General features: G+C 68.1%; 111 protein-coding genes and 1 riboswitch (2 of these 112 cut by a window edge). Of the genes, 59 read left to right on the top strand and 52 right to left on the bottom strand.

Annotated elements, in window-relative coordinates:
- A protein-coding gene (locus tag AC07NI_RS22480; protein ID WP_494623263.1) for a 4a-hydroxytetrahydrobiopterin dehydratase crosses the window boundary here: on the top strand, positions 1-23 show its end. 262 nt of this gene lie to the left of the window's left edge; 23 of the gene's 285 nt are visible here — the last part of the coding sequence; its start codon lies off the left edge, out of view; it ends in the stop codon at positions 21-23.
- Between the two features lie 43 nt (positions 24-66).
- Entirely contained in the window at positions 67-852 is a 786-nt protein-coding gene (locus AC07NI_RS22475) for an SDR family oxidoreductase (protein WP_494623261.1), read from the top strand.
- A gap of 179 nt (positions 853-1031) precedes the next feature.
- Here the strand turns inward: AC07NI_RS22475 and spdR are convergent, their stop codons facing one another.
- Together spdR and AC07NI_RS22465 are read right to left on the bottom strand one after the other, a co-directional pair.
- A complete protein-coding gene (gene spdR / locus AC07NI_RS22470; protein ID WP_494623259.1) occupies positions 1032-1589 on the bottom strand; it encodes a stationary phase response regulator transcription factor SpdR in 558 nt (185 codons plus the stop codon).
- A gap of 76 nt (positions 1590-1665) precedes the next feature.
- A complete protein-coding gene (locus AC07NI_RS22465) occupies positions 1666-3066 on the bottom strand; it encodes an ActS/PrrB/RegB family redox-sensitive histidine kinase (protein WP_494623257.1) in 1401 nt (466 codons plus the stop codon).
- A gap of 74 nt (positions 3067-3140) precedes the next feature.
- Here AC07NI_RS22465 and AC07NI_RS22460 point away from each other — a divergent pair, with 74 nt between their 5' ends.
- From AC07NI_RS22460 to AC07NI_RS22445, 4 genes are all read left to right on the top strand, one after another.
- Positions 3141-3731 (top strand): SCO family protein, encoded by a 591-nt coding sequence (locus AC07NI_RS22460; protein ID WP_494623255.1) that lies wholly within the window; start codon positions 3141-3143, stop codon positions 3729-3731.
- Between the two features lie 494 nt (positions 3732-4225).
- Complete coding sequence (locus AC07NI_RS22455; protein WP_494623253.1) at positions 4226-5488, top strand: polyhydroxyalkanoate depolymerase; 1263 nt, start codon at positions 4226-4228, stop codon at positions 5486-5488.
- 31 nt (positions 5489-5519) lie between these two features.
- Positions 5520-5873, top strand: coding sequence for a hypothetical protein (locus AC07NI_RS22450; protein WP_494623251.1), 354 nt, complete (start codon positions 5520-5522; stop codon positions 5871-5873).
- A gap of 39 nt (positions 5874-5912) precedes the next feature.
- Positions 5913-6644, top strand: coding sequence for a YgjP family zinc-dependent metalloprotease (locus tag AC07NI_RS22445; RefSeq protein ID WP_494623249.1), 732 nt, complete (start codon positions 5913-5915; stop codon positions 6642-6644).
- A 10-nt stretch (positions 6645-6654) separates the two neighbouring features.
- Here AC07NI_RS22445 and AC07NI_RS22440 read toward each other — a convergent pair whose 3' ends face one another.
- On the bottom strand, positions 6655-8616 hold the full coding sequence (locus tag AC07NI_RS22440; RefSeq protein ID WP_494623247.1) for a transglycosylase domain-containing protein: 1962 nt from the start codon (positions 8614-8616) through the stop codon (positions 6655-6657).
- Between the two features lie 245 nt (positions 8617-8861).
- Here AC07NI_RS22440 and recQ point away from each other — a divergent pair, with 245 nt between their 5' ends.
- Positions 8862-10703, top strand: a complete 1842-nt coding sequence (gene recQ, locus AC07NI_RS22435; RefSeq protein ID WP_494623245.1) for a DNA helicase RecQ — start codon at positions 8862-8864, stop codon at positions 10701-10703.
- Between the two features lie 47 nt (positions 10704-10750).
- Positions 10751-11074 (top strand): hypothetical protein, encoded by a 324-nt coding sequence (locus AC07NI_RS22430; RefSeq protein WP_494623243.1) that lies wholly within the window; start codon positions 10751-10753, stop codon positions 11072-11074.
- A gap of 16 nt (positions 11075-11090) precedes the next feature.
- Here the strand turns inward: AC07NI_RS22430 and mmcB are convergent, their stop codons facing one another.
- Positions 11091-11546, bottom strand: coding sequence for a DNA repair putative endonuclease MmcB (gene mmcB, locus AC07NI_RS22425; RefSeq protein WP_494623347.1), 456 nt, complete (start codon positions 11544-11546; stop codon positions 11091-11093).
- A 32-nt stretch (positions 11547-11578) separates the two neighbouring features.
- On the bottom strand, positions 11579-12499 hold the full coding sequence (locus AC07NI_RS22420; RefSeq protein ID WP_494623241.1) for an AraC family transcriptional regulator: 921 nt from the start codon (positions 12497-12499) through the stop codon (positions 11579-11581).
- A gap of 91 nt (positions 12500-12590) precedes the next feature.
- On the opposite strand from AC07NI_RS22420, the gene AC07NI_RS22415 reads away from it, so the two are divergent.
- Positions 12591-13619: an SDR family oxidoreductase gene (locus AC07NI_RS22415; protein ID WP_494623239.1), complete on the top strand. Its 1029-nt coding sequence runs from the start codon at positions 12591-12593 to the stop codon at positions 13617-13619.
- Here the strand turns inward: AC07NI_RS22415 and AC07NI_RS22410 are convergent.
- Genes AC07NI_RS22410 through AC07NI_RS22400 form a run of 3 tightly spaced genes read right to left on the bottom strand, consistent with a single transcriptional unit; the run spans position 13616 to position 15879 of the window.
- Complete coding sequence (locus AC07NI_RS22410; RefSeq protein ID WP_494623237.1) at positions 13616-14149, bottom strand: lipocalin family protein; 534 nt, start codon at positions 14147-14149, stop codon at positions 13616-13618. The genes AC07NI_RS22415 and AC07NI_RS22410 overlap by 4 nt on opposite strands.
- Positions 14146-14682, bottom strand: a complete 537-nt coding sequence (locus AC07NI_RS22405) for a lipocalin family protein (protein ID WP_494623235.1) — start codon at positions 14680-14682, stop codon at positions 14146-14148. Before AC07NI_RS22405 ends, AC07NI_RS22410 begins: the two co-directional genes overlap by 4 nt.
- 54 nt (positions 14683-14736) lie before the next feature.
- The gene (locus AC07NI_RS22400) at positions 14737-15879 is read right to left on the bottom strand and encodes a ferritin-like domain-containing protein (protein WP_494623233.1); all 1143 of its coding nucleotides are present in this window, start codon (positions 15877-15879) and stop codon (positions 14737-14739) included.
- Between the two features lie 148 nt (positions 15880-16027).
- Here AC07NI_RS22400 and AC07NI_RS22395 point away from each other — a divergent pair, with 148 nt between their 5' ends.
- On the top strand, positions 16028-16723 hold the full coding sequence (locus tag AC07NI_RS22395; protein WP_494623231.1) for an NAD-dependent deacylase: 696 nt from the start codon (positions 16028-16030) through the stop codon (positions 16721-16723).
- Between the two features lie 43 nt (positions 16724-16766).
- The gene (locus AC07NI_RS22390) at positions 16767-17252 is read left to right on the top strand and encodes a GFA family protein (protein WP_494623229.1); all 486 of its coding nucleotides are present in this window, start codon (positions 16767-16769) and stop codon (positions 17250-17252) included.
- On the opposite strand, the gene AC07NI_RS22385 is transcribed toward AC07NI_RS22390, so the two are convergent.
- Together AC07NI_RS22385 and AC07NI_RS22380 are read right to left on the bottom strand one after the other, a co-directional pair.
- Positions 17249-17653 (bottom strand): SWIM zinc finger family protein, encoded by a 405-nt coding sequence (locus AC07NI_RS22385; RefSeq protein ID WP_494623227.1) that lies wholly within the window; start codon positions 17651-17653, stop codon positions 17249-17251. The two genes, AC07NI_RS22390 and AC07NI_RS22385, sit on opposite strands and share 4 nt — an antisense overlap.
- Entirely contained in the window at positions 17650-18051 is a 402-nt protein-coding gene (locus AC07NI_RS22380; protein ID WP_494623225.1) for a metallopeptidase family protein, read from the bottom strand. The genes AC07NI_RS22385 and AC07NI_RS22380 overlap by 4 nt, the downstream gene beginning before the upstream one ends.
- Positions 18052-18159: 108 nt before the next feature.
- Here AC07NI_RS22380 and divL point away from each other — a divergent pair, with 108 nt between their 5' ends.
- The 6 genes from divL to AC07NI_RS22350 all read left to right on the top strand — a co-directional run bounded on the left by divL (position 18160) and on the right by AC07NI_RS22350 (position 25949).
- Positions 18160-20472 carry a cell cycle protein kinase DivL gene (gene divL, locus AC07NI_RS22375; protein ID WP_494623223.1) on the top strand — a complete coding sequence of 771 codons (2313 nt, stop codon included), beginning with the start codon at positions 18160-18162 and terminating at the stop codon, positions 20470-20472.
- Entirely contained in the window at positions 20472-21497 is a 1026-nt protein-coding gene (locus AC07NI_RS22370) for a DUF1176 domain-containing protein (protein ID WP_494623221.1), read from the top strand. Before divL ends, AC07NI_RS22370 begins: the two co-directional genes overlap by 1 nt.
- 96 nt (positions 21498-21593) lie before the next feature.
- The gene (ahcY, locus tag AC07NI_RS22365; RefSeq protein ID WP_494623219.1) at positions 21594-22985 is read left to right on the top strand and encodes an adenosylhomocysteinase; all 1392 of its coding nucleotides are present in this window, start codon (positions 21594-21596) and stop codon (positions 22983-22985) included.
- A 147-nt stretch (positions 22986-23132) separates the two neighbouring features.
- On the top strand, positions 23133-23984 hold the full coding sequence (locus tag AC07NI_RS22360; protein WP_494623217.1) for a bifunctional hydroxymethylpyrimidine kinase/phosphomethylpyrimidine kinase: 852 nt from the start codon (positions 23133-23135) through the stop codon (positions 23982-23984).
- Position 23985: 1 nt separating this feature from the next.
- Positions 23986-25107 (top strand): serine hydrolase domain-containing protein, encoded by a 1122-nt coding sequence (locus tag AC07NI_RS22355; protein WP_494623215.1) that lies wholly within the window; start codon positions 23986-23988, stop codon positions 25105-25107.
- Between the two features lie 47 nt (positions 25108-25154).
- The gene (locus AC07NI_RS22350; RefSeq protein ID WP_494623213.1) at positions 25155-25949 is read left to right on the top strand and encodes a transporter; all 795 of its coding nucleotides are present in this window, start codon (positions 25155-25157) and stop codon (positions 25947-25949) included.
- Here AC07NI_RS22350 and AC07NI_RS22345 read toward each other — a convergent pair.
- The 4 genes from AC07NI_RS22345 to AC07NI_RS22330 all read right to left on the bottom strand — a co-directional run bounded on the left by AC07NI_RS22345 (position 25894) and on the right by AC07NI_RS22330 (position 30799).
- A complete protein-coding gene (locus AC07NI_RS22345; protein ID WP_494623211.1) occupies positions 25894-27288 on the bottom strand; it encodes a DHA2 family efflux MFS transporter permease subunit in 1395 nt (464 codons plus the stop codon). The two genes, AC07NI_RS22350 and AC07NI_RS22345, sit on opposite strands and share 56 nt — an antisense overlap.
- Positions 27289-27336: 48 nt before the next feature.
- Positions 27337-28245 (bottom strand): EamA family transporter RarD, encoded by a 909-nt coding sequence (gene rarD, locus AC07NI_RS22340; protein WP_494623209.1) that lies wholly within the window; start codon positions 28243-28245, stop codon positions 27337-27339.
- Positions 28246-28332: 87 nt separating this feature from the next.
- Positions 28333-29361, bottom strand: coding sequence for an aspartate-semialdehyde dehydrogenase (locus tag AC07NI_RS22335; protein WP_494623207.1), 1029 nt, complete (start codon positions 29359-29361; stop codon positions 28333-28335).
- A 103-nt stretch (positions 29362-29464) separates the two neighbouring features.
- Positions 29465-30799, bottom strand: coding sequence for an energy transducer TonB (locus tag AC07NI_RS22330; RefSeq protein ID WP_494623205.1), 1335 nt, complete (start codon positions 30797-30799; stop codon positions 29465-29467).
- A 128-nt stretch (positions 30800-30927) separates the two neighbouring features.
- On the opposite strand from AC07NI_RS22330, the gene polA reads away from it, so the two are divergent.
- Positions 30928-33840, top strand: coding sequence for a DNA polymerase I (gene polA, locus AC07NI_RS22325; protein ID WP_494623203.1), 2913 nt, complete (start codon positions 30928-30930; stop codon positions 33838-33840).
- A gap of 214 nt (positions 33841-34054) precedes the next feature.
- The gene (locus AC07NI_RS22320) at positions 34055-35962 is read left to right on the top strand and encodes a methyl-accepting chemotaxis protein (RefSeq protein ID WP_494623201.1); all 1908 of its coding nucleotides are present in this window, start codon (positions 34055-34057) and stop codon (positions 35960-35962) included.
- Positions 35963-36021: 59 nt separating this feature from the next.
- Here the strand turns inward: AC07NI_RS22320 and AC07NI_RS22315 are convergent, their stop codons facing one another.
- Positions 36022-36156, bottom strand: a complete 135-nt coding sequence (locus tag AC07NI_RS22315) for a hypothetical protein (protein ID WP_494623199.1) — start codon at positions 36154-36156, stop codon at positions 36022-36024.
- Between the two features lie 197 nt (positions 36157-36353).
- Complete coding sequence (locus AC07NI_RS22310) at positions 36354-37541, bottom strand: acetyl-CoA C-acyltransferase (protein WP_494623197.1); 1188 nt, start codon at positions 37539-37541, stop codon at positions 36354-36356.
- A 262-nt stretch (positions 37542-37803) separates the two neighbouring features.
- Here AC07NI_RS22310 and AC07NI_RS22305 point away from each other — a divergent pair, with 262 nt between their 5' ends.
- Positions 37804-40191 (top strand): TonB-dependent receptor, encoded by a 2388-nt coding sequence (locus AC07NI_RS22305; RefSeq protein ID WP_494623195.1) that lies wholly within the window; start codon positions 37804-37806, stop codon positions 40189-40191.
- Between the two features lie 110 nt (positions 40192-40301).
- Complete coding sequence (locus AC07NI_RS22300; RefSeq protein WP_494623193.1) at positions 40302-42047, top strand: N-acyl-D-amino-acid deacylase family protein; 1746 nt, start codon at positions 40302-40304, stop codon at positions 42045-42047.
- Here AC07NI_RS22300 and AC07NI_RS22295 read toward each other — a convergent pair whose 3' ends face one another.
- The 6 genes from AC07NI_RS22295 to AC07NI_RS22270 all read right to left on the bottom strand — a co-directional run bounded on the left by AC07NI_RS22295 (position 42048) and on the right by AC07NI_RS22270 (position 46903).
- On the bottom strand, positions 42048-42455 hold the full coding sequence (locus tag AC07NI_RS22295; RefSeq protein WP_494623191.1) for a YybH family protein: 408 nt from the start codon (positions 42453-42455) through the stop codon (positions 42048-42050). It abuts the gene before it with no gap.
- A gap of 41 nt (positions 42456-42496) precedes the next feature.
- Positions 42497-43258 carry a CPBP family glutamic-type intramembrane protease gene (locus AC07NI_RS22290; protein ID WP_494623189.1) on the bottom strand — a complete coding sequence of 254 codons (762 nt, stop codon included), beginning with the start codon at positions 43256-43258 and terminating at the stop codon, positions 42497-42499.
- Positions 43259-43274: 16 nt separating this feature from the next.
- Entirely contained in the window at positions 43275-43976 is a 702-nt protein-coding gene (locus AC07NI_RS22285) for a TPM domain-containing protein (protein WP_494623187.1), read from the bottom strand.
- A gap of 1 nt (position 43977) precedes the next feature.
- A complete protein-coding gene (locus AC07NI_RS22280) occupies positions 43978-44751 on the bottom strand; it encodes a TPM domain-containing protein (protein WP_494623185.1) in 774 nt (257 codons plus the stop codon).
- A 109-nt stretch (positions 44752-44860) separates the two neighbouring features.
- On the bottom strand, positions 44861-45517 hold the full coding sequence (locus tag AC07NI_RS22275; protein WP_494623183.1) for a LemA family protein: 657 nt from the start codon (positions 45515-45517) through the stop codon (positions 44861-44863).
- An 87-nt stretch (positions 45518-45604) separates the two neighbouring features.
- Positions 45605-46903 (bottom strand): acyl-CoA dehydrogenase family protein, encoded by a 1299-nt coding sequence (locus AC07NI_RS22270; RefSeq protein WP_494623181.1) that lies wholly within the window; start codon positions 46901-46903, stop codon positions 45605-45607.
- Between the two features lie 126 nt (positions 46904-47029).
- Here AC07NI_RS22270 and AC07NI_RS22265 point away from each other — a divergent pair, with 126 nt between their 5' ends.
- Positions 47030-47455 (top strand): hypothetical protein, encoded by a 426-nt coding sequence (locus AC07NI_RS22265; RefSeq protein ID WP_494623179.1) that lies wholly within the window; start codon positions 47030-47032, stop codon positions 47453-47455.
- A 6-nt stretch (positions 47456-47461) separates the two neighbouring features.
- Here the strand turns inward: AC07NI_RS22265 and AC07NI_RS22260 are convergent, their stop codons facing one another.
- Positions 47462-48007 carry a dihydrofolate reductase family protein gene (locus tag AC07NI_RS22260; protein ID WP_494623177.1) on the bottom strand — a complete coding sequence of 182 codons (546 nt, stop codon included), beginning with the start codon at positions 48005-48007 and terminating at the stop codon, positions 47462-47464.
- Positions 48008-48342: 335 nt separating this feature from the next.
- Between AC07NI_RS22260 and AC07NI_RS22255 the strand changes: the two genes are divergently transcribed.
- The 10 genes from AC07NI_RS22255 to sugE all read left to right on the top strand — a co-directional run bounded on the left by AC07NI_RS22255 (position 48343) and on the right by sugE (position 55872).
- Positions 48343-48681 carry a DUF8200 family protein gene (locus AC07NI_RS22255; protein ID WP_494623175.1) on the top strand — a complete coding sequence of 113 codons (339 nt, stop codon included), beginning with the start codon at positions 48343-48345 and terminating at the stop codon, positions 48679-48681.
- Between the two features lie 154 nt (positions 48682-48835).
- Positions 48836-49075: a hotdog family protein gene (locus tag AC07NI_RS22250; protein ID WP_494623173.1), complete on the top strand. Its 240-nt coding sequence runs from the start codon at positions 48836-48838 to the stop codon at positions 49073-49075.
- A 192-nt stretch (positions 49076-49267) separates the two neighbouring features.
- Positions 49268-49822, top strand: a complete 555-nt coding sequence (locus AC07NI_RS22245; RefSeq protein ID WP_494623171.1) for a F0F1 ATP synthase subunit delta — start codon at positions 49268-49270, stop codon at positions 49820-49822.
- A 52-nt stretch (positions 49823-49874) separates the two neighbouring features.
- Positions 49875-51407, top strand: a complete 1533-nt coding sequence (atpA, locus tag AC07NI_RS22240) for a F0F1 ATP synthase subunit alpha (RefSeq protein WP_494623170.1) — start codon at positions 49875-49877, stop codon at positions 51405-51407.
- Between the two features lie 34 nt (positions 51408-51441).
- The gene (locus tag AC07NI_RS22235; RefSeq protein WP_494623168.1) at positions 51442-52317 is read left to right on the top strand and encodes a F0F1 ATP synthase subunit gamma; all 876 of its coding nucleotides are present in this window, start codon (positions 51442-51444) and stop codon (positions 52315-52317) included.
- A 47-nt stretch (positions 52318-52364) separates the two neighbouring features.
- A complete protein-coding gene (gene atpD / locus AC07NI_RS22230) occupies positions 52365-54002 on the top strand; it encodes a F0F1 ATP synthase subunit beta (protein ID WP_494623166.1) in 1638 nt (545 codons plus the stop codon).
- A complete protein-coding gene (locus AC07NI_RS22225) occupies positions 54002-54253 on the top strand; it encodes a hypothetical protein (RefSeq protein ID WP_494623164.1) in 252 nt (83 codons plus the stop codon). Before atpD ends, AC07NI_RS22225 begins: the two co-directional genes overlap by 1 nt.
- Positions 54253-54513 (top strand): ATP synthase F1 subunit epsilon, encoded by a 261-nt coding sequence (locus AC07NI_RS22220; RefSeq protein ID WP_494623162.1) that lies wholly within the window; start codon positions 54253-54255, stop codon positions 54511-54513. Before AC07NI_RS22225 ends, AC07NI_RS22220 begins: the two co-directional genes overlap by 1 nt.
- Before the next feature lie 170 nt (positions 54514-54683).
- Positions 54684-55415: a hypothetical protein gene (locus AC07NI_RS22215; RefSeq protein WP_494623160.1), complete on the top strand. Its 732-nt coding sequence runs from the start codon at positions 54684-54686 to the stop codon at positions 55413-55415.
- Positions 55416-55542: 127 nt separating this feature from the next.
- Positions 55543-55872 carry a quaternary ammonium compound efflux SMR transporter SugE gene (sugE, locus tag AC07NI_RS22210; RefSeq protein WP_494623158.1) on the top strand — a complete coding sequence of 110 codons (330 nt, stop codon included), beginning with the start codon at positions 55543-55545 and terminating at the stop codon, positions 55870-55872.
- On the opposite strand, the gene AC07NI_RS22205 is transcribed toward sugE, so the two are convergent.
- From AC07NI_RS22205 to AC07NI_RS22190, 4 genes are read right to left on the bottom strand one after another with little or no spacing between them, the layout of a single operon-like run.
- The gene (locus AC07NI_RS22205; RefSeq protein WP_494623156.1) at positions 55869-56618 is read right to left on the bottom strand and encodes an alpha/beta fold hydrolase; all 750 of its coding nucleotides are present in this window, start codon (positions 56616-56618) and stop codon (positions 55869-55871) included. The genes sugE and AC07NI_RS22205 overlap by 4 nt on opposite strands.
- A gap of 56 nt (positions 56619-56674) precedes the next feature.
- Positions 56675-58141, bottom strand: coding sequence for an alpha/beta hydrolase (locus tag AC07NI_RS22200; RefSeq protein ID WP_494623154.1), 1467 nt, complete (start codon positions 58139-58141; stop codon positions 56675-56677).
- Between the two features lie 31 nt (positions 58142-58172).
- Positions 58173-58661 carry an RNA pyrophosphohydrolase gene (locus tag AC07NI_RS22195; RefSeq protein WP_494623152.1) on the bottom strand — a complete coding sequence of 163 codons (489 nt, stop codon included), beginning with the start codon at positions 58659-58661 and terminating at the stop codon, positions 58173-58175.
- Positions 58662-58683: 22 nt separating this feature from the next.
- Positions 58684-59865 (bottom strand): divergent polysaccharide deacetylase family protein, encoded by a 1182-nt coding sequence (locus AC07NI_RS22190; protein WP_494623150.1) that lies wholly within the window; start codon positions 59863-59865, stop codon positions 58684-58686.
- 194 nt (positions 59866-60059) lie between these two features.
- Positions 60060-60149: riboswitch (glycine riboswitch) on the top strand.
- A gap of 384 nt (positions 60150-60533) precedes the next feature.
- Here AC07NI_RS22190 and AC07NI_RS22185 point away from each other — a divergent pair.
- Both AC07NI_RS22185 and AC07NI_RS22180 read left to right on the top strand, forming a co-directional pair.
- Positions 60534-62936, top strand: a complete 2403-nt coding sequence (locus AC07NI_RS22185) for a TonB-dependent receptor (RefSeq protein WP_494623148.1) — start codon at positions 60534-60536, stop codon at positions 62934-62936.
- Between the two features lie 57 nt (positions 62937-62993).
- Complete coding sequence (locus AC07NI_RS22180; protein WP_494623147.1) at positions 62994-64202, top strand: dipeptidase; 1209 nt, start codon at positions 62994-62996, stop codon at positions 64200-64202.
- 65 nt (positions 64203-64267) lie between these two features.
- Here the strand turns inward: AC07NI_RS22180 and AC07NI_RS22175 are convergent, their stop codons facing one another.
- From AC07NI_RS22175 to rsfS, 4 genes are all read right to left on the bottom strand, one after another.
- A complete protein-coding gene (locus AC07NI_RS22175) occupies positions 64268-65659 on the bottom strand; it encodes a S41 family peptidase (RefSeq protein WP_494623145.1) in 1392 nt (463 codons plus the stop codon).
- 113 nt (positions 65660-65772) lie between these two features.
- The gene (locus tag AC07NI_RS22170) at positions 65773-66828 is read right to left on the bottom strand and encodes a murein hydrolase activator EnvC family protein (RefSeq protein WP_494623143.1); all 1056 of its coding nucleotides are present in this window, start codon (positions 66826-66828) and stop codon (positions 65773-65775) included.
- Positions 66829-66931: 103 nt separating this feature from the next.
- A complete protein-coding gene (gene rlmH, locus AC07NI_RS22165) occupies positions 66932-67396 on the bottom strand; it encodes a 23S rRNA (pseudouridine(1915)-N(3))-methyltransferase RlmH (protein WP_494623141.1) in 465 nt (154 codons plus the stop codon).
- Positions 67397-67504: 108 nt separating this feature from the next.
- A complete protein-coding gene (gene rsfS / locus AC07NI_RS22160; protein ID WP_494623345.1) occupies positions 67505-67936 on the bottom strand; it encodes a ribosome silencing factor in 432 nt (143 codons plus the stop codon).
- A gap of 202 nt (positions 67937-68138) precedes the next feature.
- Here rsfS and AC07NI_RS22155 point away from each other — a divergent pair, with 202 nt between their 5' ends.
- Positions 68139-68690: a hypothetical protein gene (locus AC07NI_RS22155; RefSeq protein ID WP_494623139.1), complete on the top strand. Its 552-nt coding sequence runs from the start codon at positions 68139-68141 to the stop codon at positions 68688-68690.
- Here the strand turns inward: AC07NI_RS22155 and AC07NI_RS22150 are convergent.
- The 5 genes from AC07NI_RS22150 to AC07NI_RS22130 form a co-directional block, all read right to left on the bottom strand.
- Positions 68687-69343 carry a nicotinate-nucleotide adenylyltransferase gene (locus AC07NI_RS22150; RefSeq protein ID WP_494623137.1) on the bottom strand — a complete coding sequence of 219 codons (657 nt, stop codon included), beginning with the start codon at positions 69341-69343 and terminating at the stop codon, positions 68687-68689. The two genes, AC07NI_RS22155 and AC07NI_RS22150, sit on opposite strands and share 4 nt — an antisense overlap.
- Positions 69309-70583 (bottom strand): glutamate-5-semialdehyde dehydrogenase, encoded by a 1275-nt coding sequence (locus AC07NI_RS22145; RefSeq protein ID WP_494623135.1) that lies wholly within the window; start codon positions 70581-70583, stop codon positions 69309-69311. Before AC07NI_RS22145 ends, AC07NI_RS22150 begins: the two co-directional genes overlap by 35 nt.
- A gap of 406 nt (positions 70584-70989) precedes the next feature.
- Complete coding sequence (locus AC07NI_RS22140; RefSeq protein WP_494623133.1) at positions 70990-71829, bottom strand: aldo/keto reductase; 840 nt, start codon at positions 71827-71829, stop codon at positions 70990-70992.
- A gap of 20 nt (positions 71830-71849) precedes the next feature.
- Complete coding sequence (locus tag AC07NI_RS22135) at positions 71850-72506, bottom strand: Pr6Pr family membrane protein (protein ID WP_494623131.1); 657 nt, start codon at positions 72504-72506, stop codon at positions 71850-71852.
- Positions 72503-72853: an MmcQ/YjbR family DNA-binding protein gene (locus AC07NI_RS22130; protein WP_494623129.1), complete on the bottom strand. Its 351-nt coding sequence runs from the start codon at positions 72851-72853 to the stop codon at positions 72503-72505. Before AC07NI_RS22130 ends, AC07NI_RS22135 begins: the two co-directional genes overlap by 4 nt.
- Before the next feature lie 29 nt (positions 72854-72882).
- Here AC07NI_RS22130 and AC07NI_RS22125 point away from each other — a divergent pair, with 29 nt between their 5' ends.
- On the top strand, positions 72883-73743 hold the full coding sequence (locus AC07NI_RS22125) for an NAD-dependent epimerase/dehydratase family protein (protein ID WP_494623343.1): 861 nt from the start codon (positions 72883-72885) through the stop codon (positions 73741-73743).
- Here the strand turns inward: AC07NI_RS22125 and AC07NI_RS22120 are convergent.
- From AC07NI_RS22120 to AC07NI_RS22100, 5 genes are all read right to left on the bottom strand, one after another.
- The gene (locus AC07NI_RS22120) at positions 73740-74273 is read right to left on the bottom strand and encodes a YkgJ family cysteine cluster protein (RefSeq protein WP_494623127.1); all 534 of its coding nucleotides are present in this window, start codon (positions 74271-74273) and stop codon (positions 73740-73742) included. The two genes, AC07NI_RS22125 and AC07NI_RS22120, sit on opposite strands and share 4 nt — an antisense overlap.
- Positions 74270-74707 (bottom strand): YkgJ family cysteine cluster protein, encoded by a 438-nt coding sequence (locus AC07NI_RS22115; protein ID WP_494623125.1) that lies wholly within the window; start codon positions 74705-74707, stop codon positions 74270-74272. Before AC07NI_RS22115 ends, AC07NI_RS22120 begins: the two co-directional genes overlap by 4 nt.
- Before the next feature lie 73 nt (positions 74708-74780).
- The gene (locus AC07NI_RS22110) at positions 74781-75134 is read right to left on the bottom strand and encodes a VOC family protein (RefSeq protein ID WP_454713766.1); all 354 of its coding nucleotides are present in this window, start codon (positions 75132-75134) and stop codon (positions 74781-74783) included.
- 44 nt (positions 75135-75178) lie between these two features.
- A complete protein-coding gene (locus AC07NI_RS22105; protein WP_494623122.1) occupies positions 75179-75838 on the bottom strand; it encodes a class I SAM-dependent methyltransferase in 660 nt (219 codons plus the stop codon).
- A 25-nt stretch (positions 75839-75863) separates the two neighbouring features.
- The gene (locus AC07NI_RS22100) at positions 75864-76808 is read right to left on the bottom strand and encodes a fatty acid desaturase family protein (RefSeq protein ID WP_494623120.1); all 945 of its coding nucleotides are present in this window, start codon (positions 76806-76808) and stop codon (positions 75864-75866) included.
- Between the two features lie 67 nt (positions 76809-76875).
- On the opposite strand from AC07NI_RS22100, the gene AC07NI_RS22095 reads away from it, so the two are divergent.
- Complete coding sequence (locus AC07NI_RS22095) at positions 76876-77226, top strand: lysozyme inhibitor LprI family protein (protein ID WP_494623118.1); 351 nt, start codon at positions 76876-76878, stop codon at positions 77224-77226.
- Here the strand turns inward: AC07NI_RS22095 and ubiA are convergent.
- Positions 77223-78158 carry a 4-hydroxybenzoate octaprenyltransferase gene (ubiA, locus tag AC07NI_RS22090; RefSeq protein WP_494623117.1) on the bottom strand — a complete coding sequence of 312 codons (936 nt, stop codon included), beginning with the start codon at positions 78156-78158 and terminating at the stop codon, positions 77223-77225. The two genes, AC07NI_RS22095 and ubiA, sit on opposite strands and share 4 nt — an antisense overlap.
- A gap of 134 nt (positions 78159-78292) precedes the next feature.
- On the opposite strand from ubiA, the gene AC07NI_RS22085 reads away from it, so the two are divergent.
- On the top strand, positions 78293-78538 hold the full coding sequence (locus AC07NI_RS22085; RefSeq protein ID WP_494623115.1) for a hypothetical protein: 246 nt from the start codon (positions 78293-78295) through the stop codon (positions 78536-78538).
- Here AC07NI_RS22085 and AC07NI_RS22080 read toward each other — a convergent pair.
- Positions 78535-79161, bottom strand: coding sequence for a cysteine hydrolase family protein (locus AC07NI_RS22080; protein WP_494623113.1), 627 nt, complete (start codon positions 79159-79161; stop codon positions 78535-78537). The genes AC07NI_RS22085 and AC07NI_RS22080 overlap by 4 nt on opposite strands.
- Positions 79162-79235: 74 nt before the next feature.
- Between AC07NI_RS22080 and AC07NI_RS22075 the strand changes: the two genes are divergently transcribed.
- Together AC07NI_RS22075 and AC07NI_RS22070 are read left to right on the top strand one after the other, a co-directional pair.
- Entirely contained in the window at positions 79236-79520 is a 285-nt protein-coding gene (locus tag AC07NI_RS22075) for a DUF454 family protein (RefSeq protein ID WP_494623111.1), read from the top strand.
- Positions 79521-79551: 31 nt separating this feature from the next.
- Positions 79552-81345, top strand: a complete 1794-nt coding sequence (locus tag AC07NI_RS22070) for an ABC transporter ATP-binding protein (RefSeq protein WP_494623109.1) — start codon at positions 79552-79554, stop codon at positions 81343-81345.
- Here AC07NI_RS22070 and AC07NI_RS22065 read toward each other — a convergent pair.
- Entirely contained in the window at positions 81342-83150 is a 1809-nt protein-coding gene (locus tag AC07NI_RS22065; RefSeq protein ID WP_494623107.1) for a DUF4153 domain-containing protein, read from the bottom strand. The two genes, AC07NI_RS22070 and AC07NI_RS22065, sit on opposite strands and share 4 nt — an antisense overlap.
- A gap of 100 nt (positions 83151-83250) precedes the next feature.
- On the opposite strand from AC07NI_RS22065, the gene AC07NI_RS22060 reads away from it, so the two are divergent.
- The gene (locus tag AC07NI_RS22060; RefSeq protein WP_494623105.1) at positions 83251-84747 is read left to right on the top strand and encodes a S10 family peptidase; all 1497 of its coding nucleotides are present in this window, start codon (positions 83251-83253) and stop codon (positions 84745-84747) included.
- A gap of 65 nt (positions 84748-84812) precedes the next feature.
- Positions 84813-85196, top strand: a complete 384-nt coding sequence (locus tag AC07NI_RS22055; protein WP_494623103.1) for an iron chaperone — start codon at positions 84813-84815, stop codon at positions 85194-85196.
- On the opposite strand, the gene AC07NI_RS22050 is transcribed toward AC07NI_RS22055, so the two are convergent.
- A complete protein-coding gene (locus AC07NI_RS22050) occupies positions 85193-85612 on the bottom strand; it encodes a hypothetical protein (protein WP_494623101.1) in 420 nt (139 codons plus the stop codon). The genes AC07NI_RS22055 and AC07NI_RS22050 overlap by 4 nt on opposite strands.
- A 123-nt stretch (positions 85613-85735) precedes the next feature.
- On the bottom strand, positions 85736-86497 hold the full coding sequence (ppk2, locus tag AC07NI_RS22045; protein WP_494623099.1) for a polyphosphate kinase 2: 762 nt from the start codon (positions 86495-86497) through the stop codon (positions 85736-85738).
- A gap of 46 nt (positions 86498-86543) precedes the next feature.
- Here ppk2 and AC07NI_RS22040 point away from each other — a divergent pair, with 46 nt between their 5' ends.
- The 5 genes from AC07NI_RS22040 (at position 86544) to AC07NI_RS22020 (ending at position 92487) form a co-directional block, all read left to right on the top strand.
- Positions 86544-87260, top strand: coding sequence for a 16S rRNA (uracil(1498)-N(3))-methyltransferase (locus AC07NI_RS22040; protein ID WP_494623097.1), 717 nt, complete (start codon positions 86544-86546; stop codon positions 87258-87260).
- A gap of 139 nt (positions 87261-87399) precedes the next feature.
- Entirely contained in the window at positions 87400-88761 is a 1362-nt protein-coding gene (locus AC07NI_RS22035) for a glutamate--cysteine ligase (protein WP_494623095.1), read from the top strand.
- 165 nt (positions 88762-88926) lie between these two features.
- A complete protein-coding gene (locus AC07NI_RS22030; RefSeq protein ID WP_494623094.1) occupies positions 88927-90969 on the top strand; it encodes a TonB-dependent receptor plug domain-containing protein in 2043 nt (680 codons plus the stop codon).
- An 11-nt stretch (positions 90970-90980) separates the two neighbouring features.
- Entirely contained in the window at positions 90981-91505 is a 525-nt protein-coding gene (locus AC07NI_RS22025; RefSeq protein WP_494623092.1) for a homogentisate 1,2-dioxygenase, read from the top strand.
- A gap of 1 nt (position 91506) precedes the next feature.
- Positions 91507-92487, top strand: a complete 981-nt coding sequence (locus tag AC07NI_RS22020; RefSeq protein ID WP_494623090.1) for a cytochrome-c peroxidase — start codon at positions 91507-91509, stop codon at positions 92485-92487.
- On the opposite strand, the gene AC07NI_RS22015 is transcribed toward AC07NI_RS22020, so the two are convergent.
- On the bottom strand, positions 92484-92621 hold the full coding sequence (locus tag AC07NI_RS22015) for a hypothetical protein (RefSeq protein WP_494623089.1): 138 nt from the start codon (positions 92619-92621) through the stop codon (positions 92484-92486). The two genes, AC07NI_RS22020 and AC07NI_RS22015, sit on opposite strands and share 4 nt — an antisense overlap.
- A gap of 56 nt (positions 92622-92677) precedes the next feature.
- Positions 92678-93196, bottom strand: a complete 519-nt coding sequence (locus AC07NI_RS22010) for a DUF427 domain-containing protein (RefSeq protein WP_494623087.1) — start codon at positions 93194-93196, stop codon at positions 92678-92680.
- Between the two features lie 215 nt (positions 93197-93411).
- Between AC07NI_RS22010 and AC07NI_RS22005 the strand changes: the two genes are divergently transcribed.
- Positions 93412-95310: a peptide MFS transporter gene (locus AC07NI_RS22005; RefSeq protein WP_494623085.1), complete on the top strand. Its 1899-nt coding sequence runs from the start codon at positions 93412-93414 to the stop codon at positions 95308-95310.
- 274 nt (positions 95311-95584) lie between these two features.
- Complete coding sequence (locus AC07NI_RS22000) at positions 95585-96082, top strand: GNAT family N-acetyltransferase (protein WP_494623083.1); 498 nt, start codon at positions 95585-95587, stop codon at positions 96080-96082.
- A gap of 113 nt (positions 96083-96195) precedes the next feature.
- Here AC07NI_RS22000 and tldD read toward each other — a convergent pair whose 3' ends face one another.
- The 4 genes from tldD to AC07NI_RS21980 all read right to left on the bottom strand — a co-directional run bounded on the left by tldD (position 96196) and on the right by AC07NI_RS21980 (position 99544).
- Positions 96196-97626: a metalloprotease TldD gene (gene tldD / locus AC07NI_RS21995; RefSeq protein ID WP_494623081.1), complete on the bottom strand. Its 1431-nt coding sequence runs from the start codon at positions 97624-97626 to the stop codon at positions 96196-96198.
- Between the two features lie 200 nt (positions 97627-97826).
- Positions 97827-98639, bottom strand: coding sequence for a GIN domain-containing protein (locus tag AC07NI_RS21990; RefSeq protein ID WP_494623079.1), 813 nt, complete (start codon positions 98637-98639; stop codon positions 97827-97829).
- An 18-nt stretch (positions 98640-98657) separates the two neighbouring features.
- Entirely contained in the window at positions 98658-99221 is a 564-nt protein-coding gene (locus tag AC07NI_RS21985; protein WP_494623077.1) for a DUF1700 domain-containing protein, read from the bottom strand.
- Positions 99218-99544, bottom strand: a complete 327-nt coding sequence (locus AC07NI_RS21980; RefSeq protein WP_494623075.1) for a PadR family transcriptional regulator — start codon at positions 99542-99544, stop codon at positions 99218-99220. The genes AC07NI_RS21985 and AC07NI_RS21980 overlap by 4 nt, the downstream gene beginning before the upstream one ends.
- A gap of 368 nt (positions 99545-99912) precedes the next feature.
- On the opposite strand from AC07NI_RS21980, the gene coxB reads away from it, so the two are divergent.
- The 10 genes from coxB to AC07NI_RS21930 form a co-directional block, all read left to right on the top strand.
- Positions 99913-100845 carry a cytochrome c oxidase subunit II gene (coxB, locus tag AC07NI_RS21975; protein ID WP_494623073.1) on the top strand — a complete coding sequence of 311 codons (933 nt, stop codon included), beginning with the start codon at positions 99913-99915 and terminating at the stop codon, positions 100843-100845.
- A 26-nt stretch (positions 100846-100871) separates the two neighbouring features.
- Positions 100872-102539 carry a cytochrome c oxidase subunit I gene (gene ctaD, locus AC07NI_RS21970; protein ID WP_494623072.1) on the top strand — a complete coding sequence of 556 codons (1668 nt, stop codon included), beginning with the start codon at positions 100872-100874 and terminating at the stop codon, positions 102537-102539.
- A gap of 104 nt (positions 102540-102643) precedes the next feature.
- Positions 102644-103651, top strand: coding sequence for a heme o synthase (gene cyoE, locus AC07NI_RS21965; protein WP_494623070.1), 1008 nt, complete (start codon positions 102644-102646; stop codon positions 103649-103651).
- The gene (locus tag AC07NI_RS21960; protein ID WP_494623069.1) at positions 103648-103797 is read left to right on the top strand and encodes a cytochrome c oxidase system small membrane protein; all 150 of its coding nucleotides are present in this window, start codon (positions 103648-103650) and stop codon (positions 103795-103797) included. The genes cyoE and AC07NI_RS21960 overlap by 4 nt, the downstream gene beginning before the upstream one ends.
- Positions 103775-104440, top strand: coding sequence for a cytochrome c oxidase assembly protein (locus AC07NI_RS21955; RefSeq protein ID WP_494623067.1), 666 nt, complete (start codon positions 103775-103777; stop codon positions 104438-104440). Before AC07NI_RS21960 ends, AC07NI_RS21955 begins: the two co-directional genes overlap by 23 nt.
- Positions 104441-104506: 66 nt before the next feature.
- Complete coding sequence (locus tag AC07NI_RS21950) at positions 104507-105379, top strand: cytochrome c oxidase subunit 3 (protein ID WP_494623065.1); 873 nt, start codon at positions 104507-104509, stop codon at positions 105377-105379.
- A 72-nt stretch (positions 105380-105451) separates the two neighbouring features.
- Positions 105452-105814, top strand: coding sequence for a DUF983 domain-containing protein (locus AC07NI_RS21945; RefSeq protein ID WP_494623063.1), 363 nt, complete (start codon positions 105452-105454; stop codon positions 105812-105814).
- A complete protein-coding gene (locus tag AC07NI_RS21940; protein ID WP_494623061.1) occupies positions 105807-106493 on the top strand; it encodes an SURF1 family protein in 687 nt (228 codons plus the stop codon). Before AC07NI_RS21945 ends, AC07NI_RS21940 begins: the two co-directional genes overlap by 8 nt.
- Complete coding sequence (gene thrC / locus AC07NI_RS21935) at positions 106493-107890, top strand: threonine synthase (RefSeq protein WP_494623059.1); 1398 nt, start codon at positions 106493-106495, stop codon at positions 107888-107890. Before AC07NI_RS21940 ends, thrC begins: the two co-directional genes overlap by 1 nt.
- Positions 107891-107936: 46 nt before the next feature.
- Positions 107937-108192 carry the 5' portion of a M16 family metallopeptidase gene (locus AC07NI_RS21930; RefSeq protein ID WP_494623057.1) on the top strand. 1013 nt of this gene lie beyond the right edge of the window, so only the first 256 of its 1269 coding nucleotides appear in the window; the start codon lies at positions 107937-107939; its stop codon lies beyond the right edge, outside the window.

Here is a 108192-nt window from a genome sequence, read left to right as displayed (position 1 = left end):
AGTTCATGGACAGCGCCGCCTGAAGAATTCAAACTCCCGTTTGAATTATAATCGGGAGGACGCCGCATGGCGCAGAGCACGGGCCGGGTCGCCGGCAAGAAGGCCTTCATCACCGGCGGGGCCCAAGGTCTGGGCGCGGCGGCGGGGCGGATGCTGGCCAGCGAGGGCGCCAAGGTGGCCCTGGCCGACCTGAACCTGGCCGGCGCCCAAGCGGTGGCCGACGAGATCAACGCCGCCCACGGAGTCGGCACGGCCTTCGCCTACCAACTGGACGTCACCCAGGAAGACCAGTGGATCGAGGTGCTGGAGAAGGCTGTCGGCGATCTGGGCGGCCTGTCGGTGCTGGTCAACAACGCCGGCATCGGCGGTGACGGCCCGATCGAGAGCCTCGACTTCGGGCTCTGGAAGAAGGTGATGTCGGTCAATGTCGACTCGGTGTTCCTGGGCGCCAAGCACGCCCTGACCCACATGCGCGCCCACCAGCCCGGCTCGATCATCAATCTGAGCTCGATCGCCGGCCTGATCGCCAACGGCAATTCGCCGGCCTACAACGCCTCGAAGGCGGCGGTCTGGCTGCTGTCGAAGAATATTGCGCTGTACTGCGCCAAGATGAAGCTCGACATCCGCTCGAACTCCATCCACCCGACCTTCATCGACACCCCGATCCTGGACGGCTTCTCGGCCCGGTTCGGCAAGGAAGAGGCCTTCGCCAAGCTGGCCCGCCAGGTGCCGCTGGGCCGTATCGGCGAGCCGAACGACATCGCCAACGCGGTGCTCTACCTGGCCAGCGACGAGAGCAAGTTCATGACCGGCGCCGAGATCAAGGTCGACGGCGGCATCTCGGCGATGTGAGGACGTCTTCCTTCTCCCCTTGCGGGAGAAGGTGTCGCCGCTAGGCGACGGATGAGGGGTCGAAAGACGCAAAACGCCGCGACAAGCCTTTCAGCCATCGCGGCGTTTCTGTTCGTGCGACCCCTCACCCGACCTCCTTCGGAGGCCACCCTCTCCCGCAGGGGGAGAGGGGATTGGGATCAGCGCGGAGCCCGCTTGGCCAGGATCCGCTGCAGCGTCCGCCGGTGCATGTTCAGCCGCCGGGCCGTTTCCGACACGTTGTGGCCGCACATCTCGTAGACGCGCTGGATGTGTTCCCACCGCACGCGGTCGGCGCTCATCGGATTCTCAGGCGGGGCCGGGGCCGCGTCCTTGGCGGCCAGCAGGGCGCGGGCCACGTCGTCGGCGTCGGCGGGCTTGGAGAGGTAGTCGACCACCCCCGCCTTCACCGCCGCCACCGCCGTGGCGATGTTGCCGTAGCCGGTCAGCATGATGACCTTGGCGTCGGCGCGGGCGTCGCGCACGGCCTCGACCACCTTCAGGCCCGAGCCGTCCTCCAGGCGCATGTCCAGCACCGCGTGGGCTGGAGCATGGCTGCGCAGGATCGTCAGGGCCTCGGCCACGGAAGCGGCCAGCGTCACCTCGAACCCACGCTGCTCCAGCGCTCGACCCAATCGGGTCCGCAGCGGAGCGTCATCGTCCAACAGTAGCAGCGTCTTGTCCGGCAGCGCCGAAACCAGCTCACCGATATCCGCCATAGAAGTCCGCGCCTCCCCAGCGCCAATACTCAACAGGCCAAATAACAACCCATACTTTCGTGCTTCCGCGCCTTACTCAAGCCCCCGTAAAGCCAGGGGCTTCCAAAGCCGGCCTGGGCCAGCGCGCCGAAACGACCGCCCCACCCCGGCGACCATTACGGAAATCCACGGTTGCGCCGGTTCGTTCCAGCAAGGTCTTTGCGATAAAGAAGCCCAGACCCATGCCGATATGCCCCGTTCGCGAGCCTTCCGCCCCCGGACGTGTCGTGACGTAGGGCTCGCCCAGCTTGGCCAGCACCTCCGGCGAGAAGCCCGGACCGTCGTCGCGCGCCTCGATGACGATGTAGCGGGCGTCGAAACGGGCGATCACCAGAACCTCGCCGCGCGCGAAATCGACGGCGTTTTCGACGATCGAGGTCATGGCGTGGATGATTTCCGGGCGTCGCCAGATGTCGGGCGCGGTCTCGCCGGACGGGCCGTTGACCACGGCCTCGACCCGGACGCCGTGCACCAGGTGTGGTTCGATCACGTCCTGGACCAGCTGGACGAGGCTCATGCGCTCGTGCACCGCGTCCTGGGCCTCGGGCATCTCGGTCAGGCGCTGGAGGATCTCGCGGCAGCGGGCGGCCTGGCCGATCAGCAGCTCGGCGTCCTCGCGGGTCTGGTCGTCGGGCGCGCCGCGCGCCATCTCGCGGGCCACGACCGAGATCGTCGCAAGCGGCGTCCCCAGTTCGTGGGCGGCGGCGGCGGCCAGGGCCCCGAGGGCCGACAGGCGCTGCTCGCGGGCCAGCACGGTCTCGGTGACGTTGAGGGCCAGCTCCATCCGCGCGGACTCGCTGGCCGCCTGCCAGGCATAGGCCGCCGTCAGGATGATGCCGACGATCCGGGCCGAGACGATGGTCCACAGCATCAGCGGGCTGGGCACATAGGGCCAGGGATGGCCGGCGATGATCGGCAGCGGCATGTGGAAGATCGCCAGCAGCACCGAAGCGGCGATGGCCAGCACCCCCAGGCCGATGGCGTAGCGGGCCGGCAGGGTCGCCGCCGCCAGGGTCACCGGCGCGATCAGCAGCAGGGCGAAGGGGTTGTGGGCGCCGCCGGTCAGATAGACCAGGCCCGACAGCTGCAGGATGTCGAAGGCGATCTGGGCGGTGGCTTCGCCGTCGCGGGCCAGGCGCTGGCCGCTGGAGGCCAGGCCCAGTAGCACGTTCAGCCAGGCCGACAAGGCGATCAGGGTGAAGCACAGCGCCCACGGCACCTGCAGCTTCAAAACCAGGCCGGAAATCAACAGGACGGCGGTTTGGCCGACCACCCATAGCCAGCGTTGCGCCAGAAGGGTGCGTACCCTTAAGCGTCCGCGACGCAGCCCTGGAGCCGTCCAGGACCAGGCGTCGTCTTGCGCCGGTTCGTCGCCCGGCTTATCGAGCCCTTTGTGACGTTGATCGTCGGGTGCTCTCGCAAACGATACGTCAGTCATGGTCGCAGGATTGTCCAGAATTGCGCGCTTTGCGAGAGCAAAAGGACAAGCGGCAATAAAAGGATGAAACGCACATGCCTCGTCACCGCCTTCTCCTGATCCTGGCCTGCGTCCTGGGCCTCGCGGTGACCGCGGGGCTGGCGTGGCGCGCCGGCGTGTTCGAGCCGCAAACATCCGTGGCGGTCGGCGGGCCGTTCCAGCTGGTGAACCAGGACGGCGCCCCGACCACCGAGAAGGCGCTGAAGGGTAAATGGAGCGCGGTGTTCTTCGGTTTCACCTATTGCCCCGATGTCTGCCCCGGCACGCTGCAAGGCCTGTCGGCGGCGACCGACATCCTCGGCCTCAAGGCCAAGGACCTGCAGATCGTCTTCATCTCGATCGACCCGGCCCGCGACACGCCCGAGCAAATGAAGACCTACCTGTCGGCCGACTATGTGCCCAAGACCACGATCGGCCTGACCGGCACGCAGGAGCAGGTCCAGGCGGCCGCCAAGGCCTACAAGGTCTATTACGCCAAGGTCGGCGACGGCCCCGGCTACACCATGGACCACTCGACCGCGATCTACCTGATGGACGAGAAGGGCCGCTTCAAGACGGTGATCCCCTACAACCTGCCGCCGGCCGACATCGCCCGCCGGATCTCGGACGCGATGCGCGAGGGGTAGTCGAAGCACGTGGCGAGACCGGACCCAGAAAGGCATTGGCTTCGTAGTCTTGGTCGCTGGTTGGCGTGGCGCTCGCGGCCCCTGGGGCTCGTCGTAGCAGTTGTGGCGCTTGGTGTTGTGGCCCTCTTGGCGATGCCCATCGCGAAGGGGAACAATGTCGAGGGTACGGTCGTGGAGTTCCGAAAGTTGGGCCGGAAAGGCGGCGTCGAGATGTACGCCGTCATGGACGTCTCCGGGCAACGGCCGCTGGTGCGGCTTGACGCGACTCCGGATTGCCATGTCGGAAGTGTTGTCCGCCTCTACAAGCAGCAGACCTTTTTGGGCGCGCGATATTCAGCGCTGCTGGGGTGTCGGCGATAACGCGTCGGCGCGAGGCGGGTGACCGCTACCACCTCACCGTGAAGCGACGCCATGACGCGGCGCAAATCGCTGCGAAAGGTAGACTCCGTTAGGTTCTGACGTGCTATGTTGCGATGCAACATCGCGGATGCGCCATGCTCTACGCTCTTCACGAAGCGGCTTATTACGCCTCCACCCCGATGCGCCAGATGGCGCTGGCGGCCCGGGATTTCTGGGGATCGCCGCTGAATCCGGCCGCCGACACGGCCGTGGGCCGGCGCATGCACGCCGGTGCGGACCTGTTCGCCAACATCACTCGCCGCTACGGCAAGCCGAAGTGGGGCATCGACACGGTCAAGATCGGCCAGGTCGACGTCCGCGTCCGCGAGACCATCGTCTGGCAGAGCCCGTGGGCGCGCGTCATCCAGTTCGACCGCGACATGGCCGACATGCGCCGGGCCGGCAAGTTCAGCCTCGACCCCGCCGTGCTGATCGTCGCGCCGCTGTCGGGCCACTACGCGACCCTGCTGCGCGGCACGGTCGAGGCGTTCCTGCCCGACCACTCGGTGTTCATCGTCGACTGGGTCAACGCCCGCAACGTCTCGGTGCTGGAAGGCCGCTTCGACTTCCACGACTATATCGACCACATCATCCAGATGCTGGCCGTGCTGGGCCCGCGCCCGAACGTGGTGGCCGTCTGCCAGCCCGGTCCGCCGGTCCTGGCCGCCGCCGCCCTGATGGCCGAGCAGAACCATCCCTCGCGTCCGGCCAGCATGACCTTCATGGGCTCGCCGATCGACGCGCGCCTGTCGCCGACCGTGACCAACCAGCTGGCCGAGGAAAAGCCGTTCACCTGGTTCCAGTCGAACATGATCTACACGGTGCCGCCGCCCTATCCGGGCGCGGGCCGGCGCGTCTATCCGGGCTTCGTGCAGCTGGCCAGCTTCATGAGCATGAACGCCGAGCGCCACCAGGAGGCCCACCGCCGCTACTTCACCGACCTGGTGAAGGGCGACGGCGACAGCGCCGACAAGCACCTGGAGTTCTACGACGAGTACCTGTCGGTCCTGGACCTGACCGAGGAGTTCTACCTCCAGACCATCGACATCGTCTTCCAGCAGTACCTGCTGCCGAAGGGCGAGCTGATGCATCGCGGGGCCCTGGTGAAGCCCGAGGCGATCACCGACATCGGCCTGATGACGGTCGAGGGCGAGAACGACGACATCTCCGGCATCGGCCAGACCCAGGCCGCCCACACCCTGTGCTCGAACATCCCGGACGACCTGAAGCTGGACTACGTCCAGCCCAATGTCGGCCATTACGGGGTGTTCAACGGCCGCCGGTTCCGCGAGGAGATCTATCCGCGCGTCCGCAAGTTCATCCGCAAGTGCGACCCGCACTTCGAGGAAGAGGCTTGAGCTTAGGCGTCGGTCACGGCCAAGCTGGGCCATGTCCGACGCAAGACCCTCGCTGATCGACCGCCTGGCGGACCTGAGCTTCCGCACGAAGCTGTTCGCCGTGGCGGTGGTCTACATGATCCTCGCGCTCTGGATTTCCGAAGCGACCGGCAGCGACGTGGCGTTGCGGTTCTGGTTCGCCTCGGCGCTGCCGATCGTCTGGCTCGTCGGACTGTTCCTGCAATGGCTGTCGTTGCGCCCCCGTCCAGCGCTAGGCGCCGCCGCCGGTGACCTGATCCAGCAGGCCCGCGCCCGCCCGCTGGTTTCGGCCTTCTACGCCGTCGCCGCCGTGACCATCGAAACGTTCGCGGTCGCGGACGCGCTCGGGCGGCCGCTCCTGCGCTAGCTCTTGCGCCGGATCGGGCGCGGGGCGATCTAGAGGACAATGAACTTCTTCACGCCGAAAGCCGCATCAAACCGCTTCGCCGACGGTGATCGACTGGAGATCGGCGGCTGGCCGGTCCGCCTGCGGGTGGACGGCCGGGCGCGGCGGATTTCGCTGCGCGTCGATCGGGCCAAGTCCGAGATCGTCGCCCTGGCCCCCAACCTCAAGCGCCTGAACGAGGCCGTCGCCTTCGCCCAGGAGAAGTCCGGCTGGATCGCCAAGCAACTGGCGGCCTTGCCCGAGCGGATGAGCCTGGCCCCCGGCGGCGTCCTGCGGCTCAACGATCAGGCCTATCGTCTCGAGGTCGGTCCTGGCCGAGCCCGCATCGAGGCCGACCGCATTGTCGCGCCCAACGACGCCAACTGGGGGCTGAAGGTCATCCGCCTGGCCAAGCGCGAGGCGCTGTCCGTCCTGACCGAACGCACCGCCATCCATGCGGCGGCGCTGGGGCGGCCGATGCCGTCGGTGGCGGTGGCCGATCCGAAGGCGCGCTGGGGCTCGTGCCGTCCGGCCACCTCCCGGGCCCCGGCGGCGATCCGCTACAGCTGGCGGCTGATCCTGGCCCCGGCGGTGGTGGCCGACTATGTCGCCGCCCACGAATGCGCCCACCTGATCGAGGCCAACCACGGGCCGCGCTTCTGGGCGCTGTGCGAACAGCTGGCCGGCGATCCGGCGCCCCACCGCGCGTGGCTACGAGCCCACGCGGCGGAGCTGCACGCGATCGGGGCCTAGCCGCAGTCTCCTAGTAAGGCAGCTGATCCACCGGCGGGGCGGTGCCGGCCGGGGTCTCGGCGGCCGGGCCTTCCGGTCCCGGCGTCGGGTTCATCAGATCGCCGATCGGATCCGTCGGTGCGACCGGCGGAGGCTCGACCATGCCGCCCGGGATCGGGGTGGCCTTCAGGCGGGGCAGGGCGGCGGCCATGAAGGTGCGCCAGACCTCGGCGGGCGCGCCGCCGCCGGTGACCCGCTTCATCGGGGTGTTGTCGTCCTTGCCGGTCCAGACGGCGGTGACGAAGCCGCCGGTGTAGCCGACGAACCAGGCGTCCTTGTAGTCGCTGGTCGTGCCGGTCTTGCCGGCGATGTCGTAGCCAGCGACCTTGGCGCGGGTGCCGGTGCCGGAAGCCACGACCTGGCGCATCATCTGATTCATGTACTGCAGGGCCGGCGAGCCGATCACGGCCGAGCGGGCCTGCTTGTCGACGCCGTGGTCGTACAGCACCTTGCCGCTGGCGGTGCGGATGCGCTCGATGCCGTAGCCCTTGGCCAGGAAGCCGCCGTTCGAGAACGGGGCGTAGGCCTGGGCCATCTCCATCGGCGAGACCTCGACCGCGCCCAGCGCCATCGACGGGTCCAGCTGGATCTTGCTGGTGATGCCGAGGCGGCGGGCCGTGGCGGCGACATTGCTGGTGCCGACCTCGTTGGCCAGGCGCGCGGCGACCGTATTGATCGACTGGGCCAAGGCCGTCTGCAGGGTGATCGGGCCCAGGTACTTGTTGGTGTAGTTCTTCGGTTCCCAGTTGCCGATCTTCACCGGCTCGTCGACGACCATGACGGCGGGCGTGCGGCCCTGTTCCATGGCGGTCAGGTAGACGAACGGCTTGAAGGCCGAACCGGCCTGGCGGCGAGCGGTGGTCGCGCGGTCGAACTGGGTCTCGGCATAGTCGGCGCCGCCCACATAGGCGCGGATGCGGCCTTCGCCGTCGATGGCGACCAGGGCCGCCTGCTGCACGCCTTGCGCCTCGTGGCCGTCGACGCCCAGCTTCACGGCGCGCTCGGCCGAGACCTGGATCGGCAGGTCCAGCGTGGTCTCAACGACGAGGTCCTCGGTCGGTTCGCCGACCAGCGAGCGGACCTGAGCGTCGATATAGTCGGTGAAGTACTGGGCGCGCTGGTTGGCCAGGGTGGCCGAGACCTGCACCGGGGTCTTGAAGGCCTCGTCGCGCTCCTCGGCGGTGATGGCCTTGATGCGCACCATCTCGTCGAGAACGATCGTGGCGCGGCGGGCGGCGCGTTCCTTGGCCGAGACCGGCGAATAGCGGGCCGGGCCCTTCATCATGCCGGCCAGCAGGGCCGACTCGCCGATGGTCAGGTCCTTGGCGGGCTTGTTGAAATAGCGCTGCGAGGCGGCCTCGATGCCGTAGGCGCCGGCGCCGAAATAGACCCGGTTCATATAGAGGGCCAGGATCTGCTTCTTGCTGAACTTCAGCTCCAGCCAGACGGCCAGGATCAGCTCCTGGGCCTTGCGGCGGTAATTCTGAGCCGGGCTCAGGAACAGGTTGCGGGCCAGCTGCTGGGTGATGGTCGAGCCGCCGCGCTGGGGACCGTCATGGGTGGCGTTCCAGATCAGCGAGCGGGCGATGCCCCAGGGGTTGAAGCCGATGTGGTGGTAGAACTGGCGGTCCTCGATCGCCACGAAGGCGGCCGGCACGTATTTCGGCAGGGCGTCGATATCGACGGGCGGCGCATATTGGCTGCCGCGCACGGCCAGCAGGGCGCCCGAGCGGTCCAGATAGTTGATCGAGGGCTGGCGCTTGACGTCGTAGAGCTTGGACGTGTCGGGCAGATCGCTGGCGAACACCGCGAAGAAGGCGACGACAAAGATCAGGCCCCAGACACCCAGGACCGTGCCCCAATAGACGAGGGCCTGGAGCGGGGTGCGCTGCGGCCGAGCCGCCTTGTTCCCGCCGAAGGGTCCGTTCGCCATGGTCGTCCTGTATCCCGCGCGTCGATCTCAAGCGCGTTTCGTTTAGCCCAAGCCCACACAACGCGCGACAAGATTGACGAGAAGTGAACGAAGCTTAAGGCGCGCTTGTGGCGGCGGCCTCTCGGCGCCATGTTGCCACTTCTAATTGAGGAAACAAACGGCGAACGACCATGGCGTTCCTAGCCTCGTCAGATGGCGACCTGTCGTGCTTGGCCTCGCCGCCCGAGGCTGTCAAAAGAGCCCCCGTGTACGTTCCTCCCGAATCCCCCGAACTCGACCACGCCCGCGACGTCCTGCGGCGTACCTTCGGCCACGCCGACTTCCGAGGCATGCAGGCCGGGGTGATCAGCGAGATCCTGGCCGGCCACAGCGCCATGGCCGTGTTGCCCACCGGCGGCGGCAAGTCGCTCTGCTACCAGATCCCGTCGCTGATCCGGCCCGGCGTCGGTCTGGTGATCTCGCCGCTGATCGCCCTGATGGCCGACCAGGTCCAGGGCCTGCGCCAGGCGGGGGTAGCGGCCGAGCGGCTGGACAGCAACGTCTCGATGGACGAGCGCAACGACATCTGGCGGCGCATCGACGCCGGCGAGGTCGACATGCTGTACCTCTCGCCCGAAGGCCTGATGCAGCCGTGGATGCTGGATCGCCTCTCGCGCACGCCGCTCGCTTTGATCGCCGTCGACGAAGCCCACTGCGTCAGCCAGTGGGGCCACGACTTCCGGCCTGAATACCGGATGATGGGGCGGCTGGCCGAGCTCTTCCCGAACGTGCCGCGCCTGGCCGTCACCGCCACCGCCGACGCCCGGACCCGCGACGACATCCGCGCCGAGCTGCGCCTGCAGGGCGCGGCCGAGTTCGTCGACAGCTTCGCCCGTCCCGAACTGGCGCTGTCGGCCGAGCGCAAGCGCGGCAAGGGCCATGATCGCGTGGTCGAGCTCGTTTTGGAGCGCCCCGGCCGGGCCGGCGTCGTCTATGCCGGCAGCCGCGACTCCACCGAGAAGCTGGCCGAGAAACTCAACGCCGAGGGCATCCCGGCCGTGGCCTATCACGCCGGCCTCGACAAGGCCGTGCGCGCCAAGCGGCTGGAGGACTTCCTGGAGGCCGACGCCGCGGTGATGGTGGCGACGATCGCGTTCGGCATGGGCGTCGACAAGCCCGACGTGCGCTTCGTGATCCACGCCGACCCGCCGGCCGCCATCGAGGCCTATTGGCAGGAGGTCGGCCGCGCCGGCCGCGACGGCCAGCCGGCCGAGGGCATCACGCTCTACGGCTCGGCCGACATGGCCTGGGCCGGTCGCCGGATCGACACCAAGGACGCCCCCGACGAGGTCAAGCAGGCCCAGTCGCGGAAGCTGCGCCAATTCTATTCGATGATGGAGGGCGTCACCTGCCGGGCCGCCGCCGTCCGCCGCTATTTCGGCGAGGAGGGCGTGGCCCCCTGCGGCGTCTGCGATATCTGCGTCGCGCCGCCGACCGGCATCGACGCCACCCAGGCCGCCCAGAAGGCGTTGTCGGCCGTCCACCGCATGGGCGGCAGGTTCGGGCGCGGGCGCTTGATCGAGCACCTGCTGGGCAAGACCAAGGACGTCACGCCCCAGGAGGCCCAGTTGCCGACCTTCGGCATCGGCCGCGAGTTCAGCCAGCCGGCCTGGCGCGACCTGTTCGACACCCTGATCTTCGAGGGCCTGCTGCGCGAAGACCCCAATGACGGCCGGCCGCTGATCGGCCTGGGCGATGTCGAGGGGGTGCGCCAGGTCTATCGCGGCGAGCGCCGCGTGGCCCTGCGCCAGATGGCCGAGGCGCCGGAGACGGGCCGCACGACCGGGGCCCGCAAGCGCCGCGAGGGCAAGGCTCTTACCATCCCGCTCGAGAACCAGCTGGTGTTCGAGGCCCTGCGCGCCTGGCGCAAGGAGCAGGCCCAGGCCCAGCACGTGCCGCCCTACGTCATCTTCCACGACGCCACCCTGGCCGAGATCGCCGCCGCGCGACCGGCCACCTTGGCGGCGCTGGGCAAGTCCGGCGGCGTCGGCCAAGGCAAGCTGGACCGTTATGGCGAAGCGGTTTTGAAGGTGGTGCGGGAGAACTAAACGGCGTCCCACGGGTTAGTCTCCGGTCAAGCCGAGGAGCCTCCCCCATGACGGACATCAGCAGCTTCACCCCCGACACCTCGTCGGCCGCCGCCGCGCTGGATGGCGCGAAGAAGACGACCGCCGAAAAGACCCAGAAGGCCAAGGAAGCGGTCAGCAAGGCCGTGAAGTCGGCCCGCGAGACCGCCACCGAAGTGGCCCAGCAGACCCGCACCTTCGCCGAAGAAAAGGCCAAGGTCGGCGCGGCCTGGACCCGCGACAAGGCCCAGGTGGCGCATCATGCCGCCGAGGAACACCCGGTTGGTGTCGCGCTCGGCGCGTTCGCGATCGGGCTCGGCGTGGGTTTCCTGATCGCGCGTAATCTGGACTAGCTACAAGCCCTCTTTGCTAGAGGCTTAGGCGCTCGGCGTTCACGCCCGCGGCTCGCAAGGCCGCGAGGCGGGCGAACGCCAGCGTCAGGGCCTTGCGACGGGCCGGCGCCAGCGGCGTGACGGGCGCCTCGCGCACGACCGCGCCGCCGAAGCCGTCGGCGACGACCATTCCCGGCTCGTCCGGCAGGATCCCGTCCGGGAAATGCGGCGCGACCGCGAAATAGAACGCGTCGCAATAGGGCGCGTACTCGCCCCACTTCCGGTCGACCCGGAAGTCCTCCAGCCCCGACTTCACCTCGACAATCAGCACGTCGCCTTTGGGGCCCAGCGCCATCAGGTCGGCCCGCCGTCCATTCGGCAAGGTCACCTCGGCCAGCGGCGCATAGCCCAGGTCGATCAGCAGCCGCGCGGCGCCCCGGGTCACGGCCAGGGTGGTTTCGGGGCGGCTCTGGAGTTCGATGATCACGTCCATCGTCGCGATCATGTTCCAGCTTTGTTCGCGGATCAAGCTCTTGCGAACGTGCGATAGGCGCGGGGCGAGTTGCCGGTCACGCGCTTGAAGGCGTTGCTGAAGGCGCTTTCAGAGGCGTAGCCCAGCGACTGGCCGATCACCGCCACGGCGGTGGTCTCGTCGCGCAAGGCCCGCTCCGCCAGACGCATCCGCCAGTCGGTCAGATAGGTCAGCGGCGCTTTGCCGGACACGGCCTTGAAGCAGCTGGCGAACGAGGTGCGCGACATGGCGCATGCCTTGGCCAGTTCTTCCAGACCCCAGGCCCGGCCGGGCTCGCCATGCATCAGCCGCAGCGCCGGGGCGGTGCGGGGATCTGCCAGGGCCCGCAGCCAGCCAGCCGGCAGCGGGCCACCGGCCTGGAGGTGCGAGCGCAGGATCTCCGTGAACAGCAGCTGGGCCAGGTGCGACGAGGCCAGTTGCGCGCCGGGCAGGCCGCCGGCGGTTTCCTCGACCAGCCGGTTCAGCAGCCAGCCGAACGCGGCGGCCTCCGGCGATCCGCCCTTGATGTGCAGCCACGGCGGCAGGACGTCGGCCAGCAGCCCGCCGTTCAGCGGATTGAGCAGGATGTGGCCGCCGATGAAGCCGAAGTCCGCGCCGTCGCCCAACACCGCCGAGGCCAGGCCCACGGGCGAGAACAGGCTGGTCGCCTCGACCGGTTCGATCCCCGGTCCGCTGGCCATGATGTAGTCGCGCTGGACGGTGAGCAGGCCGATGTCGCCGGCTTCCAGCCGCACTGTGGTCTCGGGCTCATCCTCGAACCAGAACCAGCAGCCGCCGTGCAGCACGGCCGACATCTTGATCCGATGGCGCGAGCGGAAGCGGATCGCCCACGGCCCGCCAGCCGTGAAGCCGCCGGCGTGGACGGCCTGGGCCTGGGTCAGGCTGAGGATCTCGGAGAACGGATCGATGGTCATTCTCGGATTTTCGCGAAAGTATCGCGGATCGACAAGCATTCTCCGTCCGCGCCGTGATCGGTAGCTTCCGGGTATCGATCAGGAGACACCTATGCAAGACGATCTGGTTCTGGTGACCGGCGGGACGGGCTTCATCGCCCAGCACTGCATTCTGGCCCTGCTGGCCCAGGGCTACCGCGTGCGCACCACTCTGCGGACCCCGGCCCGGGAGGCCGAGGTGCGGGCCTATTTGAAGGTCGGCGGCGCCGAGCCCGGCGAGCGGCTGAGCTTCGTCACGGCCGACCTGGAGGACGATCGCGGCTGGGCGGAAGCCGTCGAGGGCTGCGCCTATGTCCTGCACGGCGCCTCGCCGACCCCGTCGGGCGACTATGCCAGCGAGGACGACTGGATCATCCCCGCCGTCGAGGGCAATTTCCGGGTGCTGCGCGCGGCGCGGGACGCAGGCGTCAAAAGGGTGGTGCTGACCTCGGCCTTCGGCGCGGTCGGCATGGGCCACAAGCCGATGAGCCGGCCGTTCAATGAAACCGACTGGACGCAGCTGAACAACAAGGTTGCGCCCTACCAGAAGTCCAAGACCCTGTCCGAACGCGCTGCCTGGGACTTCATCGCCGCCGAGGGACGGGGGCTGGAGCTGTCGGCCGTCAATCCGACCGCGGTCATGGGGCCGGTGCTGGGCGCGGACTATTCGCACTCCATCCGGCTGATCAAGCAGATGCTGGACGGCCTGCCAGGGTGCCCGAAGGTCAATTCCGGCTTCATTGACGCTCGCGACGTCGCCGACCTGCACCTGCGCGCCATGACCCATCCCGCCGCCAACGGCGAGCGCTTCCTGGCCATCGCCGGCGAGAGCCTGTGGATGCGCGAGGTGGCGGCGGTGCTGAAGCGCCGGATGGGCGCGGCGGCGGCCAAGGTCACAACCAAGGACATCCCTAACACGGTCGTCCGGCTGGGCGCCGCGGCCGGCAATCCGGCCCTCAAGGCCCTGGTCCCGTTCCTGGGCGTGACCATGAACGCCACCAGCGACAAGGCCATCCGCCTGCTGGGCTGGTCGCCGCGCTCGGCGGAGGAGGCGATCGTCGCTTCGGCCGAGAGCCTGATCGCGCTGGGCCTGATCGACTAAGGCGCGGGCTGCTTGGTCGGCCGCAGCAGCGCGGTGTCATAGCCCAGCGCCCCAGCCCGCGCCGTCAGGGCCGCGCGGTCGGCGTCGGTGGGGAGCTGGCGCGACAGCAGCCACAGGTACTTGCCCGAGCCCTCGCCGACGATCGACCAGCTGTAGTCTTCGGCGTGGTCCAGGACCCAGTAGTCGCCGAAGAAGAACGGGCCGAAGAAGCTGACCTTCAGCTTGGCGTTGGTGGTCGCGTCCGCGACCTTGGCCTTGCCTTCGGAGACCTTCACCGGCCCATCGACCGCGCCTTGGTGGCAGGTGTTGAGCACGCGGATCAGGCCGTCGGGGCGCTTGGCGTATTCGGCGGTGACGCCTTCGCAGCCCTTCTCGAAGCGCATGTCGTAGCGGGCCACCTCGTACCAGCGGCCGGCGTAGCGTTCGAGGTCGACGGCCTTGGCTGGTTGCGGCGGGTGCGGATTGCCGACCGGGCCGGCGACGCAGGCGGTCAGGGCCAGGGCGCTCAAGGTGGCGAGGAAGGGCTTCATGCGCCGGCTCCGCCCGGCGGGTGCTGCGGGAATTCCAGCTTGCCGTAGCCCAGCGCCCGGACCCGCTCGACCGCCACGGCCTGCGAGGCCGACGGCATGTCGGGCTGGCGGGCGATCAGCCAGACATAGTTGCCGCCCGGCGTGGCCATGATCGCCCAGCTGTGGTCGTTGGCGCAGTCGAGGACCCAGTATTCCTGCTTCTTGAGGCCGCCGAGGAAGCTCATCGTGAAGCGGGTGTTCTGGCTGCCCTGGATGATCCGACCGGTGGTCGAGAACACCTTCTCCGGACCCAGGGCCGAGCCGCGATGGCAGATCTGCCGGACCTTGAAGCTGCCGCCTTCGGTCGTGAAGTCGGTGGTCGGGGCCTCGCAGTCGCGCTGCCCGGCGTTGGGCGTGCGGGCGATCTCGTACCAGCGGCCGGTATAGAACGTGGCCGCCACGGGCTTGGCTGGCGGTTGCGCGCCGGCCAGCGCCACGCTGCCGCTCAGGGCGGACGCAGCCAGGACGAGCGCCAGTGTCTTGGAGAAAAGCATGGGCGGACCTTTGCCTCGGTCCGCCCAAACGCGGTGGGTTGTCGGAAGTTCCGACTATTCGGCGGCGATGCTGACGCCGCTGAGCGGACGGTCCTTGAAGTTGATCGCCTGCAGGTGGCGGATGCCCTCCTCGGCGATGTCGTCGCCGACCATCCGGTCGCCCTCGCTCTTCAGTTCGTCGATGTCGACGTACATGGCGTAGAAGGCCTTGGTGCGGTCGGTGATGATGCCGGCGTTGAGCAGCGTCTTGACCAGCACCCGGAAGATGTTGGTCTGCTCCTTCATGTTCTCCCGACGCACGTCGTCGGTCATGATCTTCCCGTACTCCTCGACCACCTTGTCGGGATCCAGGCCGAACGCGGCGTAGAGATCCAGCTGCTGGTGCGGCGAGACCAGGTTGAACAGCAGGGTCTGGAAGCAGTGCGCCGCCCAGTCCTCGATGATCGCGTGCTCTTCGGGGGTCAGCTTGGGCACCGTGCGATCGGCCCAGATCTTCCCGAACTTGTGGTGGAAGGCCTCGTCGGTCATCACCAGCTGCAGCAGCTTCTTGCCGACCGGGTCGTTGATATTGTTGTAGAACGTGGCGAAGGCGCCCATGGCCAGGCCTTCGACCAGCATCTGCATGCCGATGATCTTCTTGTAGACCTCGGGCGCGCCGATGATCTCGACCAGCAGGGTCTTCAGGGCCGGACCGCACTCGACCGGCTTGCCCCAGCGGGCCTTGATATATTTGGCGAAGGCCGTGACGTGGCGGGCCTCTTCGCGCGTCTGGTTGGCGGCGTATTCCTGCGCGCCCTGGTCCTTCAGCACGTGGCACAGGCTGGCCGACAGGTTCAGCGCGCCCTGCTCGCCGTGCAGGATCGACGAGAAGCTGCGCAGCACCGACTGGTTGATGAAGCGGATGCGCGTCTTCGGGTCGGACAGGTGGTTGGAGACGTAGTCGGTCGACAGGGCGATGACCATGTCCTCGGGAACCAGGGCCTGGTTCTCCATGTCGAACGGCTCGTCGAAGTCGATATAGGTCTTGTCCAGCGGATCCCAGAAGTGGTCGTGGGTCGCGGAAATGATCTTGTCGAAGGCGCTGGAGCGGTTGCCGTAGCGGTCGAGTTCGAGCATCGACTCGAAGTCGTCCGGCGCGACCGCGTCGTACATGGCGTCCTTGGTGATGTTCCGGTCTTTAGAGATTGGGTCGGTCATGTCGGCGCTCCCTGTCGGCCGGGTGACGTCCATAAGGCCGGGTCCGTCTTGCGCGGGTCCTCGGCGATCTAAACACTGTCAACTCAAGACGGCGGAGCGGTCAAATGAAAAATGACGGCGGCGTCACCTTCGATAGTCTGGAGGCGGAATGAAGATCTTCGTGCTGACTGGGGCCGGGGTGTCGGCCGAGAGCGGCCTGGGCACCTTCCGCGACAAGGACGGGGTGTGGACGAAGTACGACCTCGAGGAGGTCGCCACGCCGCAGGGCTTCGCGCGCAATCCGGCGCTGGTGCGGGACTTCTACAACGCGCGTCGGGTGAACTTGGCGGGGGCTGAGCCGAACGCCGCGCATATGGCCCTGGCGCGGCTGGAGGCGGCGCTGGGCGATGACCTCTTCCTCTGCACCCAGAACGTCGACGACCTGCACGAGAAGGCCGGCTCGAAGCGCGTGATCCACATGCATGGCGAGCTGGCGGTCACCCGCTGCCATCACTGCCAGGCGACGCGGCCGGACGCCGAGCCGCTGTCGGCCGAGGCGGTCTGCGAGGCCTGCGGCCGGGCCGAGGGCGCGCGGCCGCACGTGGTCTGGTTCGGCGAGATGCCGCTGTTCATGGACGCGATCGAGGACGCCCTGGCGCAGGCCGACCTCTTCGTCTCGATCGGCACCTCGGGCTCGGTCTATCCGGCGGCGGGGTTCGTCACCGAGGCGCGGGTGATGGGGATCACGACCTGCGAGATCAATCTGGAGCCCTCGGCCAACGCCTATGTCTTCGACGAGAAGCTCTACGGCCCGGCTAGCGAGGTCGTGCCGGCCTGGGTGGAGAAGGTGCTGACACAACGCTGACAGGGCTGCTGTACTGCGGCCCGTCCGTTTCCGGAGACGTCCCATGCCCAAGCCCCTCAAACCGCCCGCCGAGGAAGCCGAAGGGTCATGCGCGTGCGGCGCGGTGCGGGTCGCCATCGGGGTGCCGGCGCGGTGGGCGTTCCACGACCACTCGGCCGCCAGCCGGCGCGTCCAGGGCTGCGCCTATGTCACCTACACCGCCAGCTATCGCAGCCGCTTCCGCTGGCTGGAGGGTGAGGACCTGGTCACCCGCCACGAGCACGAGGGCACGATCCGGGGTTTCTGCGCGCGCTGCGGGACGCCGATCTTCATGGAGCGCAAGCGCGCCCCGACCATGATCAACCTGCCACGCGCCCTGTTCGACACTCGCACCGGCCGAGAGCCGCGCTATCACACGTCCTTGGACCAAGCCCCGGACTGGGCCTATGGCGGCGGCAAGCTGGTCCCGCTGAAGGGCTATCCCGGCGTTATGTGGGAACGGCCGAAGCCGAAGGCCAAGCGCAAGGCGCCGATCGACGACTTTCTCTAGCGGCCTTCCAGCGCCGCCAGCACCGCCGGCTGGACCCGCGCCAGTTCGGCCAGGCGCTCGATCAGGGCGTCCTTGCTGTCGAGGGCCAAGCCATCGCGCAGCTTGGCCATCCGTTCGCGGACCTTGGCCAAGTCGGCGCTGTTGGCCGCCGTCACCACCGCCGCCTGATGCTTGCAGGCGCCGAACTTCTCGAAGCCGGGGCAGGTGCACAGGCCTTCGCCGGCGGGAGCCCACAGCTGCACGACATAGAGATCGCCGACGCTGCCGGTGACGTGGGCGGTGACCTTCTCGTCCTCGATCGAAACGAGGTCGACAGCGCCGGCCTCGGCCATGGCCGCGCCGGTGTCGAACCAGCGCTCGTCCATGCGTTCGCGCCAGGTTTCGGTGTCGAAGAGACTCATGCCTCGTCCTCGATGCGGTGGATGTCGTCGTCCGACAGGCCGAAATGGTGGCCGATCTCGTGGACCAGCACGTGGGCGATCAGGTCGCCGAGGCTGACATCGCCGCGTTCGGCCCATTCGTCGAGGATCGGGCGGCGATAGAGGAACACCCGCGACGGCTCGGTTCCGTAGTCCAGCACCGAGCGGTGGCCCAGGTCCACGCCCTGGTAGAGGCCGGTGAGCTCGAACGGGTCCTCGACGCCCAGGCTGTCCAGCACGTCCTCGGCCGGGAAGTCGTCGACCCGGATCACCACCTCGCCCGAGAGCTTGCGGAAGTCGTCGGGCAGGGCGTCGAAGGCCTGCCGGGCCAGGGCGGCGAAGTCGTCGAGCGACGGGGCGAGGCGATCGGACCAGGTCATGCGTTCCCAAATAGAGCGATTGGCCGGCAGCGCCATAGCCCCTCTGGCCACGGCCCGACTAATCTGGGATTCTGATTCGACGACCCGCTGGGGTAAGCGACGCGCCTGATGACTTCGTACGACCTGATCCTCGCGGCGGTGGCCGGCGCGGTTTGTCTCGCCATTTGCGTCACCCTGTGGTCGCTGGGCCAGCGCCGCGGCTATGAGACCCGTATCGCCGCTCTGCGCGCGCGCCTTGGCCTGCAGGGCGGCGACACGCTGGACGCGCCCGCCTGGGTCGAGGCCTTCGACACCGCCGTGATCGCCGTCGAGGGCGGCCGCGCGGATCTCGCCGCCGGGGCCGAGGGCCTGGCCGCTTGCGCCCAGGTGCTGGGCGTCGAGGCCCGGGTCGACACGGTGATCGCCGCCCTGGGCGGGGCCGATCCCGACCACGCCCAGAAGCTGACGGCGCTGTTCGAGCGCGGCGAGTCCTGCGCCTTCGAAGCGCGCGGCAGCAACGGCTGGATCTCGGTCGAGGGGCGTGCTGCCGGCGCGCTCGCCTGGCTGCGCCTGATGGCCGGCAGCGGCGGCGATTCCGGCCTGCCGTCGGCGGCCCGCTTCGCCGCCTTCGTCGACAGCGTGGCCGAGCCGGCCTGGGTCGCCGGGGCCGATAGCCAGCCCGTCTGGGGCAACACCGCCTTCCTCCGCGCCGTCGGCGCTGTTTCCGCCTCGGCCGGGGCCTTGGCCGGCAAGAGCTTCGACCGCGCCGCCGACGCCCTGGTCGTCGAGGCCGTCGAGAAGGGCGAGCGCCGCGAGGCCGTGCGCTGGATCAATCTGGAAGGCCGCCGCCGCGCGTTCCGGCTGTCGGCCCAGCCGCTGGAAGGCGGCGGGGTGGGCGTGTTCTGCGCCGATGTCACCGAGATCGAGGACGTCCGCGACGCCTTCAAGAAGCATGTCGAGGCCCACGACGAGACCCTGAACCACATCGCCGAGGCCGTGGCGATCTTCAGCCAGACGCGCCGACTGTCCTACTACAACACCTCGTTCGCCGAGCTATGGGGCCTGGAGCCGGCCTGGCTGAGCGACCGCCCGACCCATGGCGAGATCTTGGACCGCCTGCGCCAGCGCCGCCGCCTGCCCGAGAGCATCGACTATTCGGGCTGGAAGGCCGCCGAGCTCGCCCGCTACGAAGACCTGGGTCCGCAGGCCGACGACCTGTGGCACCTGCCTGACGGCCGCACGCTGAAGGTCGTGCGCCAGCCGCACCCGCTGGGCGGCATGCTGCTGATCTATTCCGACATCACCGGCGAGCTGCGCCTGAAGGCCCAGTACAACGCCCTGATCCAGGTGCAGCAGGCCACGCTGGACAAGCTGAACGACGCCGTCGCCGTGTTCGGCTCGGACGGCCGCCTGCGCCTGCATAACGAGGCCTTCGAGACCTTCTGGAACGTCAGCGCCTTCGCGCTGGAGGCGGCCGGCGACTTCGAGGGCGTGGTCGATCTGTGCGTGCCGCGCCTGCACGACCTGGCCTTCTGGCGCGAGCTGAAGGGGCGGGTGGCCGATCCCGATCCCCAGATGCGCGCCCCGACCTCGGGCGAGGTCAAGACCTCGGACGACCGCATCGTGGTCTATCAGAGCCGGCCGCTGCCGGACGGCGCGACCCTGATCGCCTTCGCCGACGTCACCGACACCCGCGACCTGCAGAACGCGCTCTCGGACCGCTCGGCGGCCCTGGCCGAGGCCGAGCGCCTGAAGCGCGATTTCGTCGGCAACGTCTCGTACGAGCTGCGCACGCCGCTGACGACGATCATCGGCTATTCGGAGCTGCTGGAACGCGCCGACGGCATCTCCGAGCGCGGCCGCAACCACGTGGCCGCCGTCCGCGCCGCCGCCACCCAGCTGGCCCGCTCGATCGACGACGTGCTGGACATGGCCCAGATCGACGCCGGCGAAATGGCGCTGGAGATCGAGGACATCCGCGTCTCCGACCTGCTGCTGAACGCCCAGGAACACGCCCTGAAGGACGCCCAGCTGGGCGCCGTCACCCTCGCCGTTGAGTGCGAGGAGGACGTCGGCCTGATCCGCGGCGACGGCAAGCGCCTGGCCCAGACCCTGGACCACCTGGTCGAGAACGCCCTGCGCCAGACCCCGCCCGGCGGCCGGGTCACCCTGTCGGCGCGTCGGGCCCTGGGTGAGGTGCGCCTCGACGTCTCCGACACCGGTCGCGGCGTGCCGTTCCACGTCCAGGCCCACATCTTCGACCGCTTCGTCGGCCGCGATCGCGGTGGTCCGGGCTTGGGCCTTGCGCTCGTCAAGGCGCTGGTCGAGCTGCACGGCGGCTGGGTGGCGCTGGAAAGCGAGCCGGGCGCCGGCTCGACCTTCACCTGCCACCTGCCCGAGACCCAGCAGCCGGGCGCCATGCAGCCGGAACTGAGCTTCTAGTGCTGCGCGCGGCGGTCCTGCTGGCGGGGCTGCTGCTGGCCGGTTCCGCTGCCGCCAGCGACGGTACGGCGACCTTCAAGGACTGGTGGGCGGCCTGCGACAATGTCCGGGTTTGCACGGCCTACGGCTTTCCGCCGGACGAGGAGGGCGGCGCCGTCCTGCGCGTGCGTCGCGCGGCGGAAGCCGGCGCGGTCCCCGAGCTCGACATCAACTTGGCCGCCGAGACCGGCAAGGGCGTCACCGGGCCGCTGAGCCTGGCCGTGGACGGCAAGGTCCTGGCCCGCACCGGCGCGCCGGACGGTTCCGACGACGACTTCCGCAGCTGGACGGTGAAGCCGGGCGAGGTCCCGGCGCTGCTGGCCGCCATCGCGCGGGGCCATGCCCTGGCGGTGCGGTCCGGCGACCGGACGGTGGTGACCCTGTCGCTGAGCGGCGGCTCGGCCGCCCTGCGCTGGATCGACGATCAGCAGAAGCGGGCCGGCGGCGTCACCGCTCTCGTCGCCAAGGGCCCGGTCTCGGCCGTACCTCCGCCACCGCCGTTGCCGGTCATCCGCGCCGCCAAGCCCGTCAGCCAGGCCGACCTGACCGACACGCCGCCGAAGGCCGTGCTGGATCGCCTGAAGGGCTTCGAATGCGAGGCCAAGCCGCCGGAAGAGCCCAGCTCCAGCCGCCTCTCGCCGGGCGTGGTGCTGTGGACCATCCCCTGCTGGGTCGGGGCCTATCAGATCAGCTCGGCTCTGGTGCTGGCCGACGAGAAGGGCGGCAACATCCGGCTCGCCGACCTGGGCGGACCCGGCGCCGCCGACGAGCGAGCCATGGCCACCAGCGCCGCGTTCGACACGGACCGCCAGGAACTGCACAGCTACGCCAAAGGTCGGGGGATCGCTGACTGCGGGATCGCCACCACCCATGTGTGGACCGGCAAGGCCTTCGTGTTGACCGATCGCACCGAGTTGGGCGCCTGCCAGGGCCTGTCCCAGGACTTCTGGGTCACGACCTTCCGCAGCCAGGGCCACGCCCGCTGACGTCGGACATAAAGATATCTTTATGCGTTAATTGCTAGGAAGGATCGAGCGCGCTATAAGCCCCTCAAGATCCCACCCGACCGCAGGAGCCCGACCGTGGCCGACTATATCGTCAAGGACATCTCGCTCGCCGATTTCGGCCGCAAGGAACTGGCTATCGCCGAGACCGAAATGCCGGGCCTGATGGCCACGCGCGCCGAGTACGGCCCCAAGCAGATCCTGAAGGGCGCCCGCATCGCCGGCAGCCTGCACATGACCATCCAGACCGGCGTGCTGATCGAGACGCTGACGGCTCTGGGCGCTGAAGTCCGCTGGGCTTCGTGCAACATCTTCTCGACCCAGGACCACGCCGCGGCCGCCATCGCCGCCTCGGGCGTGCCGGTGTTCGCCTTCAAGGGTGAGAACCTGGTCGAGTACTGGGAATACGCCCACAAGATCTTCGAGTGGCACGACGGCGGCTACCCGAACCTGATCCTGGACGACGGCGGCGACGCCACCCTGCTCTGCGTGCTGGGCCCGAAGGCCGAGAAGGATCCGTCGATCCTGAACAACCCGCAGAACGAGGAAGAAGAAGCCCTGTTCGCCGTGATGAAGAAGTACCTGGCCGAAAAGCCGGGCTTCTACTCGGCCATCCGCGCGGCCATCGGCGGCGTGTCGGAAGAAACCACCACGGGCGTGCACCGCCTGTACCAGATGGCCGCCAAGGGCGACCTGCCGTTCCCGGCCATCAACGTCAACGACAGCGTCACGAAGTCGAAGTTCGACAACCTGTACGGCTGCCGTGAATCGCTGGTCGACGCGATCCGTCGCGGCACCGACGTCATGCTGTCGGGCAAGGTCGCGGTGGTCTGCGGCTACGGCGACGTGGGCAAGGGCTCGGCTGCCTCGCTGCGCCAAGGCGGCGCTCGCGTGATCGTCACTGAAATCGACCCGATCTGCGCCCTGCAGGCGGCGATGGAAGGCTATGAAGTCCAGACCCTGGACGACGTGGCGGGCCGCGCCGACATCTTCGTCACCGCCACGGGCAACAAGGACGTCATCACCGTCGATCACATGCGGCAGATGCGTAACAACGCCATCGTCTGCAACATCGGCCACTTCGACTCGGAGATCCAGGTCGCCGGCCTGAAGAACTTCAAGTGGGACGAGATCAAGCCGCAGGTCCACCACGTGGAATTCCCGGACGGCAAGAAGATCATCCTGCTGTCGGAAGGCCGTCTGGTGAACCTGGGCAACGCCACGGGCCACCCCTCGTTCGTGATGTCGGCCTCGTTCACCAACCAGACGCTGGCTCAGATCGAGCTCTGGACGAACAAGGACGCCTACCAGAACCAGGTCTACACCCTGCCCAAGCACCTGGACGAGAAGGTCGCCTTCCTCCACCTGGAGAAGCTGGGCGCCAAGCTCTCGACCCTGCGCAAGGATCAGGCCGACTACATCGGCGTGCCGGAAACCGGCCCGTTCAAGCCGGACCACTATCGCTATTAATAGTGACATCCGTAGCGTCAGTTTCCGCTACGGAAATCGTTTGAAACCAAGGGGAAAGGCCTGCCGGCGACGGCGGGCCTTTTCTTTTCGCGGCTTGATGAAGAGCCGCCCTATTCAAGGCCGCATTGCTCGGCTAATCGCTTTTGCATGCCGCTAGCCTTGATCATCTCCAGCCACGTCGCCGGCAGCCAGGTGGGCGCGACGGCGCAAGCCACCGCCCTGGCGCAGTTTCGCATCGACTCGATGGTCGTGCCGACCGTGCTGTACGGCCGCCATCCCGGCTGGGGCATCCCCGGCGGGGCGCCGGTGCCGATCGAGGTGTTCGAGGGCATGATGGACGGCATCGAGGCCAACGGGCTGTTCGGTCTCGTCGATCTGGTCATCACCGGCTATTTCGCCACCGCCGCCCAGGTGCGGGCCGCCGCCCGGGTGGTTGACGCGGTGCGCGAGACGCCCCGTCCGAACGGCGCGGCCACCCGCCGGCCGACCGTCATCGTCGACCCGACCATGGGCGACGCGGGCAAGGGCCTCTACATCCCTTCCGACACGGCCGACGCCATCATCGCCGACCTGGTCCCGCGCGCCGACGTCGTGGCCTGCAATAGCTGGGAGCTGCAGAAGCTGACCGGCACCGACGCCCGCGACCCGCAGAACGCCATGCGCGCCGCTCGCCTGCTGGGCAAGATCACGCTCGTTTCGTCCGTCCATCGCGGGGCCGAGATCGGCGCCGTGCTGGCCGACAAGAAGGAGGCCTGGCTGGCCGCCCACGCCAAGGCCGAGCGCTCGCCCAACGGCACCGGCGACCTGCTGACCGCCCTCTACGCCGCGTCGATCCTGGAAGGGCAGACCTTCTCGTACGGCCTGGCTCGCGCCGTCGGCGGGGTGGCCGAGACCGTCACCGCCGCCAATGTCTGGAACGCTCCGGAGCTGCCGATCGTGGCCATGGGCGCGCGGATCAAGCAGACTTCGCCGACCGTCCGTATCGAGCGCCTCGCCTAGCATGACCGACATCACCGGCCTCTGCCCCGACCGCTTCGACCGCGTTCGCGAGGCGTTCGAACAGAACTTCGCCGAGGGCGAGCTGGGCGCGCGGTTCGCGTTCGCCATCGACGGCGAGATCGTCGTCGACCTGATGGGCGGCTTCGCCGACCGCAAGCGCGAGGTCGCCTTCGGTCCCGACACCCTGACGGCCCTGTTCTCGACCACCAAGGCGGTGGCGGCCCTGATGGTCGCGCGCCTCGTGGACGAGGGCCGCCTGGCCTACGACCAGCCCGTCGCCGACGTCTGGCCGGAGTTCGCGCAGAACGGCAAGGCCGAGGTCACCGTCGAGCAGGCCCTGTCGCACCAGGCCGGCCTGTCGGGTTTCCCGGACGAGACCGACCCGGCCCTGTGGTTCGACTGGGGCGCCACCTGCGCCAAGCTGGCGGCCATGGCCCCGCTGTTCCCGATCGGCTCGGCCAGCGGCTATCACCCGGTGACTTTCGGCTATCTGGCCGGCGAGATCTTCCGCCGCGTCGATGGCCGCACCCTGGGCACGGCGCTGCGCGAGGACATCTGCGCGCCGCTGGACCTGGATATCTGGATCGGCCTGCCCGACAGCGAGCATGGCCGGGTTTCCGAACTGATGCGTCCGACGGCCTTGCCGAAGTTCGGCGAGCTCAACGCCGCGGTGCAGGCCGCCTTCCTCAAGCCGTGGTCCTCGCCCGGCGGCAAGGGCGCGGCCGAGTGGCGGCGGGTCGAGATCCCCTCGGCCAACGGCCACGCCACGGCCGAGTCGCTGGCGCGGTTGATGGGGGCCCTGGCCACCGACGGGACCCTAGGCGGCCGCTCGATCATCACCCCGGCCGGCATCAAGGCCGCCACGACCCAGCGCATCGTCGGCCAGGACCTGGTCCTGCCCTATGTGATCAGCTGGGGCGCGGGCTTCATGCGCAATGAGCCGAACATGTTCTACGGCCCGACGGCCGACGCGTTCGGCCACTCGGGCTGGGGCGGCTCGTGCGCCTTCGCCGACCCTTCGCGGGGCGTGTCAGGGTCGTATGTGATGAACAAGCAGGGCAACGCCCTGATCGGCGATCCGCGCGCCGTGCGCCTGATCGAAGCGGCCTACGCTTCCCTTTAGAACGCTGTTGAAGCTTTGGCGTTAGGCATGCGGGCAAGGAGAGCCGCATGATCCGCACCGCCTCGATCGCTTTCATCGTTCTGGCCGCCGCCAACGTGGCGCACGCCGAGGACCGCGACTTCTGCGCCGACCGGCCGGGCAAGGGCTCGCCGCCGTGCGTGCTGGACGCCGGGCGCTTCCAGGCCGAGGTCGGCGGCGTCGACGCCGCGTTCAGCCGGGGCGGCGGGGTCTCGGTCGATGACGTCTCGTACGGCGGGCTGGAGCTGCGGCTGGGCCTGACTTCCACCGTCGAAGGCCAACTGAGCTGGACCGCGCATGAGCGGGTGCGGACCAAAGACCATGGCGTGGTCGACGTCGTCTCCGGCGCCGGCGACCTGGGCGCGGCCTTGCGGTGGTCGCTGAAGAACCCGGCCGGCGACGGTGTCTCGATCGCCGTGCAGCCGTTCGTCACCGCGCCGACCGGCTCGCACGGGATCGGCTCGGACCTGTGGCAGGGCGGCGTGGTCGTCCCGGTGTCGATCCCGCTCAACGCCGACTGGTCGCTGAGCCTGTCGCCGCAGGTCGAGGCGCGGGAGAACGCCAGCGGCTCGGGGCGCCACGCGGGCTACGCCCTGGCCGGCGGTGTCGGCCGTGCGGTCGGGCCGGTGAACCTGGGCGCCGAGCTGTGGGTCGATCGCGACGACGACCCGTCCGGCCACGTCACCCAGGCCAGCTTCGACCTGACCGCCGCCTGGACGCCCAAGTCGCTGAAGGACGTCCAACTGGACGCCTCGGTCTATGCCGGCCTCAACCGCCAGACCCCGGACCTGGAGCTGGTCGTGGGCTTGGCGCACCGGTTCTGATCGTCGCCGCGCCAACGAGGCCGGCCACGATCGCCGCCACGGCGCTGATCCCCATCACCCACGGATAGCCGCCGCCTCCGGGCGCGAAATAGACCAGCCCCAGCACCGCCACGGCCAGCAGGCCGGCGACGCGGGCGACGGCGTTGTTGATGCCCGAGGCCACGCCCGAATGGCTGGACGGCACCGCCGCCATCACCGTGCTGGTCAGCGGCGCGACGCTGATCGTCATGCCCAGCGCCAGGATCAGCAGGGCGGGCAGGACGCCGGTCCAGAAGCCGCCGCCGATCCACGGTCCGGCCAGCAGGCCGAAACCGACGCCGGCGGTGATCGGCCCGACGGTCAGCATGACCCGCGCCCCGACCTTGTTGGCCACACGGCCGGCCACGCCCGACAGCGTGCCCATCACCAGCGATAGGGGCAGCAGGGTGGCCCCGGCCTGGGCGGCCTTGTAGCCGTGCCGGGCGATCAGCTCGTAGGGCAGGAAGAACAGCGCGCCGGTCAGGCCGAAGTAGAGCGCCAGGGTCAGCAGATTGGCGCCGCTGAAGGTGGTCGAGCGATAGAGCGATAGCGGCATCATCGGATGCGCCTCGCGGCCTTGCAGCACGACGAAGCCGACCAGGATCGCCGCGCCGGCGACCAGGGCGCTCCACACGGCGGGACTAGCCCAGCCGCGCTCGCCGGCCGCGGTCAGGCCCCAGGTCAGGGCGCCCAGGCCCGTGGCGGCCAGCACCGCCCCGCGCCAGTCCAGGTGCTGGACGTCCGGATCGCGGCTCTCGGGGACTGCCTTCAGGGTCAGCCAGACGGTGGCGGCGGCGATCGGCAGGTTGATCAGGAAGATGGCCCGCCACGACACCGCATCGACCAACCAGCCGCCCAGCACCGGCCCGATGGCGGCGGTCACCGCGCCAAAGCCCGCCCAGGCCCCGATCATCGGTCCCCGCGCCTTTTCGTCAAAGGCAGCGCCCAGGATCGCCAGGCTGGCGGGGACCACGAAGGCGGCGGCGATGCCCTGCACGGCGCGGGCGGCGATCAACAGCTCGACATTGGGGGCGATCGCGCAGGCCAGGGAGGCCAGGGCGAACAGCGTGACCCCGACCACGAACACCTTGCGCCGTCCGTAGCGGTCGCCGGCCGAGCCGCCGATCAGCACCAGCGAGCCGAGCAACAGCAGGTAGGCGTTGACGATCCACTGGATCTGGGCCGGCTGGGCCTTCAACGCCGTCCGGATCGCGGGCAGGGCGACATTGACCACCGAGCCGTCGATGAAGGCCAGGCTGGAGCCCAGCACCGTCGCGGCCAGGATCAGCCGGCCGCGACCCTTGGAAATCTGCTCGTCCATGGCCGCGACCATGACCCGGCAGGGGCGGCGTGGCTAGAACGCTGGCGCCTAGGCGGGCGCCAGCGCCCTGGTCTTCTTCCAGGCCCCGTAGGCGAAGGTCGCCACGCCCAGCCAGATGAACACGAACGACAGCGCCCGCAGCGGCGTGAACGCCTCGCCGAACGCCACGCCCAGCAGGAACTGGATCGTGGGGGCGATGAACTGCAGGAAGCCGACGGCGCTGAGCGGCAGGCGGCGGGCCGACCAGGCGAACAGGGCCAGCGGCACGACCGTGGCCGGACCGGCGATGGCCAGCAGCGTGGTCACCGCCCCGCCATGGCCGAAGTGGCCCTGACCCGTCGATTGCAGGTGCATCACATAGAAGAGACCCGGCAGGGCCAGATAGGCGCACTCGACGAAGAGCCCGGTCTGGGCGTCGGCCTTCACCCGTTTGCGCAGGATGGCGTAGGCGCAGAAGGTCGCCGCCAGGCCCAGCGAGACGATCGGCAGGTGACCCAGGGCGATGGTCTGGATCGCCACGCCGACGGCGGCGAAGCCGATGGCGACCTTGCCCTCGGTGGTCATGCGCTCGCGGAACAGCAGGGCCCCGGCCGCCATGTTCATCAGCGGGTTGATGTAATAGCCGAGGCTGGCCTCGATCACGTGGCCGGCGTTCACCGCGAAGACGTAGATCGTCCAGTTGCTGAAGATCGCCGCCGTCGACAGCAGCAGCATGCCCAGCGTCTTGGGCTGGCGCAGCACCTGCGCGACCTGGCCGCCCTGCTTGGCGATCAAAACGAGGCCGCCGGCCCACAGCACCGACCACAGCGAGCGGTGGGCGATCATCTCCCACGACGTCGCGCCCAGGTTCGACAGCAGGTGGAAATAGAGCGGCAAGAAGCCCCACAGCACATAGCAGCCCACCCCGGCGGCATAGGCGGGGCGGCTATCGGTCTGGGTCTCGGAACTGGGCGACATGGCGTCGTCCTTCATGGTCAGAAAAAGAAAAAGGCTCCCGGGACCTGCGCCCCGGGAGCCCTGATTTCCACCCGCTTGTTGCGGTGGCTAGGCCGGGGTCTTCTGCTTGATCAGGCCCTTGTCGTGCAGCAGCTGGGCGATCTGCACGGCGTTCAGCGCCGCGCCCTTGCGCAGGTTGTCGGCCACGCACCACAGGGCGATGCCGTTCTCGACGGTCGGGTCGGTGCGGATGCGCGAGACATAGACCGGGAACTCGCCGGCGGCTTCCTTAGGCGTCATGTAGCCGCCGTCCTCGCGCTTATCGATGACTTCCACGCCGTCGGCGTCACGCAGGATCTCGCGGACGTCTTCCTCGTCCAGCGGGGTCTCGAACTCGATGTTCACCGCTTCGGCGTGGCCGACCATGACCGGCACGCGCACGGCGGTGGCGGTCAGCTTGATCGACGGATCCAAGATCTTCTTGGTCTCCATCATCATCTTCCACTCTTCCTTCGTGTAGCCGTCCTCCATGAACACATCGATGTGCGGGATGACGTTGAAGGCGATCTGCTTGGTGAACTTCTTGGGCGGGGGGGCGCCCAGGACGAAGACGCCCTTGGTCTGGTCCCACAGCTCGTCCATGCCCTCTTTGCCGGCGCCCGACACCGACTGGTAGGTCGAGACGACGACGCGCTTGATCTTGGCTTCGGCGTGCAGGGGCGCCAGCACCACCACCAGCTGCGCGGTCGAGCAGTTGGGGTTGGCGATGATGTTCTTGGGCATCCGGTCGACGGCGTTTGGGTTCACCTCCGGCACCACCAGCGGCACGTCCGGGTCCATCCGGAAGTGGCTGGAATTGTCGATGACGATCGGACCGGCCGCGCCGATCTTCTCGCCCCATTCCTTGGAGATGGCGCCGCCGGCGCTCATCAGCACGATGTCGACGGTCGAGAAGTCGAACTGCGCCAGATCCTCGCAGTGCAGGATCTTGTTGCCGAACGAGACTTCGACGCCGATGGATTTGCGGCTGGCGATGGCGTGCATCTTGTCCACGGGGAAGTTGACTTCCTCGAGGATGTTGAACATCTCGCGGCCCACATTGCCCGTGGCGCCGACCACGGCGACCCGGTAACCCATCGCGCTCTCCTGAAATACTGTTCCGCGTACCGCGCGGAGCGTGGTTCCCGTACGCCTCATGTTCCCCCCGCGCAAGGCGAGGAAAGCTGGCGGAGGTTTCAGCTTAGGGCTGGCCGCTCGTCTTCGGCGCGGGCGCGGCCGGTTCGGCCTCGTCCGCCATCGAGAAGGTGATCGGGATGGTGACCGTCAGGCCGTCGACCGTGTCGCCTTCCTTGGTCCAGGGGTTCATGCGCATCAGCGACACCGCCTTGATCGCGGCCGCGCCGAAGTCGAGGCCGGCCGGGGCCTCGCGCACGGCCTGGCAATCGGCCAGCGCGCCGGTCGGGGTGATGAGGCATCGCACCGCCGCCGAACCGGACTTCACGCCGGCCTTGGTCGCCGCCTCGGGATAGACCGAGGCCATGCCGGCGGCCGTCATGGTTTCGATCCAGCGCGGCTTGGTCAGCTTGCGCGCGTCCGGCGTGGCCGGGTCCCGGAAGCGGAACGGAATGTCGATGGTGTACTTCCGCGGCGCCTTGGGGTTCTCGGGATCCAGGGTCACCTTGAACGCCTTCGATAACGCCTTGGCGGCGCGGCCGAAGCCCTTGCCGTTCGGGCTCTCGGAGATGGTGTCGCAGTTGCGCAGACTGCCCGTGTCGTCGAGCTCGCAGCGCAGGGCGGCCTGGCCCGACGCCAGGCCGGCGGCCTCCTTGGGCCAGGCGGCGTTGACCTGCGCCTGGGTCGGGGCCTGGACCCACGGCGGGTCCAGAACGACGCCCGAGCTGCCCAGGTCGGGCGCGGGCATGCCGGCCCAGACGATGGGGATGGTGACCTCGCCGCCAGGCACGGCCTTGCCGCCCCGGATGCGCGGCGTCATACGCAGCTGCGGCGCCAGTTGCAGGGCGGCCAGGCCGAAGTCGAGGCCCACGGGATCCTCGTCGTGGATCTTGCAGGCCTCGAGGAAGCCCTCGACGGTGATCTTGCAGGTGATCGAGGCGCGTCCGACGCGCCCGGCGTTGATGGCCTTGACCGGGAAGACGCCGGACAGGTCGAAGGCCGTGGGCTTCTTCAGCCAGTTCGGCTCGGCGTCGCCCGGCGCCAGGATGTTGAAGCCGGTGCGCAGCCGGCGGCCCACGGTCGAGGCGCCGGCCTGGTCCTTGGTCTTGACCCGTTCGGAGGTGACGAGGTTCAGCGCCGCCGCGCCGAAGCCGTGACCCGCCGGCGTCTCCTTGATGATCTTGCAGTCGACCAGCTTGCCGCCGGCCGCGACCGCGCAGTCGAGGACGACCCGGCCGCTTTCCGTCACGCCCTTCGGGAACGCCGCCCGGGCGTTGTCGCGCGTGGCCCGCGCCGTCCAGACCGGGGTCCAGCCCGGGGTCTTGTCGTCATCGTCATCGGCATCGGCGGTGGTGACACAGACGCCGGCCACGATCAGGGCCAGCAGAAGTTGACGCGACAACAAGACGAGACCCCATGAAAGGCGGCGCGCGGCCCCCTGGCGACACGACCTTAGGTGGAGATTAGGCGATCGATTTGCGCGCCGCCAGAGGGTTCCCGACGCACTCTGCGCCCCCTATGTTGCCGGCCATGACCGACGCCGCCGCGCCCCCGCTTCCGAACGTTTCCGAACTGACCCAGGATGGCCCCGCCATCCGGCTCTTTCTTGTGGATGGCTCGGCCTATCTGTTCCGCGCCTATCACGCGCTGCCGCCGCTGACCCGCAAGAGCGACGGCCTGCCGGTCGGCGCCGTCCAGGGCTTCTGCAACATGCTGTGGAAGCTGATGCGCGACATGCAGGGCGATACGCCCACGCACCTGGCCGTGATCTGGGACCACTCCGAGAAGACGTTCCGCAACACCCTCTACGACAAGTACAAGGCCCACCGGCCGCCGCCGCCCGAGGACCTGATTCCGCAGTTCCCGCTGGTGCGCGAGGCGACCCTGGCGTTCGGCGTGCCGGCCATCGAGCTGCCGGGCTACGAGGCCGACGACCTGATCGCCGCCTACGCCTGCAAGGCCCGCGAAATGGGCGGCGAGGCGGTGATCGTCTCGTCCGACAAGGACCTGATGCAGCTGGTCGGCGACGGCGTGTCGATGTTCGACCCGATGAAGGGCCTGCGCATCGAGCGCGAGCAGGTGTTCGAGAAGTTCGGCGTCTATCCCGACAAGGTCGTCGACGTTCAGGCCCTGTGCGGCGACAGCGTCGACAACGTCCCGGGCGCCCCGGGCATCGGCATCAAGACCGCCGCCCAGCTGATCACCGAATATGGCGACCTCGACACGCTGCTGGCCCGCGCTGGCGAGATCAAGCAGCCCAAGCGCCGCGAGACCCTGATCGAATTCGCCGACCAGATCCGCCTGTCGCGGGCCCTGGTGAAGCTGGACTGCGACACGCCGCTGCCCCAGCCGCTGGACGAGCTGACCGTGCGCGAGCCGGACAAGGAGGTGCTGGCCGCCTTCCTGGAGCAGATGGAGTTCCGCACCCTGGCGCGCCGGGTCGGCGACGGTTCGGCCGCCGCGACGCCGGGCACGCTCGGCCTCTCGGGCGGCAGCGATCGCGCCCCCAGCCAGCCGAAAGCCCCGGTCAGCACCGTCTCGTACATGGGCGCGGCCGCCCGCGCCGCCGCCAACCCGGTGGCCGAGCCGATCACCGTCGACCACGCGGCCTATGCCTGCGTCCGCGATTTGGAGACCCTGCGCGCCTGGGTGGCCAAAGCGACCGCCAAGGGTGTGGTGGCCTTCGACACCGAGACCGACGCCCTGTCCTCGGCCAATGCCGGCCTCTGCGGCGTGTCGCTGGCCATCGCGGCCGGCGAGGCCTGCTACATCCCGATCAGTCACTGCGAGAAGGCGGATGGTCTCGCTTTCGAGGCCCCCGCCGACATCGAGCAGATCGCGCTCGACGACGTCATCGCCACGCTGAAGCCGCTGCTGGAAGACCCGGCGGTGCTGAAGGTGGCCCAGAACGCCAAGTACGACATCGCCGTCCTGGCCCGCCACGGCATCGATGTCGCGCCGATCGACGACACCATGCTGATCTCCTACGTGCTGGAGGCCGGCGAGCACGGGCACGGCATGGACGAGCTGTCCGAGCTGCACCTGGGCCACAAGCCGATCCCGTTCAAGCAGGTCTGCGGCACGGGCAAGGGCCAGATCAGCTTCAAGCACGTGGCCCTGCCGGAAGCGACGGCCTATGCCGCCGAGGACGCCGACGTCACCCTGCGCCTGTGGGAGATCCTCAAGCCCCGCCTGGCGCGGGCCGGCCTGTCGACGGTCTACGAGACCCTGGAGCGGCCGATGCCGGCCGTGCTGGCGGCGATGGAGAACGAGGGGGTCATGGTCAACCCCGAGGCCCTGCGCCTGCTCTCCAACGAGTTCTCGCTGCGCATGGCCAAGTTCGAGGAGCGCGCCCAGGAGCTGGTCGGCCGTCCCTTCAACCTGGGCAGCCCCAAGCAGATCGGCGACGTGCTGTTCGGCGAAATGAACATGAAGGGCGGCAAGAAGACCGCCACCGGCCAGTGGTCGACCGACAGCGACGTGCTGGAGAGCCTGGCGCTGGAGCACGAGCTGCCGCGCGTGCTGCTGGACTGGCGTCAGCTGAGCAAGCTGAAGGGCACCTACACCGAGAACCTGATCGCCGCGATCGCCGAGCGTACGGGTCGGGTGCACACCTCCTACGCCCTGGCCGCGACGACGACCGGGCGACTGTCCTCGTCGGATCCCAACCTGCAGAACATCCCGATCCGCACCGAGGAAGGCCGCAAGATCCGCAAGGCCTTCATCGCGCCGGCGGGCAAGGTGCTGATCAGCGCCGACTACAGCCAGATCGAGCTGCGCCTGCTGGCCCATATCGGCGACATCCCGCAGCTGAAGAAGGCCTTCCAGGAGGGCCTGGACATCCACGCCATGACGGCCTCGGAGATGTTCGACACGCCGATCGAGGGCATGGACCCGATGATCCGCCGCCGCGCCAAGGCCATCAACTTCGGCATCGTCTACGGCATCTCGGCCTTCGGCCTGGCCAACCAGCTGGGCATCGGCCAGGGCGAGGCCGGGGCCTATATCAAGACCTATTTCGAGCGCTTCCCCGGCATCCAGGCCTATATGGACGCGACCAAGGCCTTCGTGCGCGAGCACGGCTACGTCTCGACCATCTTCGGGCGCAAGATCAACATCCCCGAGATCCAGTCCAAGTCGGTCGGCCAGCGCCAGTTCGCCGAGCGCGCGGCGATCAACGCCCCGATCCAGGGCGCGGCCGCCGACGTCATGCGCCGGGCCATGGTGCGCATGCCCGCCGCCCTGCAAGCCGCGGACCTCCAAGCCCGTATGCTGCTGCAGGTGCACGATGAACTGGTGTTCGAGGCGCCGGCAGCCGAAGCCGACCGCGCCTGTGCGGTTATCCGCACGGTGATGGAGAAAGCGGCCGAGCCGGCGGTGGCTTTGAGCGTGCCGCTCACGGTCGAGGCGAGGGCCGCACTCAACTGGGATGAGGCCCACTGACCAAGAAAGTGGCGTGAATATCGTGTTGTGCGACATTCCGCCACGCCACGGTTAATGCCCCGGCAACCCTTCGAGGCTCACTGGTGTCTGTGACGCCCGCGAACCCTAGTACGCGTTTAAATAGTAGTGTTATCCGAGGTTTAGCGGTCGCCGCCCCCATTTTGAGGAGCCCCGGCCGGTGTCTTTTGGCGATCTGAAAATTCCGCACAAGCTGATGGCGGTCTTCGCTGTCATGCTCGCGACCATCGTTGTGATGGGCGTGTCCCTCTACGCCAACAAGGTCGGCCTCGGCCAATCGGTGGAACGCACCGAGCGCGCCTATGAGATGCTGCGCCAGGCGGATACGGCGGCTTTCCGCCTGACCCGTCAGGAGAACTCGCTGCGCGGCTTCCTGCTGTCGGGCGACAATTACTACGTCAAGCGCCTGGAAGAGGCCCACAAGCCCAAGTTCCTGGCCGCGCTGGACGAGCTGCGCAAGCTGGCCGCCGGCGACCAGGAAGACCTGGCTCGCATCGCCGCCGTCGACGCCGCCTATGCCGACTACCGCAAGCTGGCCATCGAGCCGGGCGAGACCCTGGGCGCCGACGTGGCGACCCGTCCGCAGGCGGTCGAGCTGGTCAAGCACGACGGCGTCGCCGACAAGGCCGTGACCCCGGTCGAGGACGCCATCGAGGCGATCTCCAAGAACGCCGAGGCAGAGCTGACGACGGAAGCCGCCGCTCAGAAGAAGGCCTCGCTGGAATCCACCCTGGCCCTGGCCATCGGCATCCTGATCACGGCTGGCATCGCCATCGGCGGTGGTCTGCTGCTGACGGGCGCGATCGCCAAGCCGGTGACCGCCATGACCAACGCCATGCGCCGCCTGGCCTCGGGCGACAACACGGTCGACGTGCCGGCCCAGGGTCGCAAGGACGAGATCGGCGACATGGCCGCCGCCGTGGCCTACTTCAAGGACTCCGAGGCCGAGAAGGTCCGCATCGAGGCCGCCGCTGTCGATCAGCGCCAGGCCGCCGACCGCGAACGCGCCGCCAACGAAGCCGAAAAGGCCGAGGTCGCCCGCAACGACGCCATCGCCATCTCCGCGCTGAACGAGGCGCTGGACCACATGGCCGGCGGCGACCTGACCCACCGGATCACCACGGCGTTCGCGCCGAAGGCCGAGAGCCTGAAGACCAACTTCAACGCCGCCGCCGACCGCATGCAGCAGGCGATCCAGTCGATCAACTCGGCCACCGGCGGCGTCAACAGCGGCGCCGACGAGATCGCCGAGGCTTCGGACAACCTGTCGCGCCGGACGGAACAGCAGGCCGCCAGCCTGGAAGAGACCGCCGCCGCCCTGGACGAGATCACCGCGACGGTCCGCAAGACCGCCTCGGGCGCCAAGGAAGCCTCGCAGGTCGTGGCCAACGCCCGCTCGGACGCCGAGCGCTCGGGCCGCATCGTCGGCCAGGCCGTGGCGGCCATGACCGAGATCGAGACCTCGTCCAACCAGGTCAGCCAGATCATCGGCGTCATCGACGAGATCGCCTTCCAGACCAATCTGCTGGCCCTGAACGCCGGCGTCGAAGCTGCGCGTGCCGGTGAAGCCGGCCGTGGTTTCGCGGTGGTCGCGCAGGAAGTGCGGGCTCTCGCCCAGCGCTCGGCAGACGCCGCCAAGGAGATCAAGACCCTGATCTCGACCTCGACCGCCCAGGTCGAGGCCGGCGTGGACCTGGTCGGTCAGACCGGCGAGGCGCTGAGCCGCATCGTCGAGCAGGTCGCCTCGATCGACGCGCTGATGAAGGAAATCTCGGCCTCGACCACCGAGCAGGCTACCGGCCTGAACGAGGTCAACGGCGCGGTGAACCAGATGGACCAGGTCGTTCAGCAGAACGCCGCCATGGTCGAGGAAGCCACCGCCGCCTCGCACTCGCTGAAGAACGAGGCCAAGGCGCTGATGGAGCTGGTCGGCCGCTTCCGCGTCGGCGAAGGCTCGAGCATCGTCAAGTCGCGTCCCGCCCAGACAACCTACCGTCCGCCGGCGCCTCAGACCCGACCCGCGCCACAGCGCCCGACGGTCTCGGCTCGCCCGGGACGCGGTTCGGCCGCCGTGGCGGTCAGCGAGGACTGGGAAGAGTTCTGATCGCCTGAACGATCAGCGGACTAAAGCGAGGCTCTCCGGGAAACCGGGGAGCCTTTCGCTTATCCGCGGTTCAGCGCGATCGTCTCGAACGAGGACTTGGTGGTCTGGGGGCCGTGGCTGGGGTTCGGCGTCGGCAGGGCGAGACCGATCGCGGCGGCGACCAGCAGAGCGACGGTGAAGAAGGCCTTGGCCATGGTCCTATCTCGGGTCTGGCGTCTTGAAGCGACAATTCGCGGGCGCCGACGAGAGCCTAGATGGCCCCGCGTGCGGCGGGTTCAAGGCCCGGGTCCCTGAGGTCCCCGAACGTCGTGATCCAATAGGAAAGGCCGGAAACCCGCTTGTGGGTTCCCGGCCTTTTTTGACCCGATGCGCTACGAAATCGGGAACCCGATTAGAAGATTTCGAACAACCCAGCGGCGCCCATGCCGCCGCCGATGCACATGGTTACGACGCCCAGCTTGGCCTTGCGGCGCTTGCCTTCCAGCAGCAGGTGGCCGGCGCAGCGGGCGCCGGTCATGCCGAAGGGGTGGCCGATGGCGATCGAGCCGCCGTTGACGTTGTACTTCTCCGGATCGATGCCCAGGCGGTCACGGCTGTAGAGGCACTGCGAGGCGAAGGCCTCGTTCAGCTCCCACAGGTCGATGTCGTCGACCTTCAGGCCGTGGCGTTCCAGCAGGCGCGGCACGGCGAAGACCGGGCCGATGCCCATCTCGTCGGGCTCGCAGCCGGCGATGGCGAAGCCGCGGAACAGGCCCAGCGGTTCCAGGCCGCGCTTCTCGGCTTCCTTGCGTTCCATCACCACCACGGCGGCGGCGCCGTCCGACAGCTGGCTGGCGTTGCCGGCGGTGACGAAGTTGCCAGGACCCTTGACGGGTTCGAGCTTGGCGAGACCTTCCAGGGTCGTCTCAGGACGATTGCACTCGTCCTTGGTGACCACGTAGTCGACCAGGCTCTCTTCCTTGGTCTCCTTGTTGACCACCTTCATCTTGGTGGCCATCGGCACGATCTCGTCGTCGAACAGGCCGGCGGCCTGGGCGGCGGCGATGCGCTGCTGGCTGCGCAGGGAGTACTCGTCCTGGTACTCCCGGCTGATGTTGTAGCGCTTGGCCACGATATCGGCGGTGTCGATCATCGCCATCCACAGGGCCGGCTTTTCCTTCATCAGCTTGTCTTCGGTGATGTGGAAGCGGTTCATGTGGCCGCCGCCCTGCACCAGCGAGATCGACTCCACGCCGCCGCCGATGGCGACCGGGGCGCCGTCGTTGCGGACGTAGTTGGCCGCCGTGGCGATCGCCTGCAGGCCCGAGGAGCAGAAGCGGTTGACCGTCTGGCCCGAGGTGGTGACCGGCAGGCCGGCCCAGATGGCGGCGTTGCGGGCGACGTTCATGCCCGTGGCGCCTTCAGGACCGCCGCAGCCCAGGACCACGTCCTCGACCTCGGCGCCGTCGATGCCTGCGCGCTGCACGGCGTGCTGGATCGCATGACCGGCCATGGCCGCGCCGTGGGTGTTGTTGAAGCCGCCCCGATTGGACTTGGCCAGGCCCGTGCGGGCGTAAGAGACGATGACCGCTTCGCGCATAGAGGCGCACTCCCCGTTAAACGTTAGTTTGAATTGCCCCCACCCTAGACCGGCTTTCCGCGCGGCGAAAGATCACGTACGCGTCAACGTCAATCCAGCCCACTTTTCATACGTATGTTTCTAAAGTAGCCGACACCGGTGTCTAAAATGCTGATTTCTCTCGTCTTCGTTTCGCGTTGACTTTCCCTGATTCCAGGAGAAACGCTGGGGTTGCGTCGGGAGCGTGACTCCAAGAACGCCAAAAACATACGGGAGGTAACCAATGACCATCGCTACGCCGCGTCGAGGGGCGCGTCGCGCGCTGCTGAGCGCCAGTACGCTTGCCATCATCCTGGCCATCCCCGCCCTGGCGGCGGCCCAGCAGACGGAGACCTCGGTCGACGAGATCATCGTCACCGCCACCAAGCGGGACGCCTCGATCCAGGACATTCCGTTCTCGATCAACGCTCAGACCGAAAAGGACATCCAGCGCTCGGGCGCGGTGACCCTGGAGGACCTGTCGCGCAACGTCGCCGGCCTGACGATCCAGAACCTCGGCCCCGGCCAGAGCCAGGTGTCGGTGCGCGGCGTCTCGGCCGGCCAGGTCGTCCGCGACCAGCCGGGCGTCAAGGAACAGGTCGGGGTCTATCTCGACGAGTCCGTGATCTCGCTGTCGCTGTTCACCCCGGACGTCGACCTGTTCGACCTGAACCGCGTCGAGACCCTGCGCGGTCCGCAAGGCACGCTGTTCGGCTCGGGCTCGGTCGGGGGCACCATCCGCTACATCACCAACCAGCCCCGTCTGGACAAGACCGAGGGCCTGTTCGAAGCCAACGCCAACCTGGTCGGCGGCGACGACTTCGGCGGCCATGTGAAGGGCATGTTCAACGTGCCGATCGGCGACAAGGTCGCCATGCGCGCGGTCGGCTACCTGACCCAGTACGGCGGCTTCATCAATGCGCGCGGCGAGGGCGGCACGCTCAAGAAGAACGTCAATGACGGCACGCGTCGCGGCGGCCGCCTGTCGTTCGTGATCAAGCCGACCGAGACCGTCACCCTGACCCCGCGCGTGGTCTATCAGGAGATCCGGGCCCACGGCTTCAACCGGGAAGAGGTTTTCAACCTCTTCGCCAATCCCAACACCACGACCCGGCCGAAGATCACGCTGGGCGAGCGCGAGCAGTACCTGCTGCTGCCGGAAAGCTTCGCCGACAACACCCTGCTGGCCGACCTCACCGCCAACTTCGATCTCGGCGCGGCGACCCTGACCTCGGTCTCCAGCTACATCAGCCGCGACATCGCCGTGAACCGCGACGCCAGTTCGCTGTCGGGCAGCGTCTCGGTCGATCTGGGCTTCCCGGCCGCGGCGGTGCTGCTGCCGTCCCGCCTGGTCGACACCACCGACCTCGAGCAATACACCCAGGAACTGCGCCTGGCCTCGGCCGGCGAAGGGCCCTTCCAGTGGGTGGTCGGCGGCTTCTATTCGAAGGTCGACCGCGTCTACAACCAGACCCTGCCGACCCCCGGCTACGACGCCTACACCGACGCGGTCCTGGGCGCCGGCACCTCGGCGGCGGTGGCCAACGGCTTCCCGCGCAACTCGCCCTACAACGCCTACCTGCCCTACGACATCAAGCAGAAGGCCGTGTTCGGCGAGCTGAACTACACGCTGGGCAAGCTGACCGCGACGGCCGGCGGCCGCTACTACGACTTCAGCGAAACCCGCCAGTTCAAGTCGGGCGGCCTGTTCGCCAACGGCGACAACCGCACCGACAAGACCTCGTCGAACGGCTTCACGCCGCGCTTCCTGCTGAGCTACGAGGCGAGCGACCACGTCACCTTCAACGCCCAGGCCTCGAAGGGCTTCCGCCTCGGCGGCGTCAACGACCCGCTGAACCTGCCGCTGTGCTCGGCGCAGGACGCGGCGATCTTCGGCGGCTACCAGTCCTACAAGGACGAGTCGCTGTGGAACTACGAGGGCGGGGTGAAGTCGCGCTTCGGCGGCATCACCTTCAACGGCGCGGCCTTCTACACCGACATCAGCAACCTGCAGACCACGCTGGACGCCGGCTCCTGCTCGTCGCGCGTGGTGTTCAACGTCGCCAAGGCCCACACCAAGGGCGTCGAGGGCGAGTTCCGGGCCCGCCTGGCCTCGGGTCTCGACCTTGGCCTGTCAGGCAGCCTTGTGGAGGCCGAGTTCGACAGCAGCGTGAAGGACGGCACGGGCGCGATCCTGGGCGGCATCCGCGACGGCAACCGCCTGCCGTCGGTGCCGAAGTTCCAGATCTCGGCCGACATCACCTACACCAAGGAAGTGCGTGAAGGCGTCAACGCCTACATCAACGCCTCGGTGCAGCACGTCGGCAACCGCTTCACCCAGGCCAGCGACCAGGAGAATAACCCGCGCTCGTTCGTCTCGGGCCTGGCGTTCGGCGGGGCCACGGGCACGGTGCCGACGATCGTGAACCTGAAGCTGCCCAGCTACGAGATCGTCAATCTCAGCATCGGCTTGGAGATGCCGGACGGGGTCGACCTGGTCGCCTACGTCAACAACATCTTCGACGAGAACGCCCTGCTGTCCTTCGACCGCGAACGCGGTGGCCGGGCGCGCCTGGGCTATTCGGTGGGCCAGCCGCGCGTCATGGGCGTGACGGTCCGCAAGTCGTTCTAGAGCTTACGGGGGCGGTCGCTTCGGCGGCCGCCCCTTCCGTTACGGCGACTTGACGCTGCATCGGCCCGGGCGGACCCTCGTGAACAACGATAAGTCACGGGAGGAATGTCATGGCGCAGCATGCCTATGACCTGGTTCTGCGTGGGGGAACGGTCTTGGACGGGACCGGTGCGCCGGGCTTCGTCGCTGACGTCGCGGTCAAGGACGGCCTGATCGCCGCTATCGGTCCGAACCTGGCGTCGGGCGTCGAGGAGATCTACGCCAGCGGCCGGATCGTCACCCCGGGCTTCGTCGACATCCACACCCACTATGACGGCCAGGCGACCTGGGGCTCGACGATGACGCCCAGCTCGGGACATGGCGTGACTACGGTAGTCATGGGCAATTGCGGCGTCGGCTTCGCGCCGTGTCGCCCCGAAGACCACGACCGCCTGATCCGGCTGATGGAGGGCGTCGAGGACATCCCGTTCCCGGTGCTGACCGAGGGCCTGCCCTGGGCCTGGGAGAGCTTCCCCGACTATCTCGATTTCCTGGCCGGCCGCGCCTTCGACGTCGATATCGGCGCCCAGCTGCCGCACGCGGCGCTGCGGGTCTATGTGATGGGCGAGCGGGGCGCAAACCGCGAGCCGGCGACGGAAGCCGACATCGCCGCCATGGCCGCCATCGCCCAGCGGGCGGTCGAAGCCGGGGCGCTGGGCTTCTCGACCTCGCGCACGCTGAACCACCGGACCAGCGACGGCCAGCCGACCCCGACCCTGACGGCCGGCGAGGACGAGCTGACCGGCATCGCCCTGGGTCTCGCCGCCGCCGGCAAGGGTGTGCTGCAACTGGTCTCGGACTTCGCGCCCGACGGCCTGGCCGAGCTGGCCATGGTCCGGCGGATCGTCGAGGCCTCGGGCCGGCCGCTGTCGTTCTCGCTGGTCCAGAGCCCCAAGTCGCCCGGCGGCTACAAGGCGATGCTGGCGGGGCTGTCGGCCGCGGTCGACGCCGGCCTGCCGATGAAGGCCCAGGTCTGCGGCCGCCCGGTCGGGGTACTGTTCGGCCTGGAGCTAACGCTCAACCCGTTCAGCCAGACGGAAGCCTATGGCGAGATCGCCGGCCTGCCCCTGGCCGACCGTGTCGCCGCCCTGCGCGACCCGACCTTCCGTGCCCGCCTGCTGGCCGAGGAGAGCGATCCGCAAGGTCCGTTCGCCGGCCGGGCGCTGCGGGCCTGGGACATCATGTATCCGATGGGCGCGGACCCGGACTACGAGCCGACCGCCGACAAGAGCGTCGCGGCGATCGCCGAGGCCTCCGGCCGCGCGCGGGCCGAGGTGGCGCTGGACGCCATGCTGGAGCGCGACGGGCGCGGCATGCTCTACCACCCGTTCCTGAACTATGCCGATGGCTCGCTGGAGCCCAGCTTTCACATGCTGACCCATCGCGACACCGTGCCGGGCCTGTCGGACGGCGGGGCCCATGTCGGCATGATCTGCGACGGCAGCTTCCCGACCAGCAACCTGATCCACTGGACCCGCGACCGTACGCGCGGCCCCCGGATCGCGTTGGAGACCATGATCGTCCGCCAGACCCGGGACACCGCCCAGGCGGTCGGCCTGTTGGATCGCGGCCTGATCGCACCGGGCTACCGCGCCGACCTCAATGTCATCGACTACGAGGGGCTCAGCCTGGAGGCCCCGCGCGTGGCCTACGACCTGCCGGCCGGTGGGCGGCGGTTGGTCCAGGCGGCGCACGGCTATGTCGCCACCATCGTCGCGGGCGTCGTCACCCAGCGCGATGGCGAGCCGACCGGGGCTTTGCCGGGCCGGTTGGTGCGTGGCGCTCAGGCCGCGCCGCTGGCGATGGCGGCGGAGTAGTCAGGCCGCTTCCGCCTTCACCAGCGGGTCGGCGTGGCGGTGGATCAGCCGCCAGGCGCCGTCCTCGTGGCGGAACAGTTCGGTGATCCGCAGGTGCATCTCGACCGGCTCGTTTTGGCCGGTCAGGCGGACCTTGGCATGCTGCAGCCCGGTCCAGTAGCCGAGGTCGCCGGCGCTGTCGCTGTGCAGGATCTCCAGCGTGGTCTCGCCGCCCTCGCCGAACGCCTCGGCGTCGCGGCCATAGATGTTGGCCACCCACTCGGCGCCGATCTCGTGGCCGCCGCGCGGCGGGAAGAAGCTGGCCGGGCAGGCGGTGGCGGCCAGCTGATCCAGCGGTCCGGCCTGACCGTTCACATAGGCCTGGGCGGCCTGGCGACGGATATCCAGGAAGGTGTCGAAATCAGTCATGGCGGCTCTCCGGCTTCACCATGGAAAGCGCGCGAACCGGCTTAGGTTTCCCGGCGACGAAGCGCGAACAGCGTCAGCGCCAGGATCATCAGCGCCACCGCCTCGGCCGGCCGCGTGCGCCAGGCGCTGGTCGCGCCCAGGGCGTTGACGATGGCGTGCGGGATCAGGCCTGCGACCAGCAGGCTGCCTCGACCGTGCACGTGCAGCCAGGTCATCAGCAGCGACAGCGCCACGGTGCCCAGGGCGTACCAGCCAAGGTCCGAGATGGGCGTCACGACGATGCCCGGGAACAGGAAGGCCGGGACGTGCCACAGCGTCCAGATCAAGCCCAGGATCGTCCCGGCCATCAGGGGCGACCAGCGCTCCAGCATCTTGGGCAGGGCGTAGCCGCGCCAGCCGAACTCCTCGCCCAGCGGGCCGGAGTTGCGCACGACCTGGGCGGTGGTCAGCAGGAGCAGCGGCGTGGCGACCAGCACGTCGGCCGGCTTCACGGGCCAGGGGCGCAGGGCGAGGCTCAGTAGTAGGGCGATAGCCGGTAGGGCGAGGATCGCGACCGCCAAGGTCAGCGCATTGCCCGGCAGCAAACGGCGCGCCATCGCCTTCAGGCCGTTGAGGCCTTCCTCGGCGAAGGTCAGGACCAGCCCCGCGATACTCGGCCCATAGGCGGCGACCATGTAGGCCGGCGAGCCGTATGCGAACGGGCCGAACCACGCCGTCAGCGGCTTGGGGAACAGCAGCCACAGCCCGCCGACGCCCCAGGTGATCGCGAAGGCCAGGGCGAAGAAGCGGACGAGGCGGTCCATCTCTTCGCCCGGTCCTTCAGTGCTTCGTCAGGATGGTCAGGCCGTCGGGCAGTTCGTTGCGGTCGTCGGGGCGCGGCGGGACGTGGGCGGCCAGGATGTCGCCGGTGCGGACCACGGCGGCGACGAAGCCGTCGGCGACGCGGCCGCGCTTGAGGCCGCCGACCAGGTCGGCCACGACCTCGTCCCAGACCGTGTTGGGGGCCGCGGCGTAGATGCCCTCGTCGGCGATGACCTCGACCCGGTGTTCGGCCAGGGCGGCGAAGATCAGGACGCCGGTGCGGTCACGGGTGACGTGCAGGCCGTGGCTGAGGAACTGCTCCATGGCCGCGCGGCGCACCCGGGCGGCCTTCAGCGAGCCGGGGGTGAGGGCGCGGCGGACCGGCGGGATCGAGACGAGCAGGGCCGCGACCACGAACACCACCATTTGAAGGGCGATATAGGTCGACAGCGCCGACAGGATCGCCCCGTCCAGCGCCGCCTGGTGGCCGATGCTCCAGCCGCCGAACAGGCGGGTCAGCATTTCGGGCCGGAAGCCGGCGAACAGGGCGCCGGCCGGCAAGACGAGGGCCGCGGCCGCCGCCCAGACTAGCGGGGTCTCGCGATAGTCCGACACCTCGGGCGCCAGGACGCAGAAGATCTCGCCGGCGGTGGTCTTCTCGGCCTGGGCCACCGCGCCGGCGATGCGGTCGAGGTCCTGCGGGGTCATGCGTGTCGCCATCTCACCAGCTCCCCGAACTGCCGCCGCCGCCGAACGATCCGCCGCCGCCGGAGAAGCCGCCTCCGCCGCCCCCGCCACCGCTCCAGCCGCCGCCACCGCGTCCGCTGTTGTTCAGCGCGCCCAGGATGATCCACGGTAGGGCCGAACCCAGGCCGCTTCGGCCACGCCGGCCTCGGAACAGGTTCGAGAACAGCACGATCAGGAAGAAGGCGATGAACAGGCCGACGAGCGGCGAGCCCTGGGCCTTGTGGCGCTCGGGCTGGCTGGCCTCGGCGATGCGAGCCTTGGCCTGGTCGGCGGGCAGGCTGAGCTGCTCGACCAGGGCGTTCGTCCCCGCGACGATGCCGCCTTCCATGTCGCCGTCGCGGAACTTCGGCAGGATGGCGCTCTGGATGATGACGCTGGACAGGGCGTCGGTCAGGACGGGCTCGAGGCCATAGCCGACCTCGATCCGCACCTTCCGGTCATTGGGCGCGACCAAGAGGATCGCGCCGGTGTTCTTGTCCTTCTCGCCGATGCCCCAGGTCCGGCCCAGCTGGTAGCCGTAGTCCTCGATCGGATAGCCATCCAGGCTAGGGACCGTGGCCACGACCAGCTGGCGGCCGGTCGTGGTCTCGAGGTTTTCCAGCTTGGCTGTCAGGTCCTGCTCGACCTGCAGCGACAGGACCTGGGCGTTGTCGACCACCCGCCCGGTGAGGGGCGGGAACTTCGGCGCGGCGAAGGCGGGAAGGGCCACAGTCAGGGCCAGCACCAACGCCACCAAAAACCCGCTCATTCCCGCGAAAGCGGGAACCCAAGCGGACTTGGCCACGGCGACGCCGCGCGAAACCGTCAGGCTCGGCTTGGGTCCCCGCTTTCGCGGGGATGAGCGGAATGGGAACAAGTTACTGGACCTTCGGCGGCGCGGCCGTGGGGGGAGAACTGAAGTCCACCGTCGGGGCGGTCTGGGCCGAGGCCGTGGCCTGGAACAGCTGGGCCGGCTTCTGGCCGCTGTACATCGTCTTGGCCCAGAACACGCTGGGGAAGGTCCGCAGGGTGGTGTTGTAGGTCTGGGCCGTCTGGTTGTAGTCGCGGCGCGCGATGGTGATGCGGTTCTCGGTGCCTTCCAGCTGGCTCTGCAGGGCCAGGAAGTTCTGGTTCGACTTCAGGTCCGGATATTGCTCCTGGATCATCATCAGGCGGCCGAGCACGCCGGACAGCTTGTCCTGGGCGGCGGCGTACTGCTGGAACTGGGCCGGGTCGGTGATGGTCGAGGCGTCGACCTTGACCTGGGTGGCGCTGGCGCGGGCCTGGGTCACCTCGACCAGGACGCTCTTCTCTTGCTGCGCGTAGCCCTTCACCGTGGCGACCAGGTTCGGCACCAGGTCGGCGCGGCGCTGGTACTGGTTCTGCACCTCGGCCCAGGCGGCCTTGGTCGCCTCGTCCTGGGTCGGGATGGTGTTGATCCCGCAGCCGGCGAGGGTCGCGGGGATGGCGACGATCAAAGCGACGCGCGCGGCGTTGCGAGCCAGACGGTTCATGTGTCCTCCGAATGCGAACATGTATGCTCGCGTATCGCTGTTAGATAGCGAGCCTAACGCTACACGTCAGAGGGCGACAGGTTAAACCTTGTCCATGTCCCAACCTGCCTACACTTGAGAGAAGGCCGCCTTGCGCGGACCCATGTAGCCGAACAGCCAGGCGGCCACCTTGCGCATCTGGATTTCCTCGCTGCCCTCGGTGATCCGGTAGCGGCGGTGGTGGCGGTAGATGTGCTCGAACGGCTTGTGGCGGGAATAGCCGATGCCGCCGTGGATCTGCATGGCCCGGTCGGCGGCCTCGCAGCACAGGCGGTTAGCCCAGTAGTTGCTCATCGAGACCTTGTCGGAGAGCCGCTTCTCGACCTCGACCTTGGACATCTGGTCCATGTCCCAGGCGGTCTTGCGGATCAGCAGGCGCAGCATCTCGGCCTGGGTCGAGAGCTCGACGATCGGGAACTGAATGGCCTGATTCTCGGACAGCGCCTTGCCGAACGGCTTGCGCGCGCGCGCGTACTTGATGCTTTCTTCTATGCAGAACACCGCCGCGCCCAGGCTGGAGGCCGCCTGGCGGATGCGGTTCTCGTGCACGAAGTGCTGAGCCAGGGCCAAGCCGCCGCCCTCGGGGCCGAACATCGCCGACTCGGGCACCCACACATTGGTGAAACTGACCCGGGGGTGATCGGTCGGCATGTTGAAGGTCCAGAGGTACTCCTCGATCTTCACGCCGGGGGCATGGGCCGGGACCAGTAGGGCGGTGATGCCCTTGGCGTCGCCGTCCTCGCCCGAGGTGCGGGCGAACAGGCAGCAGTGCGTGGCCGCGTGCATGCCGGTGGTCCACATCTTCTCGCCGTTGATCCGCCAGCCGGCCTCGCCCTTGTGCTCCTCGCGGACCGCGCGGGTCTCCATGAAGGTGGCGTCCGAGCCGTGCTCGGGCTCGGTCAGGCCGAAGGTCGGGCGGAAGGCGCCCTTGTCCAGCATGTCGGTGATCAGGTGCTGCTGGTCGGGCCGGCCGAAGTCGCGGATCATCAGCACGAACGGATTGTTGCCGACGATCGAATGCTCGTTCTGCAGGTCGTTGAACAGGCCCAGGCCCTTGGACGCCAGGTGCTCGCGGATCACCGCCATCCAGAGGTTGGAGCCGTCCTGGCCGCCGTATTCCTTGGGCAGGGCGAAGCGGTAGTAACCGGCCTGGTCGGCTAGTTTGCGGGCCTTGGCCAGAAGCTCCTCCCACTCGTGCTTGGGCAGGCCGCCGCCGTCCCAGTCGGTGCGGGCCCATTCGCGGCGGTGGTCGAAGAAGCGCTCGTTGTCGTCGCGCGCCTGCAGAGGCGCGATCTCCTTGTCGATGAAGGCGTCGAGCTCGCCCAGATAGGCGGTCAGCTCCGGCGGCAAGTGGAAGTCCATGGTCAAGCTCCCTCGCGCACATCTTATGGTTATGGCGAGAGACTAAGCGCGGCGAGCGGTCGCGGCCAACCGTGCCCCTGCGGAACAACGCTTTAACCGGTCTTTGACCAGAGCGTGCTTAGGGTTTCCGTCATGATCACCATGGCCGCCTTCGCGATCATCGGGGCCGCGCTCGGACTGTTCGTCCGGCCGCGCTGGCTGGGCGTGCTGCTGCCGATCGCCCTGGCCGTGCTGGTCGAGGGCGGAGTCCATTGGGCCATCGGGGTCATGGACCACCAGACCAACCGCGAGGTCCTGATCATGCGCCTGGAAGCGATCTTCGGCGAAGGCTGGATCGGCATGGCCGGTCCCGTGGCCGCCGCCGTGATCGGCTCGGTCCTGGCCGCCGTGCTCGGCGCGATTACGGATCCGAAGAAGGCCGGACTGGTGCTCAGCGCCGACGGCATCCAGCGCCGCGCCGGCAAGGACGGCCGCTACGCCCGCGCCCAGGGCATGGTCGAGGACCGCGCCATCCACGCCAAGGCCGAAAGCCGGATCGATCAGATCCTGGGGCTGTAGGTCGGCTCAGGCCGGAACGTAGGTCAGCCTGAAGACGTCCTCCGGCACGGCCTCGCTGGCGATCAGCCGTAGCGGTGGACGCGTCCGGGCGAAGTAGGGCTTGCCGCCGCCCAGGACGAACGGGCGGAGATAAAGTCGGTACTCGTCCAGCAGGCCAAGATCGGTGAGGCTCGCGGCCAGCTCTGGCCCTGCGACGTCGATCTCGCCGTCCAGCTCGGCCTTGAGGCGGCGGGCGAAGCCCTCGACATCATCGGAGATCAGCGTCGCGTTCGGGCCGACTTCCTTCAGCGAGGTCGACACGACCCATTTGGGCTGGGCTCGCCAGGCGTCGGCGTAGTCGCGGGCGATGTCGTCCCAGTGGGGCTTATCCTCTTCCCAGTAGCGCATCATCTCGTAGATGCGGCGGCCGTAGAGACAGCCGGCCAGGCCGCGGACGTGGTCGTTGAAGTGCTGGTGCAGCGCGGGGCCAGGCATGGGCAGCTGCGGCCCGCCCTCGACACCGTCCACATAGCCGTCGAGCGACTGCATCATCCCGAAGACGAGCTTGGCCATGGTCGGGTTCCTGGTTGCGTCGGCCGCGCACCGTCCCGCAAATCTTCGCGTCCGGGAAGCCTTGGCCTCGCCGTTTCCGCGCCGGCCTCGCCGCGTTTCGTCAGGAATCCCCGTTTTCCGAAAAATCGATGCGCGTGCGAAATTCCGCTTGCGCAATTTCTTATCACTGATATCTAAGCAATGCTTAGTTCGGACCCGAAGCACCGGTGGGGATACCGGTGCGACCAACCTTAGCTGGGGTGGCCCAGAGGGGTTGGCAAGGTCCGGGCGGCCAGTACCGCGTCTCACCGATCAACGATCTGACCGCAACTTCCCCAATCCCGGAGGGCTTTCGCATGAAGCTCCGTTCCCTGGCGGCCGTCGCCGCTCTCTCTGTTTCCATGTTCGCCGGTTCGGCGTTCGCCGACGGCCGCATCGCCGCCGCTCTGGACGCCCCCGTGGCCGCCAAGACCAAGGTCGTCGCCGGCGGCGCCGTCTTTGTCTGCGAAGGCGCCGAGTGCGTCTCGGCCCAAGCCCCCTCGCGGGCTCTCACCGCGGTCGCCTGCAAGGCGCTCGCCAAGGAAGTGGGTCGCGTCGCGGCCTTCGGCGGCGAAACCAAGTCGCTGGACGCCGACGACCTGACCCGCTGCAACGCCTCGGCCAAGGGCGGTTCGTCCCTGGCCTCGGCTAAGTAAGAACACGTACCGCGCTTTATCTGAGTACCAGACGCGTTGTGGGTCGCCGTTTCTCCGGCCCGGTCTGGCTGTTTCCTCGAGCATTCGCCTTGAAGGGCGGCGGAAACCTTCCGCCGCCCCTTTTCTTTTCCGGAACCGTGATTAGTTGACGCAGATGGACACGAGCTTGGCCGCCCAGCTGGAAACCGTTCTGCGCAAGGCCGCGGGCGAGGGGACGGCCCTGGCCTCGATGACCGTGGACTATGCCGGCGAGGCCGGCGACGCGTCCCTGGAGCCCAAGGGCTGGGTCGAGCGGGCCACCCGCAGTCTCGTGTTCGCCCAGGGCGAACTGCGGCGTCCGGACGGCGCTCTGGCGGCTTCCGCCTCGGCCGTGTTCCGTCGCGCCGCGGACTGAAGGTTCGAACCTGCCGCGCCCCTTTGGTTGCGACTGCGAAAGGCCCGTGTTATCAGGCGCGCGGCTTCGGACAGGACGGCGCGGACGCGTCGGCCATCCATGTGCTTTTCATAAGCGCGCTCAAGCCTTTAAGTCGCGATAAGGGGTAACCTTCCTGTTCGCGGCCATTGCAACGCACCGGGCGGATACCAAGTGGCGGACGAAACCAAGGCGACGGATGCGGGTCAGCGCTATGCGCAGTCCCTCTTCGAACTGACGATCGAGAACGGCAATCTGGCTAAGGTCGAGGCCGACCTTAAGAGCCTGAAGGCGATGATCGCCGACAGCGCCGACCTGCGCCGCCTGATCGCCTCGCCGGCCTTCTCCGCCGAGGAGAAGGGCAAGGGTCTCGTGGCCGTCGCCGTGAAGGCCCGCTTCGACATGCTGACCACGAAGTTCCTGGGCCTGGTGGCCTCGAACGGCCGCACCGGCGACCTGCTGGGCGCCATCTCGGCCTTCTCCGAGCTGTCGGCCAAGCACCGTGGCGTCGTCACCGCCGAGGTCGTCTCGGCGACCGCCCTGTCGGCCGCCCAGCTGAAGGGCGTGCAAACCGCCCTGGCTGAAGCGCTCGGCAAGACCCCCGAAGTTTCCACGCGCGTCGATCCGTCCCTGCTGGGCGGTCTGAAGGTGCGCGTCGGTTCGCGTCTCTTCGACGCTTCGCTCCGTTCGAAGCTCGATTCCCTGAAATTCGCCCTGAAGCGCGCTTAAGCCTTTAATTAAGCGCCTCGAAAAAAATTAGATCGCAGAGAGCCCAGAAACCATGGACATCCGCGCCGCCGAAATTTCGGCCATCCTCAAGTCGCAGATCGCCAACTTCGGCGAAGAAGCCGCCGTCTCGGACGTCGGCCAGGTGCTGTCCGTCGGTGACGGCATCGCCCGCATCTACGGCCTGGACAACGTCCAAGCCGGTGAAATGCTGGAATTCCCGAAGGCCGGCGTGAAGGGCATGGCCCTGAACCTCGAGCGCGACAATGTCGGCGCCGTGATCTTCGGCGCTGACGCCGAGATCAAGGAAGGCGACGAAGTCCGCCGCCTGGGCGAGATCGTCGACGTGCCGGTCGGCCGTGGCCTGCTGGGCCGCGTCGTCAACCCGCTGGGCGAGCCGATCGACGGCAAGGGTCCGATCCAATACACCGAGCGTCGCCGCGTCGACGTGAAGGCCCCGGGCATCATCCCGCGCAAGTCGGTGCACGAGCCCGTGCAGACCGGCCTGAAGTCGATCGACACCCTGATCCCGGTCGGCCGTGGCCAGCGCGAGCTGATCATCGGTGACCGTCAGACCGGCAAGACCGCCGTCGCCATCGACACCATCCTGAACCAGAAGGCCGTGAACGCCGGCAAGGACGAGAGCGCCAAGCTCTACTGCGTCTACGTCGCCATCGGCCAGAAGCGCTCGACCGTCGCCCAGATCGTCAAGACCCTGGAAGAGCACGGCGCCCTGGAATACACGATCGTCGTCGTCGCCTCGGCCTCGGAGCCGGCCCCGCTTCAATACATCGCGCCGTTCTCGGGCTGCGCCATGGGCGAGTGGTTCCGCGACAACGGCCTGCACGGCCTGATCATCTATGACGATCTGTCCAAGCAAGCCGTCGCCTACCGCCAGATGTCGCTGCTGCTGCGCCGCCCGCCGGGCCGCGAAGCCTATCCGGGCGACGTCTTCTATCTGCACTCGCGCCTGCTGGAACGCGCCGCGAAGCTGAACGAAGACAACGGTTCGGGCTCGCTGACGGCTCTGCCGATCATCGAAACGCAAGCCAACGACGTGTCGGCCTACATCCCGACCAACGTGATCTCGATCACCGACGGCCAGATCTTCCTGGAAACCGACCTGTTCTACCAAGGCATCCGCCCGGCCGTGAACGTCGGCATCTCGGTGTCGCGCGTCGGTTCGTCGGCCCAGATCAAGGCCATGAAGCAAGTCGCCGGTCCGATTAAGGGCGAACTCGCCCAGTATCGTGAAATGGCCGCCTTCGCGAAGTTCGGCTCGGACCTGGACGCCTCGACCCAGAAGATGCTGGCTCGCGGCGAGCGCCTGACCGAGCTGCTGAAGCAGCCGCAATATTCGCCGCAGTCGGTCGAAGAGCAGGTCTGCGTGATCTACGCCGGCACGCGCGGCTATCTGGACAAGATCCCGACCTCGTCGGTCCGTCGCTTCGAGACCGAGCTGCTGGCTCGCCTCCACAGCGCGCACAAGGACCTGCTGGACGGCATCCGCACGAAGAAGGCCCTCGACAAGGATCTGGAGAACACGCTGAAGAGCGCGCTCGACAGCTTCTCGGCGACCTTCGCCTAAGCCCCCTCGGAACGCTCGGAGAGAGTAGCGCCGAATGGCCAGCTTGAAGGAAATGCGCAATCGGATCTCGAGCGTCAAAGCGACGCAAAAGATCACGAAAGCGATGCAGATGGTGGCGGCGGCCAAGCTGCGCCGGAGCCAGGACGCGGCCGAGGCCGCTCGTCCCTATGCTCGGCGCCTGGCTTCGGTCATCGCCAATCTCGCGGCCGGCGTGTCGGGCGACGGGGCTCCGGCCCTGCTGACCGGCACCGGTCGCGACGATCGTCACCTCATCGTCGTCGCGGCGGCCGATCGCGGCCTCGCCGGCGGCTTCACCTCGTCGATCGTGCGGGCCGCGCGCCAGCACATCGACGGCCTGATCGCCCAGGGCAAGGACGTCAAGATCGTCTGCGTCGGCAAGAAGGTCACCGCCCAGCTGCGGCGCCTGTACGCTGAACGGATCGTCGAGAATTTCGACCTGTCGGCCTACCGCCAGTTCACGCTGTCGGTGGCTCAGCCGATCGCCGATGTCGTCACGCGCCTCTACGAGGCCGGCGACATCGACGTTGTCACGCTGTTCTACAGCCGCTTCAAGTCGGTGGTCGTCCAGACCCCGACGGCGCTGCAGCTGATCCCGGCGACCGTCGAAGGCGTCGAAGCCCCGACCGGTCCGACGGCGGTCTACGAGTACGAGCCCTCGGAAGAGGCCATCCTCGAGACCCTGCTGCCGCGCAACCTGACGGTTCAGATCCTGTCGGCCCTGCTGGACAACATGGCTGGCTTCTACGCCAGCCAGATGACCGCCATGGACAACGCCACGCGCAACGCCGGCGACATGATCAAGCGCTACACCCTCGAGTACAATCGTTCCCGCCAGGCCCAGATCACCAAAGAGCTGATCGAGATCATCTCCGGCGCAGAAGCCGTCTGATCTAGCCTAACGACACAAGCACGCAGAGATCGAAAGACCCGCACGCCATGGCCAAGACCCCCGCTGAAAAGCCGGCCGCCGCCGCCGCCAAGAAGCCCGCCGCCCCCAAGGCCGCCGTTGCTCCGAAGGCCGCCGCCGCGACCAAGGCTCCCGCCGCCGCCGCTGCCGCTCCCAAGGCTCCGGCCGCCAAGAAGCCGGCCGCCCCGAAGGCCGCCGCCGCTCCTAAGGCTCCGACCACCAACCTGGAAGGCGCCACCGGCCGCCTCGTCCAGATCATCGGCGCCGTCGTCGACATCGAGTTCACCGGCCCGCTGCCGGCGATCCTGAACGCCGTCGAGACCACCAACACCGCCACCGGCCAGCGCCTGGTGTTCGAAGTCGCCCAGCACCTGGGCCAGAACACCGTCCGCGCCATCGCCATGGACGCCACCGAAGGTCTGGTCCGCGGCCAGCCCGTCCGTGACACCGGCGAGTCGATCCGCGTTCCGGTCGGTCCGGGCACGCTGGGCCGCATCATGAACGTCATCGGCGAGCCGATCGACGAGCAGGGCCCGATCCAGTCGACCCTGTCGCGCCCGATCCACCGCGACGCCCCGACCTTCGCCGAGCAGACCAACACCGCTGAAGTGCTGGTCACGGGCATCAAGGTCATCGACCTGATGTGCCCCTACACCAAGGGCGGCAAGATCGGCCTGTTCGGCGGCGCCGGCGTCGGCAAGACCGTGACGATGCAGGAACTGATCAACAACATCGCCAAGGCTTACGGCGGTTATTCGGTTCTGGCCGGCGTGGGCGAACGCACCCGCGAAGGCAACGACCTGTATCACGAGATGATCGAGTCGAACGTCAACGTCGACCCGAAGGCCAACAACGGCTCGACCGAAGGCTCGCGCTGCGCCCTGGTCTACGGCCAGATGAACGAACCCCCGGGCGCCCGCGCCCGCGTCGCCCTGACCGGCCTGTCGATCGCGGAATACTTCCGCGACGAAGAAGGCAAGGACGTGCTGCTGTTCGTCGACAACATCTTCCGCTTCACCCAAGCCGGCGCCGAAGTGTCGGCTCTGCTGGGCCGCATCCCCTCGGCCGTGGGCTATCAGCCCACCCTGGCCACCGAGATGGGCAACCTGCAGGAGCGCATCACCTCGACGAACAAGGGTTCGATCACCTCGGTCCAGGCCATCTACGTCCCGGCCGATGACTTGACCGACCCGGCGCCCGCCGCCTCGTTCGCCCACTTGGACGCCACCACCGTTCTGTCGCGTGACATCGCGGCCCAGGCCATCTTCCCGGCCGTGGACCCGCTGGACTCGACCTCGCGGATCATGGACCCGCTGGTCATCGGCGAAGAGCACTACAACGTCGCTCGCTCGGTCCAGGAAGTCCTGCAGCAGTACAAGTCGCTGAAGGACATCATCGCGATCCTGGGCATGGACGAGCTGTCGGAAGACGACAAGCTGGTCGTCTCGCGCGCCCGCAAGATCTCGCGCTTCCTGTCGCAGCCGTTCCACGTCGCCGAGCAGTTCACCAACACGCCGGGCGCCTTCGTCCAGCTGAAGGACACGATCCGCTCGTTCAAGGGCATCGTGGACGGTGACTACGACCACCTGCCGGAAGGCGCCTTCTACATGGTCGGCGCGATCGAGGAAGCCGTGGCCAAGGCCGAAAAGATGGCGGCTGAAGCCTAATGACCGAAGACGCCGATCTGGGCCAATTCTGCTGCGAGGAACTGGCGGAAGCGGTGTCTCCGGACACCAACGCCGGTCTCATCGAGCATGACAGCGGCCTGATCCTGCTGAATCTCGGCGAGCGGGAAGAAGAGGGCGAGACCGGCTTGATGCTGGCCACGATCCACTTCTGCCCGTTCTGCGGGACTGAGATTCAGACCGACGAAGACATCGAGGCCGCCCTGGGCGACGTCGAGGAGACCTTCAACTGATGGCCAAGCTGCACTTCTCTCTGGTCGCCCCCGAGCGCGAACTGTTCTCCGGCGACGTGGACCTGGTCCAGGCGCCGGGCACGGAAGGCGACTTCGGCGTCCTGGCCGGCCACGCCCCGTTCATGACCACCCTGCGCGAAGGCAAGGTGACCGTGAAGGACGGCGCGACGACCAAGGTGTTCGATATCCAGGGCGGCTTCGCCGACGTCGGTCCGGAAGGCCTGACGATCCTGGCCGAGCACGCCGTCGAAGCGGCCTGATTCCAGTCGCGATGCACGTACTCGAAACGCCCTCGGTCCCCCGGATCGGGGGCGTTTTCGCGTGCGGAGCGACCATCCGTCGCGTCATGAGTGAGAAAATTACACTTGTGGCCTAATCTTGGTCTTAATCCGTAGCCATAAGGGTTGCGAGGGACCGTCCGTCGGTTTTAATGCCGACCTCTCGTCTTGTTGGGGATAACCAGCCTATGCGCCTTGCGCTCGCCAGCCTGATCGCCTTCGGCGCGGTCACCACCGCCGTCGCCCAGGAACAAACCGCCGCTCCGGCGCCCGCTCAGGCTCCTGCCGCCGCTCCGGCTCCGGCCGCTCAAACCACCGCCGCGCCGGCCGACCAGGCCGCTCCGCCCGTCGCCGCGCCCGCCGCTGGCGCCGCGCCGGCCGAAACCTACACCGCGCCGGTCCGTGGCCCGCGCACGACCGACCCGCTGTCGGTCCGCCTGATGGACGTGCTGGACAAGGTCTGCAAGCCGTCGGTCGCCGGCGGCGACTTCGCCCAGCTGGTCAAGGACTACGGCTTCAAGAAGAAGAAGGAGCAGTGGGTCTTCGATCTGGGCAAGCCCTACAACATCACCCTGGACAACCCGGGCTCGAACAAGAACGTCTGCACGATCACCATCGACTACGCGCAGACCCCCGAGCAGGCCCAGGAACTGGCCAACGCCCTGCACGACTACGCCACCTGGGAAAACAGCCCGCAGCTGCGCCTGATCCGCAACGACCAGACGGTCGGCAGCGACTTCCGCCGCTTCACCGTGTCGTGGGACGACGCCTGGGCCGCCGGTCACGCCGGTCTGGTGTTCATGCGCCTGAAGAAGACCGACGAGACCTCGGTCGGCAAGAACTTCGAACGCGCCCAGATCCTGTACAGCACCACCAGCCGCTAATCCGGTTGATCCGCTTTCTGAGCGGTCCTATCTAAGCGAGGCGCGGGGGACGACCCCCGCGCCTTTTGCTTTTCGCGATTGCCGTAAGTCCGGGGACGACCCCACCTTTTCAGGAAAGGGGCTCGTCGTGGCCTGGATCATTCTCCTCATCGCTGGCGTCTTCGAAATCGGTTGGGCCGTGGGCCTGAAGTTCACCGAGGGCTTCGCCAAGCCGATCCCGATCGCGCTGACCGCCGTCAGCCTCGTCCTGTCCATGGGCCTGCTGGGCTGGGCCGTGAAGACCCTGCCGCTGGGCACGGCCTATGCCGTCTGGACGGGCGTGGGCGCGGTCGGCACGGCCATCGTCGGCATCGTGCTGTTCAAGGAGCCGGCGACCGCCGCCCGGCTCGTGTGCCTGGGCCTGATCGTGGCCGGCATCCTGGGGCTGAAGGTGTTCAGCTCGGGCTCGGCGGCTTAAGCCGCCGCCCGATCCTCTGACGCGATAAAGTCGAGGCAGCGCTGGGCGACACGCTCCCAGCCGGGTTCCCCGGGAAGCCAGTGGCTCATCTCGGGGAACACCTCGACGACCCCGCCCAGGCGCGCGGCCGTCTGACGGACCGTGGCCGGCGGATGGATGACGTCCTGGCCGCCGGCGATCGCCAGCACCGGACAGCCGGGCGATGACACCGAAGTGGTCATGAACGGGTCCAGCCACCAGTTCAGCGTCTCCCACAGCGCCCGGCCGCTCTCGGGCGTCATGCGGGCGAAGATCGCCTTGCGCTCGGGGCGGGCCAGCTTGTCGACGCTGTAGCGGCGCACGACGCCGTAGTCGGGCTGGATGGCCTGCAGCCAGTAGGGGCCGAAGGTGTAGAGGCTCATGGCCGAGGCCGCCTCCTCCAGGCTCGCGCCCTGCACGCCCCAGGGGGCGGAGGGGGCCAGCAGGATCAGCTTGGAAATCTTGGCGCGGGAGGCGGCCATCTGGGCGACCAGGCCGCCCATCGAGTGGCCGATCAGGATCGGCGGCGTCTCGCACGTCTCGATCAGCCGCGCGATCTGACGGGCGTAGTCGCTCATCGAGACGCCGGCGGCGCTGCTTTGGCCGTCGTGGCCGATCAGATCGGGAGTGAGGACGCTATGTCCGGCCGCCTCGAAGGGCGCGCGGAAGTCGTCGAAGGTCCAGCCGCCGCAGAAGGCGCCGTGGACCATGATCACGGGTGCGCGCATGGACGCCCTAGAAAACCCCGCCGGCGAAGCAGCCGGCGGGGATCAGCCTACACGCTCTACTTCGCCTTGGGCGAGGTTTTGGCGGGCGCCTTTGTCGCAGGGGCCTTGGCGGCCGCCTTGGGCGCGGCGGCAGCCTTCGGAGCCGCGGCCTTCGGGGCGGCTTTCGGCGCAGCGGCGGCCTTGGGAGCGGCGGCCGGCTTCGCGGCCGGAGCCTTCGCAGCAGCCTTCGGTGCGGCGGTCTTGGCGGGCGCCGGAGCGGCTTCGGCCTTCGGCTTGGCCGGGGCTTTCGGCTTAGCGGCCGGAGCAGCCTTCGCGGCCGGCGCGGCCTTCGGAGCCGGAGCGGCCTTGGCGGCGGGCTTCGCAGCGGCCGGCTTGGCGGCGGCCTTAGCCGGAGCCTTGGCGGCAGGAGCTGGCTTGGCGGCCGGGGCGGCCTTGGCCTTCGCGGCCGGCTTCGGGGCGGCCTCGGCCTTGGCGGGCGCGGCCTTCGGAGCGGCTTCAGCCTTCGGCTTGGCCGGGGCCTTCGGCGCAGCGGCCTTCTTCGGCGCGGCGGCGGGCTTGGCGGCCGCCGGGGCGGGCGCCGGAGCCGCTTCAGCCACCGGAGCCGGGGTCGGCGCGGGCGTCGGAGCCGGAGCCGGCGTCGGGGCAGGGGCCGGAGCGGGTTCCGCCGCCTTCACGGGCGCGGGCTCAGGGGCCTTGGCAGGCGCCGGAGCGGGGGCGGGAGCCGGAGCAGCCGTGGCGGCCGGCGTCTTGTTCTTGCCCGTCAGCCAGGCGATCACGTCGTCGAGGATCTTCATCGTGTTGGGCTCGTCTATGAGGTAATGGGCGTTGTTGGGATAGATCTTGATGTCGGCCGTCGCATACTTCTGGCCGATACGTCGCACGTCTTCTAGGGGCGTCGTGCGGTCCAGGGCTCCTGCATTGACCAGGATCGGCACGGTGACCTTGGTTTCATCGACATAGGCCGTCTTGTTGACGTCCTTATGCGGCCAGGCCAGGTCGGCCAGCACCTGGCCGCTGTCATGGACCATGGTGGCGTAGAGCGCGTCGTGGCGCTCGGCCGGCACGGCGTTCATGACGCCGAACTTGAAGCCGGTCTTCCACATCTTGCCGGCCCGGGTCTCGGGCTTGGACTGGATGGCCAGGTTCAGGAAGGTGAAGACGGGCGAAAGCTTCGGCTTGCCGCGCGCGTCGGCCGGCGAGGCTGGGGCGAACAGCACGAGCGCGTCGGCATGGCCGGCCTCGGCGATCTTCTGGGCGATCAGCCCACCCATCGAGTGGCCGAAGATCAACGGCTTCTTGCCGGTCTCCTTGGCTAGGGTCTGGGCCAGGGCGCTCATCTCGGCGACGTAGTCGGCCAGGGACAGGCCGGCCAGGCCCGCGCGCGGACCCTCGACCGTCCGCACCGCGGACCGGATCGTCGGCGCCACCACGCGATAGCCTTCGGCCTTCAGCCGCGCGGCGACGGGACCCCAGACGTCCCCCGCGCAGCCATAGCCGTGTATCAACAGAACCGTGTCCGCCATCCCGTACTCCCCAGCGCGACGGACGATAGAGTCAGACGCCGCGCGCGAACCCTGTGAATGCGGTGACCACGGCTTCGTAGACCTCGCGCTTGAAGGGTACGATCAGTTCGGGTGCTTCGTCGAGCCTGCCCCATTTCCAGGCGTCGAACTCGACATGTTCATCCGCTTCCAGATCGATCTCGGCGTCGTCGCCGATGAAGCGATAGGCGAACCAGACCTGCTTCTGGCCCAGCCACCCGCGCGAGCGCTTCTCGTTGGCCAGCACCTCGGGCGGGAAGTCGTAGGTGATCCACCCTTCGGTGCGCCCCAGCAGCTCGACGGAGGTGACGCCGGTTTCCTCGGCCAGCTCGCGGCGGGCGGCTGTCTCCAGGTCCTCGCCTTCGTCGACCCCGCCCTGCGGGAATTGCCAGTTGTGGGGCGGCGGCTGCTTGTTGCGACGACCCAGCCAGACGCGGCCGTCCGGATGGAACAGGACGACGCCGACGTTCGGGCGGTGCTTGGGATAGTCGAGCTCGGTCATGCCGAGCCTTGTTCCACGATTTCTAGCGGTGGGCGAGAGCCGAGGCGGGCGCCAGTTGCAGGCCGCGCCCTTGCAGGCCGGCGGCCCAGACGCGCACCTGGTTGATCGTCACCGGATAGGCGAAGCCCGAACCCAGCGACTGGCCGCGACCGGTGGCCCCGGTCTCCAGCGCCTTCAGCTGGGTGTCGATGGCGCCGGCCGACAGCTCGTCGTCGATCACCCGGTCGGCCGAGGCGCGCGGGATCGGGCCGGCGCGGCGAGCGGCCAGGCCGTCGTCCACGAACGCCAGGCCCCGGGCCTTGAGCACGCCGTTGAAGGTGCCCATCGCCTGGTCGCTCTCGACGAAGCGGGCGCCCAGATAGTTCGACAGGCCGAAATAGCCGGTGGCGCGCGACATCAGCCATTCCAGCTTACGCACGGTGTCTTCCGGACGGTTGGCGGCGATCAGGGTGTAGGGGCCCGGATCGTTGGCCGGATAGTCGGTCGGCTCCATCGGCGTCTCGAGCAGGACCTCGTGGCCGTGGGCGCGGGCCAGGTCGATCCAGCCCTGCAGGCCCTCGGCATAGGGCGCGAAGGACAGGGTGATCTCGCCGGGCAGGGTCTCGATCGCCGCGCGGGTGGTCTGGGCGTTGAGGCCCAGGCCCCCGATGACCACCGACACCTTGGGGCGGCCGTTGGGCGTGAAGGGGCGGGCATAGGCTTCCGCCGCGGTGCGGCCGTCCGCGCCGATGATCGGCAGCGGACCGCCGCCGGGGCCCGGCGCGGTCAGGCCGGCGATCGGGGCCTGGGCCAGGCCCGGGCCCTGCTGGATCGGCGGCAGGTTCTGGAGGCCCTCGGCGACCGGCGCCTCGCCCTCCTCGGGTTTCACCGGGGCGAAGGGATTGGCCGACAGGCCCAGCTGGCCGGGGACCAGTTCGGCCCCGTGCGGATCCTCGCCGCCAAGGCCCTCGCGCCAGCCTTCCGGCGCGTTCTTGGTGGCGCCGATCTCGGTCAGGGGCAGGCGAATCACCGGTGAGCCGGCGTGCGGGTCGCGGGTGATCAGGACGAGCGTCGTCAGCGAGAGCAGGAACAGCAGGGCCGCGCCGCTGGCGCCGATGAAGGGATTGCTGACCGCGGCCATCAGCTTGGCGCGCAGGTCCCCGGACGCGCCCGGAGCGGGCGCGGCGGCGGCATAGGCGGGCTTACGCGAGAAGGAGACGGCCATGACCCCATCAGGCTAGCGGGGAAGCTTCGAACATATGGTTAACGAGATATGGCCGGAGGGCGTTCTGGCTGCGACCCGGCGACGCGGGCGCCGCTGAAATCAGCGTTTTCTGCAACCGTCTCAGGCGCTGAAGGTCGATGGCCGCTTCGGGTGGCCTGATCGGTTGACGGGAGGGGGCGTGGCTCGTCCCCTGAAGGTCTCTCGCGGGAGAGACCGGGCCCTGGCCCGGCGCTGAAGGCGAAACCGCCCCGGAAACGCTCAAGCAGAAGGACCGCGCGAGACGATGAACGCTGGAAAGCAGGGCGCATATCGCCCTCGCCGAAGGAGCAAGGCGACCGCCCGTCCGCCAGAGACGGGGCGCTGAATCTCTCAGGCCCAAGGACAGCGGGGGTGCGAAGGCGAGCCGTCCTGGCCCGCCCAGACCCACGCGTGCGTCCATGCCGATCTAGCTGATCCCGTCTATACGATATGGCCAAATGCAATGAACGCGATCGTCACGCATGACTTTCGCGAAGTGCTTGTTAGCTGTCTGCATAAGTATATTTTCAATGTTCATAAATGAAGCACGATTGTTCAACGTTTTCACTTTGAAGATATATTATCCTATTCAGAGAAATTCCTGATTTACCGCTGATGACGGGTTGATGACGCTGTCCTGGTCAAAATGATTGGGGATAGTCATGACCACTCGCAGACCTGCACACGCCGCCGTTCGCCTTAGGGCGCTGCTGCTCGCCGCTACCGTCCTGGGGAGCGCGACGCCGGTCCTGGCCCAGGAAGCCGACAAGGCCGCCGAACTGGAAACGGTCGTGGTGACGGGCAAGCGCCTGTCGGAAGCCAGCGTCGCCATCGGCACCGACCACGCCACGGCCACCGTCTCGATCACCCGCGAGGCCCTGCTGTCGGCCCCGGCCGGGATCACCGGCTTGAAGATGCTGGAGAGCCTGCCGGGCTTCAACGTCCAGGCCAACGACGCCCTGGGCATGTACGAGTTCGGCAACTCGGTCTCGGTGCGGGCCTTCAACTTCCAGCAGATCGGCTTCCTACTGGACGGCATCCCGATGGGGCGCAGCGACCAGTTCGGCGGCAGCCCGATCTATCGCTATGTCGACAACGAGAACCTGCTGCGGGTGACCGCCTCGGCCGGGGCCGGTGATGTGGCTTTGCCCAGCTACGCCTCGCTGGGTCCGATCGTCGACTACTTCACCCAGGCCCCGTCGGAAGAGGCCGGCGGCGCGATCAGCCAGACCTTCGGCAGCGACAGCCTGCGCCGCACCTTCCTGCGCCTGGAGTCGGGCAAGGTCGGGCCGCTGTCGGGCTATGTCAGCGGCTCGTGGATCAAGGGCGACCTGTGGCGCGGCCCGGGCACGATCGATCGCAAGCACTATGAGGGCAAGCTGCAGTACGACCTGCCCAATGGCGGCGACATCAGCTTCCAGACCGTCCACAACGATTATTTCGACTATGACAGCCCGTCGATCACCCTGGCCCAGTACGCCGGGACGGCCGGCGACGTGTTCGGCCGCAAGGGGCGCTATTTCTCGTACCTGGGCTCGGTGCCGCTCTCGACGCCGTTCGGCTCGCCGCTGACCATCCCGACGGGCAGCCTGCCCGAGGCCGTGGCCGGGGTGCCGTACTCCAACGCCAACTACGCCCAGTACTACAAGTTCGCGGTCAACAAGCGGAAGGACCACCTGTACGGCCTGACGCTGAACACGCCGATCACCGACAATTTCGACCTGACCACCACGGCCTACTACGAGGACAAGGGCGGCTACGGCGTCTCGCCCGAGGCCTATGCCACATCGCTGACCAGCTACAACGCCGAGAAAGGCATCGTGGCGGGCATCGTCGCCCCGCGCGGCATCCAGTACGGCCTGTCGGGCGTCGACGGCATCCGCAAGGGGATCACCGGCAAGGTCGCCTGGCACATCGGCTTCAACAAGATCGAGGCCGGGCTCTGGCTGGAGAACGACGACTATCACCGCACCCAGAACCGCTACAATGTCGAGAACGGCAATCCCGACGGCGCGCCGCTGTTCAACGAGCGGGTCCACGCCCAGCGGGACTACAAGTCGCTGCGCGAGACCAAGCAGTTCTTCGTCAAGGACACCGTCACCCTGCTGGACGCCAAGCTGAAGGTGGAGCTGGGCTTCAAGGCCACCGACATCGACTACAAGATCGCCGGCTATCGCAACCCGGCCGACTACATCGCCAGCCGCCATCCGATCATCAAGGACAACTGGAAGGACAGCTTCCTGCCCCAGGTCGGCGCGGTCTACAACGTGACCGGCCGCGACCAAGTGTTCGCCTCTTACTCCGAGAACATGGCCCTGCCGCGCGGCGCCGACGATATCTTCTCGGCCGCCAGCCCGACCGTCGCCGGTCCCGATCCCGAGACCTCGACCAACTGGGAACTGGGCTACCGCGCCAACCACAAGACGTTCAACGCCTCGATCGTGGCCTACCAGACCGAGTTCAAGAACCGCCTGCAGGCCTTCGCCTCGCTGGTGCCCGGCGGCGGCGGCACGACCGAGACCTTCTACCAGAACGTCGGGGCGGTGAAGGCCAAGGGCGTCGAGTTCAGCGGCCAGTGGAAGCCCGAGGTCTTCGCCGGCAAGGCCTATTTCAACGCCAACGTCTCGTACAATGACGCCAAGTTCCAGGACGACGTCCTGAACTACCGCGCCAGCGCCACGGCCGCGCCGATCACCCTGGCCGTGGCCGGCAAGAAGGTGCCGGACTTCCCCGACTGGGTGTTCCAGGGCGGGGTGACGCTGGAGCCGTTCGACGGGCTGCTGCTGAACGTCTCGGCCCGCCACCTGGAGAGCCGCTTCACCAACTTCGTCAACAACGAGAAGGTCGGCGGCTACACCATCGTCAATGCCTATATCGACATCGGCGACGGCTTCGCGGCCGGTCCGTTCAGCCAGGTCAAGGCGCGGGTCAATATCGATAACCTGCTCGACAAGGACTATCTGGGCACGATCAGCACCACGGTGAACACACCCGCCAGCTTCCGGCCGGCGTCGCCGCGCACGATCCAGTTCACGATCTCCGCCGACTTCTAGTCCCCGCCCTCCGGTCGGCCGCTGCAACGGCCGGCCGGACCCTTTTCGAGCGTACCCATGACCCGTTTCCTCCTCGCCACGACCGCCGCCCTGGCGCTATTCGCGGGCTCGGCGCACGCCGCAGACCCGGCCGCCGCGCGCAAGCTGCACGAGGGCCTGCTGACCCTCGACACCCACCTGGACACCCCCGCCAACTTCGGCCGGCCGGGCTGGGACATCCTCGATCGCCACTCGGCCGACAAGGACGGCTCGCAGATCGACTATCCGCGCATGGTCGAGGGCGGCCTGGACGGCGGCTTTTTCGCCATCTTCACCAACCAGGGCCCGCGCACGCCCGAGGCCACCCGCGCCGCCCGCGACGCGGCGATCATCCGCGGCGTCGAGATTCACGAGATGGTCGCCAAGCACGGCGACAAGTTCGGCCTGGCCCTCAAGGCAGACGACGCCGAGCGCATCGCCGCCCAGGGCAAGCGCGTGGTCTTCGTCAGCGTCGAGAACAGCTATCCGATGGATGGCGACGTCACCCTGCTGTCGACCTTCTACGCGCTGGGCGTCCGTATCTCGGGCTTGGCGCACTTCAAGAACAACGACATGGCCGACAGCTCGACGGACACGCCCGAGTGGCATGGCCTGTCGCCACTGGGGAAACAGTTCGTGGCCGAGGCCAACCGGCTGGGCGTGGTGCTGGACGGCTCGCACTCGTCCGACGAGGTGCTGGACCAGCTGATCGCGCTGTCCAAGACGCCGGTGATCCTGACCCATTCGGGCTGCAAGGCGGTGTTCAACCATCCGCGCAATGTCGATGACACGAGGATCAAGGCCCTGGCGGCCAGCGGCGGCGTGATCCAGGTCGACGCCTATTCCAGCTACCTGATCGAGACGCCCAAGAACGCCGAGCGCGACGCGGCCGTGGCGGCGCTGCGGGCCAAGGCCGGGGCGCGGGCCAAGATGACCGAGGCCGAGCGCGCCGGCTTCATGGCCGAGATGAAGGCGATCGACGCCAAGTACCCGGTCCCGAAGGCGACCTTCGAGGACTTCATGAACCACCTGAACCACGCGCTGAAGGTGGCCGGCGTCGATCACGTCGGGATCGGCATCGACTTCGACGGCGGCGGCGGGGTGACGGGCCTGAACGACGCCTCGGACTATTGGAAGATCAGCGAGCGCCTGCTGGCTGAAGGCTACAGCCGCGACGATCTGGCCAAGATCTGGGGCGGCAACGTCCTGCGGCTGCTGCGCGCGGCCGAGGCGGCCAAGGCCGCTTAGCGACAAACGAAAAGCGCCGCCCCGGTTGCCCGGAGCGGCGCTGATCTTGTCGACCTTGGAAGGTCTTACTTGTTCTCGGTGACCGGCTTGCCGCCGGCCGCGGCGGCCGCCTTGGCGGTGACCTCGGCGACCTTGGCCGCCGGCTTGGGCAGCTTGGGCGTATTGGCGACGCCGCCGGCGTTCAGCACGGCGATGGCGCGTTGCAGCTGGAAGTCGCCCTTCTTGTCGTCGAAGGCCGTCGGCGGGGCTTCGGCGGGCGTATGGACGCCCACGCGGCTCTTGCCCTCGTCGGCGTTCAGCGCGTTCTTGAAGCTGGCTTCGCTGAACCAGACGCGGTTGGCGATGTCCTGGGCCTGGTCGCGGGTCTGGGCGACCTCGAGGTCCGGGGCGATGCCGGTCTTCTGGATCGAGCGACCCGACGGCGTGAAGTACTTGGCCGTGGTCAGCTTCAGGGCGCCGTCGGCCCCGCCGCGCAGCGGGATCACGGTCTGCACCGAACCCTTGCCGAAGCTGGTCAGGCCGACCAGCTCGGCGCGGTGACGGTCCTGCAGGGCGCCGGCGACGATCTCCGCCGCCGAGGCCGAGCCCTGGTTGATCAGGACGACCATCTTCATGCCGTTCAGCAGGTCGCCGGGACGGGCGTTGTAGCGCTGGATGTTGCGGGGATCGCGGCCGCGCTGGCTGACCACCTCGCCGCCGTCCAGGAACACGTCGGCCACGCCGACCGCCTGGTCCAGCAGACCGCCGGGGTTGTTGCGCAGGTCCAGGATCAGGCCCTTCATCTGCGGGTTCTTGGCCTTCAGCTCATTGATCGACGCGGTCAGGGCGTCGGTGGCCTTCTCGTTGAAGCCGGGCAGGCGGACATAGCCGTAGTCGCCTTCCATGCGGGCGATGGCGGCCTTGGGCTTGATCACCTCGCGGACCAGCTTGACGTCGAACGGGTCGGTCTTGTCGCGGGCGATGGTCAGGGTGACCGCCTCGCCGGCCGTGCCGCGCATCTGCTTGACCGCTTCGTTGACGGTCAGGCCCAGCACGCTCTGGCCATTGACGGCGGTGATGTAGTCGCCGGCCTGCACGCCGGCGCGGGCGGCGGGCGTGCCGTCCATCGGCGAGATCACCTTCACGACGCCGTCTTCGCTGGTCACTTCCAGGCCCAGGCCGCCGTATTCACCGCGGGTGGTGTCCTGCATGTCCTCGTAGGCGTCGGGCGCCAGATAGCCCGAGTGCGGGTCGAGGCTGGTCAGCATGCCGTCCAGGGCCGCCTCGATCAGCTTCTTGTCGTCGACCTCGGTGACGTACTGGTCCTCGACCGTGCCCAGCACGTCGCCGAAGAGCTCCAGCATCTTGTAGGTCTTGGTCTTGGGGGCGTTGTTCGCCTGGGCGATGGGACTGACATAAGCCATGGCCCCCGCGCCGAGGACGAAGGCCGAAACTCCGATGAGCAGATACTTGCGCATTAGGCCCAGAAGGCTCCCTGGCGACGCGCGGCGTCGCAAACCGATTGTAGTCCTACCCAACCACTGTCAGCGGCCGGAGGTATAATTACGGCCAACATTACTGAAAAAGCCGTCTACCGCGACTCCTGTTTGAGCCAGCGCTCCGGATCGGCCGGGGCGCCGTTCTCACGGACCTCCAGATAGAGTTCCGGCTCCGAAGATACATGATCCGGCATCTTCCCGATGGGGGCGCCCGCCGCGACAGATTGTCCGGGTGACGCGGTTATCTGATCCAGGCCGCCCAGCACGACGTGATAGGCGCCCTGGGTGCGCAGGATCAGCACCGCGCCCCAGCCATTCAGCGCGCCGGCATATTCGACGGTTCCGGCGGTGGGCGCGTTGACGCTCGCGCCCTTCTCGGTGCGCAGGGTCAGGCCGGGCGACTTGCCACCGGCCGGCATCTCCTGGCCAAAGCGGCGGACGACGGCGCCGGGCGCGGGCTGGCGCAGCACCAGCGGCCCGCTGGGCTCGACCCGGCCCAGGCCGTCGGTCAGGGCGCCAAGAGTGCGCAGCTCGTTCTGCTGGGTCAGGGCTTCCTGGGCGAAGGCGCGTTCCAGGCGGGTCTTCTCGATGATCAGGCGCTCGATCTCGCCCTTGCGGTCGGCGACCACGCTCTCGGCGGTGAACAGTTCGGCCGAGGCGGCGGCGGCCTCGCGGCGCAGGGTGCCGACGGCCACGGCCTGGCGGCCATAGGCCTCGGCGCGGCGTTGCAGTTCCGGCGTCATGGCCCGGATCAGGATGGCGGCCCGCACGGCGTCACGGGCGTCGCCCGGCGCGACCAGCAGGGCCGGCGGCGGATCGCGGCGGAACAGCTGCAGCGCCGACAGCAGCAGCGACAGCCGCTGCCGGTTGGCGCCCAGATTGGCCAGGATGGCGTTCTCGCGGGCGTTCAGGGCTTCGAGCCGGGCGCGCTTGGCGTCGACATCGGTTCCGGCGGCGAGGCGGGCGTGGTCCAGGCGGTCCAGCTCGGTCCGCAGGTCCTGGATCTCGCGGCGGGTGTCGATGGCCGTCTGGCGATCCCTGGCCCGCTGGTCTTCGATCGCTCGGTCCGCACGCTGCCAGCCGACCACGGCCGTCGGGACGGCGAGGACCAGGGCGCAAACGGCGATGACGAGTCGAGCGCGGGACATCGCCCAACCTCTAGCCTCAGAGCCTTTCCGGGTCAGATGAAATCATCTGACCCGGATAAAAAGGCTCTGTTTTCTTAGAGCTGGAGCGCGCCAGAGGCGCGCTCTAATCGCGGTGATAGGGCGAGCCCGACAGGATGGTGGCGGCGCGATAGACCTGCTCGGCCAGCATCGCCCGGGCCATGGCGTGCGGCCAGGTCTGGATGCCGAAGGCCATGGTCTCGTTGGCCGAGGACAGGATCGAGGCGTCCAGGCCGTCGGCCCCGCCGATCAGGAACACCACGCGCCGGGCGCCATCGTCGCGCAGCCGGGCCAGGTGGTCGGCGAAGGCGCGGCTCTTCCACGCCTTGCCGTGCTCGTCGCAGGCGATGACATAGGCGCCCTCCAGGTGCGGACGCAGCACTTCGGCCTCGGCGGCCTTGCCGGGCTTGCGGGCCTCGACCTCGAGGATCTCGACCGGACCCAGGGCCAGGGCGCGGCCCGACGCGGTGGCCCGGGACGCATAGTCCACGGCCAGCTGCGCCTCGACCATGCGGCCGAGTTTCCCGACGGTGAGGATGGTGATCTTCACAAGCGTGGCAGCCGAAAGTGTGAGCGGTTTCGGCGCAAGCCACGCGCCAAAGAGAAGCAAAGCTCTAGGCCGTCACTCCGCAAAGAGCGACGGCCGAGCGTAGAGAGATCAGTTCGCCGCGGTGCGGTGCGGGGCGTCGACCGCCCAGATCTTCTCGATGTTGTAGAAGCTGCGCACTTCGGGACGGAACAGGTGGACGACGACGTCGCCGGCGTCGATCAGCACCCAGTCGCAGTGCGGAAGGCCTTCGACCTTCGCCTTGCCGTAGCCGTTTTCCTTCAGCGCGCGCAGCAGGTGGTCGGCCAGAGCGCCGACGTGACGGTGCGAACGGCCCGAAGCCACGATCAGGCTGTCGGCGACCGAACTCTTGTCCGCCAGGTCGATGTGGACGATCTCCTGGGCCTTGTCGTCATCCAGACGTTCCAGGATCAGGCGCTCCAGCGCCTTCAGATCGAGGGGCAGACTCAGGCCCGGGGATTCAGTCGAGGACTCGGCGCCGGCCGGGCCTTCATGCGCACTAAGCGCGGGGTCGCTACGCAGCGGATTGCTCCTTATGGGGTCGCTGTGGATATCCCTCATAGCACGGAATTGAGCCGAAAGTGAGGGGGTGATGGCCGAACGCCGATTCGCCAGCGGCCCTGAGGCGTTAGCGCAACGCTGTCGCCTGCCGAAAACTCGTCCCATGGTCGAGCTTGGAGCGATGAGGTAACGAGGTCGGAAGCGATCTGAAGCGGGGGCTGGGATGAAGTACGAGGCGGTGCGCGGACCTCGGTTCGTGGTCGATCAGGACGGCGGCGGAGAGATCATCCGCATCCCGGCGCGACGGTCCGTGCCGTTCCTGCTGTTCATATCGGTGTGGTTGGCGGGATGGACGGTGGGCGGCGTGGCGGCCGTCGGCGAGTTCCTGGCCACCCATGAGCCGTTCCTGGCCATCTGGCTGTGTTTCTGGGTCGTCGGCTTGGGCTTCGCCAGTCTGATGATCGTCTGGATGTTGGCCGGCTCCGAAACGCTGCGCGTGATCCACGGCGATCTCGAGAACCGCTGGCGCATCGGGCCCGTGACCTGGCGCAAGCTCTATCAGGGCACGCGCGTCCAGACCCTGAAGCCCGCGCCGCAGCACCCGTTCTTCAGTTCCTTCCGCGTCAGCGCGCCGTTCGGGATCTACGCCCAGTTCGGCGCGGTCCAGTTCGACTATGGCGCCCGGACGGTGCGCCTGGCGCCGGGCCTCGACGAGGCCGAAGCCCGACTGATCGTCGAGCGGTTGCTGAAAGGCCTGCCTAAGACGGCGGCTTAACCTTTGCCCTTCTGCCGCGCCCGCATGGCGGTCGAGGAGGCGAAGTTCAGCGGCCCGGTCAGGTAGACCCAGGCTGGCGCGGTGGCGTCCGGAAGCTTGGCGGCGGCGCTGGCGGGCCAGCGGGCGAAGGCGAAACGGCGGGCGGCCGGCGACGTCCGGGCCTTGAGCGCGATCCACGGGCGGGAGATCACCGCCACCGGTACTTCGCGCATGATCTGGTTCCAGCCGCGCCAGCGGTGGAACGTCGCCAGGCTGTCGGCGCCCATCACCCAGACGAACTTCACGCCGGGATAGCGGGCCCTTAAGACCCGCAGGGTGTCGATGGTGTATTGCGAGCCCAGCCGCGTCTCGGCGTCGGAGACGATCATGCCGCTGCCGTGGGCCTGTACGCGGGCGGCGGCCATGCGTTCGGCCAGGGGCTTGGTCTCGTGCGAGGACTTCAGCGGGTTCTGCGGCGACACCAGCCAGATCACCTTGTCCAGCTCCAGACGGCGCATGGCCGTCTCGGCCACGTGGGCATGGCCCTCGTGCGCCGGGTTGAAGCTGCCGCCGAACAGCCCGACGCGCATCCCCGGCTCCAGGTGGAACCCGAGACGCTGCGCGGAGGGCCGGCCGGCCTCAGGGACGAGTCTGGCCGGTCCCGCGAACCACATATTTGAACGTCGTCAGTTGCTCGGCCCCAACCGGGCCGCGGGCATGAAGCTTGTCGGTGGCGATGCCGATCTCGGCCCCGAAGCCGAATTCGCCGCCGTCGGCGAACTGGGTCGAGGCGTTGACCAGCACGATGGCGCTGTCGACCTCGGCCACGAAGGCGTCGGCGGCCGAGGCGTCCTCGGTGACGATCGCGTCGGTGTGGCCAGAGCCGTAGGTCGCGATGTGCCTGGCCGCGCCGGCCACGCCGTCGACCACGGCTACGGCCAGGATGGGGGCCAGGTATTCGGTGGTCCAGTCCTCGACCGAGGCCTTCTTCATCGTCGGCTCGATGGCGCGGGCGGCGGCGTCGCCGCGCAGTTCGCAGCCGGCCCGGATCAGGGCGTCGGCGATCGGCGGCAGCAAGCGTTCGGCGGCGGCCTTGTCGACCAGCAGGGTCTCGGCCGAACCGCAGACCGACACCCGGCGCAGCTTGGCGTTGACGACGATGTCGACGGCCTTCTTCGGATCAGCGCCCGCGTGGACGAACACGTGGTTGAGGCCTTCCAGGTGGCCCAGCACCGGGGCGCGGGCCTCGGCCTGGACGCGGGCGACCAGACTCTTGCCGCCGCGCGGGATGATCAGGTCGATGGCCTTGTCCAGACCTTGGAGGATCGCGCCGACGGCGGCGCGGTCGGTGGTCTTGACGATCTGGACGGCGGCGGCGGGAAGGCCGGCGGCCTTCAAACCGCGCTCGATGGCGGCGTGGATGGCCAGGTTGGAATGGATGCACTCGGACCCGCCGCGCAGGATCACCGCATTGCCCGAGCGCACGCACAGCGCGGCCGCATCGGCGGTCACGTTCGGGCGGCTCTCATAGATCATGGCGATGACGCCGATCGGGGTGCGCACGCGGCTGATGTCCAGGCCGTTGGGCCGGGTCCAGCGCGAGGTGGCCACGCCTACGGGATCGGCGATGGCCGCGACGGCCTCGACGCCGGCGGCGACGCCTTCCAGGCGCGCCTCGTCCAGCAGCAGCCGCTCCTGCATCGGGGCGGTCAGGCCGTTGGCGCCGGCGCGGGCCAGGTCCTTGGCGTTGGCGGCGAGGATGGCGGCGGCGTCTTCACGGATCGCGGCGGCCATGGCCTGGATGGCGGCGGTGCGCTGCTCTGGCGTGGCGAGACGAAGCGCATGCGCGCCCTCGCGGGCCGTCCGGCCCATCCCCGCCATGATCGCCTGCAAGCTGGCGCCCGCGTCGTCCATCGTCCCTGTCCCTGGTAAGTTATGCTCAGGTTGAGGCTTACCTAGGCGCTTTCAGGGCAGGATGAAACCGGGTTCGTCTGAAAACGGATGGAGTTTGTCTGGGTGAGCCGGGCGGGATCGCCCTCCGACCAAGGTCGGCTTTCAATCCCTCCGTCTATCGTCGAGCGATCGCCGTCTGGGCCGCAGGATGAAAATCCCCACCAAGAATATCCCTGCAAGCGCCCACAGGCCACAGATGGGCGCCATCTGTGATGGGTGACGAACGCCCCCAAAAGCGGCGATCACATAGGTCATGCCGCCAGCGACGAACACCGTGATTGGAAACGCGAAGAGCAAGATCACTCTAAGAACGTCGCGTATCCAATCTGGCATGCTGGCGGCTCCTCCGACTTTTTAGGCCTCGCGCCTACTCCGCGTCCCAGCTGTACTTCTTGTCCAGCCAATCCCCCAGCCGCCCATCCGGACGCGCCAGGGCGTGGATGCGGGTCATCTCGTCGTCGGACAGGTTGAAGTCGAGGATGTCGAAGTTTTCCTCAATGCGCGCCGGGTTCTTGGTGCGCGGGATGGCGATGATCCCCTGCTGGATGATCCAGCGCAGGGTGACCTGGCCGGGTGTCTTGCCGTGAGCCTTGCCGATCGCGACCAGTTCGGCGTCATCGGCGACCTTGCCCTGGGCCAGCGGCGACCAGGCGGTGATCGAGGTCCCCAGGGCGTCGGCCTTGGCCTTCAGGGTCTTCAGCGACAGGTAGGGGTGGTACTCGACCTGGTCGTTGGCGATCGGGGCGTCCGACAGTTCGGCGGCCTCGGTCAGCAGGGTCGAGGGGAAGTTCGACAGGCCGATGGCGCGGGTCAGGCCCTTGGCCTGGACCTCGTTCAGGGCCTTCAGGGTCTCGGCCAGCGGCACGTCGGGCTTGGGCCAATGCAGCAGCAGCAGGTCGACATGATCGACGCCCAGCTTCTCCAGGCTCTTCTCGGCCGAGCGCTGCAGGTCGCCGTCGTGGAACTGGTCGATCCAGACCTTGGTGGTCAGGAAGATCTCATCACGCTTGACGGCGCTGTTCTTGATGGCCGCGCCGACGTCGCGCTCGTTGCCGTAGATCTGGGCGGTGTCGATGTGGCGGTAGCCGACCTCCAGGGCCTTCTCGACCAGCGGCACGGCGGTGCCGTTTTCCAGCTGCCAGGTGCCGAAACCGAGGGCGGGCATCAGGACGTCGCCCGAGCGGATGGCGGGAACGAGCTTGGACATGGGGACTCCGGAAATAGCGATCAGGCGGATATGGGGGCGGGTCGCTTCAGCGCCACCTTGGTGCGAACGCGTAAGAGCAACACGAAGACCACGGCGACGACGGCGAAGGCCAGGCTCATCTCGACCATGGTCAGGACCACGGCGGGATAGCCACGCTTGGCGACGTTCATGAAGGGGTACGGATAGAAGCCCGACAGCGCGCCGTGGACCAGGGTCCAGACGCCAAACAGGGCCGGGAAGGCCATGGCCTTGGCGGCCGCGATCCAGCGCGCCGGGCCTTGGCCGCCTCGGAGCGCGAGGTCGATCAGGTAAGCGGCCGGGACGATCGTGTGCAGGATGGTGTCGGAGACCAGCCGCAGGCCCTGGGGATGCCACTGCCAAGCCAGCATGGTGTGATAGACCACGGCGGTGATGGTCAGGTAGGTCGCGAGCGAGGCGCGGGGACCGCTCTCTTCGGCCCAGTTGGCGAAGCGGCTGTTGGGGGCGACCAGCGGCGCGGCGAGCGCGGCGGCGGCCAGCATGTTCGACAGGATCGTGAAGTAGCTGAAGAACTCGACCGATTTGACGGCGGCCGAGACCAGGGTCTCGTCGTAGACCATCAGGCCGTACTGCAGGGCGGGGCCCAGGCAGGCGATGGCGGCGATCAGGATGCGCCAAATGGCGAGCGAGCCTTTCATGCGTGTGTCTCGTCCCAGGCTTTCAAGATCTTCTTCGGCGCGGTCGCCCGCCACTGCCGGGTGACCAACCGCTCGACCGTGCCCGGATGGACGCCGACCAGGCGGACCAGGACATAGGGGTAGTTCCGGAAGTGGTCGGTGACGTGGAACACGTCCGGCTCGGCCTCGATCAGTATCTCGCGCTCGTCGAACGGCACGGCGGGGCAGACCAGGCTCTCGCCGTCCTCGAACAGGCGGGTCAGGAACTTGCCGTGCGCCTTCAGGCAGGGCCGGCCGTAGCTGGTCCCGTCCTCGACGCCGGGCAGGCGTAAAGCGAAGCTTCTCACGTCTTCGTAAGTCATGGGCAACCTCTCGGAAGCACGACTATATGTTGGGTATGGATACCGAGAACACCCTGAAGACGCCGGTGCTTGTACTGGGCGCGACCAGCCTGATCGGCGGCCACCTGCTGGCCCTGCTCAAGGCCGAGGACCTGGACCCGACGGCCTTCAGCCGCCGGCCGCCGACCGAGGAGACCTGCTGGATCGGCGGCGACCTGAAGGACGCCGATCTGGACGAGCGCCTGCCGGTGGCCGCGACGGTGTTCTCGCTGTCGCCGATCTGGCTGCTGCCGTCCGTTTTGCCGAGCCTGAAGGCGCGCGGCATGGAGCGCCTGATCGCGTTTTCCTCGACCAGCCGGTTCACCAAGACCGACTCCCCGGACGCCGGCGAACGGGCGGTGGCGCTGGAGCTGGCGGGGGCCGAGGCGGCTGTCGAAAAGTGGTGCGCCGAGCACGGCGTCGCCTGGACCATCCTGCGGCCGACCCTGATCTATGACGAGGGCCACGACGAGAACGTCAGCCGCATCGCCCGCCTTATCCGCCGCTTCCACGTCATGCCGCTGTCGGGTGACGGAGCCGGTCTGCGCCAGCCGGTCCATGCCAAGGACCTGGCGGCCGGAGCCCTGGCGGCGGCTCACGCGCCGGCGACACGCAACCAAGCCTACGACATGGTGGGCGGCGAGACGGTGACCTATCGCCTGATGGTCGACCGCATCTTCGAAGGCTTGGGCAAGCACCCGCGCAGTCTCGCCATGCCGACCTGGCTGTTTGCTTTGATCATGCGCCTGGCCAAGCCGTTCTATCCCGGCGCGACCGTCGCCATGGGCGCGCGGATGGGCCAGGACCTGACCTTCGACAGCTCGGCGGCGATGCGGGACTTCGGCTGGAGCCCGCGCAAGTTCAACCCGCGCTTCTAGTCCGCGTCGGCCAGCACCATGGCGAACGGGACCAGGCCGCCGTCGCGCTCGGCGTAGCCGCTGACCAGCTTGCGGTCGGGCGCCAGGACGCCCAGGTCGATCTCCTCGGTCGGGAACACCACGATGCGGCGGTCGCCGATGCAGATCACCAGCTCGTAGCCGTCCATGGCCCGGCGCGACATGTTCTTGATGTAGGAATAGTACGGCTCGCGCCGCCAGCTTGCGGGCTTGCCGGCGTCGACGACGACGTTCAGGCGCTTGCCGTCGCGGTCGGTGTACATCACGAAGCCGGCCTTGTCGGGCCGCCAGGCGTCGCCCAGCTTCTCGGACGTGATCCACAGGCACATGAAGCCCCGGCAGGCGACCGGGCGCAGCTCGTAATTGCCGCAGCCGCCGCCCTTCCTGAAATGCGAGCACCAGACGCCGTCGGCCTTGTCCAGGGCCTCGATGGCCAGCACCTTGCAGCACAGGCCGCACGAGCCGCAGGTCTTGCCCGGCGCGGGCTGGGCGTAGAGCGCGGTGTCGGTCATGCGGCGAAGGTCCGGACGAGGCCAAGGTCGATGTCGCGGTCGGGACGGATCTCGAAGCCGCGCTGGCCGACCAGCACGTTCAGCGTCAGGCCGTCGGCGGCGCCGCGTGCGGCCCAGGCTCGCAGGGTGGCGTGATAGGGCGCCTTGCGCCAAGCCTCGGGACTGGCCGGATCGACCTCGACCACCATGCGCTGGCCCTGGTCCTCACGGTGCAGGATGAACCGCGCCCGGTCGGGCCGCCACTCGTCCCCCAGGCCTTCGCTCTTGAGCCAGTAGCAGGCGAAGTCGGCGCAGGCCGTCGGGCGATCGGCATAGATCGCGCAGCCCGCGCCCTTCCGGAAATGGCCGCACCAGGCGTGCGGCGGCTTCTGCAAAGCTTCCACGCCCATCAGCTTGCAGCACATGCCGCAGCCGCCGCAGCTCTTGTCCGCCATGACCACCCCAATAGTCAGGAGACGGATAGTGCGAAACTTGTGTGACGGTTTGATGGGGTGGGCGGCGTAGCCGTTACTCGACCCCCGTCGCGCTCCAGACGCCCAGCTCGTTGCCGGACGGGTCGGTGAAGTGGAAGCGGCGGCCGCCGGGGAAGCTGAAGATCGGAGCGGTGATCACGCCGCCGGCCTTGGTCACCTTGTCCAGCATGGCTTCCAGGTCATTGGCGTAGAGGATCACCAGCGGACGGTCGGTCGCGCCTTCCTGCGGCTTGGTGAACCCGCCGTCGGCGCCCTGGCCCTCGAAGGCGACATAGTCGGGACCGTAGTCGACGAAGCTCCAGCCGAAGGCGGCCGAATAGAAGCTCTTGGTCGCCGGCAGGTCGCCGCCCGGCCATTCGATATAGTCGATCTTGCCGTCTTCACGCATAGCGCGCTCCTCAAACGATGTTCTCTAATTGTTCTATTTCGCCGTCACGGCAGAGTCCAGACGCTCGTGCGCTTGACGGCGAAGTCCTCGAGCTCGCGGGTGGTCTCGACCTGGTACTCGGCCAGCTTCACCAGGTCGTCCTTGCGAAAATAGGTGCGGCCCGGATCGCCGATGAACACGCTAGAGCCGCTGGCCCGGCCCTGCCGCAGCCAGTCCATCACCGCCTCGGCCATGGGCTTCTCGTAGCAGATGTCGCCGGCCAGCAGCACGTCGGCGGCCGGCGGCGGGGCGTCTAGCAGGTTGACGTCGGTGAAGCTGACCGCGACGCCGTTGGCCTCGGCGTTCAGGCCGACGGCCGCCTCGCAGAAGACGTCGATATCGGCCGCCAGCACGCTGGCCGCGCCGGCCTTCATCGCCGCGATGGCGACGATGCCCGAGCCGGTGGCGAAGTCGATCACCCGCTTGCCGGCGACGGTTTCGGGGTTGTCCAGAATGTAGCGCGCCAGGGCCTGGCCGCCCGCCCAGGCGAAGGCCCAGAACGGCGGCGGCAGGCCGATCTCCTCCAGAGCTTCCTCGGTCAGCTTCCAGATCGGGGTGATCTCGTCGGCCAGATGCAGCGACAGCTCCGGCGCGTGCGGCGTCGGCTGGAAGCGCGTGTTGTCGCGGATGAAGGCGCGGCGGCCTTCCAGGGTCTGGACGATCATGCGGCGCTTAGAGCACGCGAAGGGTCTAGGCGGCGACCGGTTTGCTCGAGGCGGCCTTCAGCACGGTCAGATAGCCCGGCGCGGTCAGCATGCCGGACGTCAGGCCCTTCTGCTCCAGCAGCCGGTGGGCCATCGGCAGGTTCCAGCACGGGGTGTGCATGAACATGTGGTGCTCGGCGTGGAAATTGACGTGGTAGGGCGCGATCAGGGCGCGCTCGATCCAGTTGGCGCTGGTGGTGCGGGCGTGGCGGAACGGGTCCGGCTCGTCCTTGGCCACCAGGGCGTGCTCGGCGATGTTGCGCAGGCGGGTGACCAGTGGGAACCAGGTCGCCATCGGTACGATCCACAGCGCCAGCCAGGCCCACCACAGGCCGAGGGCCGACAGCACGATCAGGATGCCGAGGTTCCACAGCAGGAACGGCTTCTGTCGGGCGATCTCGCCGGCGAAGATCGCGCCCTTGGGTTGGTCGCCCCTCATCTTGCCGAGCAGCGGGCCGAAACGCTGCTTGAAGAAGGTCTGGCCCGTCAGGTCGCGGATGATCTTGCGTTGCAAGCTCGCCCGCGTGGTCGGGAAGGGCGCGGACAGGATCAGGTCCGGATCCTCGGCCTGTTGGGCGTACTTGTGATGGGTCAGGTGATAGGGGCGGTAGCTGGCCAGCGAGGCGCCCGTCGGGGCCGCGCACAGCCATTCGCCCAGCCAGTCATTGACCTTGAGGTTCGGGTGCAGCCCGCCGTGGGCGGCCTCGTGCATCAGGATCGCTAGGCCCAGCTGGCGCGCGCCGATCAGCATCACGGCCAGGACGTAGGTCAGCGGGTTGGGGAAGAAGACGAACAGCGCCCCGGCGCCGACGATCACCGCCCAGGCGTGGGCGACCATGGCGATCCCGCGCCAGGAGGAGCGCGCGGAAATCCGCGTCCATTCGTCGGGCGTGAACAGGTCCTGCGGCTTGACGCGAGGGGCTACGGCCATGGAACGATCATCGCACATTCAGCTTAGGCCTGACAGGATGACCCGACGTCACATTTGGAGGCCGCCCATGCGCCGACTGATCCCCGCTCTCGTTCTGACCGCCGTCTGCGCTGCTGTCGCCGCCCCGGCCAGCGCCGCCAGCTTCGACTGCCGCAAGGCTCGGAGCTCGGACGAGAAGGCGATCTGCGCCAACCGCGACCTCAACGACCAGGACGTGCGGATGGACCAGCTCTACGGCATCACCCGCCACCTGGTGCCGATGGGCGGGCGCGGCGCGATCATGGACGACCAGCGCGCGTGGTTGCAGTCGCGCAAGGCCTGCGGCGGTAATCAGTCTTGCCTGACCCGCAGCTACGACAACCGCATCCGTCAGCTGAACACGGTCATGGACCGCGTCTACAGCCAGGGTCCGTTTTAGAATCTGACGCCGGGCTTCCACAGCCCGGCGACCAGCCCGGCGAAGACGATCAGGCCGGCGATGGCGTTGGACTTGAAGAGCTTCAGCGCGCCCGGGCCGTCGTCGATGCGGACGGCGGCCGCCTGGCGCGACAGGTGTAGGGCGAAGAACGCCGCCAGCGGCAGGAACAGCGGCCCGATATTGCCGACCCAGCCGGCCGCGACCACGCAGGCGAATGACGCCAGATAGAACCCCGCCACGCCGATCTGGACGTGATCGCCCAGGCGTCGGGTCGAGGACTTGATGCCCGCCAGGGCGTCGTCCTCGATGTCCTGGATCGCGTAGATCGTGTCGTAGCCCAGGGTCCAGAAGATGCCCGCCGCGTAGAGCAGGGCGGCCGACCACGACAGGTGATGAGTGGCGGCGGCGTAGCCCAGCAGGGCGCCCCAGTTGAAGGTCAGGCCCAGCCAAGCCTGCGGCCACCAGGTGATGCGCTTCATGAACGGATAGCCGGCCACCAGGCCCAGCGACAGCACGCCGAGGCCGATCGCCACCCAGCCCAGGGTCAGCAGGATCAACAGGCTGACCAGACTGCAACCGATCAGGAACAGCCAGGCCTGCTTGACGGTGATCAGCCCGGCCGGGATCGGGCGCATGGCGGTGCGGGCGACCTGGGCGTCGAAGTCTCGGTCGACGATGTCGTTGAACGCGCAGCCGGCCGCCCGCATCAGGGCCGCGCCGATGAACACCGCCAGCAGCAGCAGCGGATTGGGCCAGCGGCCCTGTTCGGCGGCGGCGAGGGCGATGCCTTGCCAGCCGGGCAGCATCAGCAGCCAGATCCCCGCCGGCCGGTCGAACCGGCCCAGCTTCAGCCACGGCCGCAAGCGCTCGGGCGCATGGCGGTCGACCCAGTTGGTGGCGACGGCGTCGGGGAGGATGGTCGTAGCGCTCATGGGGCGAGGCTTAACCCGCGCTGCGAAAGGCGTCCTATAGGGAAGATCGATCCTGTCGAGAAAAACGATCAATTGGATTTGTGAGGCCTGAGCGGCGAAGGTCTTCCTGCAAGCCATTCGCAGGAGCCACCGCCATGACCACCGCCGCCATTCGTCTCTCCGGCTGGAGCCTGCTGATCGCCGGCGTCGGGGCCGGGATCGTCCTGCCGCACCCGGTGACCACCCGCCTGTGGACCGCCGCCGGCAAGCTGTTCGCGCTGTCCGGCGACCACGGCATGGTCGCGCGCCTGACCTCGGCCACCAAGTTCGGCCCGAAGATCCGCCGCGGCCTGAACACCCGCCCGCCGCGCCGCGTCGGCGGTGTGGCGGAGGCGTTCTAGGTCAGCGCCCCGAGGGCCGAGACCACCTCCGCGCTCGTGACGATCGCATGGGCGTAGGTCGGGCCGTTGATGTCGTGGGCTGCGTGCAGGGCCTCATCCGAGAACGCGGCCGTGGCGTCGCGGACCAGGGTCACGTGATAGCCCAGTTCCGAGGCCGAGCGGCCGGTGCCCTCGACGCAGGTGTTGGCGGCCAGGCCGATCAGGACCAGATGCGTGGCCCCGCGCTGCTTCAGCCGCATGTCGAGGTCGGTGCCGGAAAAGCCGCTGGACCAGTGCTCGCCGACGATGACATCGCCGGGCTGCGGGGCGAAGTCCGGATGCCACTCGCCGCCCCAGCCGCCCTTCTCGAACACGAGACCCCGGGCGCTGGCCTGGATGTAGGGATTGGGATGGGCCCAGGTGTCGAGATCGCCGGGCGCGTAGCGGTGGTGGGGCACGACATAGACCGTGACCTCGGCCGCGCGGGCGGCGGCGATCACCGCCTTCATGTGGTCGTGCAGGCCTTCAGCGCCCTTGGTCGCGGCCACGCGGCGCCACAGCTTGCCCTCGTCGGCCAGGAAGTCGTTGTAGGGATCGATCAGCAGCAGGGCGGTGCGGCCCTTGGGCAGGACGAGATCGGTCATCGCGGGCTCCTACGGGGTTTGAACGATCCTGCGCCCGCGCTAGCGTTGCTTATTGAACCGCTGTGACCTTGCTCATGACCCCTGAACCCGTCCGCAAGCCGCGCCGACAGCTGACCCGCTTCGAGCGCTGGGCGCTGGACGGGCTGGGCGGTGCGCTGCTGGCGACCGGAGCGGTGGGCATCGTCACGCCGGGCATGCCGACCACGGTGTTCTGGATCGGCGCGGTGCTGTGCTTCCTGAAGACCCGGCCCCACGCCGTGCGGCCGATGCTGCGGGTGCCCGTGGTCGGGCCCGCGATCCGCTGGTTCCTGCGCTGGCGGCCGTTCGGCGGCGGGCGCAAGCGGCGCCGGAAGGGCTGACTAAGGGGCGGGAAAGCACTATCTCCCCGCCATGACCGACGCTTTCGAGGATGAAGACGAGATCGGCGCCCGCAAGCGCGCGCTGTCGAACCGCCAGGTGCTGGGCTTCGTGGCCCGGTTCTGGAAGCGGCGGCCGGTGCTGTTCGGCCTCGGCGTCACCCTGACCCTGTTGGCGATCGCCTTCGATCTGGCGCTGCCCTACGCCTCGGGCCATCTCGTCGACACCGTCACCAGCAAGCCGCGCGGCGACGCCGGGGCCTGGCAGGCGCTGGGGGTGTTCGTCGGCGTCTATTTCGCCTTCGCGGTGATCCGCAACATCGCCCACCGGTTCTGGATCCCGCTGGCGGCCCGGAACATGGAGGAGATGACCAACGAGGGCTTCGCCAAGGTGCAGGCCTTCTCGTCGGACTGGCACGCCGACAGCTTCGCCGGCGCGACGGTGCGCAAGCTGACCCGGGCCATGTGGGGCTATGACAGCGTCACCGACGCGGTGACCATCTGGCTGGGGCCGGGGATCATCGTGCTGGTCGGGCTGTCGATCGGCATGCTGCTGCGCCAACCGCTGGCCGGCGCGGTCTCGCTGATCGTGGTCGTCGCCTATCTGTCGGTGAACCTGTGGATCACCGAGCGCTATGTGCGGCCCAGCAACCTGCGCTCCAACGCCCTGGACTCGCAGATCGGCGGGGCCCTGGCCGATGCGGTGACCTCCAACCCGACCGTGAAGAGCTTCGGCGCCGAGCAGCGCGAGGCCGCGCGTTTGGCCGAAGTCACCGCCGCCTGGCGCGAAGCGGTGATGGTCACTTGGAACCGCTTCACCGACGTCTGGTTGGGCCAGAACCTGCTGCTGGTGGTGCTGCAGGCCGGCCTGACGGGCTCGATGGTCTGGGGCTGGGCGAAGGGCACCGCCACGCCCGGCGACGTCGCCTTCGCCATCACCGCCTTCATGCTGATGAGCGGCTACCTGCGGAACCTGGGCGAGAACATCCGCATGCTGCAGAAGGGCATCGACGACACCGAGGACGTGGCGGCCTGGACCACCCTGGCCCCGCAGATCGCCGACGCGCCGGGCGCGCCGGACTTCCAGCCGGGCGCGGGCAGCATCGAGTTCAAGGACGTGACCTTCCGCTACAAGGCGGCCGGCGCGCCGCTGTACGACCACTTCTCCCTGAAGATCGCGCCCGGCGAGCGGGTGGCGCTGGTCGGGCCGACGGGCTCGGGCAAGTCGACCTTCGTCAAGCTGGTCCAGCGGCTGCACGACCTGCAGGACGGGGCGATCGTCATCGACGGCCAGGACGTCTCGGCGGTCACCCAGGCGTCCCTGCGCCGCGCCATCGCGGTGGTGCCGCAGGACCCCGCCCTGTTCCACCGCTCGCTCTATGAGAACATCGCCTACGGCAAGCCCGGTGCGACCCGCGAGGAGGTCGAGGCGGCGGCCAAGAAGGCCCGCGCCCACGACTTCATCCTGCGCCTGCCCAAGGGCTACGACACCCTGGTCGGCGAGCGGGGCATCAAGCTGTCGGGCGGCGAGCGCCAGCGCGTGGCCATCGCCCGCGCCTTCCTGACCGATGCGCCGATCCTGGTGCTGGACGAGGCGACGTCGTCGCTGGACGTCGAGACCGAGGGGCAGGTCCAGGCCGCCGCCGAGGCGCTGATGGAGGGCCGCACGACGATCGTCATCGCTCACCGCCTGTCGACCGTGCGCGGCGCCGACCGGATCCTCGTGTTCCAGAAGGGCCGCGTCGTCGAGGAAGGTCGCCACGCCGAACTGACCGCCAAGGGCGGGGTCTATGCGCGGTTGAACGCGATCAGCGCGGGCGTGGTCTAGAAGGGTGCTTTGCTGAACGGGCCTTGCCCGACGGGCGTCAGGACATGGAGCTTGGGCCCCGTTTTCTTGTCGTCGCCGGGACAGCCCTCGTTGATCGGCTCGATCGGCAGGGTCTTGTCGCCGATGACCAGATCACGGTGCGGTCGCGGCTCGGCCATCTTCACCTGACCGGCCTTCAGCGCGGGTTCCAGATCGCCGACGCCGCAGACCGTGGACGTACGGGCGAACCGCGACCAGCGGCCGTCCGCCTGCCGGTAGATGTCCAGACCGTAGAACGAGTCCCCGAGCAGAACCTCGTCGGTTCCGTCGCTGTCGACATCAAGCAGCACGGCCTGGCAGGTCTTGCCGGACCGCATGCAGTCCGAGGTCGGGTCGTCGCCCCAGACCTGGTTGACGAAGCTGTCGGGCAGCTTGGCGCCGGCGGGATAGACGACGGTCCTGGAGAGGTCGGGCTTGGCGGGTTCGGGCAGGGGGCGGCTCGATTGTGCGGCCATGAAGCCGGCCGGCTTGGCGATCTTGGCGTCCGTGTGCTTGGCCAGTCGCGCCAGGGCGTCGCGGCCATAGCGGCCGGTCTCGAAGCGCAGGAAAGCGAAGTCGAACTTCTCTGGCGTGACCTTGCCGGCCTCCAGCCGCTTGACCTGGCTGGCCACCGACAGCCGCGCTGGATCCGCGATCGGCGTGAACAGCGCTATCAGCAGCAGCACCGAGATGGCGGCCATGATCAGGTTGGTCGGCTCCAGGGTCTTCATCCACGCGCCGGGCTTCAGCGCGGCCAGCGCGTAGCCGATGGTGAAGCCGACCGCGACCACCAGATAGGCCGTGGCGAACACCCGGTCGGAGGTGAGGCCATACTGGTCGATCCGCAGCCACAGGGCGTAGGCGGCCAGGACGACGATCGGGATCAGCAGCAGGCCCGCCGCGCGGGCGGCCCACTGGGGAATGGCGTGCGGCGGCTCGACGCCGTCCTGATAGGCGGCGTTGACCAGGATGATCAGGGCCGCGGCGGCGGCCAGCAGCAGGGCGGTGGCGGCCTTGGTGCCCCACAGCGGGGCCAGACCCGTGAAGGGCAGGGTGGCCAGGAAGCCGGCGGCGATCACCACCATCAGCGGCGACAGCCAGGCCAGCAGGGTCAGGCCGACGGTGCGGACGCCTCGGACGAGGCCGGCGCGGGCCTCGGTCAGCTGCACGGCCATGTGGACGGCGGCGGCGAACATCAGGCCGGTGGCCGGGAAGGCGAAGGCCGTCTCGCCGATCAGCTTCTGGATCGCCTCGATGCCGACCAGCTTGAACAGCGCCCCGGCCAGGAACAGCAGCAGCCAGAAGGCCCCGGTGAAGGCCAGCGACAGGAACAGCCGGATCAGGTTGGTGAAGGCCAGATCGAAATAGTCGGCATAGGGCGCGACGGGCTTGCGGGCCGCGTCGGCGGGCTGGACCAGGTGGTGGGCGATGAACAGCAGGGCGGCCACGGCGATGAAGATCGGCGGCGACAGCGGCCCCGCGCCCAGGCGATCGGGCTCGGCTCCGGTCCAGGCGGCGTGGACGGCCAGGATCGCCGCCAGGCCGGCGGCGACGGCGGTCCAGAGGATCAGGGATTGGCGCCGCATGGCCGACAGCGCCGCCAGCGGCAGCAGCGGGACCATCAGCGCGCAGACCAGCAGCGGCGCGTAGAGCATGGGGACCGTCGCCGGCCAGGCCTTCGACTCGTCGGCCTTCTGCAGCAGGAACAGCACGATGCCCTGGGCCAGGCCAATGGCCAGGCGCGTCGCGGCCGTCCTGCGCGTTGTCGCGGCGTCGGTCGTGGTCATCCGGCGTCTCTCCCTATTTCGAGCAGGACGACATACCCGCACGCGGTTGTGAAGCTTCTCCGCTTGGCTTAGCAATTTCACCCTCTTTGGAGGGGTTAGTATGAAACAGAGTTTCCGGGCCGGCGTTGCGGCCCTTTTCGCGGTGACGATGCTGAGCGGCGTTCCCGCCCTGGCGCAGGAGAAGGGCGGCGACAAGCCGGCCGCCGAGGCCAAGTCCGACCTGCCGCCGCTGCCGGCCGACAAGTCGGTGCAGCAGTCGGCGACGATCGGCGGCAAGGTCGTCAACTACACCGCGACCGTCGGCGTGCTGCCGGTGCGTGACGAAAAGGGCAAGAAGGTTGCCGAGGTGGTCTACACCTCGTACATCGTCAACGGCCCGCGCGATCCGAACCGTCCGATCACGGTGGCCTTCAACGGCGGCCCCGGCGCGGCCTCGGTCTATCTGAACTTCGCCCTGGGTCCCAAGCGCGTGCAGTTCGGCGCCGAAGGCGACAGCCCCTCGTCGTTCACCAAGCTGGAAGACAATCCGTCCAGCTGGCTCGATTTCACCGACATGGTCTTCATCGATCCGGTCGGCACCGGCTTCTCGCGCTCGCTGGTGAGCGAAGAGGAGACCAAGAAGCGCTTCTATGGCGTGAAGCAGGACATCGACTATCTGTCGCGCATCGTCTTCGACTACCTGGTCAAGACCGAGCGCCTGGCCTCGCCCAAGTACCTGGTCGGCGAAAGCTACGGCGGCTTCCGCGGCCCGCGTCTGGCCTATGAGCTGCAGACGGACCTGGGCGTCGCCGTGAAGGGCGTCGTGCTGGTCTCGCCGCTGCTGTCCAGCGCCGGCCGCGCCAGCCAGGAAGTCTCGCCGCTGCCGGCCATGTGGACCCTGCCGTCCATCGCCGCCGCCAAGCTGGAGCGCGACGGCAAGCTGTCGGCCGACAGCATCAAGGCCGTCGAGGACTACACGCGCGGCGAATACATGGTCGACCTGATGAAGGGTTCGGACCCCGCCGCCCTGGATCGCCTGACGACCAAGGTCTCGGCCATGACCGGCCTGTCGCCGGAATATGTCCGTCGCGCCGGCGGCCGTCTGGAGACCCAGTCGTTCCTGCGTGAAGTGTTCCGCGACAAGGGCCGTCTCGGCAGCCGCTACGACAGCAACGTCACCTCGCTGGACCCCTTCCCGAACGCTCCGGAGCAGGAGGTCAACGACCCGATCCTCGACGCGATCATCGCGCCGACGACCAGCGCCATCGTCGACTTCACCACCCGCATCGTCGGCTGGAAGCCGGAAGCCCGCTACGAGGCCCTGTCGGGCACCGTCAACCGCCTGTGGGATCGCGGTCGCGGCCAGGACACCGAGTCGGTCACCGACCTGCGCAAGGCCGTCTCGGTCGACCCGAAGCTGAAGGTGCTGATCGTGCACGGCTATAACGACCTGTCGTGCCCGTTCTTCGCCTCGCGCCTGATCGTCGACGCCATCCCGGCGACGGCGGGTGGTCGCGTGACGCTGTCCAACTACCCGGGCGGCCACATGTTCTACAGCCGCCCCGACAGCGGCGCCGCGTTCCGCAAGGACGTCATGGCGCTGTACGGCGCGAAGTAAGAAACGGTGATGTCGGCGGGAGGCCGTCCCGGACGTCCTTGAGGTCAAAGATCGAGGAACGACCGATGATGAAGCCCCCCGCCGCGTCCATCGACGACTATCTGTCCAAGCTGCCCGCCGACCAGCGGGCGGCGTTGGAAACCATCCGCGGCCAGATTCGCGCGCAGATTCCTGAGGCCGAGGAAGCGATCAGCTACGGCCTGCCGACGTTCAAGCTCAGCGGCAACCTCGTGCACTTCGGCGCGGCCGCCAAGCACTGCGCCTTCTATCCGGGCGGGGTGGTCAGCCAGTTCGCCGAGCGGCTGGCCGGCTTCGAGACCGCCAAGGGCACGATCCGCTTCCAGCCGGACGCACCGCTGCCGCCGGACCTGATCCACGACATCGTCGCCGCGCGCGTCGTCCAGAACCTGGAGATCGCCGCCGAGCGCGCGGCGCGGAAGACGTCCTAACGTCGAAGCTTGCTGTAGGGCACGAACTCGCCCAGGCCGACATAGGCGACGGGGCGGGGCGAGACGGCTCCGCTCATCGAAAAGAACAGGGAGAGGTCGTCCTGGCGGCACAGTTTGGTGTTTACACCGCGTCGGGTGACCATTTCGTCGCGCTTCAGCACCTCGGCGCCGGAAGCAGGCCGGTTCACGTACAGCTCGCCACTGGGCATCCGATAGACCAGCGCCGTCTTGTCGATGATCTCGATGGCGGAGGCGTTGCGAATGTCGAGACAATCGACGGGCTTACCGGCCTCGCGACCTTCGATCACCTTGGCCAGGCTGCGCTCGCCCTTTGCTTCGGCAGGCTCACCGGCGAAGGCGCTCGAGGCCGCCGCGAGAACCGTGATGGCAATCAAACCCTGAAGCCCTGAACGCATGTGTATCGCTCCTCTTCCGCTACCGAGGCTGGCGAGACCGCCACCCGTGGAACCTCAGCTTCATCCCTTTGAGCGCGGAGGTCAACTGAAGCGAGCGTGCATGTACCTAGGGTGGAGGTGGGGCTACCGCGCCAGCCGCCCGTCCTCCAGCGCCGCCGGCTCGAACGAGAAGATCACGCTCGGATCGGGCTTGGCCACGCCCTTGATCAGCTTCTTGTCGCCGGCCGCGTGCAGCAGCCAGCGGATGACGTTGAGCCGCGCGGCCTTCTTGTGGTCGGCGCGGACGCAGATCCACGGCGAGACGTCGCTGTGGGTGCGCATGAACATCTCGTCGCGGGCCTTGGTGTAGTCGTCCCACTTGTCCTGGGCGACCTTGTCCAGATCGCTGGTCTTGAAGGCCTTCAGCGGGTCCTCGCGGCGGGCCTTCAGGCGCTCGGCCTGCTCGTCGCGGCCGATGTCGAGCCAGAACTTGACGTAGCGCAGGCCGTTCTCGACCAGCATCCGCTCGAAGGCCGGTACGTCGCGCAGGAACTGCTCCTGCTGCTCCGGCGTCGAGAAGCCCATCACCCGCTCGACGCCGGCCCGGTTGTACCAGGAGCGGTTGAAGATCACCGCCTCGCCGCAGGCCGGCAGGTAGTCGACATAGCGCTGGAAGTACCACTCGCTGCGCTCGCGCTCGGTCGGCTTGGGCAAAGCCACGACCGTGGTGGCGCGCTTGGACAGGTGCTCGGTGACCCGGGCGATCGTGCCGTCCTTGCCGGCGGAGTCGCGGCCCTCGAAGATCACCAGGATCTTGTCGCCGTCCTTGATCGCCTTCTTCTGCAACGCGATCAGGGCGAGCTGCAGTTGCATCAGTTCGTTGTCGTAGTCGTCGGACTTGCTCATGCGTCGAGCCTACCCCCGGAAACGGGAGTTGCGCTAGAAGGACGAAATGATCCGTCTCTTCGTCCCCAACGACCTCTCCGCCGGCGCCGGCGTCGTGCCCACCGTCGACCAGTCGCGCTACCTGACCTCGGTCATGCGCCTGGGCGTCGGGGCCGAGCTGCTGCTGTTCAACGGCAAGCACGGCGAGTGGCGCGCGACCATCATCGAGTCGACCAAGCGCGGCTGCCTGTTGAAGGCGGAAGAGCAGGTCCGGCCGATGGAATTCGGACCCGACCTCGACCTGATCATCGCCATGGTCAAGCGCAGCCGGGTCGAGACCATCGTCGAGAAGGCCGCCGAGCTGGGCGCGCGCCGGGTGCGGCTGACCATGACCCGCCGCACCAATGTCGACTTCGTCAAGCTGGGCCGCCTGGACGCCATCGCCATGGAGGCCGCCGAGCAGACCGGCCGCCTGGACGTGCCCGAGGTCGCCGATCCCGAGAAGCTGGACAAGATTCTCGACGCCTGGGACCCGGCCCGGCGCCTGGTGTTCTGCGACGAGGGCGGAGACGCCAGGCCGATGATCGAGGCGCTGGCGGGGACGAGCGGTCCGGCCGCCATCCTGATCGGTCCCGAGGGCGGGTTCGCGCCGGAGGAACGCGGGCGCCTGCGCGGGCTTTCCTTCGTCACGCCGGTGTCCCTGGGCCCGCGCATCCTGCGCGCCGACACGGCCGCCATCTCGGCGATGACGCTGTGGCAGGCGGCGGCCGGCGACTGGCGTTGAAGATTTATGCTCAAGGTGACCCCTTGAGGTTCGCAAAGAAAACGCCCAACTGGGCGTGACCGATTAGTATCGCCGTCGGCGGAGAGGTTTTAAGTCTCTCTCCTCCCGCAGCATCATTCCCTGGGGAGGGGCGGCTTGCATGGCCGACACCGCTAGCGTCCAAGAGCGCCAACTGACGCTCGCCGACCTGACCGACTATTTCGCCAAGGGCAGCAAGCCCAAGGAAGCGTTCCGCGTCGGCGCCGAGCACGAGAAGTTCGGCTTCTATCTCGGTTCGAACACGCCTGTTCCGTACGAAGGCGACAAGGGCGTCCACGCCCTGCTGACCGGCCTGCAACGCTTCGGCTGGAAGCCCGTCATGGAAGGCGAGGTCATCATCGGCCTGGAGCGCAATGGCGCCAATGTCAGCCTGGAGCCGGGCGGCCAGTTCGAGCTGTCGGGCGCGCCGCTGGCGACCATGCACGACATCTGCGACGAGACCGGCCAGCACCTGGACGAGGTCAAGACCGTCGCCGACGAGCTGGGTCTCGGTTTCCTGGGCCTGGGTTTCTCGCCTCTGTGGACGCGCGGCGAAGTGCCGATCATGCCCAAGGGCCGGTACGTGATCATGCGCAACTACATGCCCAAGGTCGGCGGCCTGGGCCTGGACATGATGCTGCGCACCTGCACGGTGCAGGCCAATCTCGACTTCTCCAGCGAAGCCGACATGGTCGCCAAGTTCCGCATGAGCCTGGCCCTGCAGCCGATCGCCACGGCGCTGTTCGCCAATTCTCCGTTCACGGAAGGCAAGCCCAACGGCTTCCTGTCGGCCCGCGCCAATGTCTGGACCGACACCGATCCGAACCGCACGGGCCTGCTCGACTTCGTGTTCGAGGACGGTTTCGATTTCGAGCGCTACGCCCGCTACTCGCTCGACGTGCCGATGTATTTCGTCAAGCGCGGCGACAAGTATATCGACGTCGCCGGCCGGTCGTTCCGCGACTTCATCGAGGGCAAGCTGCCCGAGCTGCCGGGCGAGATCGCCACGATCAAGGACTTCGCCGACCACACGACCACGGCCTTCCCGGAAGTCCGCCTGAAGACCTATCTGGAAATGCGCGGCGCCGACGCCGGCCCGTGGAGCCGCCTGTGCGCCCTGCCGGCGCTGTGGACCGGTGTGTTCTATGACGACGCGGCGCTCGCGGCGGCCTGGGACCTCTGCAAGGACTGGACGATCGAGGACCGCGAGGGCCTGCGCCGCGACGTGCCGAAGCTGGGTCTGAAGGCTCGAGTCGCCGGCCGCTCCGTCCAGGACGTCGCCAAGGACTTCGTGGCCATCGCCAAGGCGGGCCTGAAGAACCGCGCCCAGATCAACGGCGGCTTCCTCGACGAGACCATCTATCTCGGCGAGCTGGAGCAGATCGCCGACAGCGGCGTCACCCCGGCCGAACGCTTGCTCTCGCTCTACAACGGCGAATGGCAGGGCGACATCAGCCGCGTTTTCACCGACTGCGCTTACTAGCCCTATCCGCTCATCCCCGCGAAAGCGGGGACCCAAGCTGACTTTCCGCCTCGCAAATTGGCCAGCGCCGCAGGGATCCCCGCTTTCGCGGGGAAGAGCGGTGTTTTGGGTCGCTTGGTTGCGTGGCGGTCGTTATGTAGCATGACTGCATAACGAGGGGTCTCCATGCTGTTTCGATCGGTCTTGCTCGCCGGCTCCCTGCTGGCCGGCGTCGCCCACGCCCAAACCGCCAAGACCGAGAGCGACGTCTACGCCCTGGGCGAGGTGCGGGTCACAGCGCGGACCAGCGACGGCGGCCTGGCCGGCGGGGCGGTGGTCAAGGGCGAGGACCTGCGCAAGTTCGACAAGGTCAGCGTCGACCAGGCCCTGGACCTGATCCCGGGTACAAACGCCGGCAACAGCGGCGGCTCGCGCAATGAGCGGCTGGTGTTCATCCGCGGTTTCGACCGTTTCCAGACCACCCTGTCGATCGACGGCGTGCGGGTGTTCCTGCCGGCCGACAACCGCATCGACTTCGCCCGTTTCCTCACCGCCGACCTGTCCGAAGTGCAGGTCTCCAAGGGCTATGTCTCGGTGCTGGACGGCCCCGGGGGCATCGGCGGGGCCATCAACCTCGTGACCCGCACGCCCTCGGCCCCGTTCGAGGGGGAGGTGCGGCTGGGCGGCGGCTTCGACGCCGACGGCTCGCTGAACAGCACGGCGGTCTCGGGCCGCATCGGCGGTCGCACCGAGCACTTCTACGCCCAGCTTTCCGGCGCGCGGAACGAGCGCACCCACTGGGCCCTGCCGGACGGCTATCGTCCGACCACGCTGGAGAACGGCGGCTATCGCGACCACTCCGACAGCGAGGACTGGCGGGTCAACGCCAAGGTCGGCTTCACCCCGCGCGAGGGCGACGACTATTCGCTGACCTTCACGCGCCAGGAAGGCTCGAAGAACGCGCCGTTCCACGTCACCGACACGGCCAGCACCCGCTACTGGACCTGGCCCTACTGGAACATCGACAGCGTCGCCCTGCTGACCCGCACCCAGATCGCCGAGCACGCTTACTTAAAGACCCGCTTCTACCGGAACACCTTCGAGAACGGCCTGTTCTCGTACGACAACGCCCGCCAGAACACCCAGACCCTGGGACGGGCCTTCCGGTCCTATTACGATGACGTTGCCTATGGCGGGAACGTCGAGCTGGGCTTCGAGCTGAACGCCAGCAACACCCTCAAGGCCTCGGCCTTCTATCGCCGCGACGAGCACGTCGAGTGGCAGACGTCCTATGCCCCGCCGCTGACCGAGCCGAAGCAGACCACGACCGAGGACACCACCTCGATCGCCATCGAGGACACCCAGCGGTTCGGCCCGAACGTCGACCTGGTGGTCGGCGTCTCGCGCGATCATCGCGATCTGTCGATGGCCCAGGACTTCAACACCAATGTCCTGGTGTCCTACCCGCTGACCAGCGACAGCGCCTGGAACGGCCAGGCGGCGCTGATCTGGCGGCCGACGGCGACCGGCCAGCTGCATGCCAGCGTCTCCTCGCGCATGCGCTTCCCGACCCTGTTCGAGCGCTTCTCCTCGCGGTTCGGCACGGCGATCCCCAACCCCAACATCGGGCCCGAGCGGGCGGTGAACTACGAGGTCGGCGGTCGCGTCGACGTCACGCCGGCCGTCTCGGTCGAGGGAGCGGTGTTCTACAGCGACGTCCGCGACGCCCTGATCTCGATCCCCGTCGCCCTGGGCGCGCCGTTCGGCACGGTCAGCCAGACCCGCAATGTCGGCGACGGCGAATATTACGGGGCCGAGGCCTCGGTGACGGCCAAGGTCACGCAAGGGCTGACCCTGGGCGGCAACTACACCTATCTGCATCGCGACTTCACCGACCCGACCAACGCAGCCTTCCGGCCGCAGGGCGTGCCGACCCACAAGCTGTTCGCCTATGCCGACTGGCAAGTCGTGGACCGCCTGACCCTGACGCCCAGCGTCGAGGCCGCCTCCAAGCGCTGGACGGTGACGTCGAGCAGCCTGATCACGCCGATCCGCTACTATCGCACCGGCGCCTACGTCTTGGTCGGGCTGACGGCGCGGGTCGAGGTGACGCCGAAGATCGACGTCATCGTCGGGGCCCGTAACCTGCTGGACCAGAAGTACCAGCTGGTCGATGGTTTCCCCGAGGAAGGCCGCAGCTTCCGCACCGACCTGCGGGTCAAGTTCTAGGAGCGTCCGCCATGCGTCTTGCCCTTCTCCTCGCCGCTCTGGCCCTGCCGGTCGCCGCCAATGCTCAGATGGCCCCGACCACGCCGGCGCCGGCCTGCGCCGAGATGGACCAGCAGTTCCCGCCTGAACTCCTGACCTGGCCGGACAAGGCTGAGCTGACCGCCGCCACGGGCGTGTCGGGTCTCGACAAGGCGGTGCTGGCGCCGGGCAAGGCCTATCTCGCCAACCTGCCCGCGACGCCGGACGTCACCTATGTCGTCCAGCCCGAGAAGCCGGGCGGCACGGTCAGCCGAGGTGGGATCTTCGCGGTCGATATCGCCACGGCCGGTTCGTACGTCATCGCCCTGGGCTCGGCCGCATGGATCGACGTGCTGAAGGGCGACGCCGCTCAGCGCTCGACGAGCCACGGCCGAGGGCCGGCCTGTACGTCCGTGCGCAAGATGGTGACCTTCGACCTGCAGCCGGGCCGCTATGTCGTGCAGATCTCGGCCAATGCCGAGCCGACCCTGCCGATCATGATCGCGCCCAAGCCCTGACATGACCCTGGGGGCGGCGAGCAAGGTGCTGGGGCTGATCGCGGCCCTGTGCCTGGCCGCCGCCTTCACGCCGGGCCTGGCCGAGCGATCGGCCTCCGACGTCCGCGTCGAGCTGGGCCGGCGCCTGTTCTACGACGCCGACCTCTCCGTCGACGGGACCATGGCCTGCGCCACCTGCCACGAGCAGCATCACGGCTTCACCGACGGCAACGCCACGCATCCTGGTGTCCATGGCGATCCGGGGCGGCGCAACGTCCAGACCCTGGCCAATGTCGGGACCTTCGCCAGCCTGACCTGGGGCGATCCACGCGTTCGCAGGCTGGAGGATCAGGCCCTGATCCCGATCGCCGGCAAGACCCCGGTCGAGATGGGCTTCGGCGGCCAGGAGAAGGTTCTGGAGGACCGCATCGGCGGCCGCGCCTGCTATCGCAAGCTGTTCGCCGCCGCGTTTCCGGGCGAGGCGGTCAGCATGACGACCATCACCAAGGCCTTGGCCGCCTTCCAGCGGACGATGGTGTCGCGCGACGCGCCCTATGACCGGAAAATGCGCGGCGAGGCGGTCGATACGTCGATCGAAGCAGGGCGAGGCGAGAAGCTGTTCTTTGGCAAGGCGGCCTGCGCGACCTGCCACGCGGCGCCGGACTTCACGGACGCCGCCGGCCCCGACGCCTTCCATCGCATCGACCTGCCGTTCTCCGGCGATCAGGGGCTGGGCGAGATCACGGGCAAGGCCGCCGACAAGGGCCGCTTCCGCACGCCGTCGCTGCGCAACGTTGCGATTAGCGCGCCTTATCTGCACGACGGCTCGGCGCGCACCCTGGCGGGCGCGATCCGCCGGCATCGTGAGGCGACGAAGCTGAAGGACGGCGAGGTTGAGGACCTGGTCGCGTTCCTGCGCACGCTGACCGACGACCGCTTCGTCGCCGATCCGCGCTTTGCGCTGCCGAAGGCCTCGTGCGAGGCCGCCGCGGCCGCGCTCTAGACGATCGCGCGCACGATCGCGATGACGCCGACCCACAGGCCGACGGTCGCCGCGAGCGCGAAGAGCCGGCCCCAGGCGAGGCGGCGAATGGGGTTGGTCGCGTGAACAGCCCGATCGTACGAGATATAGGCCATGGTTTCCTCCGCGCCCCTCTGACGGGGGCTAGGCCGCAAGGTCACGCTCCCAACGGTTAACGTGGGCTTAAGGGCTGGTCGACGTCGTGCTCGATCCGGTCAGGATCGGGCATGTCCACGTTCGGCGGCCAGTGCTCGGCCTGGCTGCGGCCCGAACCGCTGTCGGTATGACGGACCACCTCGTCGACATTGAGGGCGTCCGCCTCGGCGCTCGTGCGCTCGCCCAGCTGGAACTCGACATGCTCGGGATAGAAGGCCACGCGGTTGCCGATCTGGCCGACCGACGGATACGGGTCCTCGTAGGACCACACGGCGTTCTCGACGACCTTGGCGTCGCGATAGATGGTGAAGTAGCTGGCGTCGCCCTTGTAGGGGCAGTGGGTCACCTTTTCGGTCCGGCGCAGGAACAGCATCTGCACGTCGTCGCGCGGGAAGTAATAGACCGGCGGATAGCTGGCCTCCTTGAGCACTAGCACGTCGTCGCTGTCGGCGATCTCGTGGCCCTCGAACAGCACCCGGACCGTGGTCGGAGCGCGGCTGAGGGTGATCGGATGGCTTTCGTCGGGGATCTTCATGGCGGGCTCCCGTCCGTAAAAAGGGTTCGCTGAAGCAAACGCGCGGGGCGTCCGCGAGGCTCCAGAAGCAAACATGGGTCCGTTTACGTCAGCGGCAAGCCGTTGCTTGTGAAACCCACGCCCGCGTGATCTTCTCCCCGCCAAATTGGGGTCGATGGGGATGATTTGACCGGGGGGTCAGGTTCCCGTCTCTCGTCACGTTTCAAGGCTAGCGTATGAATATCGTTATCGCCGCGGGCATCCTGGTCACGCTCGTGACCGGCATTCCCGTCCTGGTCCAGCTGCTGCGGGGCCACCCGCGCGGCCTGATCATCTGCTTCCTGGCCGAGATGTGGGAGCGCTTCTCCTACTACGGCATGCGCGGGCTGCTGATCTTCTACCTGACCCAGCACTTCCTGTTCGATCCGAAGGTCGCCAGCGGCCACTACGGCTCCTATACCTCGCTGGTCTATATCGTGCCCCTGCTGGGCGGCTTCCTGGCCGACCGTTACCTGGGCACCCGCAAGGCCGTGGCGTTCGGCGCCATCCTGCTGGTCGCCGGCCACCTGGCCATGGCGGTCGAGGGCAAGCCCGCCGTCCAGACCCTGACCTATGGCGACCACGTCTACACCTTCCAGTCCGACGGCCGGGGCGAGCAACGCGTCGCCAAGCTGATCGTGGCCGGCAAGCCCTATGACGTCACCGCCAGCGAGAAGGGCGACCTGGAGGTCAAGAACCTGCCGGCCGACGCCGGCCTGCCCGCCGTGATGCCCAAGGGCCAGTACAAGCTGGACGTCGAGGGCCGCGACCCGATGTACCTCAACATCTTCTGGCTGGCCCTGTCGCTGATCATCGTCGGCGTCGGCTTCATGAAGTCGAACGTCGCCGCCCTGGTCGGCCAGCTCTATCCGGTGGGCGATCCGCGCCGCGACCCGGGCTTCACCCTCTATTATTTCGGCATCAACCTGGGCTCGTTCTGGGCCTCGATCCTGTGCGGCATCCTAGGCGTCAATGTCGGCTGGTGGGCCGGCTTCGGCGCCGCGGGCCTCGGCATGCTGGCCGGCTTCATCGTCTTCGTGCTGGGCAAGCCCTGGCTGCTGGGCCGTGGCGAGCCGCCGCCCGAGGCTAAGCTGAAGGAGAAGGTTGTCGGCCCGATCACCCGCGAGGTGGTGATCTACGGCGTGTCGATGCTGGCCGTGCTGGCGGTGTTCCTGGTCGTGCAGCATACGCCGGTCGTCAACGTCACCCTGCTGGCCGGCATGTTCGGCTCGCTGGGCTACATCCTGTGGTTCGCCTTCGTGAAGTGCGACAAGGTCGATCGCGAGCGCCTGCTGCTGGCCACGGTGCTGGTGCTGGGCGCGGTGGTGTTCTGGACCCTGTTCGAACAGGCCGGCTCGTCGCTGAACCTGTTCGCGGCCACCAATATCGACCTCAAGCTCCTGTCCAAGCCCGTCGAGTGGTTCGGCGGCCAGGTGGTGCTGGGCGCGCCAGAGCAACTGGCGGCCGCCGGGATCTCGACCGAGGGCAAGTTCTGGGTCAATACGGCCTTCAACGCCGCCCAGACCCAGGCCATCAACGCCGGCTGGATCCTGATCTTCGCCCCGGTCTTCGCCGCCCTGTGGACGGTGCTGACCGCGCGCAAGCTGAACCCCAGCCCGATGATCAAGTTCGGCCTGTCGCTGATCCAGGTCGGCGCGGGCTTCCTGATCCTGCTGGTCGGGGCCCAGTTCGCCGACGGGGCCTTCAAGATCCCGCTGATCTTCCTGGTGCTGATGTACATGCTGCACACCACCGGCGAGATGTGTATGTCGCCGGTCGGTCTGTCGCAGATGACCAAGCTGTCGCCCGTGCAGATGGTCTCGTTCGTGATGGCCGTCTGGTACATGGCCCTGGCCATGGCCAACCTGTTCGGCAGTTGGATCGCGGCCATCGCCTCGACCGAGACCATCGGCGGCCAGGTCCTCGACCCGGGCGCGGCCATGGCGCAGTCGCTGCTGGTGTTCAAGATCATCGGCCTGGCCGCCATCGGCCTGGGCGTGGTGTTCCTGGCCCTGTCGCCGGTCCTCAAGAAGTGGTCGCACGGCGCGGACGAGACCACCGATCAGCCGATCGCCGACTCCACCGTGTCGTCCTAGAACAAAAGAAGGGCCCCAGCACGAACTGGGGCCCTTCAACGAGGCGCGGAGGGGCCGCGCCTCGCCTAACGGGTGGGAACGGCCTACGCAGTGGCTCAAACCACGCAGACCGCTTTCCGCTCCTACCCGAAGCGATTGGTAAAACCTGCCTCGCAAGGTGCCGTTGGCGGGCCTTCGGGGGAAGTTACAAGCGCGACAGGTGCATTAAACCTTTGAAAGGTTGCGCGTGGCGGCCGGTCGCCCTAGGTGCGTGGCTCCTGACGGAGGGGCCTCTATGACCGATCTTGTGAAGCCGCTGACGACCGCCGACCTGGCCGGTCCGGACGGCGAGGCCCTGCTGGCCCTGAACAACGCCCACGCCGTCGAGCTCTCCTGGCTGGAGCCGGAGAAGCTGGCGCATCTGGTGGACGAGGCCTTCGTGGCCCGCCGCGTGGGCGTGGCCGACGCCCTGTTGCTGACCTTCGACCAGGCCGCCGACTACGACAGCGTCAACTACCTGTGGTTCCGCGAGCGCTACCCGGCCTTCGTCTATGTTGATCGCGTGGCGGTGGCCGACAGCGCGCGGGGCAGGGGCCTGGCGCGGGCGCTCTATGACGACCTGTTCGCGGCGGCGCGGGCGGCGGGCCATGAGCGGATCGTGTGTGAGGTCAATTCCGATCCGCCGAACCCGGCGTCGGACAGGTTCCACGCGGCGCTGGGGTTCGTGGAGGTCGGTAGCGCCGAGATCCATGGTGGGAAGAAGACGGTGACGTATCTGGAGCGGGTGCTCTAGGCGCAGTGCGTCCTTCGAGGCGCGCTCAAGAGCGCGCACCTCAGGATGAGGGCGTTTGTACTGAATTCCTCATCCTGAGGCGCCCGCGCAGCGGGCCTCGAAGGACGCAGTGACTAAACCGCCGTCCCGCCCACCGTCAGACCGGTGATCTTCAGGCTCGGCTGGCCCACGCCCACCGGCACGCCCTGACCAGCCTTGCCGCACACCCCGATGCCGGGGTCGAAGTCGAAGTCGTTGCCGATCATCGTCACCCGGGTCAGGGCCGAGGGGCCGTCGCCGATCAGGGTCGCGCCCTTGACCGGGGCGGTGATCTTGCCGTCCTCGACGAGGTAGGCCTCGGTGCACTGGAAGACGAACTTGCCGTTGGTGATGTCGACCTGGCCGCCGCCGAAATTGGCGCAGTAGAGGCCGCGCTTCAGCGAGGCGATCATCTCCTGCGGATCGTCATTGCCGGCCAGCATGCCGGTGTTGGTCATGCGCGGCATCGGCATGTGGGCGTAGGACTGGCGGCGACCGTTGCCGGTGGCCTGCATGCCCATCAGGCGCGCGCTCATGCGGTCGTGCATGTAGCCCACGAGGATGCCGTCCTCGATCAGGATGGTGCGCTCGGTCGGCGTGCCCTCGTCGTCGATGGTCAGCGAGCCGCGGCGGCCCGGCAGCGAGCCGTCGTCGAACACCGTGACGCCCTTGGCCGCCACGCGCTCGCCGATGCGGCCCGAGAAGGCGCTGATGCCCTTGCGGTTGAAATCGCCTTCCAGGCCATGGCCGACGGCCTCGTGCAGCAGCACGCCGTTCCAGCCCGGGCCGAGCACCACGTCCATCTCGCCGGCCGGGCAGGCGACGGCGTCGAGGTTGACCATGGCCATGCGCAGGGCTTCGTCGACCTGGTCCTGCCACTTGTCGGGGCTGATCCAGGCGGCGAAGCCGGCGCGGCCGCCGGCGCCGGACGAACCGCTCTCGCGGCGACCGTCCTTCTCGACGGTGACCTGGACATTGACCCGCACCAGCGGGCGCACGTCGCGGATCAGCTTGCCGTCGGCGCGCAGGATTTCGACCACGCGACGCTCGCCGGCCAGCGAGGCCATCACCTGCACGACGCGCGGATCGCGGGCGCGGGCGAAGGCGTCGATCTCCTGGAGGAGGCTGACCTTGTCGGAGAAGTCGGGGGCGCTGACGGGGTTGTCCTCGCCGTAGAGGCGCTCGTTGGTGGAGCGCGGCCCTTCGGCCGAGACGCCGGCGTAGCCGCGCTTGGCCAGCTTGGCCGAATCGGCGGCGCGGCCGATGGCGGCCTCGGAGATCTCGGCGGCGTGGGCGTAGCCGGCCGTCTCGCCGGCCACGACGCGGAGGCCGAAGCCTTCGCCGGAATCGTAAGAAGCGCTCTTCAGGCGTCCGTCGTCGAAGACGAAGGCCTCGCTCTCGGAGCGCTCGAGGAACAGTTCGCCATCGTCGGCGCCCGCTAGGGCTTCGCCGAGGATCGACTGGGCGCGGTCACGATCGACGCCGGCGGCGTCCAAAAGGGAATGGGCGGAGATGGGAGCGTTCATGGGCCTACAGGTAGGCTTTCCGAACGCGTCCGTCACCCCGCCCCCTTTGTCACACCATTCCCCGATCTTCCCGGCGAAAGCCGGGATCCAGATCGTAGGGCTGAGAGGCGCATGCAGAAACGCCCGCGATCCTGTCCGGACCACGGGCGCTCTTGCATCTGGGCCCCGGCGTTCGCCGGGGAGAACGGATATTTTGGAGATCAGTACTCGCGGCGGATATCGCCCGAGCCGGTGATCTCGCTGCTGACCGTCTTGGGTTCGGTGCGCAGCTCGACGTCGCCGCTGCCGGAGATGTCGATCTTGGCCTTGTTGGTGGCGAACACCGCGCCGCCGCCGCTGCCGGAGACGTCGAAGACGGCGTCCTTGGCCTTCAGGTCGGTCAGGTTGACGTAGCCCGAGCCCGAATTGTCGACCGCGACGGTGTCGACCCGGCCGGCGGCCTCGACGTCGCCGCTGCCGCTGACCTGCACGGCGAAGGCCGGGTGGTCGAAGCGGCGGATCTCCAGGTCGCCCGAACCGCGGACGTCGAACTTGGTGACGTCCGGGGCGATGACCGTGATCTTCATCCGATCGGAGTCGCTTTCGACATGCACGCCGAACGCGTTGATCGTGATGCTGTCGTGGTCGACGCCGTCATTGTCGGCCAGGGTGATGTGGCCGCCGTCGACGCGCAGGCGGTCGATGTAGCTCTTGGGTCCCGAGGCGACGATCTTGGCTTCGGCGCCCTGGACGAAGACCACGTCGACCGGCAGGTCGATGATCAGCTGGTCCGTCCCCGACCAGTTGAAGGTGCGGTCGACGCTGGGCTCGGCTTGTCGGCCCTGGACGAAGTGGCGTCCGGTGCGCACGACCTTGCCGTTTTCGCGGATGACGATGGTCTCGTCATGGTCCAGCGGCAGGGTCCAGCCGTTCTTGAGGATCTCTGGGCCGGCGAGAGCCGCCACCCCGGCGAAGCAGCCGATGGCGAGCACGAAGCTGGCCCCGGCGACGATGAGCGTATTGCGGATCAACATTGTCCCCTCCTATTCCGCTCAGGCTTGGTCCATGGCCGGCTTCAGCAGCCGGAAGTGAAGACGGGCGTACCAGACGACCGCGTTGAAGACCCCGACGGTGGCCAGCGTCAGCAGGGCGCCGAGGCAGGTGGCCACGCCCATCAGGCCAAGGCCCGTCAGGAAGGCCGTGATCGGGCCGCCAGGCGGTCCGGTCAGAGGTCCGGCGGCGAAGACGAAGCCGCCCGCCACGAAGATGGTCACCACGGCGACCAGGATCCCGAACAGCGCCCCCAGCACGCCCATCAGCAGGGGCAGCAGGAACATCACGTCCAGGGCCCCCAGGCCCAGCAGGGCCAGGACCGCGCCCATGGCGTTGGAAGGGTTCTTGCGTTCCTCCCACTGCTTCAGCCCGGCCTCGGCGCGCATTTCGCGAGCCAGGCGGTCGGGGTCGCCGAGCGCGGCGGCCGTCTCGGCTTCACTGCGACCGGCGGCTTGCGCGTCGGCGAAGTGGGCCTCGTGATCGGCGACGATGTCGGCGATGGTGGTCACCGGCAGGCCGGCGAGACCCCGGCGCAGACGGGTGATGAACTCGGCGCGGGTCATGCGGCGGCTCCCACGATGGCGTTGACCGCGTTCGAGAACGTCGACCATTCGGTCTTCTGCTGCTCGAAGCTCCGACGGCCAGCGGCCGTCAGGCGGTAATACTTGCGCGGCGGACCACTCTGGCTCTCCACCAGGTAGGTCTCGACCAGCCCATCCGACTGCATGCGGCGCATCAGCGGATAGATCGTCCCTTCCCCCATATCGATGTCCCTCGTCAGCCTGCTGGCGATCTCGTAGGCGTAGCTGTCGGCGTGCGAGAGCAGGGCCAGCACGCAAAGCGCCAGCACGCCTTTCTTCAGTTGGATTTCAATCGTTTCCGGCACGGCGTCCTTGCCTCCGTTGATGCTCTCTTCTACCGCCAGGTACTGACTGACGCAAGGTACCTACTCATGAACGATACGTAATGATGCGGACGGGCGTTTTGGGGCTTCCTGAGAACGGTTCGCGACTGGAGCGCCCCAGGCCGGGGATAACGGGCAATCCCATGCCGCGAGCGTGGTCTCTGGTGCTTGGCAACCGCTGGGGATGCGCGTATGCAGCCTCCGGACCGGTCCTTGGGGCGGGCTGCCGTCGATGCGCGATTCTATGAGCGCGAAGTCGATTGCGGAGCGCGCTGGGATCGTAATGTGCAAGTCGGCGCGGGGCGGCCTTGATCGGGCTCAAACCGCCGCCGAAACGGGCCGTGAGGGATATGCAGGCGCAATTTTCGGGGATTAAGCGGTTCATGACGGGCGCGTCCGCCCTCGCCGCCACGATGATGTTCGCGGGGAACGCCCTCGCCGAGGATCTGCTGGGCCAGCCGACGCCTGGCGCGATCGACCTCCAGCCGGCCGCCTCCGTGCTGAAGCACGACGCGATCCGCTTCCACAACCTGATCCTGATGCCGATCATCACGGCCATCACGCTGCTGGTTCTGGGCCTGCTGATCTGGATCGTCGTTCGCTACAATAAGAAGGCGAACCCGGTTCCGGCGAAGTTCAGCCACAACACCACGGTCGAGATCATCTGGACGGTCGTCCCGGTGCTGATCCTGATGCTGATCGCGATCTTCTCGTTCCGCCTGCTGTTCGCCTACAACAACATGCCCAAGCCCTACATGACCGTGAAGGCCACGGGCTATCAGTGGTACTGGGGCTACGAGTACCCGGACCAGAAGATCAGCGAAATCGTCTCGCTGCCGCTGACCAAGGCTCAGGCCGACGCCAAGAAGGTCCCGTACCTGCTGGCCGCCGACAAGGCGATGGTCGTTCCCGTGAACCAGGTCGTCCGCGTCCAGGTCACCGGCGCCGACGTCATCCACGCCTTCGCCCTGCCGGCCTTCGGTCTGAAGATCGACGCCATCCCCGGCCGCCTGAACGAAACCTGGTTCAAGGCCGAGAAGATCGGCGTGTACTACGGCCAGTGCTCGGAACTCTGCGGCGTCGACCACTCGAACATGCCGATCGAGATCCACGTGGTCTCGCAGGGCGAGTTCGACAGCTGGGTCAAGGAAAAGGTCGCTCCGCCGGCCGCCGCTGCTGCTCCGGCCGCTCCGGCCGCCGCCGCCGCCGTGACCCCCGCCTCGGCTCCTGCCGCCGCTCCCGCTTCCGCTCCGGCCGCGGCTCCCGCCGCGCCGGCGGCCTAAGAATACGATCGTAGGATAGAAGTCCGATGGCTCACGCCGCAGACACTCACGACGCGCACGGCGGTCACGACGACGCCGACCACAAGCCGCCCTTCATCGCCCGCTGGTTCTTCTCGACGAACCACAAGGACATCGGCACGCTCTACATCCTGTTCGCCATCATGGCGGGCCTGGTCGGCGGCGCCCTGTCGGGCCTGATCCGCTGGGAGCTGATGGAGCCGGGCATCCAGGTGTTCACCGACAACGGCCTGCTGGCCCAGCTCGGTGTCTTCAAGGGCAAGCACGGCTACAACGCCGTCGTCACCGCCCACGCCCTGATCATGATCTTCTTCATGGTCATGCCCGCCATGATCGGCGGCTTCGGCAACTGGTTCGTCCCGATCATGATCGGCGCGCCGGACATGGCCTTCCCGCGGATGAACAACATCTCGTTCTGGCTGCTGGTCGCCGCCTGGGTCCTGCTGGTCAGCTCGATGTTCGTCGACGGCGGCCCGGGCCACGGCTTCGGCGGCGGCTGGACGATCTATCCGCCGCTCTCGACCATCGGTCACAAGGGTCCGGCCATGGACCTGGCGATCCTGTCGCTCCACCTGGCCGGCGCTTCGTCGATCCTGGGCGCGATCAACTTCATCACCACGATCTTCAACATGCGCGCGCCGGGCATGACCCTGCACCGCATGCCGCTGTTCGCCTGGTCGGTGCTGATCACCGCCTTCCTGCTGCTGCTGTCGCTGCCCGTTCTGGCCGGCGCCATCACCATGCTGCTGACCGACCGTAACTTCGGCACCCACTTCTTCGACCCGGCCGCCGGCGGCGACCCCGTCATGTTCCAGCACCTGTTCTGGTTCTTCGGTCACCCGGAAGTGTACATCCTGATCCTGCCCGGGTTCGGCATCATCAGCCACATCGTCTCGACCTTCTCCAAGAAGCCGGTCTTCGGCTACCTGGCGATGGCCTACGCCATGGTCGCCATCGGTTTCGTCGGCTTCGTCGTGTGGGCTCACCACATGTACACCGTCGGCATGAGCATCAACCTGCGCGCCTACTTCGTGGCCGCGACGATGATCATCGCCGTCCCGACGGGCGTGAAGATCTTCTCGTGGATCGCCACGATGTGGGGCGGTTCGATCAGCTTCAAGACGCCCATGCTGTGGGCGATCGGCTTCATCTTCCTGTTCACCGTCGGCGGCGTGACCGGCGTGGTCCTGTCGAACGCCGGCATCGACTACAGCCTGCACGACACCTACTACGTCGTCGCCCACTTCCACTACGTGCTGTCGCTGGGCGCCGTGTTCGCCATCTTCGCCGGCTTCTTCTACTGGTTCGAGAAGATGTGGGGCGTGAAGTACAACGAGTTCCTGGGCTGCCTGCAGTTCTGGATCATGTTCGTCGGCGTGAACCTGGTGTTCTTCCCGCAGCACTTCCTCGGCCTGCAAGGCATGCCGCGTCGCTACGTCGACTATCCGGAAGCCTTCGCGAAGTGGAACTACGTGTCGACCGTCGGCTACATGATCACCGCCGCTGGCGTGGGCGTGTTCCTGATCCTGCTGCTGGAAGCCGCGATCCGTCGCCGCCCGGCGGAAGCCAACCCGTGGGGCGAAGGCGCCACGACGCTGGAATGGACGCTGTCGTCGCCGCCGCCGTTCCACCAGTTCAGCGAACCGCCGGTGATCAAGGAAGACAGCCACCACTAAGGTGTCCTGTCGTCCGTAACCGGACCTAAAGCGGGGGCGCGGCCGGGATCCTTAAGGGTCCAGGCCGCGCCCTTCGCCCATTCAAGACCGATATATTCCCCTCGATGTCGAAGACCCTCGCCATGACCTCGGAAACGGCTCAGCCGGATACGACGCAGACCGCCAGCTGGAAGGACTATTTCCAGCTGATGAAGCCGCGCGTCATGTCGCTGGTGGTCTTCACCGGCCTCACGGGCCTGCTGGCGGCGCGCGCGCCGATCCACCCCGTTCTGGGCGCGATCGCGGTGTTGTGCATCGCCGTCGGGGCCGGCGCCTCGGGCGCGCTGAACATGTGGTACGACGCCGACATCGACCAGCAGATGCGCCGCACGCGCGGCCGCCCGGTCCCGGCCGGTAAGGTCAAGGGCGAGGAAGCCGCCTCGCTGGGCGTGGTGCTCTCGATCCTGTCGGTGATGTTCCTGGGCTTCGCGATCAACTGGTTCGCGGCCGCCCTGCTGGCCTTCACCATCGTCTTCTACGCCGTCGTCTACACGATGTGGCTCAAGCGCTGGACGGCGCAGAACATCGTCATCGGCGGCCTGGCCGGCGCCCTGCCGCCCGCCATCGGCTGGGCCGCGGCCACGGGCTCGGCCCCGCTGAACGCCTGGCTGATGGTGGCGATCATCTTCTTCTGGACCCCGCCGCACTTCTGGGCGCTGTCGCTGTACGTCACCACCGACTACGCCAAGGCCGGCGTGCCGATGCTGCCGGTGGTCAAGGGCGCCAAGGAAACCCGCAAGCAGATCCTGCTCTACAGCCTGGTCCTGATCCCCATCTGCCTTAGCCCCGTGCTGACCGGCCTGGGCGGCCCGATCTACCTGGCCGTGGCGGCCTTGGGCGGCGCGGTGTTCCTGATCCTGGCCTGGCGTGTCTTCACCAGCAAGGCCGGCGACGCCTCCGATCCGCGCGTGGCGGACCGGGCCCTCTACGACGTCACCGAGGACGAGAAGGCCGCCGGCTCGAAAGCCGCCCGCAACCTGTTCGCCTTCTCGATCCTCTATCTCTTCGCCATGTTCGCCGCCCTGCTGGGCGAAGCCGTGTCGGGCGTCCACGCCCTGGAGCTGCTCAAGTGAATCAACCGGTAGACAAAGATGCGGCCCAAAAGGCTCGCAACGGTCGCAACATCGCGCTGGGCTTAGGCTTGGTGGCCTTCGTGGTCATGGTGTTCGTGGTCACCCTCGTGAGGCTCGGCGCCAATGTCGCCCATCCGCACGTCTAAGAAGCCCGTCAAGGGCGAGGGGCTGACGCCCCAGGAGCAGGCCGCCCGCCGCAACGGCAAGGTGGCGCTGATCTGCGCGGCCGCCTTCTTCGGCATGGTCGGCGCGGCCTATGCCGCCGTGCCGCTGTACAAGATGTTCTGCCAGGCCACAGGCTTCGACGGCACGGTCCGCAAGGCCGAGGCCAAGCCGGACAAGGTGCTGGACCGCAAGGTCACCATCCGCTTCGACGCCAACATCCGCGAACTGCCCTGGAAGTTCGAGACGATGCAGGCCAGTCAGGACGTGCGGATCGGCGATACGGGCCTGGCCTTCTTCAAGGTCACCAACCCCACCGACAAGCCGATGACCGGCCGGGCGCTGTACAACGTGGTGCCGGAAGCGGCGGGGCCGTACTTCCAGAAACTGGAGTGCTTCTGCTTCTCCAGCCAGACGATCCAGCCCCACCAGACGGTGGAATTCCCGGTCGTCTACTTCGTGGATCCGCAATACGTGAAGGATCCCGAGACCGTCGGAAAGAACGAGATCACGCTCAGCTACACGTTCTTCCCCGCCGTCGATGGCGACAAGACGAACAAAGTGGCGGCCGTAGCGGCGCCTCGCATCGTGGAACCCCTTGGCGGCGCACCGTCGAGAGGGCTATAGCGTTTCAGAACGACCGGCGCGGGGGGACCAGCGCCGCGTCAGAGGGATATAAGGGTTAGCAGCAACATGGCCGGCGCCGTCAAACACGACTACCACATCCTTCCGCCCAGCCCGTGGCCCTTCGTGGGCTCGGCCGCAGCCACCGTCATGGCCATTGGCCTGATCGGCTGGATCAAGGGTGGCGTCTTCGGCATCGAAAAGGGCAACTGGGCCATTTTCGCCGCCGGCATCGCGGGCGTGCTCTATACCATGTTCGGCTGGTGGTCGGACGTGGCCAAGGAAGCCAAGGCCGGCGACCACACCCCGGTCGTCTCGATCGGCCTGCGCTACGGCATGATCCTGTTCATCGCCTCGGAAGTCATGTTCTTCGTGGCGTGGTTCTGGATCTTCTTCGAGATGGCCCTGTTCCATCATCACCGCACCCTGTCGGCGATCGAGGAAGTCCGTACGGCCTGGGCCACCTGGCCGCCCGCCGGCGTCGAGACCGTCTCGCCGTGGCACCTGCCGCTGGTCAACACCCTGACCCTGCTGCTCTCGGGCACGACCGTCACCTGGGCTCACCATGCTCTGCAGGTCGGTGACCGCAAGGGCGCCAAGTGGGGCCTGATCCTGACCGTGCTGCTGGGCGCGCTGTTCACGACGATCCAGATCTACGAGTACAGCCACATCAACCACGAGCAGCTGTTCTATTCGGAAGCCGCCGTGAACTCGGGCCTGTACGGTTCGACCTTCTTCCTGGCCACCGGCTTCCACGGCTTCCACGTGTTCGTCGGCACCCTGTTCCTGATCGTCTGCCTGATCCGCCTGCTGAACGGCGCCTTCACGCCCAAGCAGCACTTCGGCTTCGAAGCGGCCGCCTGGTACTGGCACTTCGTGGACGTGGTCTGGCTGTTCCTGTTCGCGTTCATCTACGTGATCTTCGGGGCCTCGCCCCACTAAGGTCGCAAGATCCCAAGGGGCCCGGAGCGCACACAGCGTTCCGGGCCTTTTTCGTTTCAAGGCTTAGCCTGCATGACCAAGACCAATCCCTACGCCGCCGGCGCGCGCGGCCTCTGCCCCAACTGCGGCGAGGGCCATCTGTTCGAGGGTTTCCTGAAGGTGGCGAGGTCCTGCGAGGCCTGCGGCTTCGACCTGGGCAAGTTCGAGACCGGCGACGGCGCGGCGACCTTCGTGATCCTGATCGCCGGCGCGGTCTGCGCGTTCGGGGCGCTGTTCTCGATGTTCGCCTGGAACTGGCCGGTGTGGCTGTTGCTGATCATCTGGCTGCCGGCGGTGCTCGTCTTGACCCTGGGCCTGATGCGTCCGGCCAAGGGCCTGATGGTCGCCGCCCAGATCGCCCACAAGGCCTCGGAGGCCGGTCGCGACCATGTCTGATCAACCCGCCAAGAAAGCCGGCTTCCCGATCGGCCTGACGATCGCCACGGCGATTGCGTTCGCCATCCTGTGCGGCCTGGGCGGCTGGCAGGTCCAGCGCCTGCACTGGAAAGAGAACCTTCTCGCTCGCATCGAGACGCTGAAGACCGCGCCGGCCGTGCCGATCAGCCAAGTCCTGACCGCCCAGGCCAAGGGCGATGAGATCGCCTGGACCCGGGTGGCGGTCGATTGCGCGCCGGTCGAGGCCGCGCCGCTGCCGCTGGCCTATGGCGTGCGAGACGGCGACATGGTCTGGCGCGCCCAGGCGCCCTGCGGGATCGAGGAAGGTCCCTACGACCTGATCCTGGTCGATCGCGGCGTCGTCCCCAGCCTGACCGGCCAGGTTAGCGCGCCCGCCAAGGCCTTCGCGGCGCCGAGCCACGTCGTCGGCGTGCTGATGCCGATCAAGCAGCTGGGCGGCGACCGCGCCCAGGTCCTCAAGCGCTTCCCCGAACGCCAGGCCGCGCCGCTGGTGCTGATGGCCGAGAGCGAGACCCCCGCGCCGGCCGAAATCACGCCCGCGCCGCTGCCGGCAGAAATTTCCAATCGGCACATGGAATACGCTCTTACGTGGTTCGGTCTTGCCGTAACCCTGCTGTTTATCTATGCCGCCATGCTCTGGCGGAGATTGAGACCCTGATGCGCTATGTGTCGACCCGCGGCCAGTCCGCACCGATCGGCTTCCTGGATGCGGTGCTGGCCGGCCTGGCCCCCGACGGCGGCCTGTATGTGCCCAGCGAGTGGCCCAGCTTCTCGGCCGCCGAGATCGCGGGCTTCGCGGGCAAGTCTTACGCGGAGGTCGCCGCCGCCGTGGTCGGCAAGTTCGTCGGCGACGACATCCCCAAGGGCGACCTGCTGCACATGTGCGAGGAGGCCTACGCCACCTTCGCCCACACGGCCGTCGTGCCCGTCAAGCAGCTGACCGCCAACCGCTACCTGCTGGAGCTGTTCCACGGCCCGACCCTGGCGTTCAAGGACGTCGCCATGCAGCTGCTGGGCCGCCTCTACGACTATGTGCTCGAGCGCCAGTCGCGGAAGATGACCATCATCTGCGCCACCTCGGGCGACACCGGCGGCGCGGCCGTCGAGGCGTTCCGCGGTCGCAAGAACGCCCGCATCGTCGCGCTCTTCCCGGAAGGCCGCATCAGCGAGGTGCAGCGCCGGTTCATGACCACGGCCGTCGACAGCAACGTCGCCTGCATCTCAGTGCTGGGCTCGTTCGACGACTGCCAGCACATCGTCAAGCAGGCCTTCCAGGACGACCAATTCCGCCACGCGGTGGACCTGTCGGGCGTCAACTCGATCAACTGGGCGCGGATCGCGGCCCAGAGCGTCTACTACTTCACCTCGGCCGTCGCCCTGGGCGCACCCAACCGCGAAGTGGCCTTCGTGGTGCCGACCGGCAATTTCGGCGACGCCTACGCCGCCTTCGTGGCCAAGAAGCTAGGCTTGCCGATCCATTCGGTGACGGCGGCCACCAATTCCAACGACATCCTGGCTCGCGCCATCGAGACCGGCCGCTATTCGCGCGGGTCCCTGGCCGCGACCCAGAGCCCGGCCATGGATATCCAGGTCGCGTCCAACTTCGAGCGCCTGTACTTCGAAGCCGTCAGCCGCGACGGCACCGAGACGGGCCGCGCCTTCCGCGCCTTCGCCGATACGGGCCTGCTGGATATCCCGCCGAGCGCCCATACCTGGATGCGCGAGCTGTTCCGGGGCGCGTCGGTCAGCGAGGCCGACACCGCCAAGACCATGCTCTCGACCCTGAACGAGACGGGCGAGGTCATCGACCCGCACACCGCCGTCGGCCTGGCCGCCGCGGCTGGCGTGGACGTCCCGGCCTCGGTGCCGGTGGTCGTGCTGTCGACCGCCCACCCGGCCAAGTTCCCCGAAGCCGTCCAGGCCGCCACGGGCCTGCTGCCCAGCACGCCGCGCGCCACGCCGGACCTCTCCAAGAAGCCGGAGAAGTTCGAGCGTCTGCCCGCCGACGGCTCGTCGGTGAAAGCTTTCGTGCGGACCTTCGCGGCCAATACTTGAAGCCGGACTGGTGTTTAGGCGTGCGAGCGCCTAGATACCGCCGCTCATGACCACGATCCTCCGCACCCTGCCCAATGGCGTCCGCGTCGTCTGCGACCCGATGCCGGGCCTTGAAACCCTCGCTCTTTCCGTCGTGGCGGGGCGTGGGGCGGCCTATGAGGATCCGGCGCGGTCGGGCTGGTCGCACCTTCTTGAGCACATGGTGTTCAAGGGCGCGGGCGACCGCTCGTCGCGCGACATCGTCGAGGTCATCGAGAACCAGGGCGGCTCGATCAACGCCGCCACCGGCTATGAGCGCACCA

The organism is Caulobacter sp. GW821-FHT10E02 (genome assembly GCF_059415225.1).
This window is presented reverse-complemented; position numbering and strand designations above follow the sequence as displayed.

Bases quoted from the DNA above. Each gene is read 5' to 3' on its own strand.
- AC07NI_RS22010 (WP_494623087.1), bottom strand. From the start codon at position 93,196: ATGAAGATCCCCGACGAAAGCCATCCGATCACCCTCAGCCGCGCTCCG.
- AC07NI_RS22335 (WP_494623207.1), bottom strand. From the start codon at position 29,361: ATGGGTTACCGGGTCGCCGTGGTCGGCGCCACGGGCAATGTGGGCCGC.
- AC07NI_RS22050 (WP_494623101.1), bottom strand. From the start codon at position 85,612: ATGCGTTCAGGGCTTCAGGGTTTGATTGCCATCACGGTTCTCGCGGCG.
- AC07NI_RS21950 (WP_494623065.1), top strand. From the start codon at position 104,507: ATGGCCGGCGCCGTCAAACACGACTACCACATCCTTCCGCCCAGCCCG.
- AC07NI_RS22020 (WP_494623090.1), top strand. From the start codon at position 91,507: ATGACCCTGGGGGCGGCGAGCAAGGTGCTGGGGCTGATCGCGGCCCTG.
- AC07NI_RS22275 (WP_494623183.1), bottom strand. From the start codon at position 45,517: ATGTTCGCATTCGGAGGACACATGAACCGTCTGGCTCGCAACGCCGCG.
- divL (WP_494623223.1), top strand. From the start codon at position 18,160: ATGACTTCGTACGACCTGATCCTCGCGGCGGTGGCCGGCGCGGTTTGT.
- mmcB (WP_494623347.1), bottom strand. From the start codon at position 11,546: ATGGACGTGATCATCGAACTCCAGAGCCGCCCCGAAACCACCCTGGCC.
- AC07NI_RS22190 (WP_494623150.1), bottom strand. From the start codon at position 59,865: ATGGCCGTCTCCTTCTCGCGTAAGCCCGCCTATGCCGCCGCCGCGCCC.
- AC07NI_RS22405 (WP_494623235.1), bottom strand. From the start codon at position 14,682: ATGCTTTTCTCCAAGACACTGGCGCTCGTCCTGGCTGCGTCCGCCCTG.
- AC07NI_RS22095 (WP_494623118.1), top strand. From the start codon at position 76,876: ATGCGCCGACTGATCCCCGCTCTCGTTCTGACCGCCGTCTGCGCTGCT.
- AC07NI_RS22105 (WP_494623122.1), bottom strand. From the start codon at position 75,838: ATGATCGTCCAGACCCTGGAAGGCCGCCGCGCCTTCATCCGCGACAAC.
- AC07NI_RS22310 (WP_494623197.1), bottom strand. From the start codon at position 37,541: ATGCGCGAAGCGGTCATCGTCTCTTACGCCCGCACGGGCCTGGCCAAG.
- AC07NI_RS21940 (WP_494623061.1), top strand. From the start codon at position 105,807: ATGTCTGATCAACCCGCCAAGAAAGCCGGCTTCCCGATCGGCCTGACG.
- AC07NI_RS22055 (WP_494623103.1), top strand. From the start codon at position 84,813: ATGATGAAGCCCCCCGCCGCGTCCATCGACGACTATCTGTCCAAGCTG.
- AC07NI_RS22315 (WP_494623199.1), bottom strand. From the start codon at position 36,156: ATGGCCAAGGCCTTCTTCACCGTCGCTCTGCTGGTCGCCGCCGCGATC.
- AC07NI_RS22215 (WP_494623160.1), top strand. From the start codon at position 54,684: ATGCCGACCTCTCGTCTTGTTGGGGATAACCAGCCTATGCGCCTTGCG.
- AC07NI_RS22455 (WP_494623253.1), top strand. From the start codon at position 4,226: ATGCTCTACGCTCTTCACGAAGCGGCTTATTACGCCTCCACCCCGATG.
- ubiA (WP_494623117.1), bottom strand. From the start codon at position 78,158: ATGAGCGCTACGACCATCCTCCCCGACGCCGTCGCCACCAACTGGGTC.
- thrC (WP_494623059.1), top strand. From the start codon at position 106,493: ATGCGCTATGTGTCGACCCGCGGCCAGTCCGCACCGATCGGCTTCCTG.
- AC07NI_RS22120 (WP_494623127.1), bottom strand. From the start codon at position 74,273: ATGACCGACACCGCGCTCTACGCCCAGCCCGCGCCGGGCAAGACCTGC.
- AC07NI_RS21985 (WP_494623077.1), bottom strand. From the start codon at position 99,221: ATGACCCGCGCCGAGTTCATCACCCGTCTGCGCCGGGGTCTCGCCGGC.
- AC07NI_RS22100 (WP_494623120.1), bottom strand. From the start codon at position 76,808: ATGGCCGTAGCCCCTCGCGTCAAGCCGCAGGACCTGTTCACGCCCGAC.
- ctaD (WP_494623072.1), top strand. From the start codon at position 100,872: ATGGCTCACGCCGCAGACACTCACGACGCGCACGGCGGTCACGACGAC.
- AC07NI_RS22075 (WP_494623111.1), top strand. From the start codon at position 79,236: ATGACCCCTGAACCCGTCCGCAAGCCGCGCCGACAGCTGACCCGCTTC.
- atpA (WP_494623170.1), top strand. From the start codon at position 49,875: ATGGACATCCGCGCCGCCGAAATTTCGGCCATCCTCAAGTCGCAGATC.
- AC07NI_RS22005 (WP_494623085.1), top strand. From the start codon at position 93,412: ATGAATATCGTTATCGCCGCGGGCATCCTGGTCACGCTCGTGACCGGC.
- coxB (WP_494623073.1), top strand. From the start codon at position 99,913: ATGCAGGCGCAATTTTCGGGGATTAAGCGGTTCATGACGGGCGCGTCC.
- AC07NI_RS22060 (WP_494623105.1), top strand. From the start codon at position 83,251: ATGAAACAGAGTTTCCGGGCCGGCGTTGCGGCCCTTTTCGCGGTGACG.
- AC07NI_RS22290 (WP_494623189.1), bottom strand. From the start codon at position 43,258: ATGGACCGCCTCGTCCGCTTCTTCGCCCTGGCCTTCGCGATCACCTGG.
- AC07NI_RS22385 (WP_494623227.1), bottom strand. From the start codon at position 17,653: ATGAGTCTCTTCGACACCGAAACCTGGCGCGAACGCATGGACGAGCGC.
- AC07NI_RS22145 (WP_494623135.1), bottom strand. From the start codon at position 70,583: ATGGACGACGCGGGCGCCAGCTTGCAGGCGATCATGGCGGGGATGGGC.
- AC07NI_RS22390 (WP_494623229.1), top strand. From the start codon at position 16,767: ATGCCCAAGCCCCTCAAACCGCCCGCCGAGGAAGCCGAAGGGTCATGC.
- AC07NI_RS22280 (WP_494623185.1), bottom strand. From the start codon at position 44,751: ATGAGCGGGTTTTTGGTGGCGTTGGTGCTGGCCCTGACTGTGGCCCTT.
- AC07NI_RS22345 (WP_494623211.1), bottom strand. From the start codon at position 27,288: ATGGACGAGCAGATTTCCAAGGGTCGCGGCCGGCTGATCCTGGCCGCG.
- AC07NI_RS22070 (WP_494623109.1), top strand. From the start codon at position 79,552: ATGACCGACGCTTTCGAGGATGAAGACGAGATCGGCGCCCGCAAGCGC.
- AC07NI_RS22360 (WP_494623217.1), top strand. From the start codon at position 23,133: ATGCCGCTAGCCTTGATCATCTCCAGCCACGTCGCCGGCAGCCAGGTG.
- ppk2 (WP_494623099.1), bottom strand. From the start codon at position 86,497: ATGAGCAAGTCCGACGACTACGACAACGAACTGATGCAACTGCAGCTC.
- AC07NI_RS22225 (WP_494623164.1), top strand. From the start codon at position 54,002: ATGACCGAAGACGCCGATCTGGGCCAATTCTGCTGCGAGGAACTGGCG.
- AC07NI_RS22015 (WP_494623089.1), bottom strand. From the start codon at position 92,621: ATGGCCTATATCTCGTACGATCGGGCTGTTCACGCGACCAACCCCATT.
- AC07NI_RS22180 (WP_494623147.1), top strand. From the start codon at position 62,994: ATGACCCGTTTCCTCCTCGCCACGACCGCCGCCCTGGCGCTATTCGCG.
- rarD (WP_494623209.1), bottom strand. From the start codon at position 28,245: ATGTCGCCCAGTTCCGAGACCCAGACCGATAGCCGCCCCGCCTATGCC.
- AC07NI_RS22430 (WP_494623243.1), top strand. From the start codon at position 10,751: ATGACGGACATCAGCAGCTTCACCCCCGACACCTCGTCGGCCGCCGCC.
- AC07NI_RS22115 (WP_494623125.1), bottom strand. From the start codon at position 74,707: ATGGCGGACAAGAGCTGCGGCGGCTGCGGCATGTGCTGCAAGCTGATG.
- AC07NI_RS22460 (WP_494623255.1), top strand. From the start codon at position 3,141: ATGCCTCGTCACCGCCTTCTCCTGATCCTGGCCTGCGTCCTGGGCCTC.
- AC07NI_RS22300 (WP_494623193.1), top strand. From the start codon at position 40,302: ATGGCGCAGCATGCCTATGACCTGGTTCTGCGTGGGGGAACGGTCTTG.
- AC07NI_RS22465 (WP_494623257.1), bottom strand. From the start codon at position 3,066: ATGACTGACGTATCGTTTGCGAGAGCACCCGACGATCAACGTCACAAA.
- spdR (WP_494623259.1), bottom strand. From the start codon at position 1,589: ATGGCGGATATCGGTGAGCTGGTTTCGGCGCTGCCGGACAAGACGCTG.
- AC07NI_RS22065 (WP_494623107.1), bottom strand. From the start codon at position 83,150: ATGACCACGACCGACGCCGCGACAACGCGCAGGACGGCCGCGACGCGC.
- AC07NI_RS22025 (WP_494623092.1), top strand. From the start codon at position 90,981: ATGCGTCTTGCCCTTCTCCTCGCCGCTCTGGCCCTGCCGGTCGCCGCC.
- AC07NI_RS22175 (WP_494623145.1), bottom strand. From the start codon at position 65,659: ATGCGCAAGTATCTGCTCATCGGAGTTTCGGCCTTCGTCCTCGGCGCG.
- AC07NI_RS22205 (WP_494623156.1), bottom strand. From the start codon at position 56,618: ATGCGCGCACCCGTGATCATGGTCCACGGCGCCTTCTGCGGCGGCTGG.
- AC07NI_RS22305 (WP_494623195.1), top strand. From the start codon at position 37,804: ATGACCATCGCTACGCCGCGTCGAGGGGCGCGTCGCGCGCTGCTGAGC.
- AC07NI_RS22200 (WP_494623154.1), bottom strand. From the start codon at position 58,141: ATGGCGGACACGGTTCTGTTGATACACGGCTATGGCTGCGCGGGGGAC.
- AC07NI_RS22080 (WP_494623113.1), bottom strand. From the start codon at position 79,161: ATGACCGATCTCGTCCTGCCCAAGGGCCGCACCGCCCTGCTGCTGATC.
- AC07NI_RS22195 (WP_494623152.1), bottom strand. From the start codon at position 58,661: ATGACCGAGCTCGACTATCCCAAGCACCGCCCGAACGTCGGCGTCGTC.
- polA (WP_494623203.1), top strand. From the start codon at position 30,928: ATGACCGACGCCGCCGCGCCCCCGCTTCCGAACGTTTCCGAACTGACC.
- AC07NI_RS22400 (WP_494623233.1), bottom strand. From the start codon at position 15,879: ATGACCGACCCAATCTCTAAAGACCGGAACATCACCAAGGACGCCATG.
- AC07NI_RS22285 (WP_494623187.1), bottom strand. From the start codon at position 43,976: ATGGCGACACGCATGACCCCGCAGGACCTCGACCGCATCGCCGGCGCG.
- AC07NI_RS22475 (WP_494623261.1), top strand. From the start codon at position 67: ATGGCGCAGAGCACGGGCCGGGTCGCCGGCAAGAAGGCCTTCATCACC.
- AC07NI_RS22040 (WP_494623097.1), top strand. From the start codon at position 86,544: ATGATCCGTCTCTTCGTCCCCAACGACCTCTCCGCCGGCGCCGGCGTC.
- AC07NI_RS22295 (WP_494623191.1), bottom strand. From the start codon at position 42,455: ATGACTGATTTCGACACCTTCCTGGATATCCGTCGCCAGGCCGCCCAG.
- AC07NI_RS22035 (WP_494623095.1), top strand. From the start codon at position 87,400: ATGGCCGACACCGCTAGCGTCCAAGAGCGCCAACTGACGCTCGCCGAC.
- AC07NI_RS22440 (WP_494623247.1), bottom strand. From the start codon at position 8,616: ATGGCGAACGGACCCTTCGGCGGGAACAAGGCGGCTCGGCCGCAGCGC.
- AC07NI_RS22155 (WP_494623139.1), top strand. From the start codon at position 68,139: ATGAAGTACGAGGCGGTGCGCGGACCTCGGTTCGTGGTCGATCAGGAC.
- atpD (WP_494623166.1), top strand. From the start codon at position 52,365: ATGGCCAAGACCCCCGCTGAAAAGCCGGCCGCCGCCGCCGCCAAGAAG.
- AC07NI_RS22135 (WP_494623131.1), bottom strand. From the start codon at position 72,506: ATGAAAGGCTCGCTCGCCATTTGGCGCATCCTGATCGCCGCCATCGCC.
- AC07NI_RS22355 (WP_494623215.1), top strand. From the start codon at position 23,986: ATGACCGACATCACCGGCCTCTGCCCCGACCGCTTCGACCGCGTTCGC.
- AC07NI_RS22255 (WP_494623175.1), top strand. From the start codon at position 48,343: ATGAAGCTCCGTTCCCTGGCGGCCGTCGCCGCTCTCTCTGTTTCCATG.
- AC07NI_RS22220 (WP_494623162.1), top strand. From the start codon at position 54,253: ATGGCCAAGCTGCACTTCTCTCTGGTCGCCCCCGAGCGCGAACTGTTC.
- tldD (WP_494623081.1), bottom strand. From the start codon at position 97,626: ATGAACGCTCCCATCTCCGCCCATTCCCTTTTGGACGCCGCCGGCGTC.
- AC07NI_RS22320 (WP_494623201.1), top strand. From the start codon at position 34,055: ATGGCGGTCTTCGCTGTCATGCTCGCGACCATCGTTGTGATGGGCGTG.
- AC07NI_RS22140 (WP_494623133.1), bottom strand. From the start codon at position 71,829: ATGTCCAAGCTCGTTCCCGCCATCCGCTCGGGCGACGTCCTGATGCCC.
- AC07NI_RS22395 (WP_494623231.1), top strand. From the start codon at position 16,028: ATGAAGATCTTCGTGCTGACTGGGGCCGGGGTGTCGGCCGAGAGCGGC.
- AC07NI_RS22420 (WP_494623241.1), bottom strand. From the start codon at position 12,499: ATGACCATCGATCCGTTCTCCGAGATCCTCAGCCTGACCCAGGCCCAG.
- AC07NI_RS22410 (WP_494623237.1), bottom strand. From the start codon at position 14,149: ATGAAGCCCTTCCTCGCCACCTTGAGCGCCCTGGCCCTGACCGCCTGC.
- cyoE (WP_494623070.1), top strand. From the start codon at position 102,644: ATGTCGAAGACCCTCGCCATGACCTCGGAAACGGCTCAGCCGGATACG.
- AC07NI_RS22125 (WP_494623343.1), top strand. From the start codon at position 72,883: ATGGATACCGAGAACACCCTGAAGACGCCGGTGCTTGTACTGGGCGCG.
- AC07NI_RS22110 (WP_454713766.1), bottom strand. From the start codon at position 75,134: ATGCGTGAAGACGGCAAGATCGACTATATCGAATGGCCGGGCGGCGAC.
- AC07NI_RS22085 (WP_494623115.1), top strand. From the start codon at position 78,293: ATGACCACCGCCGCCATTCGTCTCTCCGGCTGGAGCCTGCTGATCGCC.
- AC07NI_RS22235 (WP_494623168.1), top strand. From the start codon at position 51,442: ATGGCCAGCTTGAAGGAAATGCGCAATCGGATCTCGAGCGTCAAAGCG.
- AC07NI_RS22170 (WP_494623143.1), bottom strand. From the start codon at position 66,828: ATGTCCCGCGCTCGACTCGTCATCGCCGTTTGCGCCCTGGTCCTCGCC.
- AC07NI_RS21955 (WP_494623067.1), top strand. From the start codon at position 103,775: ATGTCGCCCATCCGCACGTCTAAGAAGCCCGTCAAGGGCGAGGGGCTG.
- AC07NI_RS22380 (WP_494623225.1), bottom strand. From the start codon at position 18,051: ATGACCTGGTCCGATCGCCTCGCCCCGTCGCTCGACGACTTCGCCGCC.
- AC07NI_RS22350 (WP_494623213.1), top strand. From the start codon at position 25,155: ATGATCCGCACCGCCTCGATCGCTTTCATCGTTCTGGCCGCCGCCAAC.
- AC07NI_RS22265 (WP_494623179.1), top strand. From the start codon at position 47,030: ATGATCACCATGGCCGCCTTCGCGATCATCGGGGCCGCGCTCGGACTG.
- AC07NI_RS21990 (WP_494623079.1), bottom strand. From the start codon at position 98,639: ATGTTGATCCGCAATACGCTCATCGTCGCCGGGGCCAGCTTCGTGCTC.
- AC07NI_RS22250 (WP_494623173.1), top strand. From the start codon at position 48,836: ATGGACACGAGCTTGGCCGCCCAGCTGGAAACCGTTCTGCGCAAGGCC.
- AC07NI_RS22030 (WP_494623094.1), top strand. From the start codon at position 88,927: ATGCTGTTTCGATCGGTCTTGCTCGCCGGCTCCCTGCTGGCCGGCGTC.
- AC07NI_RS22000 (WP_494623083.1), top strand. From the start codon at position 95,585: ATGACCGATCTTGTGAAGCCGCTGACGACCGCCGACCTGGCCGGTCCG.
- AC07NI_RS22415 (WP_494623239.1), top strand. From the start codon at position 12,591: ATGCAAGACGATCTGGTTCTGGTGACCGGCGGGACGGGCTTCATCGCC.
- AC07NI_RS22445 (WP_494623249.1), top strand. From the start codon at position 5,913: ATGAACTTCTTCACGCCGAAAGCCGCATCAAACCGCTTCGCCGACGGT.
- AC07NI_RS22450 (WP_494623251.1), top strand. From the start codon at position 5,520: ATGTCCGACGCAAGACCCTCGCTGATCGACCGCCTGGCGGACCTGAGC.
- AC07NI_RS21945 (WP_494623063.1), top strand. From the start codon at position 105,452: ATGACCAAGACCAATCCCTACGCCGCCGGCGCGCGCGGCCTCTGCCCC.
- AC07NI_RS22150 (WP_494623137.1), bottom strand. From the start codon at position 69,343: ATGTGGTTCGCGGGACCGGCCAGACTCGTCCCTGAGGCCGGCCGGCCC.
- AC07NI_RS22260 (WP_494623177.1), bottom strand. From the start codon at position 48,007: ATGGCCAAGCTCGTCTTCGGGATGATGCAGTCGCTCGACGGCTATGTG.